Below are 110,884 nucleotides of genomic sequence, written 5' to 3'. Positions count from 1 at the left end.
CAGTGGTAGAGCACAACCTTGCCAAGGTTGGGGTCGCGAGTTCGAATCTCGTTTCCCGCTCCAATTCTGAATAAGTTGCAGCTTCAGAATGAGTAGTACACAGTCAGTAAATCTCCGCGATTTCAAATTCAGGAGACGCTTCAAAAAGTCCTGCTAGTTCCCCGGACTTTCTTTCCCTGGCGCGGTGGCAGAGTGGTCATGCAGCGGACTGCAACTCCGTTAACGCCGGTTCGATTCCGACCCGCGCCTCCATTATTCCCCAGTTTTATGGTTTGCCCAGGTACTTGTTTCATCAAGCCAGCCTGTCGCTTGCCTGCATCCATCGGCGTCTGAACCGAGCCTGAGCTGTTTTCCTGAGATTTCAGTGTCCCTGGTTGTCGTCCAGCATCTGTAAAGATACCGCGGGTAGTCTAGAATAGCGCGAATTTCCCAGATCCCTCAGGAACCTGACATGCCAAAGTTTTTGCACACAGCAGATTGGCAAATGGGCCGGGCATTTACCCGTTTCGAAACGGAGGACGGTGCGGCATTGGTCGAGGCACGGTTCGAGGCCGTTGAGACGCTTGCAAGGCTGGCCAATAAACATCAGTGCGATGCGGTATTGGTGGCTGGTGACGTCTTTGATGCACAAACGGTCTCTGACCGCACCATTCGCAGAGTGTTTAACGCCACACAGGGTTTTGCCGGCCCCTGGGTCATGCTGCCAGGCAATCACGACGCCGCTCTGGCAGAGAGCGTCTGGACGCGAGCCCAGCGCCTGGGTGCTGTGCCTGAGAACGTACACCTCGCGCTTCAGCCCGGCGTCATCGATCTGGAACCTCAGAACCTCAGCATACTCTGCGCTCCGCTGACTCAGCGCCATACCTATGGTGATTTGACCGAGCCATTCAGCTGCTACCAGTCGCCGGAAGGTTTTCTCAGAGTTGGCCTGGCCCACGGCAGTGTCCAGGGCCTGTTGCCGGATGAGATTGATTCCACTAACCCCATAGCGCCGAACCGGGCGGAAGCAAGCAGGCTAGACTATCTTGCCCTGGGCGACTGGCACGGCACCAAGCAGATCAATGAACGCACCTGGTACTGTGGCACCCCCGAGCCGGAACGGTTCCGTAATAACGAGGCGGGCAATGCGCTGATTGTTGAGGTGTCCGAACCCGGCGCCACGCCCAAGGTCAGCCAATTACCAACGGGACGCTACCAATGGCACCAATGGCGGGCAACCCTGGCGGTTCACTCCGATCTTGAGCAATTGCTGGAGCGTCTGAACGCTTTGCCCGACTCTGCCGTAGTCGACCTGCGACTTGAAGGCTCAGTAACCCTGGCCGGCGAGGAAACACTGATGAGGGCTTTATCGGTCGCTGAAGCCAGATTTCGCAGCCTGCGCTGCGAGCGCAGCGGCTTACAGCTTTCCCCCACCGATGAGGATATTGCGACCCTGAAAGCCGATGGTTATGTGGGCGAGGTGATTGAGAGTCTGCGGCTACGTCAAGGACAAGGGCAGGAAATCGCAGAAGATGACACCGCCCGGGATGCGCTGGCGATTCTGGCCGGGTTGCTCAGAGAGCGGGAACAGGAGGCCAGCCAATGAAATTGCAGCGAATGCGCATTGAGCAGCTACGCCAGTTCCGCAAACCGTTTGTTCTGGATAACCTGCAACCCGGCCTCAACCTGATCCACGGTCCCAATGAGTCCGGTAAAAGCACGCTGGTACGTGCCATCCGTGCCGCGTTTTTCGAGCGCTACCGTTCAACGGCCGTTGACGACCTGCGTCCGTGGGGCGACTCCGCCGCGGCGCCAACCATTGAGCTGGATTTCGAGCACGACAACAGGAACTGGCACCTCACCAAGAGCTTCCTGCAGCGCAAACGCTGCGACCTGACCGTCGGCACCGAAACCTACAGCGAAGACGATGCAGAAGAAAAACTGGCCGAGTTGCTGGGCTACCAGTACCCGCAAAAAGGCATCAGCAAAGCCAGACACTGGGGCATACCCGGGCTGCTCTGGGTCGAGCAGGGCACCGGGCAGGACATTGAACAGGCCATAGAGCATGCCGGGGATCACCTGAAGTCCGCCCTGAATTCCATGGTTGGAGAGGTCGCCAGTTCCGGAGGCGACGACCTGATCGAGACGGTTCGCAGCCAGCGGGACACCCTGCTGACGGGAACCGGCAAGCCCCGGGGCGATTACCTGAAGTTGGAAAAAGACCGCGCTCAATATGACCTTGAAATTGAAGAGCTGAAGGAGCGGGTGCATAAATACCAGGAGCAGGTCGACCGGCTTGGCAAACTGGCCCACGACTACAATCAGGCCGAGGGCGAGCGCCCCTGGGAAGACGCCCAGCGCCAGCTGGAGGCGGCCCGGGCGCGTTACCAGCAGGTTCAGCGCCTGGAGCAGCAACAAAACCAGGAGAAAGCCACGCTCAGTCAACTACAGCAAAACCACCGCCTGTTGCAGCAGAACAAAGAACACTTGGAAGGGCTCAGTCGTCAACTTGAAGGCCGAAAGGAAGAACTGGATCGCGCCGAGCGCGACCTCGACCTGACACAAGCACAAACGCCGGCAGCCACAGGCCGTTTAACCGAAGCCAGAACCGCCTATGAGCAAGCGGAAAAGCAGCGGAAACTCGCGGGTTTGCAGCAAACCCGGGAGCGGCTGGAGCAGGATACCCGCCGGCTTGAACAGCAAAAACAGGTGCTGACCCAGAACCTTGCCAAAGCAAAGGAATACCACCAGAAGTTGGAGCAAGCCAGGCAGCAGTCCAGGGAAAATCGCATTGATTCAGAGTTGGTCAAGAAACTGCGAGCAACCGGGAACCAGCTGAACGAAGAGACCATTCGCTCACGGACCATCGCCACCCGATTGAGCTGGCAGCTTGATGCTGGCGCATCACTAACGCTGAACAATGAATCGCATACCGGACAAGGTGAGCAGCAGCTTCTGGAAGAGTCGACCCTGGTGATTCCGGGTGTTGGCACCCTGGGCATAACGCCAGGCGGGGAAGAGCTGGCCAGCACCCGCAGGAAGCTCAAGACCCTAGAGGAAAATCTGGAAGAACAGCTGAAGACCCTTGGCCTGGAATCGGTGGAACAGGCGGAGGATCGTCTTTCCGCCTTTGAAAGTGCTGCACGAGCCGTCAAGCATGCGGACGAGCTGTTTAAATCTCTGGCACCGGCAGGCCTTGAGCAACTTGCCTCCGACCAGAAAGAGGCAGAAGGCGAGCTGGAGAAAGCCAGAACACAATTGGAAGCCACTCCCAAACCAAATCCGCAAGAGAATGTGCCGGTCCTGGAAGAAGCGGAGGCGGCCTTCACCCGGGCTGGCACCGCATTGGACAAGGCCGAATCCGACGAGCGCGCGCATCAGGCCAGGCTCTCTGCCCTGAAACAGGCCCGGGACAACGCCAAAACTGAATGGCAACGGCTGGCGGATGAAGCGAAGAGCCCGGAACGGCAACAGCAACTCCGCCAGATAACCACCGACCTGGCGAACATCGAAAAACAGCAGGCCGAACTGGAAGCCAGCCTCGAGCGCCGCGAACGGGAAATTCGCGATGCCCGCCCAGAGTTCCTCCGGCAGGATATCGAACGCTACCAGAATGCGGTCAATCAGCTGCGTCAGACCCAGGAGAACCGGGGCCGCGAACTCCGCGATATCAAAGTCAGGCTGGAAGCCTGGGGCGCAGAAGGGCTGGAAGAACAGCTCAACGAGAAAGAGGCGGAGTACGACCAGTGCAACCGCCGCTATCAGGAGTTGCACCGCCGCGCCCAGGCGCTGGATCTGCTACTGAACCTGCTCACCGAAAAGCGCCAGACCCTGACGCGTCGACTGCAGGCGCCCCTGCAGAAACACCTGAACCACTACCTTTCAGTGCTGTTTCCGGAAGCTTCGCTGGAAGTGGACGAACAGCTACGCCCCGGCACCTTCAGCCGGGGCAACGAGCTTGGGCTGATAACCGAACTGAGCTTTGGCGCCCGTGAACAGATGGGCCTGATCAGCCGTCTGGCTTATGCCGATTTGTTGCGGGAAGCCGGAAGGCCGACCCTGGTCATCCTGGATGACACCCTGGTGCACAGTGACAGCGACCGCCTGGAAGACATGAAACGCATCCTGTTCGATGCGGCCAGTCGGCATCAGATACTGCTGTTTACCTGTCATCCGGAGAAGTGGCAGGACCTTGGGGTGGCGCCTGTGGATATTCAGGCATCGAAGGGAATCCGTAATGGAACATGACTGCCCATTTTGCGCCGTCAATGAGGAGGCAGAACATGGTCCCATGCCATCCAATGCTTTGGCCCATATCCGCTTGGATGGTTTTCCAGTTTCGCAAGGCCATTTGTTGATCGTGCCCAATCGTCATGCCGCCGAATGGTTTGACCTAAGTGCTGCTGAACAACAAGCCATCCTGGAGCTGGTCGAACAAGGCAAGCAATGGCTTGAAGAGCGTTACCAGCCGGATGGCTACAATATCGGTATGAACTGTGGAGCGGCAGCCGGTCAGACAGTTCTGCACATGCATTGTCACCTGATTCCCAGGTATGTGGGCGACCAGCAAGATCCTCGTGGCGGCGTGCGATGGGTCATCCCCGAGAAAGCGGATTACTGGAGTGGCCGATGAGTTTGCTTGATTACGAAAAGCGATTCTCGACGCTCCGTTTGAATCGTCGTGGTGGTAAAAAAAGCCCTCATAAAGTGGCCATGCTGCAGGCGGTCATGGATCTCATAGAGTCGGGGCAAATTACGAACAACCGGTTTTATTTTGATGAACCCCTAAAAAACCATTTCACCGAGCGTTTCCAGGCACTCAAATCCCACTCCGATCACAATAATCCGCATTTACCCTTCTTCCACCTTCAGAGTGAAGGCTTTTGGCACCACAAAGTCAGACCGGGCCAGCAAGAGATTTATAAGCAACTAACAACTGCGACATCGCCGGGCGTCATCAACGCCCACATTGATTACGCGTTTTTGGACGATGAGCTTTTCGAATTACTGGGTAATCAGTTTGCGCGCGAGCTCCGGAGGTCTGCGCTCTTGGTCAGTCTTGACGAGAAGTCGATTCATGAAATTCTTCAACCTGGCGACGGCAAGTGGGATTGGTTGGAGTGTGAGTTTCTAGTGAATGATTACGTGACTATGCTCGAGAAGCAGCTCGCCGGTGCGTCCTTCAGCAAATCAGCCCACCGCAGGGCATTGCAGCCGCGTTTGAATAATCGCTCTGAAGGTTCCATCGAATACAAACACCAGAACGTCAGTGCTGTGTTATTGGAGCTGGGGCTCCCATACATCCCCGGCTACAAACCCGCTTTCAACTATCAGCAACAGCTCAAACAGGTGGTTCTGTCATATCTTGCTGGGCACCAGCAGGTCGTTGATGACGTAAATCTCGTTGCTGATAAGATCGCCGATGAGCCGGAATATTATGATCTTGGTTGGGATTCGGTGTTCGATCCGGAACCGCCAGAGCGTATTCCTCATGTGGCCGAGGGCAGACCCAGCTACTTGGCGAAACGTATCAATTTCTCAGAGCGTGAGCGGAGCAATCGTCAGTTGGGGGAGCGCGCCGAGGAATTCGTCCTTCGCATGGAACGGCAGAGGCTTACTGCTCAAGGCCGGTCTGATTTGGCAGCAGAGGTTGAGTGGTCGAGTAAGGACCGTGGCGATGGATTGGGTTTCGATATTCGATCGTTTGATGCGGCTGGCGATCAAGAGCGCTTCCTGGAAGTTAAGGCGACGAACTCAGGGAAGTATCTTCCATTTTTCATTAGCGAGAACGAGCGGGCGTTTTCTAACGACTACTCAGACGCTTTCCGCTTGTATCGGGTTTACGAATTTACCACTGCTCCGAAATTCTTCATCTTGCCGGGGGCGATTGAGCAACATGTGCATTTGTTGCCGCAAAATTACAGAGCTCGGTTTTAATGCGAGACATTTTTTGGTCGCCTTGTTAGAAGATAGAAAACTCTATTAGCCATGCGCTGATCCCAATAAATATTTTGCAGTGATAGCTCCCACTAGGCTGCTCTCAGCTGGTTAACCCTTTGCTTAAATGAGGGTTAAGGCGGTTTATCATCCAGGCAAAACGACCATCACGGGAAGTTCATTAATGCAAAACGCTCGCATCGCCATTGTTGGCGCCGGCCTGGCGGGTTTATACGCCGCTTATTCACTTGAGAAGAAGGGCATCAAAGACTACGTCATTCTCGAGGCCCGGGAGATTCTTGGTGGGCGGATTGCTTCTACGATCCACTCTGATGGTAAACCGGATGTGTCAGGCGTTGGGGGCTTCGATCTGGGGCCCTCCTGGTTCTGGCCCGCATTCCAGACCGATATGGCGCGACTGGTAGATGAACTCGAACTAGAGACCTTCCAGCAATTTGAAACCGGCGACATGCTTCTGGAGCGTTCATCGAATCAGCCGCCTGAGAGAACACGTGGGTACGTCAATTCTCCGCCATCTATGCGAATCGCCGGTGGCATGTATTCGCTCATTGATGCGTTATACCGGCAGATTGATTCAGCGCGTGTAGTGAGAGGCCAGGCAGTCCGCCACCTGCGCATGTCAGAACCTCATGTCGAGTTAGTGAGCGAAAATGCGAGAGGAGAGACCTTTAGCCACTTTGCAGAACATGTGTTGTTGGCCATGCCGCCCCGATTAGTTGAGTCTCAGCTTACGTTTTCGCCCGCCTTGCCGAACGAGCTTGCAAGACAATGGCGAGAGACAGATACCTGGATGGCCCCTCACGCAAAATATATTGCCGTGTTCGACCAGCCTTTTTGGCGAGAGCAAGGGTTATCCGGGGAGGCTCGAAGTGCAGTTGGGCCAATGGTTGAGATCCATGATGCCTCTACTCCGGGCGGGAAGGCGGCCTTGTTTGGTTTCCTGGGTGTGCCTGCTGACGTGCGCAGTCGTGTTTCTGAGGAAGAGCTTATTACTGCTTGCCGCACACAATTCGTGCGACTGTTTGGTTCGCAGGCGGAGAATCCAGAGGCAGAATTTATCAAGGACTGGGCTAAAGAGATTTACACCGCCACCGACAAGGATCAAAGATCCTCTGGCGATCACCCTATGCCTGCCTTGTCGCCGAGCTCAGGGGCATGTGCTAACCGAGTAACCGGAATTGGCAGTGAGTGGTCACGTGAGTTTACGGGGTATCTGGCCGGCGCTATTGATGCGGTAAATCGCGGTTTAGATTCTTTTTAGGAATGTTCGCGGAAAGGGGCAGAGCCCCGGCGCGAGCTCAGAGCTTCCGCCCGAGCCCGGGGAATAGTTGCCGGGTTACTTCTATTTTTCAGGCGCGGATTCGTACTCTCGAATCATGCCAGAAAGCTGGTCTTTCAGATTGAGGCGCTGTTTCTTGAGATCCTCCAGATGCTCGTCAGAGGTGTTCTCTGCACCACCTTCGAAATGGTGAACTGCATGATCCTGCTCATGGTACTCTTCAAACAATTTCGCGAAATGATTGTTGGTGGTTTTCAGGTGATGAATAGCTTCTTTTGATTTTGGGAATTCATGAATCAGATCGTGCTTTTCCAGTGACATAAAGACAATCTCTTTGATTGTGGGGTGTGTTTATATTTGCGCTGTCAACGGCAAACAATACGGCAAGGTGATGACCAGTGACAAGCCGCGCAGGCGTAGGCATTTTCGCTCATGGCAGCTATGAGTGTTGAGTTCTGGCCATGGACGTATATGCATTTGAGTAAGTATGGTCCGGACGCGTCCAGGCTGATCGGCGTCCATGTGTTCAGTCACGACGAACAGCTGTAATGGGACAATCCACCGACATCGAATAACCTCGATGGCTTTAAGCTGTAGTATTTTTCCTCGATTGCTTTCGATTGTTCGGCGTATGGCTGCCTCAGGACTTGCTGCAATTCCCGGAGAGGAGCGTAGTTGCCCTTGGACGCTTGCCGATATGCGGGTACAACGAACCATTCCCGCATGCTGTATTTTGGGTTAACGAGTTTCATCCGCCGGGAAAGCTCCTCGCGAGAGCGGGAAGCCGCAGGGTCTGCGTCGTTGAGACTATCGATGCCGGTGAGCCTTTGCCATTTAGCGAGCCACGCTGACCAGCGCTTTTCCAGCCTTTGGCAGTCTGGTTCCTGGATCGGTGACCTTAACGTCACTGTACTACCCATTGCTTTATAAAAGCTTTTTGTGAGTGGTCCAATGTCGCCAGGCACGGTTGAAAGCTCGCGGAAAAAAACGGTGTAGTCCACCGGCGTCTGCACCATCAGCGTTTCAAGCTCGCTGAACAAGTCCGCATCAAATGTATCAAGCCCAAGTTTGGCAGCCCACATCGCTTCCATCTGTGCCTGCATCACCTTTGAAAAATCGCTTCGAATTTCGTCGAGCTGCCACAGGCAGTCCTGATGCCCGGTCAGCAACGGCTGTAAAGCCGAGCAGAACATCTGGAAGTTGCGCTCCGCCGCCACCGGCTGGTTCAGGAACGAGAAGTGACGCCCACCGCCGGTCCAGGGTTGGTACTGGGGGTCAAAAACTTCGCAGAAACCGAAGGGTCCGTAGTCGAGCGTGAAGCCACCGGCCGCGCAGTTATCACTGTTGAAATTGCCCTGGCAGTAGCCGACGCGTATCCAGTTAGCCACCAGCGAAGTGAGTCGGCTGCGGAACTCCCGTGCAAGCGCCACCCCTTTATTTGCGGTGTCCAGTTTATGGTCGATGACGTCAGCGTATTCCCGATCAATCAGGTGCAAGACAATCTTTTCTAGTTCTTCCCTGGCCTGGGGGTGTGCCTTTTCCCGGGCGCGACGAGCGAAGAGTTCGAGTTGGCCTACCCGAATGAACGATGGGGCAACCCGCGTCGAGATGGCAACCGGCTCTGAGACCATCCGGTCTGGATCCATCGAACGCGACCCCTCCGAGTACCACGGACGCATAACTTTCTCGGTTTTTGAAACGTACAGGCTCAGAGACCGGGATGTCGGCACCCCGAGCGCATGCATATGTTCCTGCGCCAGGAATTCCCGCACACTTGAGCGCAGAACCGCCCGGCCGTCGGCGCCGCGGCAGTAGGGCGTCCGGCCGGCACCTTTGAGCTGCATTTCCCAGCGACGACCGTTTATCACGGCTTCAAACACGGAAATTGCCCTGCCGTCACCGTATCCGTTGCCGGTTTGGAACGGGCACTGCTGGGTATATTCGGTGCCATAAATGGAAAGGGCGTAACCACAGGCCCAGCCGACTTTGCGCATGGGTTCCGGGACGGATGAAAGGTCGCCAGAGAACACTCGGACGAAGTCGGCCGACTGCGCCATGCTGTCGGCGAGGCCGAGTTCTTGAAACAGGTCCTGGCTGTGGGCAACGTAATCGGGCGCTTCTAACGGCGTAGGGCTGACGGGGACATAGTGGCCTGTAAAAACCTGGCGCGGGGCGTGCTCAGCTCCGTTTGGGTTCGCGTCGGGGTCGCAGTTCAGTTGATCCATCAGCGAGTAGTCTGCCATCTGTGCAAAGTCTTCGAGAGTCATAGCGATAGAGGCAGATTCCTGGGGCAGTCGATTTTTCATAAGAATTTCTCGTGGCACGGATGGAATGGCATTTACCTCGTGTTCCGGTCAGTCCCGGCCTTCCAGTGCCGCCCGCATTTTCAGCGTCACCAGCACGGTGTTCAGATGCGGTACCTGAATGCCATGACGTGTTGCGATTGCCACCACATTGCCCAGCACGGCCTCCCGTTCGATCGGCCGGCCATTGAGGTAATCCAGCGCCATGCTGTTCTTGTAGGGTGGCATCTTGCGAGTGCCTTCGATGTTCTGTTCGATCACCTTGTCGTCCATTGGGTAACCTTCGGCTGCGGCCACATCCATGACTTCGCGAATCATCGCACGAATCAGATCCTCACCACCTTCTGTATCCAGAATGGTTTTCGTGTCGGCGCCGTTGGCGATAACCGACAGGGGGTTGAATGGGGTGTTCCACAGGCATTTGCGCCAGCGTTCGCCCACCACCTGCTCGGTCAGGTCGATCTTGATACCACCGTCAATGAACAGCTGTGACAGTTCCCGGCAGTTGTCGTCGATGCCTTTGGGGTAGCGGCCCATGACCAGCTTGCCATAGGCCTTGTGCTCCACCACGCCCGGTGCGGTGCGGCTTGCTGCGATGAAGGCCAGGCAGCTGATCACGGGGTTGTCCGGGTAGGCGTCGGCCAGCTCCCGTTCGATGTCCAGGCCATTTTCGATCAGTACCAGGCGGGTGTTGCTGCCTATCCAGGGTTTGACCAGGGCGGCCCGGTCCACGCCCGGCAATACCTTCACACACAGGATCAGGTAGTCCGGTTCTGTTATCGGCGTGTCGTCTTCACGGTAAACGTGGTCCGGTCGGTAGGAGAGGTCGCCCAGAGGGCTGGAGATGGTTATGCCGTTGGCGTTCACCGCGTCATATTCGGAGCGTAGTACAGTGCTGACGCTGCATCCGGCTTTTTTAAGGATGGCGCCGTAAAAACTGCCAATGGCTCCGGCACCGACGATCAGTATGTTGGGCTTGTTACTCATGTCAGGGAAGTCTCCTTGATTCTGCGCGGGTTCATCTGCGGACAGGCGCCATGCCCAGATGGGCGCCGCCGTCGATGAGGATGGTCTCGCCCGTCGTCAGGTCGCCCCCGATGATCAGGCCGAGGCAGACGTCGGCTACGGTTTCCGGAGAAGCGGCGTCATGCAGGGGCGAGGCGCTCTTGGTCTTCTCCAGTAAGGCGTCGTATTTGGCTTCGCCCAGACCCTTTTTCAGCCATTCACCCTGTACAAAACCTGGACAGACGGCATTGACACGGACTTCCGGACCCATAACGCGGGCCAGGGAGCGGGTCATGGTTATCAGGGCACCCTTTGAGGCGGCATAGGCGATGGAGCTGCCGATGCCAGCAAGACCGGCAATGGACGCCATGTTGATGATATGCCCGGAACCGTTGGCCCGCAGGGCTTCCTCGGCGGCACGGGTCATCTGGTAGGGGCCCACGGTATTGACGGCGTACAGGTCGAGGAAGTCCTGTTTGTCGAGGCCGTCGAGGTTGGTGTGGTTACAGAATTTGGTGGTGCCGGCGTTGTTTAGCAGGATATCAACACGACCCAGCTGGTCCAGGGTGGCATCCACAAGGGCACGGCAGTCGGCGTATTCCGCCACATCGGCTCGCATCACCAGGGTTTTCACACCGTGCTTCTCGCAGTCGGCGGCTACCGCCCGGGCGCCTTCCTCATTGTTACTGTAGTTGATCGCCACGTGGCAGCCGTGTTCGGCAAACAGGCGGGCGATGGCCGCGCCGATACCGGAAGAGGAGCCGGTGATGATGGCGACAGAGTCTTTGAGTTTCATAGCAAGTGCCTTCTTAGTGTTGCTGGTTTGCAGATGAGCGCGGGATTCTCCATGAGGTCTGACAGCGGTATCTTCTCTCGATACGTGGATCACATCAAACGCTATCGGTACCCCGTCGAACGTATGTGCCGTTAGTTCTGCGCTTTGGAGGGAATGTGCTTGAGGAAGGCCAGAGCTTCAACATCAAAGAAATTCAGGCAGCGGCCGAGGCCTAGGGCGTGGTGATCGAGGAAGGCTACAAGGATCCGTTCTCCACAGGTTGGCTCAGTCTGATGGGTGAAGACAACGAACGGTTTGAAAAGGCCGAGCTTAATCTTGGCTTAATCCTGACCGTTTAACTTCGTCGGTACAGACGTCGTCGGCATTCATTGTTGGTTCGCATGCGCACATTCAGCGACGGGTCGTGCCAAGCGATGCATGTTCAAACATGGGAAATGCTCAGTTTGCTAGACGAACCTCTCTTAGCAATATAACACCAGCCGTTCCACGGCCTAGGTAGCAGCTTTTAACCCTGTGAATGGAGTAGGCCTTTACTATGATAACAATAGGGCTTCTGCTGACGCTCAGCTTTATCGGCTCGCTGGCCGCGCTCGGCATACTGATCTGGGCGATTGCCAATCGTCAGTTCTCGGTCAACCAGCAGGATGCCGAGTCTATTTTCGAGAAAGGAGAGGTGGGGCAGCCGGACGACTCCACTGCTTTTCACGCCGAGAAAAGCCAGGAGCAGAAGGGCTTCGATGCCGTACGCTCACGCATCGATGATCCTGGTCGCAACGTAGTCATTCTCATGACCATCGTCGCGGCGGTCATGCTGCTACTGGGCTCCGCCTTCGGTTTGCTCGCCTCCTTCAAGCTGCATTTGCCTGACCTTCTCAGCGATACCGCCGCCATGACCTTTGGCCGGGTGCGTACCATGCACCTGAACCTGGTTTCTTATGGCTGGCTTTCCATTGCCGGGATCGGCGTGGCGCTGTGGATATTGCCTCGCATGTTCCACACGCCGCTGCGCTGGCCCCGCGTGGCCTATTTCGGTGCCAGCGTCTGGACCATTGGCGTCGCGGCGGGCGTGATTGCGATTGGCAGTGGCTGGACTGAGGGCCTCGAATGGCTTGAGATTCCCTGGGAAATCGGCCTGCTGCTAGCTATTGGCGGGGCCTGCATGGCGTTCTCGGTGATCAATACCGCCCGGCACCGTGAGGTCCACCATATATACGTTACGGGTTGGTACCTGCTGGCAGCGCTGTGCTGGTTTCCGATCCTGTTTTTTATCGCCAAGATCCCGGAGCTGCACTCCGGGGTGCAGCAGGCGACCATGAACTGGTGGTTCGCCCATAACGTTCTAGGCCTGTGGCTGACACCTCTCGGGGTCGGGGCGGCGTATTACCTGATCCCCAAGATTATCGGCCGCCCGGTCTACTCGTACAGTCTGTCCCTGCTGGGCTTCTGGGGCCTGGCCCTGTTCTATAGCCAGGTGGGCATCCACCACCTCATCGGCGGTCCTGTCCCGACCTGGGTGGTGACGTTATCTGTCATCCACAGCGTCATGATGTTTATTCCGGTCATCGCGGTAGCGATCAATCAGCATGGCACGGTGCTGCGCAACCTGTGGGCGTTCAAGCAGTCCCTCGCACTCCGCTTTGTTTCCACCGGGGCAGTGATGTATACGCTTGCCTCTTTCCAGGGGTCCCTTGAGGCGCTCCGGTCGATCAACTCGGTTACTCACTTCACGCACTACACGGTAGGCCACGCCCATCTCGGCGCCTATGGCTTTACCACCATGGTCATGTTCGGCGCGTTCTATTACATGCTGCCGCTGCTGACCCGGCGCGAATGGCCCTGGCCCCGCCTGCTGGCCACGCACTACTGGCTCGTGGTGGGCGGCTTCGCGATCTATTTCTTTTCCGTCTCGATCGGCGGCTGGTTGCAAGGGCTGGGGCTGATGGAAGTCGGGCATCCGTTCGCTGACATCACCCGTACGTTGCAGCCCTACCTGGAGGCCCGCTCCGTCGGCGGCACGTTGATGACGCTCGGCCATGTCATCTTCGCCGTCCATATCGTCGCACTGCTGATGGGCAAAGGCGCGACGGCGCGTACCCGAAATGAAACGGACGCTACCGGTCGTCCCGCTACTGCGGAGGGCATCTGATATGAATCGCCTGCTTCCTCTGGCCATTGGCGCCATCGCGATTCTGGCTTCCGCCACGTTGATGCTGGTCATCCTGCCGGGTATCCAGATCAACCAGCAGAAGCCGTCAGAACAGTTGCAGCCCTACACGGCGCAAGAGCAGGCCGGCCGCGACCAGTACGTCAGCCTGGGCTGCGTCTACTGTCATAGCCAGCAGCCGCGTTCAGGTTCGCAGACCCTGGCCGATGCCGCCCACGGATGGGGACGTGCCTCCGTAGGCAGCGACTACCACTACGATGCACCGCACCAGTTGGGCACCATGCGTACCGGGCCGGATCTGCTTAACGTGGGCGCGCGACTGCCCAGTGTCGAATGGCATCTCACGCATCTCTATCAGCCCCGGTCGATTTTCGACTGGAGCATCATGCCTGCGTACCCGTTTCTGTTTGAGGCCAAGGACCAAGCTTCCCCGGAGGATATTGTCGTCAAGCTTCCGGCCGAGTACCGGCCCGACGGTAAAGTCGTGGTGGCCAAGCAAGAAGCACTGGATCTGGTGGCGTATCTGCAAAGCCTGAAACGGACCTACCCCGTGGAAGGCGAACTGAGCAGTATCCGGGATCAGGGTTTTGACACGTCGAAGGGGGAGCGGAAATGACGCGGCGTGATAAATCAGTCAAGCACATCGATCATGTAGACCAGAATTTTGAGCCCTGGGAGCCGAACCAGCCGATTCCGATATTTGTCATTGCGCTGGTTTTCGCGCTAGCCATCTGGGGAGCCCTGACGTACCTGAGCGAAGTCGGCGGCGCCCATGATGAAACCGGTCCTGAGGCTGTCCAGGAAGCCAGCCCCGATGCGCCAGCATCAGCGCCGGCTACCGAAGCGCAGGGACTGCAAAATGCACCCGAGGAGATACTGGGGTTGGTGTACTCGGGCAAGGACGACATGTGGAGCTGTGCGTCCTGCCATGGCGCGACGGGGGAGGGCAACACCTCGACACCACGACTGGCCGGCCAGGTTTCGGATTACCTGTTCAAGCAGCTGCAGGACTTCCACGGCGGCAGCCGCGATGACGCCAGTATGGCTTTTGTGGTGAACGCCCTGAGCGAAGACGAGATGCGCGGCCTGGCGGACTACTATGCCCAGATCCGTTTGCCTTCGGTAGTGGCGCCGTCGATGGGCGGGGATCTTGAGCGTGGCCGGGTCCTCGCCGAAAACGGCGACTGGGAACAAAACGTGCCGGCCTGCCTGCAGTGCCACGGGAGCAGTGGTGAAGGTGTAGAGCCCTCCTTCCCCATGTTGGCCGGACAGCACCCGGAATATACATTCGTCCAGCTTGCCAGGTGGCATGCCGGCGCCCGGGGCAATTCGCCGCAGGCATTGATGGACGGCATCGCCCAGGCAATGGCGCCCGAAGACATGCGTGCGGTTTCAGATTACCTGGCGACACTGCCACTAAGGCCCAGGTAACAGGCGCAGTAGTTTACCGGACCAGTCGGAGAATAAAATGAGCAAGAATTCCTCACAGAACGGCGGCCTGAGCCTCACCTTGCGTCGGCTGCTCAAGGCGGGGGCCCTGGGCCTGGCATTGTTCGCCTTCGGCACGCTGGTCTTTCAGTCGGGCATCTGGAACAACCTCTACAGTACGGTCAGCGGTATACCCGAGACCGATGAGGCAGACATCGAGAAGCGAGCCCTCGCCAGTCGTGCCGAAATGCAGGCTTCGCGGGAGTCGTGGCTGAAAGACATTCAGTCGGATCCGCCAAAAATACCGGTTTCCAGCGAGGGCTACTACGCCCCTCCGGCTGAATCTGATATCCCCGACACACCGTTCGGCGAATCGATACGCCGTGGGCGGGACATCTTTCTCAACACCGGCGAGAACGCACCGGACTTTGTCGGCAACAGTCAGTCCTGCGCCAACTGCCATCTGGACGGGGGACGGAAAGAGAACTCGGCGCCGCTCTGGGGCGCCTATCCCAAGTACCCCATGTTCCGCGGTAAGAACAAAAAAGTGAACACTTTCCAGGAGCGTATCAAAGGGTGCTTTACCTATTCCATGAACGCGCCGGACTCGCCCTCCGGGACGCCACCGCCTCTGGGCAGCGACGTATACGTTGCTCTGGAGTCTTACGCCTTCTGGCTTGCGGATGGCCTGCCCGCCGGCGCAAAAGTACCAGGTGCCGGGTATCCGAAAGTAGCAAAAACCGATCTTGGCTACGATTACGGCCGGGGTGAGGATGTCTACAAGGCAAACTGTGCACTCTGCCATGGTGAAGATGGTCAGGGGCGCCGGGAAGCCGACGGCAGCGTGCGGTTCCCACCCTTGTGGGGACCGGAGTCTTACAACTGGGGCGCTGGCATGTCGCGGGTCAATACCGCCGCGGCCTTTATCAAGGCCAACATGCCACTGAGCAAGCCAAACAGCCTGACCGACCAGGAAGCCTGGGACGTCGCGGCTTACATCAACAGCTTCGAGCGGCCCAAGGATCCCCGCCAGACCGGCACGGTGGAAGAAAACCGCGCCAGACATCACGACGGCAGCCAGATCTACTACGGCCAGGAAGTCCGTGGAAAGATTGTGGGCCAGGGGGCCAGCCGCGAGCAGGCGGCAACTTCCCCGCAACAGTAGGAATTCTGTCTAGATGGATGCCGATCAGTTGGATCTAGCCAGCATTCGCCGGGCACGCCGATTGGTAGTGACCATCGAGGGAATGTGGTGTGCTGGCTGCGCCATGGCCGTTGAGCGGATCATCCAGCGGACCCCCGGCGTCACGTTTGCAAGTACGAGCTTTGCTGGTGGCAGTGCTCTGGTGACCTGGGACAGCGACGACTTCGACCCGCGAAAGATCTTCGAGCGCGTGGCCAAACTGGGCTATCGCGTCTCCCCGCTGGTCGAAGTCGACCAGATGGAGCAGCGCATCGATGAGCATTCCCGCAAAGTCTGGGTAAGGCTTGCGGTGGCTCTGTTCTTCGGTATGTGGAGCATGCTTGCCTCCATCATGCTCTATATCGACCCGGTGATTGCGCAGTCTGCCGCAGGCTGGTGGATCGCTGTCGCTGCCATCATTTCTGCAATACCAGTCCTAACCTACTCGGCCTGGTCCTTCTACCGTGCTGGCTGGCGTACCTTGAAGGCTGGTGTGCCGGGCATGGACGCACTGATCTCGTTCGGAGTTCTGGCGGCCACGGGGCTCTCGGTCTGGCAGGTGGTCCGGGGCAGCGCCGACATCTATATCGACACCGCGACGATGCTGGTGACGTTTCTGCTGTGTGGTCGCCTGATCGAACTCCATGCCCGTCGCCGCAACTCCGCAGCAGTAAATGCGTTGCGCCAGACCGTTCCGGAAACCGTTCGCCGGCTGCTGAGCGACGGCAGTAGCGAAGACATTCGCGCGGCTGATCTGGCGGTTGGTGAGCAGGTGCTGATAAGGGCAGGCGAGCGCATTGCTGTCGATGGAACGGTTCTCGCGGGCGAGAGCGAGGTTGATCGCGCGCTCGTCTCCGGCGAATCCCGCCCTCTGGCGATCGCGCCCGGAGCCGTGGTGGAGGCCGGCAGCACCAATCTGTCCTGCCAGATCACCGTTCGGGCAGACGTTGCCTATGGGGGCCGTTTTGTCGACCGGATCGGTATCCGCATGCTGGAGCTGTCCGGGGCCAAGAGTACCGTGGCGCTTCAGGCGGAGCGGTTCGCACGCTGGCTCGTCCCCACGGCACTGGTGCTTTCTGCAGCAGCGTTTGCCTATGGCTTCAGCACCACCGGCGATGCCGCCGAGGCTGCCTTGAGAGCTTTGTCCGTTCTCGTCGCAGCGTGTCCCTGTGCGGTTGGGCTGGCCCTGCCGCTGGCCTATGCCACCGCCACCGGTACAGCCGCCCGGCAGGGCATCATGTTCCGTGATCCAGCCTCCCTTGAAGCACTAGCTGGCGCCCGGGAAATATTGTTCGACAAAACAGGAACGCTGACCTCGGGGAAGCTGGACGTAGAGGGGGTTATCAGTAAGGGCCTTTCTCGCCAACGTATACTTCATCTTGCCGCGCGGGCTGAAGCCGGAATAGCCCACCCCATCGCAGACGCTATCAATCGTGCCGCCAGGGCGGAGGTTGGCGCGGCTACTTGTCCTGACGAGCCCGGTCACACCACGCGCTATGCCCGCGGCTCTGTCTGGCTTGCCGCCGACACAGCTGACACTGTCATGGTCGGCGCCATAAGCTGGTTACGGGAGCAGAACGTAGACGTCCCGGCTGAACGGCGCGCCACGAACCCTGGCACTACGCCTGTTGGCCTGGCATGCAATGGCGAATGGCTCGGGTTGATCCTGCTGCGGGACACTATTCGACCCGGCGCCATCCATGCAGCAGAGACTCTGCGGGATGCTGGCGTAAAGCTCGCTCTGGCGACCGGGGACCATGCCGACGCGGCATCGGTGGTTGCCTCTGCGATCGGCCTGGAGCCGGATCATGTGTACGCCGGCTGCCTGCCGGAGGACAAGGTAACGCGCGTCAGCAGTGCTGCCAGACCGGTTGTGTTCGTCGGCGACGGGGTCAACGATGCGCTCGCCCTCGCAGCAGCGGATTGCGGTATTGCCGTGCAGGGTGCTTCTGCCCCGGCGGTTGCCACGGCCGGGGTGGTAATCGCGGACGGCGGTTTTAACGGGGTAACCTCTGCCTGGCGCCTGTCACGCCGGACACTGCGAATCGTCCGCCAGAATCTTGCTTTTTCGGTCCTTTATAATGTCGCTATCCTGACCTTCGCCGCTTCGGGTGCCGTGCCGCCCGTTGCCGCGGCAATAGCCATGTTGGCCAGCAGCCTGAGTGTTGTGGCCAATAGTGCACGGCTTGCCCGCTAACCGGTGGCCCTACTGGTTGCGCCTGCGTATTTCTGAAATGGACGCCGGCAAACCAAGGCTCTTTCGAACTGGCTCTGGGACTGTTACTAGCGGTGTTGATGGGTGCCGCACTTGCTGGCGAAACAAAAGGGGAGCCCCATCCATCTAGACAGATGGGGCCAAGAGCTTGGCTAAGCCTCGCATCTTCAGGACCTGACGGCGTCCAGTATATCTTTGGGGTCATTCGTCGAACGGACATCGGCAAAGTCCCCGCGCAGGGATTTCAATGCAAATCGCTCTTCATTTATTTCCTTAGTCGTGCGGAAACCTTTGCGACGTAATACTGCCAATGGAGGGCACCAGCCCTGCAGGGCGTGCTGGATCATAAAGGCCGGGACGCCTATAGCTAGCAGAGCCCAGCGCTTGTCTACCGTTGCCGCTAACGCTATGCCAACCAGAGAAAGCGTGGCAAAGTTGGTTTGTAACGTTCGTTCCGTGTCCCACTCGGCATCCAGGCGCTGCAGTCGTTTGGTTATCAGGTCTGGCGCGTGAGCACTGTACAGCTGCACTCGATCTCTGGACTTTTGCTCAATTGCCTGATTGATATGCGGGGCAGTCTGTTCCTTAACTCGATTGGCATTACTATGGAGCATGATCTTTCCTCCTTAGTGACGAGATTGGCGAGCGTATTTTTCATGGTCCCTGCGCAAGACTCTCAAAGCGTTTCGCTCCGTCTCTATGTCATTCTGAGAGCGGATCCCCATGCGTTGAAATAATGGCAAAAGGGGATACCAACCCTGGGTGTTATGCAGAATGACCATGGCTGCAGCCGCAGCGGAAAGCCCGAACCACTTTGGACTGTGAAACAGGCCCAGCCCGGCGCCCAGTCCGATCATGAGGGGCGCCTCAATTTCTATTACTCTTTCCAGGTCCCACTCATCATCAAGCTCGGCAAGTCGTTTACTGATCTGATAGGGACTGGCGGACCGATACTCGTCGATGGTGTCGAGTAACTGCTGATCGAGCTTTCGTCGCTGAGCTTCGCTTGTATGGTTACTGACTCTTTCGGTTGTGCTCTGAAACATAAATCCTCCTGTTTTCAACATGGGATTTGGTCAGGCTCAGTTGCAGTTGCCAAAGAGGTACGTCTCCCAGCCTCGTTAGCCGTACTTCTAAAAACTAGCACACTTGGCATAGAGGATATAAGCATTTGACAGGTTGGTAAGCGGGATGAAATAAAAATGCTGTCGATACGCTAGTCTTGAGCGACTAGCACCTTTTAAACTGAGGGGAAGTAGATTCTAGAGAAGTAAATGCCGGGCTTGGGCGTCAGTGGAACCCAAGAACAATCGTTAGCCGCCCGGGGGTTTTCAGGCACAGTCACGTGAGAGTAACCGTTGTTCAGTCCGGAACTATTCAAGTCGAAAAGTGAAATTTGGTTTCGATGCAAGCAGTAGCCACTGAGTATGATTCACCAAAGGAAGGGCCAAGCCATGATTTTTCGTCAGCTATATGAACCAATATCGAGCACCTATACCTATCTTTTTGGCTGTGAAGAGACGGGGCTTGCAGTGCTGATCGATCCCGTAATTAACGCAATCGACCGAGACCTGGAAGAGGTCGCCAGACATGGTCTAAAACTCGACTACACGCTCGACACCCACATTCACGCTGATCACATTACGTCTGCGCGGGAGCTCAAACAGCGGGTAGGCAGTAAGATTGCTGCGCCAGCCATGGATTGTTTACCCTGCACCGACCTTGGCATAGAAGAAGGCAAGCCGTTCCAGGTCGGAAGGCTTGGATTCCAGCCCATTCATACACCCGGACATACCGACGGCCATTTCGCTTATCGGCTCGACGACCGTCTGTTCACCGGTGATGCACTCCTGGTCGATGGCTGCGGACGAACGGACTTCCAGAACGGAGATGTTGACTCGCTTTACCGAACAGTTACCGAAAAGCTCTTTACGTTCCCTGATGACTACCTGGTATATCCCGCTCATGATTACAACCACCGTAGGGTATCCACCATCCGTCAGGAGAAGGACCGCAACCCGAGGTTAGGGCAGAGCAAGAGCCTGGAGGAGTTTCGGGATATCATGAATAGCCTTAATCTGGCTTACCCCAAGTTTATCGATTATGCGGTCCCCGGCAATAAACAGTGCGGAGTCTGTCCTCCAGACTTGCCGGAACACTTGCAGGCATACTGCAACCAAATGGCTGCAAGCCCACAGGGTTAGCTCCTTGATCGGAGCCCGTTACCAGAAGTCTGTGTTTGATGTGCAGTTTTCGAAATATGGGCTTTTCCATACGGTCGGATTGGTCTGCAGAACACCACAGTTGTGATGCCCTAAGGCAAAATGGGGTCGCATTGTTCACCAACCCCCAGATGGAATGAGTAATCTGATACGCGGCGCCACCTGGTGGACGTCGCTCCCAGAGCGAATGCTAAGAAAAAGGAATGCTGATGAAGCTTCTGCGCTGGTCCTTGTTGCTACTGATCGTCTGCCTGCCGGGCCAGACGTTTGCCCAGGTAAACCACGAGCCAGTTCGGCGTGACACACTGCATGAGACGGTGAGTCTCGACGGTGTGATCGAAGCTGTCCAGCAAAGCACAGTCTCGGCGCAGACCAGTGGCACTGTGCTGCGTCTGCCTTTTGACGTTGACGACTCGGTCGAGGCCGGTGAGCTTATAGTCCAACTGGAGGACAGTGAGCAGCAGGCGAGGTTGAACCAGGCCCGTGGCAGACTGGAAGAGGCGGAATCCAACTTCGAGAATGCCCGTCGGCAGTTTGCAAGAATTGAAGAAGTCCACGATGAGGGATTCGTTTCACAACAGGACTTTGATCAGGCACGCAATAACCTCAGTACGGCGCGTGCCCGGCTGGAGAGCGCCCGGGCTGCGGTCGAAGAAGCGGAAAAAGAACTGGAATACACACGGGTAGTCGCGCCTTACAGCGGTATTCTTACTGACAGACACGTAGAGGTTGGGGAGTCAGTAAGGCCAGGACAACCGCTCATGAGTGGGCTCTCGCTCGAGCAACTACGGGTAGTTGTCGAGTTGCCCCAGAAGTATGCCAGCAGGGTCCGTGACACACGCCAGGCCCGCATTACCTTCGATGACGGGCGTGTCCTCGAAAGTGGGGAAATGACCTTCTACCCCTACGCCGACCCCGAGACACATACCTTTCGTCTGCGATTGGCTCTGAACGAGCCCGAAAGCTCGCTGTTCCCGGGCATGCTAGTCAAGGTGGGTGTACCTGCCAGCGAGCGAAGTGCGCTCTGGATCCCTGCCAGCAGTCTGATACAGCGCAGTGAGTTGCGTGCCGTCTATGTTGTTGAAGATGATACAAAACCGCGCCTGCGCCAGATCCGCACCGGCGTGCGGGACAACGGGCGCATCGAAGTGCTGGCGGGCCTCAGTGAGGGTGAGCAGGTCGTCACCAACCCGGCAGGGCTGGTGGAAGCTGGGCGCCAGATAGAGGCGGAAAATCCCGACCTCAGTGACAGGGAGTCTATCCAGTGAGCGGAGAGCCACCGTCTGTCGGTCCCTCCGGCGCCATTGCCCGGGTCTTCCAGGATTCCAAACTGACACCTCTGCTGGCTGTCCTGGCCATTGTATTGGGCATTCTGGTGATCATTATTACGCCCAAGGAAGAAGAGCCCCAGATCGACGTTACCATGGCGGACATCATGGTGGCCCTCCCTGGAGCCAGCGCCCGTGAGGTCGAGAGCCTGATCGCCACGCCTGCCGAGCAGGTGATGAGCGAGATCGATGGTCTCGAGCATGTCTATTCCGTGTCCCGTCAGGGCCAGGCGGTCATCACCGTCGAGTTTGAGGTTGGGGTGCCGCGCCAGGAAGCGCTAGTGCGGCTTTACAACAAGGTCTACTCCAACCAGGACTGGTTGCCGCAGAATCTGGGTGCCAGCCAGCCCCTGGTGAAGCCCAAGGGCATCGACGATGTGCCCGTCATGACGCTGACGCTCTACGATCCGGAAAACCGTCACTCCGGAGAGGCGTTGACACGCCTGGCCCACATGCTCGAAGTCGCCCTTAAACGGGTCCCCGGCACCCGCGATGTGTACACGGTGGGTGGCACCCCGGACCGGGTCGACGTGAGGGTGGATCCGGCATTGCTGAAAGGCTATAACCTCGCTATTGACGACCTCCGAAATGCGCTCGAGGCTGGCAACGCGAGTAGCCAGGAGGCCCGGGTAACCCAGGACGGGGTGTCCATTCCGGTACAGGCGGGCACCCTCATCGACAATGTTGAAACTGTTCGTGAGCTGGTGGTTGGTGTGAACAACGGCGCCGCCGTGCGACTGCAGGATGTTGCCGAAATCAGTCGGGGCGGCACGGTGCCGGACCAGAGCGTGATGATGGGATTCGGGCCCGCAAGTGACCCCAGCCGAGCCGGCCAACCCGGTGACCTTTATCCTGCCGTGACACTGGCTATTGCCAAGAAGCCGGGCGAAAACGCGATCGATATTACCCGCGCTGTTGAGCAACGCCTGGAGGGTCTGCGTAACAAATCGCTGCCAGCAGGCATCGAAGTGGTAGTCACCCGCGACTATGGCAAGACCGCCTCCGCCAAATCGAACCAGCTGATCACCGACCTGATCTCGGCAACGCTGGCCGTGTTTCTGCTGGTGCTTGCGGCAATGGGCTGGCGTCAGGCCCTGATCGTGGGGCTGGCGGTACTCATAACCTTGCTGCTGACGCTCGTGTTCTCCTGGGCGTGGGGGTTTACGCTCAACCGCGTTTCGCTGTTCGCCCTCATATTCTCGATTGGCATCCTGGTGGATGACGGCATCGTTATTACGGAGAACATCAACCGCCGCATCCAGAATACACGGCGTCCGGTCAAGGAAATCATTCCACTCGCTGTGGATGAGGTGGGCACACCCACGATCATGGCGAGCCTGACCATCATGGCCGCGCTGATTCCCATGGCCTTTGTCAGCGGACTGATGGGCCCCTACATGCGGCCGATCCCGATCAATGCATCTGCCGGCATGGTGTTGTCGCAAATCGTTGCCTTTGTGGTTGCTCCCTGGCTGGCGCTTCGCCTGCTTAAACACAAGAAAGGCGAGGCAGCAGATGAGGCTGAGCAGGCCAGTAACTCGGCCACAGGCGTCAGTCCCAAGGTTCTGAAGCTCTTTCGTTCCGTGCTTGGGCCTTTTCTTGGTGGCCATCGCTGGCGGCGTCGCCTCCTTGGCCTGGGGGTTCTCGCACTGACCCTGCTTGCGGCCTCGTTGCCAGTGTTCCTGGCCGTGATTCTCAAGATGCTGCCGTTCGATAACAAATCCGAACTCCAGGTTGTGGTGGATATGCCCGAGCATACGCCCATGGAGGGGACCCAGCGTGTGCTGCTGGAAATGGGTCATTATCTGGAATCCATAGATGAGGTTGCCAACTGGCAGGCGTACGCTGGCACGGGTTCGCCGATCAACTTCAATGGTCTGGTTCGGCAATATTACCTGCGTGGCGAGCCCTACCAGGGGGACATCCAGGTTAACCTGGCTGACGAGGAAAACCGCAGCCGCCAGTCCCACGCCATAGCGCTGGCCCTGCGCGCACCTCTAACGGAAATCGGCGAACGCTACGGTGCCGCCGTCAAGATTGTCGAGGTGCCGCCAGGCCCGCCGGTATTGTCGCCGGTGGTGGCGGAGGTCTATGGGAGTGACGAAACCCAACGCACCGAGCTTGCCAGAGAGCTTGCCCGGGGTATGAGCCAAGTGCAGGGGCTCGTTGATATCGATACCACGGTGGAGGCCCCGACCCGTCAGTGGGAAGTGGCAGTGGACCGGGATCGGGCAGCGCGCATGGGAGTCTCACAAGCTCAGGTGGTGTCGGCATTGCAGACCCTGCTCGGCGGAACCAGTGTTAGCTACCTGCATGATGAGCATGCCAAATACGCCGTGCCCATCCGCGTCATCCTTGATGAGGGAACCAAGGCCCAGCAGTCTGGTTTGCTGTCTTTAGCCCTGCGCAGTCGCAGCGGCGAACTGGTACCTCTGTCGAGTATTGCGGAGATCAGGGAAGCCGACTGGCTAGGGGCGCGCTACCACAAGGACCTGCTTCCGGTCAGCTACGTCACCGCCGACATGGCGGGGGAGGTCGACTCGCCTCTATACGGCATGTTCCGGATGGTGGATCAGCTGGAGCAACAGGCGGATGCGCCCGAGCAGTACTATATCCGGCAACCCGACGTGCCTGAGCGTGCGTCGCTGAAATGGGACGGTGAATGGCAGATCACCTATGAAACATTCCGGGATATGGGAGCGGCGTACAGCGTCGGTGTATTCATGATCTTTGTCCTGCTGGTGGCCCAGTTCAGGTCCTATATCCTGCCTGTGGTGATCATGGCGCCCATACCCTTGACGCTGATCGGTATCATGCCGGGGCATGCCTTGCTGGGGAAAGAGTTCACCGCCACCAGCATGATCGGGATGATCGCCCTGGCGGGTATTATCGTGCGGAATTCCATCCTGCTGGTGGTTTTCATCCGCCAGTTGCTGGACGAGGGCGTCGACCTGGACGAAGCCGTGGTGCTTGCCGGCGCAGTACGGGTCAAGCCAATTGCTCTGACCGCTATTTCGGCGATGGTCGGTGCCTACTTCATACTCAACGATCCGATATTCAATGGCCTGGCGATTTCACTGATTTTCGGGCTCGCCGTATCGACCTTGCTGACCTTGCTGGTCGTGCCGCTGCTGTATTACAGCCTGGCACGTCGGCGCTGGCTTTAGTTTCGCTGGGTTATAGAATTTTCCTTGCACCAGCTGAGTCGCAGTAAAGGGGAGCAGTAGAGTGCAGGCATAAAAGTTGCGAATTAAGATTGCAAAACACCGGCATGTCGCTCGAGGAAGTCATCAAAAAGCGGCTGTCCTGGCAGGGTATGCGCATGGACCCGACCGATATTGCCGATGTTACGGGCGCCACTTACAGCTTTCTGATGAACGGCCAGGTAGCCGACGAGAACCCGGTGTTTATTGCCAGGCCGGGGGAGAAGGCCAGGCTACGCATCGTCAATGCCTCCAGCCAGACGTTCTACGACATCCGCATTCCCGGCCTGCCCATGACGGTCGTGCAGGCGGATGGGCAGGATATCAAGCCAGTAGAGACCGATGAGCTACGCATCGCGGTCGCCGAGACTTACGACGTTGTGGTCACCTTGCCTGACGACAAGGCCTATACGCTCTTCGCCGAAACCATGGACCGCAGCGGCTATGCTCGCGGAACGCTGGCGCCACGGCAAGGCATGTCGGCGGCGGTGCCTGAACAGCGGCCCCGCCCCATGCTGACCATGGCCGATATGGGCATGATGATGAGCGGTAAGAATGGTATGGAAGACATGGACCATACAAGTGGTATGGACCATTCGGGCAGCATGGATCATGGCGCCGACATGCAGGGAATGGGCTCCGCCGACCATGCCGCCACAGAGATGCCCAGAGACCACCAAGCGCCCGGCGGACTACCTACTGAGAACCTGGAGGATCGAATCAAACATGGCCCGGACCTCCACGGCCCGGCGAGTATTACCATGGCTGAGACCGCCTATCGTCGGCTGGATTACCCCGGCGCAGGTCTTGGGGGGGGGACGGCTGGCGCGTGCTGACATACAGTCAGCTTCGGGCACTTGAGCGCCCCCCGTTGCGGAGTGCACCGACCCGGGAGTTTTACCTGCACCTGACCGGCAACATGCACCAGTTCATCTGGGGCTTCGACGGCAAGAAGTGGTCCGAATCGGACATGATTCGTTTCCAGTTTGGTGAGCGCGTACGAATCAATATGGTCAACGACACCATGATGAGCCATCCGATCCACCTGCACGGCATGTGGATGGACCTGTACGCCGGGGGCAACCTCGACACCAATCCTCGCAAACACACGGTGAACGTCCAGCCGGCAGAACTGCTGACGGTTGATATCACCGCCGACGCGCCAGGCCAGTGGGCTTTCCACTGTCATCTGCTTTACCACATGGAAGCCGGTATGTTCCGCACCGTTGCTGTTGTCCGCTCGCTGGAAGGAGGGTCGATCGATGCCAATGCGTAATGCACCCCTTACGTTTATGACCACCGTTGCGGTGATGCTTTCCGGTCAGGCCGGAGCCCAGGATCACACCGGCATGGAGCAAATGCCAAGTACCGCAGATATGCCTATGCACAAGGAGTCTGCGCAGACCGACGACCAACAAGCGGAGAGGACGCCGCCCGGGCTTGACGTCCCGCCGCTGCCAGCGGGTATAACACTTGATGAGGTGTTCGGAGCGGCCGACAGCGAGCCTCCCCCCCACTTTGGCGACCCTGTGATGGATGAGCAGATATTTGGGTTCGTCCTCTTTGACCAGTTCGAATACCGGGTGACAGATGATGACGCGCCCGATCACCTGGGGTGGGAGGCCGACTTCTGGGTTGGCGGCGACCTCAACAAATTCTGGTGGAAAAGCGAAGGGGAGGCGATCTTCGATGGCCCTAACGAGGGGGAAAGCGAGAACGATTTTCTCTATTCTCGCCTGGTCACGCCCTTCTGGAGCCTACAGACCGGTGTGCAATACGCCAGTGAATGGACGCCCGATGACTATGAGGATCGCTGGTCTTATGTGCTCGCACTGCAGGGAGTGGCTCCGTACCAGGTCGAACTTGATGGTTCGGCGCTGGTTTCCGAGGAAGGAGATGTAACCCTGGAAATCGAGGGCGAATACGACCTTCGCATCACCCAGCGGTTGCTGCTTCAACCGCGGTTGGCACTGGGGCTGGCGGCGCAGGATATTGATGAACGCAACCTCGGCGCCGGTATTACCAGCGGTGATCTCGACTTGCGGTTGCGCTACGAAATTACCCGTGAATTCGCCCCATACATTGGCGCACGCTACCACTTCCTGGTGGGGGAGACTGAAGACCTTGCGTCTGCTGCGGGCGAAAAAACAGAACAATGGATGGTCCTCGCGGGGGTACGATTTGCTTTTTGAGCCTCGGCATGGGCCGGACCAGGGCAGGGTGGAACCTCAGAGTACCTGGTCCTTCACCCTCCAAAGGAACTCCTCCAGTCCGACCTCACCCATAATCCGCGCCCCCCGTATCTCTTCGCCATTACCATCGAAGAAGAGCACTGCCGGGGGACCGGCGAGGTTGTACTGGTCCAGCAGGGCCTTGTGGTCGGCGTCGAAATCGGTGATATCGATCTGCACGAACTTCATGTCGTCTTTGTAGGCGACCACCTCAGGCTGGGCAAACACGGTCTCCTCCATGATGATGCAGCTCACACACCAGTCAGCGTAGAAGTCGAACATCACCGGCGTACCTGAACCCAGCAGTGCAGCCAACTCAGACGCACCGTCGACGCGCTCAAACGGGCTGGCGTGCGGCTGGGTCTGTCCCTGGCCGCCGCTACTGGCAGTGATGGGCTGCCAGAGCGAACCGCTGCCCTGGGCGGCGCCCCAGAGCACAAAGCTGCCCCAGAGTAGGGCCGCCAGGCCCAATGCCTGTGCGCTGCGGGCCCAGCCACCGGTATGCGAGCTCTTCAGCGCACCCAGGTGCACACCCACACCAATCAGCAGCAGTGCCCACAAGGCCAGACCCAGGTTGTCCGGCAGCACGCGCTCGACCAGCCAGATGGCCACACCGAGCAGGATAATGCCGAAGGCCTCTTTGACCCGCACCATCCAGGCGCCGGCTTTCGGTAGCAGCCGGGTGCCCATCGTGCCGATGATCAGTAACGGTGCCCCCATGCCGAGCGCGAGCAGGAACAATGCAGCGCCGCCGAGCAGGGCGTCGCCCGTGGAAGAGATATAGAAAAGCGCGGCCGCCAGCGGGGCCGTGACACAGGGGGACACTGCCAGCGCCGAGAGCACACCCATGACGGTGACGCCCACTACCTGGCCGCCTTTCTGCCTGCGATTCAGGTTGTCGAGCCGGTCCCGCAGAGCGGCGGGTAACTGGAGTTCGTAGAGGCCAAACATGGAGAGGGCGAGCAGCACGAACAACACGCCGAACAGGCTGAGTATCCAGGGTTGCTGCATCATGGCCTGCAGGTTGGCGCTCGCGCCGAAGTAACCCACTGCCACGCCAGCCAGTGCGTAGGTCGTGGCCATACCCAGCACGTAGCTCAGGGACAGAACAAACGCCCTGCTGGTGGAGGGCCGCTCGCGCTGGCCCATGACAATGCCTGAAAGGATGGGAATCATGGGCAGGACGCAGGGGGTGAACGTCAGGCCGAGGCCGAAAACGAAGAAGGTCAGGAGTATGACGCCCCAGTGGGACGTTTCGAGAAAGCTGGTCAGGCCCGTTGCGCCCGTCGATGTTGAGTAGCCTGAGGTGGATTGCGTCGCCGCCGGGGTTGAGGCACTGCCCGAGCCGGGTGCAGTGCCGGCATCAGAGGCCGAGATTTCGTTGGAAGACAGGTCTACGGTGAAGTTCCGGGTTTCCGGTGGGTAGCAAAGACCGTCCTCGGAACAGCCTTGGTAGGTCAGCGTCAGCGCAACTTCATCAGCAGGGGCGCTGAGTATTGCTGCGCTGACGTCAGCCTCGCCGTAATAGACCGCCATGGGACCGAAGGTGGGGTCGTCCTTCATCTCGCCGTCGGTTGCAAACTCGAGCGAGCCAAGCTCGGCATCTGCAGTTTCCAGGTCTATCCGCGACTGGTAGAGGTAGTAATCCGACGCGATGTCCCAGTGCGCAAAGATCTGGTCGCCCGCCACTTCCATCTCAAGCTGGAATGCTTCGCCCACGGGAAGGAAGTCGCCGCTGTTGCTGCTGGCGAACGTTCCGGATGACGATCCCGAGAACGGACTGGAGATAGCCCCGACCTGGGCGGACAACAGAAAAAGAATAAACGCGAGACCGCTGTGCAAGGCCCGATTCCGGTACATCGTACTACTCCCAAAAGGCTGTGAGAGTTGCAGTCTGAACCGGGGCCGTTAACACAGCGTTAAGAAGGGGTAGTTCTGCACTGGGCGCAGGCGCCTCAATGGCTGCGGCGTAGCCGGAGCTGCGCCTCCAGGCCATGGGGGCTGCTGTTGGAAAGGGTTAGGCTGCCGCCGAAGCGACCGGCAATGGCCTCGACGATCGCCAGCCCGAGGCCGCTGCCGCCGGTTCCCTGACTCCGCTTGAATCGCTCGGTAAGCACCCCCAGCTCCGCCTCTGGAACGCCCGGCCCTTGGTCCAGGACACGCCATAGGATGTAGTCGCCGTCGGATGTGCAATTAAGGTCGATCCGGCCCGCCCGAGGCGAAAAACGGATGGCGTTATCCAGCAGATTCCGAAGCGCCGCGGAGGCGAGTGGGGCGGGCGCGGCTACTCGTTCGGAAGAATCACCCTGGTAAATGATCCGGATCTGTTTTTCATCCGCTTTATGGGCAACATCGACCAGAGCCGAGGAGGTGATTTCGTCAACCTCACTCCCGGACGGATCGGAAAACGCTGCGTCGCCTTCTATGCGGGCCAGAAGCAGTAACTGCTCCAGGGTTTCCTGTAGATTGACGAGCGCCCGCGCCGCCTGATCCAGCGCATGGTCCGACTGTTTGCCCTCGGTGAGTCTTGCCACCTGTAACTGCGTCTTGATACCCGTGAGGGGAGTACGTAGCTCGTGCGCTGCATCACCGGTGAAACGCCGCTCTCTGTGCAGGGTTTGGCTGACACGTAACAGCAGGCGGTTTATCTCTGCGACCAGCGGTTTGACTTCCTCGGGTGCGTTCTCCCAAGGTAGTGGTTCGAGCTCCTGGATGTCCCGCGCGGCCACATCCTGGCTGAGCTCCCTTAGCGGCTTGAAACCGCGACGAATACCAAACCAGAGGATCACCAGGGTGCCGGCGAGTGCCAGCACAAAAGGGGACGCTGCAGCAAAGACGATGGAGGTCATCAACGCATCGCGCTTATCGAGACGGTCCGCGGTAGTGATGACGAGGGAATCGGCGACGAGGGTGTAGACGCGCCAGTGCTCCCCGTCGACTTCGCGGATGGAGTAACCTTCCTCTTTGGTTGATAGAACTTCGGTGGGCGCCCCCTGGGAAAGCGCGATCAGATCGCCGCGAAGAGTGCCAACGCGGCAGGCAAGCGTGGATGGAAACTCAGGATTGGCCACCGCCAACTTGTCACCTGTTCCATCAGGCTGTACCGAGCCCGATAGATACTGCTGGCTGACCAGCGACGCCACCATCTTTGCCGAAGCGGCCAACCGATCATCAAGACTTTTCTGCACTTCGCTGCGGACGCTCTGGAGTTGCCAGGGCGCCAGCAGCAACCATAAACCAGCGACCGAGAAACCGATCAGCGCCATCAGTCGCCAGCGAAGACTTCTCCGAACACTCATTTCGCGACCCGGTTTAGTCGGTAGCCGAGGCCGCGGACAGTTTCGATCAGGTCGTCGCCCAGCTTTCGTCGAAGATTATGAACATGCACAGCAATGGCGTTGCTTTCGACGCCTTCACTCCAACCGTAGACGCTATCCTGTAACTGGCCAGGGGCCAGGATCTGGCCCGGGTTCTGAAGCAGCGCCTGCAGCACCGCGAGCTCCCGGCGTGATAGCGGAACCGGCTCGTCGTGCATCCGGACCTCAAGGCGAACGGGATCGAGTGTGAGGGGGCCGTGCTGGACCAGATTGGTGGAGCGGCCTTCGGCTCTCCTTATCAGCGAATGCAGCCGGGCGACGAGCTCACCGAGATCAAACGGCTTGGTCAGGTAATCGTCCGCGCCTGACTCAAGCCCGGCAATACGCTCGGGCACGGCATCACGCGCAGTCAATACCAGAATGGGCTGGTCAACACCTTTGTCGCGCCAGCGCTTCAGCAGAGTCATACCGTCTTCATCAGGCAGCCCCAAGTCCAGAATCACCACATCAAAGCGGGCGAATCCCATGGCGATATCTGCAGCGCGTGCGGAGCGAACCCAGTCCGAAGTCTGGCCCAGTGCCTCAAGCCCTGCTTTGAGTCCGTCGCCAACTAGCTCATCATCTTCAACTATCAGAATATGCACGTATGCCTCTTGAGCCGCCATTGGCCGTCATTGATGGGTATCTGCGAATACGCTGGTTTCGAGACTACAGACAGGACCCGATTTGCCTCTTGTCAGTGTCCGATAACGGCATTATGCCAGCATTAACAGGCCAACCGGGCTGACCCCAGGGGAACTCTGGCAGTTAATCTCTACATAATCCGGTGGCTGTATACTTGTTTGCATCGTCTCGAGCAGATTGGCTGGCTCGGCCACGATGCTAAAGAAAGCGGTTTCCGGGAACTTTTGTTGAGAGCTATTTATGTTAACCGTCAGTCTGGGGCCTTTGGCTCTGCCTACTTCCCGAGTGCTCATTATGGTCGCCCTGGGTGTTGCCCTCTTGGTTGGCGCGTTGGTCGGGCGCAAGCGAGGTGTCGCCACGTCGGACTGTCTGATTAACAGCTTTCTGGTCGGTTTCCTTGTTGCCCGACTGTCCTTTGTCATCCTCTACATTGATTCATATCTGGATGCGCCTCTGTCCATGCTCGACATAAGGGATGGAGGCTTTATGGTCGCGCCCGGCCTTGTGGCTGGCATGTCTTCAGCGCTGTGGTGGGGTTGGCGCAGCCCCGCCCTGCGCTGGCCGCTCGGAGCAGCGATGCTGGCTGGCTTTGTTATGTGGGGCGGCACTATAGGGGCCGTGAGTCTGATGGAGGCCACCAGGACAAGCATCCCGACCGCGTCGTTCCATCGCCTGGATGGCGAACCGGTAACTCTCGGGAATCTTGGCGCCGCGGAAGAAGGCAAGCCGCGAGTAGTCAATCTCTGGGCAACCTGGTGCCCCCCTTGCCGCCGGGAAATGCCCGTTCTTCAGGCAGCCCAGGCCCGGGAATCTGGCGTTGCATTTATCTTTGCCAACCAGGGCGAGTCCTTCAATCAGGTTCAGAGCTATCTCAGCCAAGAGGGGCTCGAACTGGAGAACGTACTGCTGGATCCCACCACCGAACTTGGTCGCGTCAGCGGCTCCCGGGCCTTGCCGACGACTCTTTTTTACGACGCCGAGGGCCGGCTGGTTGACCACCATCTCGGCGAACTCTCAGAAGCTTCACTCAAGCAGAAACTCGAAAGCATCCACTGAACCGGAGAACTGATAAATGACGTTTAAATTCGCCTCCAAGTCCGTACAACGGTCCACGCGTTGGCTCGGTCTGCTCTACGTCTTCATCTTCACCGGTGTTGCGTCAGCACAGGACATCCCCGCCCCGCTGAAAGCGCTGGAGGCCCAGGGTGTGGAAATTATCCAGGAATTTTCTGCGCCAGAACGGCTCACTGGCTATGCCGTGCAGATGCGCGGACAGAGCTTTGCCGTTTATGTCACTGAAAGTGGGAACCATGCACTGGTGGGCACTCTGCTGGACAGTGAAGGCAACGACATGTCCAGCAAAACGGTGCAGGCACTGGTGGAAGGCCCACGTCTTAAAGCCAACTGGGACAAGCTGGCAGAAAGCGAATGGGTTCTGGACGGAAAACCGGACGCAGACCGTGTGGTCTACGCGTTCACTGATCCCAACTGCCCCTTCTGCCACAAATTCTGGGAAGCCTCCAGACCCTGGATCGAGGCCGGGGAGGCACAGGTTCGGCACATCATGGTCGGTATTCTTCGGCCTTCCAGCGCCGGTAAGGCGGCTGCAGTTCTCTCCGCAGACGATCCGTCCAAAGCTCTGGCAGACCATGAACGTGTATACGACCAGGGGGGCGTGGACCCCCTGGAAAGAATCCCCGGCGATATCCGCGCCATTCTGTCGGACAACTCCCAGCTGATGGAAAATGTCGGCGCCCGCGCTACGCCGACATTGGTCTACAAGACACCCGATGGCGAGGTTCACATGGTACGAGGCCTCCCATCTCCTGAGAAGATGACAGAAATGTTCGGGCCAAAACCTGAATGATCGACGAATCAGGCAACAGAATGGCCTGCGCTTTGCCAGGCGCCCATGGAACCCATGAAGACATCGACGTTTTTGAATCCGTTGTTGAGCAGGACTGAAGCGGCAACTGTAGCCCGGGCGCCGCTGGCACACATGACGGTGTAGTGTTTGTCTTTGGAAAGGGCCTCCAGTTCAGCGGGCACATGACCGACATAGAGGTGTTTTGAGCCGGGAATCATCCCGCTCTCCACCTCAGACTGGCTGCGGACATCCAGTAACTGCCAGTTCTCAGGCTGCTCGTTGACCCGGCTCGCTATACTCTCAACGCTTATGGCTGGAACCGATTCAAAGGGCCGATCGTTGGCAGCCCAACCCGACATCGGCAGGGCGAGATACCCATAAACCTCATCGAAACCTATGCGGGCAAGATGTCGGGCCGATTCTTCGGCTTGTGTGTCGTTTTCGGCAATCAGTGTAATACCGGATTCCGGTTTCAGTAGCCAACCGGCAAAAGAGGTGATCATTCCCACCGGGAGCGCCAGGCTGCCAGGCACATGCGCCCCGAGCCAGGCGGCGATATTACGAACGTCCACCAGGACAGAGCGCTGGGAAAGTTCCTGGAACTCATCAGCGTCAAGTGGAGGTGGAACCAGCGTACGGGCGACAGGCTTGCCCCCCTCGAGGTTGAGCTGCTCCATCAAACGGAAGTATGGTGGTTGATAATGGTGCTCGCTGAGCTTGGCAGCGATAAACTCATCGCGATCGGTAATCTGAAGCATTCGGTTATGGACTCTTTCATACCCGACCGATGAAAAGTCGCGGTTGGCCATATTATCGCCGCATACCGAACCGGCGCCGTGTGCCGGGAGCACATGCACGTGATCGTTCAACCCCAATAATTTTTGCAGGCTATCAAAAAGCAGCCCTGCCACTTCTTCGGCGCGCTCCGGGTAAAAATCTGTGCGGCCAACGTCCCCGACGAACAATGCATCACCCGTACAAACGGCTACGGCATCGTTCCCGAATGATTGGTCATAAAGAACGTAGCTCACGCTATCGTCCGTATGCCCAGGTGTTTCGAGCACATCGACTCGCACTTCGCCTGTCGAAAAGCTATCCCCCTCAGCCACAGTATCGGCATATTGAACCTTTGCGGCTGCGTTCGGCCCGTGATAGACCTTGGCCCCGGTGAGGCCCGAAAGTATCGGGGCGCCCGAAACGAGGTCCTCGTTCCGATGGGTCTCGAAGATATGAGTAATTCGACAACCAAGCTGACTGGCCTTCTCTACATATATTTCGCAGTCGCGACGGGGGTCAATAACGATCGCCTTTCCGCCGCCGCCGACAAGATAAGATAATTGTGATAGTCCTTCTGACTTGATTTTCTCGATGAACATGGGGCTTCCTCACTCAGGGTATGGCTTTAAGCCAATGACTGCTGTGGTCTTTAGGTCTGAAGCGCTGGGTGTCCAAAAGGATTATCGGAACAGCCGGGCAGGAGTTGACAGAAATCGGCGTGCTTCAATCTGGGGCAAGCCGAACCGTCTGTGCCTACCGATACAGGACACACTTAGATTAAACGTGCAGCCGGATTCAGTAAATGCCAGGGCTTGATGGGGGGGTTTTCATATCGGGATAAAACTTCACCGGGCTGTCTGTAATACAGGCGCTGCAGGTCCAGATAAAGGCTACTGTGAATACTGCAAAGAAAATCTTGTTGTGCTTTCGACGAATTGAACTCTCCATAGGTATTACCTCCTTCAGCGGGCAGCTTGGCAAGCTCGATTGTTTCGAGCCTGTGGTGACTATCATCTATAGGATGCGCTGATTAAGTGAGCATTAAGATCGGTCTGTCTGAAATCGAGGCGTCAGTTGCGATGAACCTTGTATATAGGGGTTTGTTCACTACTCGCTAACGGATGAGGCAGCTCGCCAATAGGCGTAGTATTGACATTGAGCCCGAAAAGCTAGCCCAAAGGGAGCTTATGCATGCATTTCGGAGAGAATTTCACGAGAATACGGATCCAGACCTCCGGCGCCGCCATCAACGTGGTACATGGCGGGCAGGGCAGCCAACCCCTGTTGCTGCTCCACGGCTATCCCCAGACCCACGTCATGTGGCATCGGATCATTCCTTCTCTGGCGCCCCATTTCCACCTCATCTGCCCCGACCTTAGAGGTTATGGGGACAGCGAAAAACCTCCCTCGGCTCCAGATCACAGCACCTATTCAAAACGGACAATGGCAGCGGACATGGCGGAGGTAATGACCGAGCTGCCATTTATTTGGCTCGTATTTCGATTCCCTCCTTGATTAAAACGAGCGCTCGTTCTATTTTCAAGGACGGAGGGCGAAAAATGATCAATTCCGGTAATACAGCACAGGACAGCAAAAAACACTCACTGCGCCTCGACGGCAAAACCGCGCTGGTCACGGGAGCTGCCGGTGGCCTGGGCCACAGTTTCACCCGGTGCCTGCTCGAGGTAGGTGCAACGGTCATCGTCAGTGGCCGCCGTCGCGAGGCGCTGGAATCGCTTAAAACCGCTCTTCCGGAATACGCTGAACGAATCCATGTGGTTGCGATGGATGTCACTGACGCAATGAGCGTTACCGAAGCGTTCGAGACCATGGCCCAGGACATCGCTGTCCCGAATGTGGTGGTCTCCAATGCAGGCGTGGCAACCAGCATGAAGGCTCTGGATCTGAGCGTTGCGGACTGGGATCGGGTTGTCGACACCAACCTCAAGGGCTGCTGGCTGTTGTGCACTGAAGCCGCCCGGCGTCTCTGTGCAATTGGCCAGGGCGGCAGCATGATCATGATTTCCTCCATTCTTGGTCATCGGGTGGCCGGCAATGTTGCGCCCTACGCTGCCGCCAAGGCCGGCGTTGAGCAATTGACCCGGGCCCTTGCCCTGGAATGGGCCCGCTTCGGTATTCGGGTCAACACGCTGGCGCCCGGGTACGTCGAAACCGATCTGAACCGTGATTTTTTCGCCAGTGAACCCGGCCAGAAGATGATCCATCGAATTCCCCAGCGGCGTTTGGGGCAGCCAGCTGATCTGAGTGGCCCATTGTTGCTTCTGGCTTCTGAACTTTCCGACTACATGACCGGCAGCACCCTCGTGGTGGATGGCGGCCATCTTCAATCCTCGCTTTAAGGAGTGGTCTGTGGACTTCAACCTGAATTCCAGGAATGAATCGTACCGAGAACGCATCAGGGACTTTGTGGAACAGGAGTTGTTGCCGCTGGAGCAGAATCCGGAGGCCTACGATGAACATGAGAACATAGCCGAGGACTGGCTGGAGAAGATGCGTGCCAAGGCAAAACAGCAGGGTCTGTGGTGCCTTCAGATACCTCAACATCTGGGTGGTCAGGGGCTCGATATATCCGGTATGGCCGCCTGCTACGAGGAAATGAACCGGTCGATATTCGGGCCAGTGGTGTTTAACTCGGCAGCACCGGACGATGGCAACATGATGGTGCTCGCAAAGGTGGGGACCGAAGCCCAGCAGAGGCGTTGGCTCATGCCGATCGTTGAGGGCAGGGTGCGCTCGTCATTTGTGATGACCGAACCGCCTCCCGGCTGCGGATCGGATCCCGGCATGATGCAGACAACCGCCACTCGCAAAGGCGACCGCTGGGTGATCCACGGCCACAAGCACTATATTACCGGCGCGGCCGCAGCCTCCCATTTCATTCTTATTGCCCGAACCTCGGATGATACCCGCAAGGGCCTCAGTGCCTTCCTGTTCCACAAGGACGACCCGGGCTGGGAGATCGTCCGGCGCATTCCGATCATGGGGCCGGAAGAGCACGGTGGCCATTGTGAGCTGCGCTTCGACGGGCTGGAAATTCCGGATGAGAATCGGCTGATGGAGGTCGGTGACGGCCTCAAACTCACTCAGATCCGTCTGGGCACTGCCCGTCTGACTCACTGTATGCGCTGGTTGGGGCTGGCCCGTCGCTCCCTGGAGATAGCCACCGATTATGTCGACAACCGGGAATCCTTTGGTCAGACCCTTGCCCAGCGCGAAGGCGTGCAATGGCTGCTGGGCGAAGCCGCAATGGATATCCAGATTGGCCGGCTGCTGACCATGCACGCTGCCTGGAAACTGGATCAGGGTGACTTCGCCCGCAAGGAAGTTTCGATGGCCAAGGTTGCGGTCGCCGATACTCTGCATAAGGCGGTTGATACCGCCATCCAGCTGTGCGGTGCCCGGGGTTATTCCAAGGATACGCCGTTGGAGTGGATCTACCGTTATGCCCGTCAGGCGAGGCTGGTGGACGGCGCTTCCGAAATACACAAGATGGTGTTTTCAAAAACCCTGCTGGCAGAGCGTACCAATTTCTGGCACTGGGGAGTGAAGTCCTGATGTCAGCGATTGCCGACATCTTCAGCACATTCATAGCACAGCAAACTGGCGCCCGCAGTGCCAGGGTTATTGACTTCGACAAACTCTCCGGGGGCGCCATCCAGGATAATTTTGGGCTGACGCTGGAGTTGGAGGACGGCAGTCGGCTCGGGCGGCAGGCATTTGTCATCCGGCAGGATGCCCCTTCCGGGGTTGCGGAGAGTCTGTCCCGGCCGGAAGAGTTCCGGGTTCTTCAGGCGGCATTCAAAGCCGGGGTAACAGCCCCGGAGCCGCTCTGGCTGTGTGAGGATCCCGGGATCAGCGGACAGGTGTTCTATGTCATGACCCGTGCGGCGGGCAGTGCGTCCCCGCGGACCTTGGTGAAGGCGGATTTTAGCGAAGATCAGCGTCGGACTATCGTGCGGCGCTTGGGTGCTGAGCTCGCCAGGCTGCACACAGTGCGACCGCCGCAGGAGTCCCTGCAATTTCTGGAACCACCCCAACTGGAGAATCCGGCCTTGAGCCGGGTCGTTCTGTATCGCCGCTACCTGAAAGAGATTGGTGAGCCCCATCCGGTATTGGAATGGGCGCTGAACTGGCTTGAGGATCGGGCGCCGGCACCAGGGCCGACGGTGCTGTGCCACTGCGATTTCCGGACCGGCAACTACATGATGGACGGTGACCGGTTGACCGCGATACTGGATTGGGAATTCGCCGCCTGGAGCGACCCCTGTGAGGACCTGGGCTGGCTATGTTGCCGCAGCTGGCGGTTTGGTGCTGACCACCGGGAGGCGGGCGGAATCGGGGACAAGCAGGATCTTCTGGAGGGCTACCGGGAGGTAAGCGGTGTCGACATTGACCCGGCTACGGTCAGCTACTGGGAAGTCATGGCTCTGGTGCGTTGGGCGGCAATCGCCTTGCAACAGGCGCGAAGACATATGTCTGGCGAGCAACGATCGCTGGAGCTGGCCCTTACCGGTCGCATGGTGGCCCAGATGGAGTTCGACCTGCTGAACCAGATTCAGGAACTGGAGGACGGGCAATGATCAACCAACCGGAAACCGGGGATCTCCTTGCCGAGGCCCGAAAGGTGCTACTGGAATCGCTGGCACCGGACCTTGTGGGAAAACGCAGATACGAGGCCCTTATGATTGCCAATGCCATGGGTATGGCAATCCGGGAGCTCGAACAACGACAGCAGGGCGAGCCCGGGAAAACGGATCAGGCGCTCCGGGCATACCTTGAGGAGAAATCCCTCGACAACTCGGGCGCCGAAGCTGAGTCGGCCCTTGCCACGGCTATTCGCGAGCGCCGTGTGGATGGAGACGACCCGGCGCTGCGCTCTGTACTCCGTACCCTCACCAAGGCCCGCTTGCGGGTCAACAATCCCGGCTTTCTGGAACGGTGAATCATGGATAAGTACACCAGCCTCGACAAGACCGTCGCCAACCATTCTGCGTTGACGCCACTGAGTCTGCTTCAGCGCTCGGCACAGGTCTTTCCGGATAAACCGGCGGTCATCGATAATGACCGGACCCTGTCTTACCGGCAGCTCTACCAGCGTTGTCGCCAGATGGGGGCCGCTCTTCATGGCCGCGGCGTCAATCCCGGCGATACGGTGGCCATTCTGTGCCCGAACAGTCACGAGATGCTGGAATCCCATTACTCCGTGCCCATGGCCGGTGCTGTGCTCAACTCGGTAAACATCCGTCTGGATGCTGCCACCCTGGCGTTCATCCTGGGCCATGGTGAAGCAAGGGTGCTGTTCTACGACACCCAATGGGAGACCCAGGTCAGGGCGGCCATCGCGGAGCTGGAGTCGCCTCCGCTGCTGGTGGCAATTGAGCGCAAGGCGGGAGCGAGCGACGGTCTGGCAGACCTGGATTATGAACGTCTGCTGGCCGAGGGCGACCCGGAGGCGTCATGGCGACGTCCTGCCGACGAATGGGCTGCCATATCCCTGAATTACACCTCGGGTACGACCGGTAATCCCAAAGGCGTGGTCTACCACCATCGCGGCGCCTATCTGGCCGCCATGACCAATGCCATGGTGTTCAACATGACCGCCGAGACTGTCTACTTATGGACTCTGCCTATGTTCCATTGCAACGGCTGGGCCTACACCTGGGCGATCACTGCTGTGGGCGGCACCCATGTCTGTCTGCGGGAAGTAGATACCACGGAAATCTACCGGCTGATAGAGGATTACGGCGTCAGCCACATGTGCGGTGCCCCGATTGTGATGAATATGCTGCTGCAGGACCTGGGCCGTCAGGGCCTGACGCTGTCCCGACCTGCTCACTTTGCCCTGGGTGGCGCTGCGCCCCCGAGCAGCGTGATTCGCAAAGCTGAGGAGATCGGCTTCCAGATTACCCACCTGTACGGCCTGACCGAGACTTTCGGTCCAGCGACACTGTGTGTGCCCCAACCGGAATGGCAGCAGCTGCCGTTGGTGGAGCGGGCGGTGAAAATGTCACGCCAGGGTGTTCCTACCCACGGTCTGGACGAAGTCACCGTGAGGGACGTGGGCAGCGGTGAGCCTGTGCCTGCCAACGGCCAGGCCATGGGCGAGATCTGCATTCGCGGTAACACTGTGATGAAGGGTTATCTGAAAAATCCGGACGCCACTGACAAGGCCTTCCAGGACGGCTGGTTCCATACCGGCGACTTGGCCGTCATGCACCCGGACCACTACGTCGAAATCCGGGACCGGGCAAAGGATGTCATTATCTCGGGTGGTGAAAATATCTCCAGCCTCGAGGTGGAAGAGATTCTTTACCGGCATCCGAAAGTCTCCGAGGCGGCAGTAGTGGCCATGGCCGATGAAAAATGGGGGGAAGTCCCCTGTGCCTTTGTCTATCCGACCGCCGACGGCGCCGAGCTCACCTCCGAGGAACTTATCGCTTTCTGTCGTGAGCACATGGCGCATTTCAAGGCGCCGAGGAAGGTGGTGCTTGGTGAACTGCCCAAAACATCCACCGGTAAGGTGCGCAAAAACATTCTCAGGGACTCTCTGTCGTAATGACCGGTTTGTTCCTTTGATCGAGCTGGCGGTGGCCAGCAGGAGGTTGCGATAGCGAAGATAATTCATTCGGAAAAAGCGAGCGGGCCCTGATTCAACGGGCTCACAAGTGCCAGCGACAACTCAAGTTCCAGTGACAACAAAGACAAGAACACAGGAGCACTACCATGAAAACAACACGCATCAAGAATCTGCTGGTTGCGATGACCGCAGCCACAGCCCTCGGTACCGCCACTTCAGGTTATGCCGAAGAACCGATAAAAATAGGTGGCCTTTATATTCTTTCCGGCAGTGCTGCCACCTATGGCGAGTTTGCCCAAAAAGGTATTGATCTGGCAGTGGAGGAAATAAACGGCTCCGGCGGTATCCTCGGTCGCGATATCGAAATGATCTATGAAGATACCCAGGGCAAGGCCTCGGTTGCCATCCAGGCCGCCCGCAAGCTGGTCTACTCGGAAGGCGTCGACGCCCTGGTGGGGCTGGACAGTTCGGGCGTTGCCCAGGGCATGGTGCCGACCATGCCGGAGTTGCAGAAACCCCTGATCATAACCCACGCCGCCACGCCGGATGTCACCGGCAAACTCTGTAACGCCTTTACTTACCGCATCAGTGTGAACGTGGCCCAGAACATGAAGGCCGCGGCGATGGTGGCTGCTGAAACCGATGCCACCAACTGGACGACCATCGGCCCCGATTATGCCTTTGGCCATCAGTCCTGGGAGTTCTTTGGCAACTACCTAAAAGAAACCAAGCCGGATGTGAATCTGATGTCCGAGACCAACTTCCCACGCTTCGGGGCCGAGGATTTCACACCGTTCATCGATCGGGTGATGGACTCTGATGCGGATGGTGTTCTGATTTCTGTCTGGGGCGGTGACCTGGTCAATTTCATCCGCCAGGCCAATAACCGTGGTTTCTTCGAAAAAGATATGGAGCTGATGTTCACTGTCGGGGCAGCCACCGAAGTGCTGACCGCCCTGGGTGACGAAATGCCTGAGGGTGTGCATCTGTCTACCCGTTACTGGTACGAGGCCTACGACAACGATATCAATGACCGTTTCGTCAAGGCCTACATCGATGCCTACGGCAACCCGCCCAGCTATAACGCCGAAGGAGCCTATGCAGCCATCTACGCCTATAAGCAGGCCATGGAAGCGGCGGGTACCACCGACGGCCCTGCCGTTGCCAAAGCACTCAGCGGTATGACCATGGAAGCGCCAAACGGAACGGTTACCTTCCGCAAGGGCGACAACCAGGCCATGGTCAGTCCGAACTGGGGTGTCTCCGGCCCAATGCACCCGGAACATGGCATCCGGACATTGACCAACCTGCAGATCTTTGACGGCGAAGAAGTCGCCCGCACCGTCGAAGAAACCGGTTGCAAACTCTGATCTGACCGTCTTTTCCCGCTTGCCGTGGCGTCCTCCGGGGCGCCACGAAACCCGGCCCTAACGTAACGAGGTAATCCATGTCTGGCATCGGATCGGCGTTGCTAAACAGTCTTGATATCGGGCTGCTGCTATTCATCATCGCAGTGGGCCTGAACATCGTGTTCGGGGTTCTCAACATCATCAATTTTGCCCACGGGGCACTCTACATGTTGGGGGCTTACCTGGCCTTCACCCTGATCAATATGGTGGGCATGCCCTTCTGGGCAGCCCTGCTTCTGGCTCCAATCGGCGTCGCCATACTGGCAGTGATCATCGACCGGGTTCTGCTGCGTTTCATCTACTCCCGGGATGTGGCAGACAGCCTGCTGCTCACCTTCGCCATTCTGCTGATCATCAATGAAAGCGTAAGGATGATCTGGGGTAGTGGCATTCAGGTGGTGCAACCGCCCCAGTTACTTTCCGGTTCAGTTCAGCTGCTGGGCAGTTCGGTCGCTACTTACAGCCTGTTTGTGATCGTCATTGGCCTAATACTGCTGGCCGGGCTCTGGTACCTGTTCAACCGCACCCGGGTCGGACGCATAATGCGCGCCGCCGCACTCGACCGGGATATGGCCGAGGCCCTGTGCATCAATACGCGGATGGTAGTGACTGGCGTCTTTGCTTTTGGCGCCTGGCTGGCCGGCGTTGGCGGCGTGATGGCAGCGCCCATGAGAGCGCTGGACCCGGGCATGGGCGACAAGATCATTATCGAGTCTTTCATTGTGGTCGTGATCGGCGGGCTCGGCAGTTTCCCGGGTGCCTTGCTTGGCGCCATGGTGCTGGGCCTGATCCACGGCTTTGGTGGCCGTTACCTGCCGGAGGTGAATCTGCTGTTGCCATTTGTCGGCATGGCACTGGTTCTGCTGTTCAAACCGCACGGCATTATGGGTAAAGGGGCAACCACATGAAGAGCAAGATTCTGATGGCCATTCTGGCTTTGGTGATCGCCGGCTTGATTGCTGTGCCGTGGATTGCGTCTTACTTCTACGTTTTTATCTTTACCGAAATCCTGATCCTGGGTCTGTTCGCGGCAAGCTTCAACCTGATTTTCGGCTATACAGGCATGCTGAGCTTCGGCCACGCAGCTTTCTTTGGTGTCGGGTCCTACGCTACGGCGTTGGTACTGATCCATCTGCAGTGGCCGTTCCTGGCTTGCCTGCTGGTTTCCATGGGAGCATCCGCGTTGCTGGCCCTGGTGATTGGTTTCCTGAGCGTCCGGCTCAACGAAGTATACTTTGCCATGCTCACCCTGGCCTTCGGCATGATGGTATTTGCCATCGCCTACCAGTGGCGCTCGGTTACCAATGGCAGTGACGGACTGGCCGGTTTCAGCCTTGGCTCCTTCGGACTCGGCCTGGATCTCACCCTGGGCAACCCATCGGTCTATTACCATGTTGTGCTGGGCATCGTGGCCATTGCCTCGATCGTGCTCTACGTCATCTGCCGCAGTTCGTTTGGCATGATCCTCAAGGCCATCCGCCAGAATCCGGAGCGGGTATCTTTCGCCGGGCTCAATGTCCGGACCTATCGCCTGGTCGCTTTCGTCATTGCCGGTACCTTTGCAGGCCTGGCTGGCGGGCTCATTGCGCCATTTCTTCGTGTGGCGAGTCCGGAACTTCTGCACTGGTCCATGTCTGCTGAGCCGGTACTTATGGCGATCCTCGGAGGCACTGGCTATTTTCTCGGGCCGTTCGTCGGTTCGGCAGTTTTCGTGCTGCTGGAAACCTGGATCACAAGTTTCACTGAGTCGTGGATGCTGGTTCTGGGGATCATCCTTGCCCTGATGGTGATTTTCTTCCGCAAGGGGCTGCTGGGCACCCTTATTGACTGGTGGATGGAGGTGAAAAAATGAGTAATCCCATCCTTACCATAACCAATCTGACCAAGCGTTTTGGCGGCGTCTCTGCGGTATCGAAGATTGACCTGGAGGTCATGCCAAAGGAAACCCTCGCCATCATTGGCCCAAACGGTGCTGGCAAGACTACTTTTTACAACATGGTGTCGGGCCGGATGCAGCCGACTGAAGGCAAGATCATGCTGGATGGTAAGGACATCACCGGCCTGCCACCCCACAAGATCAGCCGGCTGGGTGTATCCCGTTCGTTCCAGCTCAACAATATCTTCCCGGAGATGACCGTGCAGGAGAACGTTGAAGTCGTGCTGTCGGCCTACCATGGCCACAGCCGCAAGCTGTTCAACATTGCGTCCCGCAATACCGGAATCCAGACGGAAGCTGTCGAGTATCTGAAGCGTCTTGGTATAGACGAGCTGAAAGGCCAGCGTGCCGAAGTTATCAGCTACGGCGACAAGCGGTTGCTGGAAATAGCCATGGTACTGGCAATTCGGCCCAAACTGGTGCTGCTGGACGAGCCCACCGCCGGCATGACACCGGACGAAACAAGGAGGACGACCAGGCTGATCAAGGCCCTTGCGGAAAGTGGCGACTATACCTTCCTGATCACCGAGCACGATATGGATGTGGTATTCGACCTTGCCGACCGCATCCTGGTCATGCACCGGGGCGAAAATCTGTTTGCGGGCACGCCGGAGGAAGTAAAGAACCATCCGGAAGTACGAACCGCCTACCTGGGCGAGGAAGAGGACGAGCCGGTTGAGGAGGCCAACACATGATGCTTGAAGTGCGGAATATCCAGACATTCTACGGTGAAAGTCAGGCGCTCCAGGGTGTCACCCTTAACCTGGAAGACGGCGAGACGGTCTGCATTCTCGGCCGGAACGGCGCAGGGAAGAGTACGACCCTTAAAAGCATTATCGGGCTCACCCCCCCGCGCTCCGGAGAGGTGATATATGACGGCAAACCGGTGCAGGGCTGGCCGGCGCACCGGATTGCCCGGGCAGGGATCGGATATGTGCCGGAGGACCGCCGGATATTTCCCGGGCTGTCCGTGCGGGACAACCTGGAGGTCGCCTCCTATCAGCGCAAGGGCGCTACTGCTCGCTGGACTGTGGAGGGCATCCTCAAGAAATATGAGATGCTGGGGGAACGGGCAGGCCAGGACGGTGCCACCCTGTCGGGGGGGCAGCAGCAGATGCTGGCCGTGGCACGCTCCCTGATGATCCAGCCCCGATTGCTACTGCTGGATGAGCCAAACGAGGGTCTGGCCCCGGTGATTGTGCAGCAGATTGGCGAATTGATTGACGACCTGAGCAAGACCACCACCATCCTGTTCACAGACCAGAGCGTGCGGTTTGCACTCAAGCATGCCCAGCGTGCTTACATCCTGGAAAAGGGTCGCGTCGTCCATGAGTCAAGCAGTGAGGAGTTGCGGGCGGACCAGGCCACCCAGGACCGGTTCCTCTCGGTGGCTTGATCTGTCGTATAATCCCCGCCGCAGCAGCAACTATGTGTGGAGTTATGATCGAGAATTATGAGGCATTTCGTGGTGAACTCAGCATGTCCAAGGAGGATGTGATCCGTGATGTTTACCGCCAGAACAAAGAACGCATCAGCATCAAGAAGGAGGCGACGGCGGTAAAAAACCTCACCCGGATCATTGACTCAACCTTGCGGCTGGCCAATTCTAAGGGTTTCCATGTCATGACGCTCCGGGATCTCTGTGCGGATTCAGGCATGAGCATGGGTGGCCTCTACGCCTATATCCGTAACAAGGATGACCTGATCCACCTCATCCAGAGCCACGGTTTCATTATTACGCGCCGGACTCTGCTGCATTACACAGCACAGGTCCGGGATGAGCGTGACCGCCTGTTTGCTGCCATCCAGTCGCATCTGTACCTGAGCGAACTGATGCGGGCCTGGTTCTATTTTTCGTACATGGAAGCCAAGAGTCTGCCGGCTGAGGAAAAGCGCGATGCCATTGCCATTGAGCTTGAGATTGAAGCCATCTTCTTGGGGTTAATTGAAGAGGGCATCAATGCCGGGGTCTACCGTTCGAGGAAGACCCCGCTCGTTGCCTCCATGATCAAGGCCCTGCTGCAGGACTGGTACCTGAAACGCCGGAAATACCGTGACCAGAATGTTTCAGTCGACGATTACTCTGCGTTTGTCAGGGACGTGGTTGAAAGCTATCTGCTCTGAGCGTGATGACGCTGCCCGGCACCAAGCCCACTCTTACATGGAGAATTAGATGTCAGGCTCCCTGTCACACTTGCGTGTTCTGGATCTTTCCCGAGTCCTGGCCGGCCCCTGGGCCGGTCAGCTTCTCGGAGACCTGGGCGCTGAGGTCATCAAGATAGAGCGGCCCGGGTCCGGTGACGACACGCGGTCCTGGGGACCGCCGTATCTGAAGGCAGAGGACGGCAGTGCCGAACTCTCTGCCTACTTTATGACGGCCAACCGGAACAAGCAGTCCCTTGCGATCGATATCGCCCAGCCCGAGGGCCAGGAACTGGTCCGCAAGCTTGTCGCCGAATCGGATGTGGTATTGGAAAATTTCAAGGTGGGGGGTCTTAAAGGCTATGGCCTGGATTATGACAGCCTGAAACAGATCAACCCCAAGCTCATCTACTGCTCAATCACCGGCTTTGGCCAGGATGGCCCCTACGCGAGCCGGCCAGGCTACGATTTTCTGATCCAGGCGATGGGTGGGCTGATGAGCGTTACCGGGCATCCTGACGGTGAGCCCGGGGCCGGGCCAATGAAGGTCGGGGTAGCCCTGACCGATATCATGACCGGTCTCTACGCCACCATTGGGGTGCTCGCAGCCCTCAGCCACCGGGACCTTACGGGCGAGGGCCAGTATGTGGAAACCGCCCTGCTGGACGTGCAGGTGGCCTGCCTGGCCAACCAGGCCATGAATTACCTGACCACTGGCAAGGCTCCGGTCAGAATGGGCAATGCTCATCCCAATATCGTGCCTTACCAGAATTTCCCTACGGCTGACGGCGACATGGTGTTGACGATCGGCAACGATCAGCAGTTTGCCCGGTTATGTGATGTGCTCGGGCATCCGGAATGGGCGGGTGACGAGCGCTTTGTGACAAACCGCGCCCGGGTGGCGAACCGCCGGGAACTGATCCCCAAGCTAAGGCAGGCGACGGTTATGCGCTCTACCCGGGAGTGGGTCGAAATCCTGGAGCGCGCGGGAGTGCCCTGTGGGCCTGTGAATACCCTGGATCAGGTGTTTGACGACCCCCAGGTCCTCGCACGAGGCATGAAACAATCCGTCTTTCATCCGCTACTGGGTGAGGTGCCCACCGTTGGCAATCCGATCAAGTTAAAACTGACCCCGGTCTCCTACCGGGCAGCGCCGCCCTTGCTGGGGGAACACTCGAAACAGGTCCTCAGCGAGGTCGCGGGGCTTTCCCCCGCGGACATACAGGCACTCAGGGAACGCGGTATTATCGCATGAGGCCTGCTCTTGCAGCCTAGGTTAGAAGAGCAGGGCTGTTCCACAGAACAACTATCGCGGGTACCCGGTAATATCGCGGATTCGATGATAGAGCGGCTGAAGCTGCCGGTACATCTTCAGGTAGATTTCTTTGTAGAGTCTGTCGTAAAGCATCCGATGGCTTTGGTGTGGTTTGAACGTCTCGCCCACGCGGGTCATGGCCGCTACCGCGGTGTCAAAGTCCGAATGCAGGCCGAGCCCGACTGCAGCTGTTATAGCGGCGCCGAGACCGGAAGTTTCATAGGTGTGGGGTCGCTCAGCGGGTAGCCCGAAAATATCGGCGGTCAACTGCATGGCGGCATCGCTCTGGGAGCCGCCTCCTGCCACCCGCAATCGGGTGATGCGGACTCCGCTGCGTTTTTCTATGCGCTCCTTGCCCTCGCGCAGGGAGTAGGCGAGCCCTTCAAGAATGGCGCGATAGAGGTGGGCGCGGGTATGAACGTCGCCGAAACCAATAATTGACCCTTTGGCCTCTGGCCCCGGCTGTTTTACACCTGGAGACCAGTAGGGTTGCAGCATCAGGCCCATGGATCCGGGCGGCACGGCCGTCACCAGTTCGTCAAAGAGAACCTCTGGCGCCACGCCCCGGTCCCGGGCGATACGCTCCTCCCTCAGTCCGAATTCCCTCTTGAACCAGGTCACCATCCAGAAGCCCCGGTAGATCATTACTTCAGTGCAGTAGTGGCCGGGCACCGCCGAGGGGTAGGGAGGCATGAATCGCGTCGGCTCGACGTAGCGATTGCTAGTGGTGTTGATCGTTGCCGTGGTGCCGTAGCTCAGGCAGCCGATATCCGGGCTGATGCCGCCTGAGCCCAGCACTTCGCAGGCTTTGTCAGACGCTGCTGCCAGCACGGGGAGGCCGGCCGGCACACCCAGGTGCTCGGCGGCGCTGGGCAGCAGGGGACCGATGGTTTCGCCCGGCGCGACCAGTTCGGGCAACATCGCAGGGGTCACGGGCAGGATCTGCCATTTGAAGTCCCGGGAAGCCGCCCAGCGGTGGTGTTTGTAGTCAAACGGCAGGTAACCCACCTGGCTGCCGGTGGAATCCCTGAATTGCCCGGTCAGGCGATAGTTGAGGTAGCCGGACAGCAGCAGGAACTTTTCGGTCGCCGCCCAGATGTCCGGCTGGTTCTGGCTGATCCAGTTGGCCTGGGCGTTTTGCCTGAACCGGCTGATGGTCTCTTCAAGGCCGAGAAGTTTGAATGCCCATCCCCAGGGTGCTTTCAGTTTGCCTTTTAACTCGGCGTGTCTTTGATCAAGCCAGATGATAGCGGGCCGCAGGGGTTCACCGTGTTTATCCAGATTCACCACGGTTCCCCGTTGGGTGGTGAGAGTGATCCCGACGACCTGGTCCGGACTTGCACCGGTTGTGTTCCAGAGCGTCTCGCAGGCTTTGCCGAGCTGCTGCCAGAAGTACTCCGGGTGTTGCTCGGCCCATCCAGGGTGGTCCGAAAAGTAGGCCTCGATCTCCTGCTTGCCCTTGCCATGCAAGTTACCCTTGGCGTCGAAAAGCAGGGCCCTTACGCTTTGGGTGCCGTTATCAATGGCAAGAATCAGAGGGTCTTTCGGCATCAGAACGGCGCGCCTGATGCTGTGGGAACGTCAGGAATGGAGTAAGCGGTTTTCCACAGGGCCAGATAACGTTCAACCTCTTTCTGCCACCGGCGCCCATCCCAGCCCAGAGCCCCCAGACAATGCTGCTTGACCTGCGGCAGCAGCCCGTAGCCGCCATCTTGCAGTGTCAGGCCCAGGCGGGTTCTGCGGAGCATCAGGTCATCGAGATGAATGACATCCTCGTTGGACGCTGCCCATACAACCTCGGCCCACAGCAGATCGGAGTCCGGAACTGCCTCAATGGAGCCCCCGTTGAGCACTTGCGGTAGTTGATCACCATAAAAGCCGTGCAGCCGTCGCCATTGTAGAGCCCCAATATCGTCTGGCCGGGCAGGGGCGCTGGACTGGGCAAATACCGGCTCCGAATTCGCCCGTAGCGAGAAATCCGGCAAGTGGTGGGTAGCATGGTTCAGCACTTCGCGGGCTATCACACGAAACGTGGTCAGCTTGCCGCCGGCAATACTGATGAGCCCCTGGTCCTGCCAGATTACGTGCTCACGGTTCTCCTTCGAGGGCTTTAGACCCTTGCTCTTGCCCTGGGTCACCACCGGTCGGACGCCGGACCAGCTGGAGACGATATCGCTAACTTCGACAGGCGAGCCTGGAAACAGCTTTCGGGCGGCAGCCAACAGATACTCGATTTCAGATTCGGTAACCACGGGCTCCCTATCAAGGCTGTCCTCGTGGTCCAGGTCGGTTGTACCCAGCACGGTTTTGCCCTGCCAGGGAAAGACGAACACCGGCCTTCGATCCTCCGGGTGCAGGCACGCCACCGAACAGGAAACGGGCAACACCTGAAAGGGCAGCACAAGATGGCTGCCCCGCAAGGGTCGTATACGTTCGCCCTGATTACCCGAGGGCCGCAGGTTCCCGGCCCAGGCTCCGGTCGCGTTAATTACAAGCGGCGCAGTGACGGTCAGCGTTTTGCCCCCGCCGGACCCCGTTTCCTCAAGCGCCACACCCCGGACTTCGCCGTCGTCATTTCTCAGGATGGACACGGCGCGTACATAGTTCAGACAAAGGGCACCGTCCTTGCGAGCCTCGGCAAGCACTCGCAGGACCAGGCGGGCATCATCGGTTACGGCATCGGTGAACCCGCTAGCGCCGACCAGCCTGTTCTGGCTCAGGCCCGGCGCCCATTGCAGTGTCTGGCCGGGAGACAGGCGTTGCCGAGACTTCCGGCCGGCCAAGGCATCGTAGGCCCAGAGCAGACCAGCCATAACCTTGGGGCCGGGGAATTCTCCCTGGTAGTGGGGCATTACAAAGTGAAGGGGATCAACCAGACCCGGTGCCTCGTCCAGCAAGCGCTGGCGTTCCCGCACAGCCTCCCGCGTCAGGGCATAATGGCCGCCGGCCAGGTAGCGAAGGCCACCGTGGACCATTTTCGATGACCGGCTGGAGGTGCCCCAGGCGAAGTCAGCCTGTTCAACCAGCAGGGTACGTAGGCCACTGCCTGCAGCCTCCCGTGCGACACCGGCGCCGGTGATACCGCCGCCAATGACCACCAGGTCAAACTCTCCGTTGCCATGTTCAAGTGAGCCAAGCAAGGACCTGCGCCTTTCAATCGAGCTTTGCGGAACCATAGGCGCGCCTCCTCAGGAGTTGTCTTGGGACTGCGTGGCGTGTCCTATCAGCGTCCCGGGGTTAAGACGGCCTTCAGGGTCAAACACATCACACAGTGAGCGGATGGCCAGCATTCCCAAGGCACCTTTTTCCACCTGCAGATAGGGCGCGTGATCCTTGCCGACACCGTGCTGATGGCTGATGGTGCCGCGGTTGTTGACGATCAGTTCCGAGGTGCTGTGTTTGAGCCGGCGCCAGCGTTCCAGTGTGGTCTCATAATCCGGACCGGCGCGGAACACATAGGTGGTATAGAGACTGCAGCCCTGGGGATACAGGTGGGACAGATGGGTGAATACGTGCACCTTCTCGTCGTCGCTGCCCAGTCCCTGCCGTAGATTGCCTTCCACCAGCCCCAGCAGGTTGTCGACGTTGTCCCAGTCGGTAGCGGTTTCAAGGGTGTCCACCACATAGCCCAGATGCCAGAGAGCTTCCCGGAGATAGGGCATGGTGAAGCGCTTTTCCGCCCACTTGGCCCCCAGGTGGGTACCGGTATAGACCGCACCATGGGCGGCGCAGACTTTGCGGGCCAGCTTTAGAGCGCTGCGGCACTGGCCGCGACTACCGGTCACTCCGAGGGTCATCATGCATTTGTCCGAGCCCGCGCCCCTGATGCCGAGGTAGCGTTCCAGCATGGCGATAAGCCCGGGGTGGCCGGCAAGCGCGAGTTGGGTTTCAGTTTCCACCGCATTACTCAGTCGAAGCATGGATAACTGAATTTTGCCCTGCACCAGTCCCCGTGCTGCCGTTCGTGCCTTATCCCAGCTCGGTAAGAACAGTACATGGAAGCTTTCGTGGTCGGGCAGGGGTGTGATCCTGACTTTGACGTCGGTGATAAACCCTAGGCGCCCCTCCGAGCCCAGGACCATCTCACGGATGTCCGGGCCCGCGCTGGACGCGGGTATGGTGGGAATCTCAAGAGAACCCTGGAAGGTCTCGACCCGGCCTCCGGCGAACATCTGCTCGATACGGCCGTAGCGAAGTGACTGCTGGCCGCTGGACCGGCTCGCCACCCAGCCGCCCAGGGTGGACAGTTCAAAAGACTGGGGAAAATGGCCAAGAGTGTAGCCGTGGGCCCTCAGCTGTGACTCGACCAGGGGGCCGGGGGTCCCTGCTCCGAAAGTGGCGATCTGGCTTTCCCGGTCAAGGTCCAGCAGGCGGTTCATCGCGCCCATATCCACGGTGATCACCGGGTTGTCGCCTTGTGCCGGGTTGATGTGGCCGGCCACGCTGGTGCCGCCCCCATAGGGTATCAGCACGACGCCGTGACGGTTGGCGTAGGCCAGCAGATCCCGGATCTCCTGGGCATTTACGGGTGTCGCCACCCCATCCGGGAAGGGGTCGATCCGCCCACTGCGCATGGCAAGCCAGTCCGGCAGGCTCTGGCCCCGGGCATGGCGGACACGGGTTTCGGCGCTGGTGTCTATTAACTGATCGGGTTCGATCCGGCTTTGCGGAACCTTCGCACAGACCGCCTCCAGGGAGGCGTCGGGCAGGGGCTCACCAGGGCCAACGCGCTCTACCAGGAACTCCCTGCCTGCCGGCGGCAGGTCCAGGTGGAAGCTGTCGTCGCCCCAGCCATTCCAGCGTCGCATGGTGATCTACTCCTGTGGTCATGTTTGGTACAAAGGTTGGATGCCAGAGAGTGTAGCGGTATTCTCGCCTGTTACAGTATCGGATCACGACAACCGGTCTGACATTTACCGACATGTTTTTTCGAACAGCATTTGCATAAACCCTTGGGGGACAGCATGGGCTCAGGCCTTTCCAGCGTAGTCAGAGGCAATGAGTTACCAACGGGTCTCCAGGTCATCCACGCCAACCGGCTCGAGGATCTTCGGGCGCTTACCGTCGAGGTGATCCGTCGTTTCCCCCTGGCGCCTCTCGAAGACGAAGTGTTTCTGGTCCACTCCAACGGTATTGCTCAATGGCTGAAACTCGCCCTGGCAAGGGATGAGGATGACCCGGAGCTGGCCGGGGTCGGCATTGCTGCCGGCATGACGTTTTCATTGCCCTCCCGTTTTCTCTGGCAAGTGTACCGGGCTGTGCTGGGAGATAATGCAGTGGCCAGGCAGTCTCCCTATGACAAGAACCGCCTGACCTGGCGGTTGATGCGGTTGCTTCCGCAGGTCAGGCACGAGCCCGTATTTGCACCGCTAAGCCGTTTTCTGGACGGCGAGGAACCCGACCGGCGGCTCTACCAGCTGGCTGACCGGATTGCAGATCTGTTTGACCAGTACCAGGTCTACCGTGCCGACTGGCTGGACGCCTGGCGCCAGAATCAGGATACGGTCTCGGTCCGGAGCAGAACTGGCGTGCCCCTGCCTGAGGAGCAGTTATGGCAACCGGAGCTCTGGCGACGCCTTGACCAGGACATTGGCGAGGCCCCTGAGGCCGCCAGTCGCGCCGCAGTGCATACCCGGTTTATGGAGCAGACCGTCGACCTGAACCCCGACAATCGGCCCCAGGCAATGGCCCGGCGGGTGATTGTATTTGGCGTGTCGTCGCTGCCACAGCAGACCCTGGAAGTACTAAGCCGTCTGGGCCAGTCGTCCCAGGTCCTGTTATGTGTCCATAATCCGTGCCGCTATTTCTGGGCGGATATCGTGGAAGACAGGGACCTGCTTCGGGCCATCAACCGGCGCGGGCAACAGCGGACGGGTATGCCCGTGGTACTGGATGACAACAATCTTCACCTCCATGCCCAGCCGCTGCTTGCGGCCTGGGGCAAGCAGGGCAGGGACTACATTCGCCTGCTGGATGAATACGACGATCAGGCCGCCTATGCCCATTGGTTCGATCGCATCGATCTATTTGATTCACCGGTACAGTCCCGGGCTGAGGCAACCCTGTTGCAGTCGCTTCAGGATGACATTCTCAACCTGCGACCAGTCGCTGAAGCCTGTCAGCCCATGCCGGCAAACTTCAGTGGCGACGGCTCCATCGTGTTTCATAGTGCCCACGGGCCCCAGCGTGAGGTCGAAATCCTCCAGGACCAGTTACTGGCAGCCTTTAACGGTGACCCGGACCTGAAGCCCCAGGACATCATTGTGATGGTGCCGGATATCAATGCCTACGCGCCCCATATCCAGTCGGTGTTCGGCCAGATGGCCCTAGACGATGACCGCTATATTCCCTTTACCATCTCTGACCAGGGCCAGCGACACCAGGTGCCCGTCCTGGTCGCCCTGGAGAAACTGCTGGGCTTGCCGGATTCAAGGCTTGCGGTCAGTGACGTGCTGGATCTTCTGGATGTGCCGGCGGTGCGGGACAGGTTCGGCCTCACCGAATCCGATCTGCCCACTCTTCACGACTGGATTGAGGGAGCCAACATTCGCTGGGGCCTGAGTGCAGGGCAGCGTCAGTCGCTGAACTTGCCCGGCGGGCTGGAACAAAACACCTGGCACTTTGGACTGCGTCGAATGCTGCTGGGTTACACGGTGGGTGATGGCCAGAGCTGGCAGAGCATTGAGCCCTACGGTGAGGTGGGCGGTCTCGAGAGCAGCCTGGCAGGCCAGCTTCACGATCTGATCCGGCTACTGGAACACCACTGGAAACTGTTATCGGAACGGCGCACCCCAGCGCAATGGGTAACAGCGCTTAATGGGCTTAAAGCGGATTTTTTTGCCGATCTTGACGGCCAGGACAGTCTCACGTTCAGCCGTCTGGAGCAGGTTGTCGGCGAGTGGCTGGACGCCTGCGAGGGCGGTGGCCTCGGCGGCGAGACATTGCCCCTCTCTGTGGTCCGGGATGTGTGGCTGGATGGGCTGGAAGAAGGTGGGCTTAGCCAGCGTTTCCTGGCCGGAAAGGTTAACTTTGCCACCCTGATGCCCATGCGGGCGATCCCCTTTTCCCACATTTGCCTGTTGGGGATGAACGATGGGGATTACCCTCGTACCCAGCCGCCCATGGACTTTGATCTCATGGCGCAGGACTACCGGCCCGGCGACCGGTCCCGCCGGGAAGACGACCGGTACCTGTACCTTGAGGCCTTACTGTCGGCACGAAAACAGTTTTATATCAGTTGGGTAGGGCGCAGTATTAATGACAACTCTGAACGGCCGGCCTCGGTTCTTGTGGCCCAGCTACAGGATCACCTGAACCTGATCCGACCCTTGACTGAGGCCGGCGAGGGCAATCAGCTGTCGGACCGGTTAACGACTGAGCATCCCCTGCAGCCCTTCAGTACAGCCTATTTCCAGGGCGCCAGCGAACTGTTCACCTACGCCCGGGAATGGCGGGAAGCTCATGATGGCGCAGCCTCAGCGGCTGGCAACGACCCTGACCAAAGCCTGGACGACATTCCTTCTGAGCTCCTGAAGGAACCGCTCACCTTTGCGGCGCTGGCCCGCTTTCTGCGCTTTCCGTCCGATGTATTTTTCCATCATCGCCTGGGGGCTCATTTCGATGAGCTAAGGCCCGCTGCGGAAGATGAAGAGCCTTTTGTGCTGGATGGCCTGAGCAACTGGGCATTGACCGATGAGCTGGTCCAGAAGGTTATAGGAAGGGACCCTGAGCCCGCCGGACTTGCCCAACGACTGGAGGCGCACATCAGCCACCAGGCTGGCCGTGGCGAGCTGGCCCAGGGAGGCCCGGGCCGGCTGCAGCAGCGCCATCTGGAGAAGGACCTGCCTGATCTTGCCGAGCGCTATCGCACACTTGTGGAGCAGTTTCCCGCGATTCTGGATCTGCAACTGGTGAGTCTTACTGCGGAAACCGGCGAGCACCGGGTTGTGCTTGAGGATTGGCTGCCTAACCTCCGGCAGGCACCTGACGGCACCCTGGCACAGCTCATTCTCAGCAGCAGTGGCCTGACCACCAATCGCAATCAGTATAAATGGACCCATCTGCTGAAGCCCTGGGTGCTCCATCTGGGAGCCAACCTGGCCTGCAGCAGTGGCGTTCGCACCTTTCTGGTGAGCAAGGCCGGAGACGTTGAGCTCAGACCCATGGCTTCGGATACGGCCCGCCTGCACCTGGAGACCGTTATGGGGGCCTGGCTCACCGCTCTTGGGAGTCCAATGCCCCTGGGCGCAAAAACGGGCTTTGCCTGGCTGATAAAGGACCAGGCCGGGGACCCCGACCGGGCCATCCGTGATGCCTGCACAGCGTATGAGGGGGGCTACCAGGTGACTGGCGAGGCAGGCGAGGTAGCATCACTGGCCCGAGCCTACCCGGACTTCGAGGCCTTGCTGGCACAAACCACTTTTACCGATTGGGCGCGAAAGCTGTACCTGCCACTCTGGCAGAACGTGAAGGATCAAGGAGTGCGAACATGACCACAAAGGCGTCCCCGTCACCCGGTCAGCATGGCAAAAAGGGCACAACAGCGAGTGCAACAGCGAGTGCGACAGAGGGCCAAACAGATTCGGCCATGGAGCCACTGCGCTTTCCACTTCACGGCAGCCGCCTGATCGAGGCCAGCGCAGGTACCGGCAAAACCTTCACCATAGCGTTGCTGTATGTTCGTCTGATTCTGGGCCACGGAGACATTGGTGGTTTCGGGCGCGCGCTTACCCCGAGAGACATTCTGGTGGTGACCTTTACCGAGGCTGCCACCAAGGAGCTGAGGGACCGGATACGCAAACGCCTTGCGCAAGCTGCCGATGTCTTTCGGGCCGACCCTCAGAGCGGCAGAGGCTTTCCATCCGGCAGTGACCTGTTGCAAGACCTTCGTAACGAGTATCCGCCTGAGCAGTGGCCAGGGCGTTCGCGTCTGCTGCAACTGGCGGCGGAGTCCATGGACGAGGCTGCGGTTCACACCATCCATGGCTGGTGCAACCGGATGCTCAAGGAGCACGCTTTCGACAGCGGCGGTCTGTTTAATCAGAGCCTCGAAACAGACGATGGCCAGCTGCTGGGCGAAGTCACCCGGGATTACTGGCGCACCTTTGTGACAGAGCTTGACTGTGATGAAGCCGAAGCCTACCTGGCCTCTGTACGCTCGCCGGCGGATCTCCAGGGCCGTGTAAGAAGCCTGCTCAAGCTCCATGAAGCCCTGCCGCCAGCCCAGGGCAGCCCCAGGGAACTGTTGTCCGCGCGTATTGCCGAACGACGTGAGGTATTTGACTCGGTGAGGGGGCAGCTCGCTGACCAGGCAACCGACTTCATGGGAATTTTTCTCGAGGCCAAGGCCGGGAAACAGGTTAACGGCAGCAAAATACGTCAGGATCGCCTCAAGGACTGGCTCGACCGGCTAACCCTGTGGTGTCAGACAACGGATATGGCTCCGCCGGACCTGACCGACGCAGCCTGGCACCGGCTGTCCTGCGAGGGTCTTGAGGAAGCCTGGAAAGGAGCCCAGGCGCCTACGGATCACCCGTTGATTCACTCGATGGCAAGAGTTGAGGCCCAGCGGGCGCTGTCGGTGCCCGCCGAGCTGTTCTGGCTTCACGCTACCCACTGGATTGCCGGACGCCTGGAGAAAGAAAAAAACCGGCGCGGTGAGATGGGATTTGACGACCTTCTGACCCGGCTTGACGGAGCCCTGCGCCAGGATGAAAGCGGACGTCTGGCCCGAACCATCCGAGCCCAGTTCCCCGTTGCGATGATTGATGAGTTCCAGGACACCGACCCGGTGCAGTATCGGATCTTTGATGCCGTCTATGGCATTGCGGACAACAATTCTGAGCTCGGGATCTTTATGATCGGCGACCCCAAGCAGGCCATCTACAAATTCCGCGGCGCCGACATCCATACCTATCTCAAGGCCCGCGCCGCCACGGACGGGCGCCATGTCACCCTGCCCAGAAACTTTCGTTCTTCGGCAGATCAGGTGGCTGCCAGTAACCGGGTATTCAGCTTCGCCGAGACACGTCAGCGGCAAGGGGCTTTCCTGTTTCGCTCCGAAACCGACGCAGACGGGAAAGACAACCCGTTGCCCTTTGTTGAAGTCAGTGCCCAGGGCCGTCCTGAGGGGCTTGTTATTGAGGGCGCCTCATATCCTGCCATAACATTCTGGAGCCACCAGAACACCGACAACAAAGGTGATGTCGAACAGAGGGTTGCCAATGCTTGTGCAAGTGAAATAGCAAGACTACTGACCCTTGGAATACAGCAAAAGGCAGGATTTTCCGCGGCCCGGGGCAGCCATGGTGACAGCCAAACAAGCGGCGGCAGGTTTGCACCCTTGCGCTCCTCGGATATTGCCATTCTGGTAAACAAAGGCTCCGAAGCACACCTGATCAGGACCGCTTTATCGGAGCGCGGGGTCAAGAGCGTCTATCTGTCTGACCGCGCCTCGGTTCTTAATACGCCCGCAGCGAGGGACATACTTCGATGGCTGGAAGCCTGTGCCGAGCCCGAGCGGGATCGTCTGGTCAGGGCCGCATTGGCGACAGCGACCCTGGACTTACCCTGGTCCCGACTGGACGAACTAAGGCGCAACGAACTGGACTGGGAGCTGGAAATCGAGCGCTTCCGTTTGTTACGGGTCGTCTGGCGAGAGCAGGGCGTCCTGGCCATGGTCCGCCGGATTCTCACCGCCTTTGAGGTGCCCTCCCGTCTGCTGAAGGCCGGCAATGGTGAACGGATACTGACGGATGTGCTTCACATTGCCGAACTGCTGCAATCCGAAAGTCAGGAAGTCGACGGCGAGCAGGCCCTGATCCGGCGACTGGCAGACATGATTGCGGAAACCCGGGGCGAAGCAGAAGCACTGCAGGTCCGGTTGGAAAGTGATGCGGACCTGGTTCAGGTGGTGACGGTTCATAAATCGAAGGGACTGGAATATCCCCTGGTGTTCCTGCCGTTCGGCAGCAGTTGCCGCCCGACCGCAAAAAAGGACAGCCCGCTGACCTGGCACGATGACAACGGCAAGCTGCAGATGAGCTTTGAGTGCAATGATCTTAACCTGGCCCTGGCCGACCGTGAGCGCCTGGGGGAGGATATTCGTAAGCTGTACGTGGCCATGACCCGAGCCCGCTACGCAACCTGGGTCGGCGCTGCCGAAATGAAAGGCGAAGAGCTGAGGGGAGCATTGGGCTACCTTGCCGGTGCAGGACCAGACACCTCCCTGCACGAAGGCCTTGAGGCAATGGTCGGAGACGAACCGGCGATGGCGCTTGAAGGTCTGCCTGTCATCACTGGCGAGCGCTACCAGCCCCCCGAGCCACCTGAACTGACGCCCGCACTGAGGCCCGTCAGGGCCGCGCGCGTGCACTGGTGGATTGCCAGTTATTCGGCCATCCAGTACCACCTTGTGGACCTGGAACGTGATCTTCCTCGGCCGCCGTCCTCGATTCCCGAGCCCGAAACCGCCGCTGCCGAACGTCAGTTGGAGGAAACCGACCGGCCGAGGGAGGTCCATGCCCGACCGGTCAGGCACCCAAACCCCGCCGGGCGTCGGATCCACGGTTTTTACCGGGGCGCAGAGCCCGGCACTTTTCTTCATGGGCTACTGGAATGGTGTGCCGAACCGGCGTTTTCCACAGTGAGTGCCAGGGAACAGGAACTTGCGGACATGTTGCTGCAGCGGTGCGCCGTAAGAGGTTGGGAAGCCTGGGCGCAGCCACTTGCGAACTGGCTCGCCGATATGATCGCGACACCTCTGCAGTTGCCCCGACAGCCTGATGGCAGCGAGGCCAGGGTGGCCCTGGAAGCCCTGAAGCAGAGCGTTCCGGAAATGGAGTTCTGGTTCGCCACGGACCAGGTCCAGACGGCGGAACTTGATCGCCTGGTCCGGAACCATACCTTACTTGCTGCTCCGGAAACCGTGCGCTCCGGCCGACCTGAAGCCGATCCGCTGCTGCTGAACGGCATGCTCAAAGGGTTTATCGACCTGGTATTCGAGCACGGCGGCCGCTACTACGTGGCTGATTATAAGTCCAACTACATCGGGCCCGACGATGCCGCCTATACCACAGAAGCCATGGCTGGTGTGGTGGCGGACAAGCGATACGACCTTCAATATGCCCTGTATCTTCTTGCTTTACATCGTCTTCTGAAAGCACGCCTTGTCGATTATGACTATGATCGCCATATAGGGGGCGCGGTTTACATTTTCCTGCGGGGTAACCATTCGCCGGGCGGTGGCGTTCACTGCGATCGACCTGATCGGGCCCTGATTGAGGCACTGGACCGGCTGTTCCGTGGCAAACCCGCCTCCCAGTCGAGCAGCAACCTTACGGAGGCGGACCAATGAGCCCTGAACAGTTTGAGCTGGGCCTGGAACAGCCGGGTGAAGGCAGCGTACAACCTGATGCCGGAATCCGGTCTGAACAGGGCGTAGCTGAACTCGCGCCGGGACGACATGCGCTTGCCAGTGTTGACGCCCTGATTGATCTGTTGCAGCGCTGGGTCGATCTTGGCTGGCTGAGACCATTGGATGTGGCTCTGGCCCGCTTCTTGGCGCAAGAGGCCCAGGAAGCCGGTCAGCCCGCCTCTCCACTTCTGCTGCTGGCCATCGCGCTTGCCTCACACCAGCTCGGGCGGGGCCACGTCTGCCTGGATCTTAACGGTATGGTGCAGCATGGGTTTAACGACGCCCTGTCGCTTCCCCCAGAAGACGAAGCCGCGCCGGAGCAAAGTCTTTTGCCTTCAGAAATCCTGGCACAGGTTAGCCTCGAGCAATGGCGGGAAGCACTGGCCCACCCGTTGCTGGTGACAGGCGGAGCGGGCGTGGACACCGGGAAAACACCACTGGTACGCGATGGCCTGCGGCTCTATCTGAGGCGCTACTGGCAATACGAGCAGGTGATCTCCCACCAGATCACATCTCGGCTCAGTCTACCTGGCCTTCTTCAGGCGCCAGACAGCGACCCTGCTGTGGTACTTCGGTCAGCTCTGCAATCACTGTTTCCCAGTTCGGGCGATGACACCAGCGCAGACTGGCAGCGCATCGCCTGTGCCAATGCGGCGCGCCTTAACTTCAGCGTGATTACCGGTGGCCCGGGCACAGGCAAGACCACCACCGTCGTCAGGCTACTGGCAGCCCTGCAGTGCGTCGCGATGGCAAAAGACTCCGGTGCGCGGCCCCTTCGCATCCGGCTCGCAGCGCCAACTGGCAAGGCTGCAGCACGGCTAAACGAATCGATATCAAACGCCGTGGCTAAGCTGGACCTGTCGGGCTTGCCCCGGGCTCACGAGCTGAAAGAGGCCATTCCAACCTCGGTCACAACGCTCCACAGGTTGTTGGGCAGCCTGCCGGGGTCACGGCAGTTTCGCCATCATCGCCATAACCCGCTGGTGCTGGACACCCTGGTGATTGACGAAGCGTCGATGGTCGATATCGAGATGATGGCCTCAGTACTGGAGGCCATGCCGCCCAGGGCGCGGTTGATTCTACTGGGCGACAAGGACCAGCTGGCGTCTGTGGATGCCGGGGCAGTCCTTGGGGAATTATGCCAGCGGGCTGCTGACGGCCACTACAGTGAGCAGACAGCAACCTGGCTGGCGCAGGTGGCCGGCCAGACCGTTGAGCCGGGTCTGGTTGACAGCAAAGGCGAGCTGCTGGATCAGGCCGTCACACTCTTGAGAAAAAGCTTCCGGTTTGCTGAAACCAGCGGTATCGGGACCCTGGCACAATCGGTCAATGCCGGGGCCGGACTACGGAGACTGAAAGGCCTGTTCAACGAAGGCTTCAGTGATATAGCGCTGGTGCGTCTGCAAAAAGCCGGTCGGGACAGCGCAATCTGTCGCCACGCCATTGAGGGCGGGGCAGAGCATTTTGTGTCAACAGCTGAGCAGCAGTCATCGCCAGTGGGTTATCGCCACTATCTCGCCGAAATGCTCCGCTTGCGTCCCCCGACCACCGCGCCCCTGCAGGAATTTGATGCATGGGCCCGGGCACTGCTTGAGGCTTACGGGCAGTTTCAGCTTCTCTGCGCGCTCAGACGAGGGCCCTATGGAGTGGAAGGGCTGAACGAGGTGATCGCAGACGCTTTGCATCGGGCCGGTCTTATCCGATCGGCTCACGGCTGGTACCCGGGCCGGCCTGTGCTTGTGACCCGGAATGATTACAGCCTGGGCCTGATGAATGGTGATGTCGGCCTGACCCTTGAGTTACCCGCAAGGCTCTGGGCATCAAATCAGGAGGCTATTGACCCTGAAACCCTTGTGCAGCGGGTCGCCTTCGCAGCCACTGACGGTTCAGCAGGTATACGATGGGTGCTGCCCAGCCGCTTGCAGGCAGTAGAAACCGTCTATGCCATGACCGTCCATAAAGCCCAGGGCTCCGAGTTCAGCCATGCCAGCCTGGTGCTACCGGACAAGCTCAACCCGGTCCTTACCAGAGAGCTGGTCTATACCGGGATCACCAGGGCCAAGCATTGGTTCAGCCTGCTACTCCCCGATGAGCGGGTGTTTGAATACGCGGTCAAGCGACAGGTGTTACGGACCTCAGGCCTCGGTCGAGCACTGGGGGTCAAGTAAGGGGGCTAACTTTCTAGTGGCCTTGCGGGAATGGTTATCGCAGGGAATCGATCAGCCGGCTGTTAAGGTCCACCCAGCGGCTGAGTCGTTCCGGCGTACCGATCCTTTTACCGGGCCCACGCTGTTTGTTCAGCCAAAGGCCTTCACCGTTGAAGCTGTAGACAGGCTCAAGGTCCGGGCGCTCCGAAGCCGGGCGTATTTCATTGATGAGATTATCGAGAATAAGCGGTTCAGCATCCGGGGTGGGATACCAGGCCAGCACCATGTGGGCCTGGTTCAGCTCCAGTGCCTTGACATACATGATCCGTAGTTGGGCGTCGGGGACGCCCATGGCCTTGAGTGTGACGTATTTGCTGATTGAAAAGTCTTCGCAGTCGCCACCATTGGTCGCGAGCATTTCCACCGGTGTTGCCCAGTAGTCCTCCTCACCCCAGTGCTTTATGTCGTCAACAAACTGCACACGGTTGAAGAAAGAATTAACCAGTTGTAGCTGGCGCTCAACAGGCGCGCTAGCCGCGACAGCGCTGAGATGTTCCCATCGCTTGAGACGGTCGGTGGCTTCCGTCCCGAACTCCGCTTCTATGTATTCGAGCAGGTCGGAGCTGAGGTCGACCGCGACCACAGTCGATGCCCCGAGTATGAGCGCAAAACACAGATGACGGAGTCGTGAATGCAGGCAATGGACCATGGCCAGCACTTAGTTATTATTCTGTCGCAGGCGTTCCCTCAACTGTTCCAGGCGTTGGCGAATTTCCTCTCGCCTTTGTTCGGAGGGGTCGCTACCGCGCGTAGAGCCGCCTGCCTGGGCCTGTGGCGCAGACTCCTGTTCGACAGCTGCGGGCTGGGAGTCATTGGCGGCGATTGAAAGTCCGGCCCGGTCGTCGGTCTCAGGGAAATAGAGATTTTCCAGCTTGCCGCCCCGCTCGAGAATGACCCGCTGCGGATGAATCGCCCTCAGTGTGGCGTTGCCAGGCAATTCGTCCCCTTTGACATAGGCTTCAGTCCTGCCGGTCGAGTCTTCTATGAGCGCGCTGGCAGGGTATTCCCCGTCGGCTGACAGGGCGCCACGAAGGAAAAGTCGCAAATTGGTCTCCGGCAGGTTTTCGGTGTCGAGCTCTTTGGTTTCATTTTCCGGATCAAGTTCCCCGAAAAGGTCAATGGACGCCAGCCGGATGTCGGGCACCGGGTTCATCTCCGAGGCGGCTCGCTCGGTCAAGCCATCCGAATCGGCGACAGGACCCAGCTTGTCGCCGGACCAGACCTGATAGGCCTGCCAGGACAGACTGCCGATCATCGCTGCGGTGACCAGAACGACGGCCAGCAAAGGTAGCCGTGAGGTGGTAAATGCCATTGTTTTCCTTACTCGTCCGGGCGGAGCCTAGGCTCCAATGTAGCAGGTTTTCTTCAAGTATAACGAGGCCGGCGTCCAGAACGGAAAACTGCTTGTCAGCAGAGTCCTGAGCCGGTCTGATTTATCCTTCAGAAATGCCGGATCGCCCAACTTTTTTTACCGATCCTGTGGTAGCCTCTTGGATTGATCCAGCTGATAAGACCCTCCAGGTTGTGAGCATACGAGGACGACGTTGAACATAGAAGCAGAAGTGCAGCCACAAGATGCCCCGGTCGGGCGATTGCCCTTTACGTTCGCAAAACGAAATGGGGTGATTCTAACCCGCGACGATCAGGGTGGGGCATTGGTATTAGTACGGCCGGGCGCGCAACACTCGGCCCTGGCTGAGGCCAACCGTGTCAGCGGAGGCAGGGCACGCTTTGAACCTATTGCACCGGAAGCTTTCGACGAAGCCCTCAACGCGGCGTACCAGAATGATTCCGCCGAGGCCATGCAGATGGTCGAGGGCATCGGCGACGATATGGACCTAGCCTCGCTGGCTGATTCCGTTCCGGAGACTGAAGATCTCCTGGAGCAGGAAGACGACGCCCCGATTATCCGGCTGATCAACGCCATCCTTGCTGAAGCGGTCAAGACCGGAGCTTCAGATGTTCACATAGAAACCTATGAAAAGCGGTTGGTGGTTCGATTTCGGGTGGACGGTGTTTTGAGGGAGGTGGTCCAGCCCAAGCGGGCACTGGCGCCACTTCTGGTATCGCGGATCAAGGTCATGGCGAAACTGGACATTGCCGAGAAGCGGGTGCCACAGGACGGCCGGATTTCCCTTCGCGTAGCCGGCCGTGAAGTGGATATCAGGGTCTCTACCATGCCATCGTCCAACGGCGAGCGTATCGTACTCCGATTACTCGATAAGCAGGCCGGCCAGATCCGCCTCGAATCGCTCGGGATGGGTGAACGTGATCTCAAGATCCTGCGCAAGCTAATCTATCGCCCTTACGGCATTTTACTGGTTACCGGTCCCACCGGCTCTGGTAAGTCGACGACTCTGTACGCCGCGCTTCAGGAGATCAACGATCGCTCCCGCAATATCCTGACGGTCGAAGACCCTATCGAGTACAACCTGCCGGGCATCGGCCAGACCCAGGTAAACCCGAAGGTGGAAATGACGTTTGCCCGGGGGCTGCGGGCAATTCTTCGTCAGGATCCGGATGTGGTGATGATTGGTGAGATCCGGGATCTGGAAACCGCGGAAATTGCGGTGCAGGCCAGTCTTACCGGCCACCTGGTCCTGTCGACCCTGCACACCAATACCGCCGTTGGCGCCATTACCCGGCTTATGGATATGGGCATCGAGCCATTCCTGATCTCATCCAGTCTGGTGGGCATTGTCGCCCAGCGTCTGGTCAGGGTGCTGTGCGAGGAGTGCAAGATCCCGTACACACCGACGGCCGAGCAGTGCGAGTTCCTCCAGCAGGACGAAGCAAACCCGCCGACCATCTACCGGGCAGGGGGTTGTGACACCTGTAACCAGCAGGGTTATCGCGGCAGGATGGGTATTTACGAAGTCGTGGAAGTAACCGACGAGCTCACCGCGTTGATCCACAGGCGGGCGGGCGAGCTTGAACTTGAGCATGAGGCCAGGAAGAACGGACCGAGCATTCACTCGGATGGGGTCGCAAAAATACTGGAAGGCGCGACCACCATGGAAGAAGTTCTACGAGTGACTCACCGGAGCTAGCCGAATGCCTGCATTTGATTACAAGGCCCTGGACCCGAAAGGCAAGCAGAAACAGGGGGTTCTGGAGGCTGATAGCGCCAGGGCGGTCCGGCAGCAGCTACGGGAGCTGGGCCTTGCGCCCCTGGCGGTGGAGCCCGCGGTTGAAAAGCGTTCCCGCACCAGTCCTTTGACTGGTCGTGGCAAGCTGAGTCCGCCGGACCTTGCCCTGGTGACTCGCCAGCTTGCCACGCTGATACAGTCAGGCATTCCGATTGAGCAGGCCCTGTCAGCCGCGGCCCAGCAATCGGAGAAGCCCAGTGTCAAGGGAATGATGATTGCCATCCGTGCCAAGGTAATGGAAGGCTACACTCTGGCGGACAGCCTGGGTGAGTTTCCCCGGGCCTTCCCGCGCCTCTATCGCTCAACGGTGGCGGCAGGGGAACATGCCGGCCACCTGGACCTGGTACTGAACCGATTGGCTGACTATACCGAAAGCCGCCAGGAAGCCCGCCAGAAAATCCAGCTGGCAGCGATTTACCCCATCATCCTGAGCTTCGTCGCCATTGCCATTGTGGTGTTCCTGCTGACCTATGTGGTGCCGGACATTATCGAAGTCTTTGTTCGCCAGGGTCAGGAGCTGCCAACGTTAACCAAAGTTATGCTGGCAATATCGGAATTTCTGGCGACTTTTGGTGTCTACCTGCTGGTCGTCATTATTGCCTGCATCCTGCTTTTCCGCATGGCTCTGCGCAAGCCGGCGAACCGGCTCCGGTTCCATCGGGCATTGCTGAATATGCCTCTGGTATCGGGTATGGTTCGCGGGGTCAGCACGGCCCGTTACGCCAGCACCCTGAGCATCCTGACCACCAGCGGCGTACCTCTGGTTGACGCGATGCGGATAGCCGGTGAAGTGCTCTCCAATGACTATCTTCGCCAGGAACTCAGGGGGGCGGCCCAGCGCGTCAGCGAAGGGGGCAGTCTGCACCGGTCTCTGAACCAGACCGGTTATTTCCCGCCCATGATGCTGCACATGATTGCCAGTGGCGAGGCCAGCGGCGAACTGGACAGTATGCTGGAGCGGACAGCGCGGATGCAGGAAACCACCCTGCAGGCGAAGATCGCTGCAATCGTGGGCCTGTTTGAGCCCATGATGCTGCTGGTTATGGGCGTGGTGGTGCTGATCATCGTGTTGGCAATCATGCTTCCCATCCTGAATATGAGTAATCTTGTGGGCTGACGGCCCGCCAAAATGAACAGGTGACAAGAGAGTGACAAAGATGAACAAGGCAACACAGCAGCGCGGCTTCACGCTGATAGAAATCATGGTGGTGATGGTCATTCTGGGGCTGCTGGTCGCCATTGTGGCGCCCAACATCATGGGGCGCAGTGACCAGGCCAAGGTTACGGTAGCTAAAACGCAGATGAACAACATAGCTAATGCCCTGGACCTCTACCGGCTGGACAATGGCCATTACCCCTCGACCCAGCAGGGCCTTGAAGCGCTGGTGTCCAAGCCCAGCGGCAACCCCGAGCCCCGCAACTGGAACCCTGACGGCTACCTCAAGAATGTGCCCCAGGATCCCTGGAATTCAGAGTATCAGTACATCAGCCCCGGTGCCGAACGGCCGTATAACCTTTACACCTACGGCTCTGACGGCCGGGAAGGGGGCGAGGGAGACGCAGCGGATCTGAGCGTCTGGGACGTACAGGGATAAGCCAGCATGCCCGGGCGCAGTCACGTTTTCCGGCACAGTAATTTTCGCCGGTCTCGTAGCATCGGCTTCACGATGATCGAGATCCTGGTGGTCCTTATTGTCGTAGGCCTGCTCGCCGCTCTGGCAGTCGCCAATCTGGGCGGCAGCGCCCAGCACCGGGAAATGGAGAATACGGTCCGTGAGCTTTTCCTTCTGATGCAGACCGCATCGGAACAGGCCATCGTCACTAACCAGGAGCTCGGGCTGGTACTGGAAGACGACGGCTATCGCTTCGTGGTCTTCAATGACGAGGATCGCACCTGGACCGCCCAGTCAGAACGCCTGTTCCGCCCCAGAGCCTTTCCCGATGGCACGGTCATGACCCAGGTCATCGAAAACGATCTGCCAGCGCTCACCAGCGACGAGGATACGGTTCGACCCGAGATCGTGTTCTATTCCAGTGGCGAGGTCACGCCGTTCGAACTTGAGTTCTTTGGGCCCGGCCAGGACGAGTACTCCCATCTTCTTGAGTCCGACGGCCTTGACGGGATCCGCTGGCAGCGGCCGGGCGGCGACGTTGACGAGGTTCGGGCATGACCCGTACTCAATCCGGCTTTACCCTGATTGAAGTACTGGTCGCACTGCTGGTCTTCGGTCTTATTGCCACCGCCGCGTCAGAAGTGGGCAGCCAGTACATCGGCAGCTTTGAACGCATCCGGGACAAAACCCTCGCCAGCTGGGTGGCGGAAAACCGCATGGCCGAGCTACGTCTGGCTGAACGCGTACCGGACATATCGAAAACCACCAAGGAGCTCGACTACGGCCCCTACCGATGGCAGGTAACCACGGAGGTGAGCGCCACCGAAGAGGCCAGTATCCGCCGGGTCGACATCAACATTGCGCGCTTTGTTGAAAGCGGTGGCGACCCACGCTCCACTCACAGTCTGTCCGGTTTTCTTCGGGACCAGGGGCAATGAGAGCCTATTCAGCACCCCAGGCGGGCTTCACGCTCATGGAAGTGCTGGTCGCCATCACCATAACCGCGGTGATCGGACTGGGCGTCTGGCAGGTCATTTCCGGCATCATTCTGTCCCGGGACCGCGTAGACGTGGTGGCGAATGAGTTTGAGTCTATTCAACGGGCCTTTCTGCTGCTTGAACGGGACGTCCACCAGATCGTTAACCGGCCCATACGCAATATTTACGGCGATTTTGAACCCGCCCTGAGCAGTCGGGACGAAGCCTTTGCCCTGACACTGACACGCCAGGGCTGGCGTAATCCCCTGGGCCGAAAGCGTAGCGAACTGCAGAGATCCGCCTACGAACTGACAGGGGAGGAGCTCCACCGACGGTATTGGATTACCGTTGACCGGGGCCAGGAGGAGGAAAGCCAGAATCAGAAGCTCCTGGAGGATGTGACTGAATTCGACGTTCGCTTCATGGATCAGGAACGCAACTGGGTGGAGGACTGGCCTCCTCAGGATGATGGTGGTAACAACCCCAATCCCGGTTTGGGCCAGATCCAGGCCTTGCCCCTGGGCATCGAGCTCACCCTCACACATCGGCGATTCGGTGAACTGGTGCGGGTATTCTCCATGCCCGATTTTGACCGTGCCAGCGCCCAGGGCGAAGTCATGCAGGCAAACCAGCCACCCCCTGAAACCACAGACGAAGAGCCTCCCGAGGAAGAAGAGGTGCAGCAACAGTGACGGGCTTCACTCATAGATGCACCGGGTCTGCCGCAGTCACAGTCCGCAAGCAGGGCGGCGTGGCCCTGATCATGGTTCTTCTGGCCATGGCCCTGGTGGTCATGCTTGCCGGCGGTATGACAAAACACCAGAGCGTGCGGATCTACAAGGCGGGTCATTACCTGGCCCAAAGTCAGGGCTACAGCATTGCCCTTGGGGCAGAAGCCTTTGCCGGTCAGATCCTGTTCAGGGATTTTGAAGCGGACCGCGAGGACAATCTTTTCATCGACAGCCCCAATGAAGCCTGGGCCCGGTACTCTGCCGTGTTGCCGCTGGATAATGGAGTCGTGGAGGTTCAGATAGATGACCTCGGTGGCCGCATCAACCTGAACGATCTGGTCAACCCCCAAGGTCAGCCCGACGAGGTCACCCGCGAGCGCCTGACGCGGCTTATCGAGGTTCTTGGCATCGGCAACCTGAGCGTGGATGCCATCATTGACTGGATCGACCCCAACGATGAAACCATCAGTGCCTACGGTGCCGAAGATGGCCAATACCTGCTCCAGAATCCGGCCTATCGGGCGGCGAACCAGCCTTTTACCAGTGTTACCGAGCTGCGCTTGCTCGAAGGCATTTCCGAGGATGACTACCAGCTGCTGAGCCTTCATGTGGCGGCATTACCTGTGTCTGGCGCCGGCATCAATGTTAATATGGCGCCCCAGGCGGTGATCCAGGCGCTGCATCCGGAGCTTACCGAAGCCCAGGCAGAGTCCGTGGTTGCCCAGAGGGAAGATGAGCGCTTTGAAACGGTACAGGACTTTCTGGCGCTGCCCGAATTCGCCGGATTGGGACTGAAAGCGGAAGGCCTGACCCTGAAGACGCATTTTTTTGAAGTCGCCTCCCGGATTACCTACGATGACCGGGTTGTGAATCTGGTCAGCACAATATATCGCAGCCCCGCCGGAGAGCTTTCCACCGTCCGACGGGACACCGGCCAGAAGAATCGCATCACAAAAGAGCGATTTGCGGTGTCGGACAACTGATTTATACCGGAACACCTTCCCCACTCGAGGACTCGGAAGCATGTCATATCGCCTGTACGCCCGACCGGTACCGCCCTTTGCTGACCTGGATACCGAACCGGACGGTCAGCTGTTCAACTGGGTTCTGCTGGACGCGAGCGGCGACGTGCAGGCTCAGGGAACGGGCGACACCAGGGCGCACATCGAACAGACCCTGGGTCAAAATGCCCTTGAACACGTCAGGCTCATCGGTCTCATTCCAGGTGACGAAGCGCTTTTCTGTTTTGCCAATATTCCGGCCAAACAGGAACGCTACATCCGTCAGGCATTGCCATTTGCCGTGGAAGAGCAACTGGCCCAGGATGTCGAATCCATGCATCTGGCCCTGGGTGGCCGGGGTAACGAGGGTTTCCGGGTGGCGGCAATCGACCGCCAGCGAATGGCGTCCTGGATGGCTCTGTTCCGGGATTGGGATCATGTGCGGCTGGAAGCCATATTCCCCGATGCCAGTCTTCTGCCGGTAAACGATCAGGACTGGAGTATCTGCCTGGACGGCACCTCTGCTCTGCTGGCCAGTCGCCAGGGCGAATGGCTGAAAATGCAGATAGCCAACCTCGAAATCTTTTCAGATACCCTCGCTGCGCCCTCGGAGGATGAAGTGGTGGCGGAGGTTCGGGTAGCCGTTTTCGGCACCCAGCAAGAGCTTGATCATCAAAAACCGCTACTGACGAGCCTGAGCAATTCCCGGCGCCTGGTGGTCAGCCATCAGACCCTGGAGCTGATGCCACTGGAACTGCTGGCGCATGCCCATCATCATCACTATTGCCAGCCCGTTAACCTGTGTCAGGGTGGGTTTGCCATCAGCAACGAGAACGGAGGCGCCTGGCGGCCCTGGCGACCGGTAATCGCCATTGCAGGCCTCTGGTTCGTGCTTCAGCTGGGCGTAGAACTGGGCCTGGGCTTTTATCACCAGGCCAAAGCAGAGGACCTCAATGCCCAGGCGATGTCGGTTTACCGGGACGCCTTTCCCCAGGATACCCGCACCCACGCCGGCAACGTCAAAAACGTGCTCCTCGGCGAGCTTCGGGTAGCGAGCCAGGACGGGCCGAGGGAGGACTTTTTGGCCTTGATGAAGCGTACCGGACAGCAGTATTCGATGCTGCCTGCCAACGACAGCGTCCAGTTCAACAGCATCAATTACAGCCGCGCACGAGGCGAGTTGGTGGTAGATCTGCGTGCGGATGACTACAGTAAGCTCAGTGCGTTGCGCACAGGGCTGAACCAGCAGGGACTTGATGCCAACATTGGCTCGGTCGTCAACGAAGCGTCCGGCGCACGTGGCCGGCTTACGATTTCAGGAGGCTGATACATGCTGGCGAAACTCAGGGAAAATCCTTCATTGCAGAAGCTGGTCGCCCAGTATGACCAGTTGTCCCAGCGGGATCAGAAAGCACTGTGGCTTATGGCCGTCGCGCTTTTGCTGGCACTGTTGTACTTTGCAGTCTGGCGCCCGGTTGCCGGTTTTCACGACAACGCAGAGTTGGCGCACGAGCGTGCCCAGTCACTGGTGGTGTGGATGGAGAACAATCGGGCTGCCATTGCCCAACTGTCAGAAAATCGCGGTGATCAAAAGGGCAGTAACCGAATCACCAGCGGCCGGGCTCTGATGTCTACGGTTACCAGTAGCGCCAGGGAGGCTGGCATTGCCCTGCAACGCTTCGAGCCCAGCGGGGAAAATGCCCTCAGGGTATGGCTTGAAAATGTGCCCTTCAGCCAGGTGGCGGCGTGGCTGGAAGCGCTTAATACGGATCACGGCATCTTGGTGGACCAGGCGGCACTGGACAGCAGTGACCAGCCTGGGCAGGTATCCGCACGCCTGACCCTGCAGATATAAACCTCGCCTTGGTCTTGGTGGACTTGGGCTAACAACGACAGCGAGTGGAGTTGAGGCATGGCACAAGACAATAATAAAAAGAAGACAGAGCCGGTTATCGTAAGGCTGGATGAGACGGCGATCAGCGAAGCCAAATCCATACTGTTTCAGGCCTATCGCCACGAACCGACGTTTCATTATCTCTTCGATCATCGAAGGCCGGGCTATGAGCAACGGGTACGCGCCACTATCCGCGAACTGATCAGTCTGTACTTCGACCTGCGCCAGGATGCTATCGGCCTGCTACTGAATGATACCCTGATTGCGGTTGCCTTTGTGGGTGATCCTGATCTGCGGATGAATCTGGCGGACCAGTTCAGCTGGCGCCTGAGGATGGTGCTTACCGCCGGGTTTTCTTCCACCCGGCGCTATCTCGATTACCATGAGCAGATCAAGCAGATGCTGCCAGAAGCCCAGACTCATCAGCTACCACTAATGGGTGTGCATCCCAAATACCAGAACCGCGGATTCGGCCGCCTGTTACTGGAAACGGTTGAGGGTTTCTGTGCAGAAAACCCAAAAGGAAGCGGCCTGGTGCTTGATACCGGCAATAGTGCTTACCTGCAATTTTACGAGTCTCTGGGCTTTCGCAGCCTGGGGAAACTACAGCTGGGTGAACACGAAGACCACGTATTGTTCCGGGAGGTGGGGCCTGTCATCGGTAAGGTCCACTCCGCTTAGTCCAGCTTGAAAATCCCACAGAACTGCAGTTCAAAGGAGTCGATGTGTCTGACAACCATGATTACGACCTGATCGTTATTGGCGCCGGGTCCGGCGGGGTTAGGCTTGCCCGCATGTCTGCCCAGAGGGGTGTCAAAGTCGCAGTGATCGAGTCCCGCTACCTGGGCGGCACCTGCGTGAATGTGGGTTGTGTGCCCAAGAAACTGTTTGTCTACGGCTCGCACATGGGAGAGGACATAGAGGACGCAGGGGGTTATGGCTGGAGCGTACCTAAAGACCAGATCCGGTTCGACTGGCCAACCCTTGTTGCCAACAAGAACACCGAGATCGAGCGCCTGAACGGCATTTACCGTCGCCTGCTGGAAGGCGCGGGTGTCACGATTATCGAGGGCACTGCCGCCCTTGTTGATCCCCATACCGTGGCAGTCGGGGACAGGAAACTCTCCGCCCGGCATATCACCATTGCAACCGGAAGCTGGCCGGTGACACCTGATATCCCCGGCAAGGAATGCATTCTCACCTCCAATGAGATGTTTTATCTGCCCCAATTACCCCGGACAGCCGTGGTCTGGGGCGGTGGTTACATTGCGGTTGAATTTGCGGGAATACTGGCCGGTCTTGGCGTCGAAACAACGCTTCTGTATCGGGGCGAGCTCTTCCTGCGGGGCTTTGACGAGGATATTCGCAGCTTCATGGCGGACGAAATGCGCAAGAAAGGGGTCGATCTCCGGTTTGGCGTCACCATAGACTCGGTCAGCTCCGAAGGTGCCAGTTACTCCATCGCCCTGTCGGATGGTTCCCAGATGACCACCGGGCTTGTTATGGCTGCCACCGGCCGACGGGCCCTGGTCGATGGCCTGAACCTGGAGGAGTTGGGCGTTCAGCTTAGCTCAGCCGGCCACGTTGTGGTTGATGACCATTTCCAGACCGAGGTGCCATCGATTACAGCATTGGGCGACCTGATCGGAACGCCGCAGCTGACACCGGTGGCCCTGGGCCAGGCCATGGTTCTGTCCCGTCGGCTGTTCGGAGATGGCGAGGGTACGATGGACTACACCTGCATCCCCACGGCTGTGTTCTGCCAGCCCAACATAGGGACCGTAGGACTGACCGAGGAAGAAGCCCGAAAGTCTTATGGCAAATTGCGAATCTACCGTACGGCGTTCAAGCCGATGAAGCATACCCTGAGCGGGCGGGACGAGCGCAGCCTGATGAAACTGGTGGTAGAGGACAGCACCGACCGGGTGCTCGGCGCCCATATGGTGGGACCGGATGCGGGCGAGATTGTGCAGGGCCTCGCGGTTGCCATGAAAGCAGGGGCTACCAAAGCCCACTTTGACTGTACTCTTGGCGTCCACCCCACCTCGGCAGAAGAGTTTGTCACCATGCGTGAGGCTGTCAGCTCAGACTAGCCGGCTAACAGGTTAGTCTGGCTCATCAAAACCGTTTACACACCATGCCGGTGTGTTTATTGTTCATTGAACGGCAGCGGCCACCATCCGGCCCGCCAATACTACGAAAGGTCCCGTTGTTGTGTCTTACTTAACCTCACTTAAAACGCTCCGGTATCAGAGTGCGCCACGATGAATTGTTGGGAAATACTGGGCATTGAGCCGACCCGAGACAAGGACGCCATCGAGCAGGCGTTTGCCCGGCAGCAGAAGTTCGCTTCCGATGAGCAACACCAGGAACTCCAGCAGGCCTACCAGGAAGCCCTGATGGACGCTGGCCTGGCAACGTCGCCTGCCCAACAGCCCGTCGAGAGCAGCAGCTCCCGTCACGACGTTGCAACGCCGCGGCCCGACTCCTCCGGCAACGGCAGTGACCGTGAGCTTGATGCCAATGAGCGGCAGTTAGTCCACGACACAGTAGTACAGGTGCGGGCGCTGCTCAACGATCCACCGAGGAGTCGGGACATCAATGTATGGCGAGCCATCATCACCGAACCGCCGGCAGATCAGGAGCATATCCGCTCGGCGCTCAGCGAAGCCCTGTCCCGGGAAGTTCGCCCTATGGCCCAGAATGGTAGTTTCCCGGCCGATGTAACGCTGTTCCTGGGCGACTGGTTTGGCTGGGCAGACGCCTCACGTCAGGCCCGGAGTCTGGCTGAGAAGGACCCGTCGGATTCAGCGGATGACCGCGGCGAAACGCTCGCGGAGCAAAAGCCGCAAATCGTCAATTTTTGGCCGGCTATCATAGGATGGATTGTGGGTATCGTCATTCTGACCGCGATGTTTGGCGGTATGGGCGGCGGTGGCTGAGACTGCCGACCGGGCAGGGGGAGGGGATTTTGGCCTTCCCGGAATGGCCAATCCGGACGGGTCCGTTGATTTTCTGCAACGGAATCAGTAGGTTTTATAGAGACCCGCACGCAAGATGGAGTAGGGTACAGTTTATACACGATGATTTTCGACCGATAGAGGTGTTAGGTTCAATAAAATATCAGGTCGATAAGAGGTATTAGGTCCATAGGAAGGTATAGGCCCCGATAGAGGTAACGAGGTCCCTGCCAGGAAAAGCTAGGGAGAGTCTGTCATGGAGCTGACGGAACTACTGACACTGCTGATCATCGGCTTGCTGACGTTCGCTGTCGGACTCTGGCTGTCCGGACGCCCCATCACAAAGCCGCAATACCGGGCAGCCCCCCCATGGCCCCAGCGCGCTCCCTTTCTCGGCGGTGGTAGCCCCGAAAATCACGCCTGGAACCGCTTTCACGCCCGCTACTATCCCATGACACTTCTGCTCATCGCCTTCGAGATGGAGATGATGTTCATGTACCCATGGGCTGTGGTTTACGTCGCCGAGGGGATGAAAGCTCTGGTCGAAATGGGGATGTTCCTCGCCATCCTTTCTGTTGGCATCATCTACGGTTGGCGAGAGGGGGCCTTTAAATGGCAATGAACTGGTTACGCCAGCTCGCGGCCAAAGCCCCCGTACCAGTCTATCCATTACTGGCAGGCAACCTGCGTACCGACATCCAGACCATGGGGCTGGACCCGCGCATCGAGTGGGTGGCTTCGCCTCGCCATGCCCGTGTTCTGCTGGTGGCCGGGGAGCTTTCACCAGCCACTGACCGGGCCTTCGGCAAGGTTCACGATCAGCTACCGGGGCCCGCAGCCAGCATCTGGTGGCAGGGACAACCGCTGGACAGCCTGGCTGATGGCGCCACTATACTGGATAAAGCCGATGACCTTGGCCGTGTCGCCCATCAGTTACAGGTTGACCTGCTGAGCGGTAAGCACCGGGGCGAACCGGCACTGTGCCCTGACGAACCGCCTGAACCCTGGCAAGGTCTTGGCGATATCGGACACGGCGGCGAGGGCATGATGGGGGGGAAACCCTATGGCCGCAGTATGGCCATGCCAACTGATGACCTCAGGGATGGCCTTCAGCTTGACCCCATGGCGTTCAGCCTCGGGCCCTTCTGCTCTTTTCTACCCCCTGGCCTGGAGGCCAATGTCACCCTTCATGGCGACGTTGTCGCCAGTTTCGAGGTTTGCTCGACACCCTACCCATCGTTACTGCCCGGGGTTTTTGAAAAAGCTCTCGAAGGTCCGGTTTCAATTACCGAACTGGAACTGGCCAGGGCCCGCCATTACCTGCATCAGCTTGGCCACGCCCTTTGGATCAATCAGTCGGGGACAGTGGCGCATGCCGTGTTTGCCAAGGCCCGATCTCTGAAGCCGGGTGAGTCCCTAAACAAGCTGAAGAAACAACTGATATACACAGGCTTTTACAGATCGGCAGGTGCTGATAAGGGGGTTCTGGGCGATAGCCAGGCCCTGATGACAGGCGGAGTCGCCGCCAGGGCCTGCGGGCGGGGCAGTGATGCCCGGGTGGACGATGACGGTTACAGGTCCCTTGGGTTCAAACCCCTGGTTATGGACCGAGGCGATGCCGCGGCACGCTGGTGGTTATGGCTGGAGGAAGCACAACGATCGCTGCAGCTTGCCCACGATGCTGGCCCAGGCCATGTAAAAACCTCCAATACCAGAAGCGTCGAGCTGCTTCGTGGCGCATCCAGAGACGGCCAGTTGCCGGAAGATGGCACTGCCATGCTGGAAGACCTGCTGCCCGGGCTGGAGTGGAGTGAAGCCATGGCAGTGCTGGCAAGCCTGGACCTGAGCGCGGTGCAACGTGCCGGGGCTGGGGCAGAGGGAACACTATGACCGCGTCGCTGACCAATGCCTTGCTTGTCATGGCCATTCTGGCGATCGGAGTCTATCTGGTCGCCATCATTAACCGGGCCTGGGCCAATGCCCTTGGCCATTCCGGGGCCGGTAACCCGTTCACTGCGCCGTTTTACAGCGCGGCCTCCTTGTGGGTCGCGCCCGCCAATACCACCGAAGCGCCTGACGCCATGGCCTGGCACCTGGCACCGGTTCTTTACTTGACCCTGGCAGCCATGGGGCTTGCTTTGGTGCCCTGGTCCCAGAATCTGGTGCCTGTGGACCTGACTACGGGCATCGTACTGTGGGGCGCACTGGAGCCTCTGGCCACGGTGGTGATCTTCCTCCATGGCTGGTCAGCCAACGCCCATCTTTCCATGCTCGGCGCCTATCGGTACGTTTCCCTTGGGCTGTCCTACCTGCTGGTCAGCATGTTTGTGCTTATTGGTGTTGCGCTACCGGCCGAATCGCTTCAGTTCTCCGCCGTTGTGGAGTCACAGGCCGGCCTGTGGAATGTGATTCGCCAGCCCCTGGGACTGCCTTTGTTTCTCCTGGTGGGTCTGGGCATCAGTTTCTGGGGACCGCTGAATTTTGCCGACTCTAACGACCTTGCCGGGGGCACGTCGTCGGAATCTTCCGGTAGAGCAAGGCTGGTATGGCAGGCGGGCCGGGCCGTCATGCTGGTCGCTTTCTCAGCAATCGGTGCTACGGCCTTTCTCGGTGGCTGGCTCGGCCCGGTATTACCCGGCTTCGTCTGGATGATTCTGAAAACAATGGTGGTGCTCGCGATGGCACTTCTTCTTGGGCAGCTCATTCCCAGATTTTCGCCGGATCGTTTTCTCACTATCGCCTGGGTGCTGTTGCTTCCGTTGGCGTTCGTCGATCTGGTCTGGGCCGGTCTGGAGGCGTTGCCATGAGCTTTGTCGACCTCATATTCCTGATTTGCGGAGCCATCGCAATCTTTTCGGGATGGCGCGTGTTCTGCACCGACTCCATGGTGCGTGCGTCATTTTTCCTGCTGATCTCGTTTATCGCGGTGGGCGTCATCATGCTGCTGCTCGGGGCTGTGTACCTGGGCGTGGCTTTGTTCTTCATGATGGCGGTGGAAATGATGGTGATGGCGCTCTTCATGGTGATGTTCATGATGAACCCGGCCGGCCTGAACCCCATGAAAATGGTCCATCAGGACAAGTTTGCTGCCCTTGCCGGGGTTGTGGCTTTCTTCGCCCTGAGCGCGGTGGCCGTGTTTGGCGACTTTCCGGACCAGCCGCGACCGTCGGATCTCGACCCGGTTGTCACCCTGGGGAAAGAGTTACTGGGCGACTCGATGCTGGTCTTCGAGTCTGCCGGCGTAACCCTGCTGGCGACCATGATCGGCGTGGTGGCCATGTCCAGCCACCGCGGCCGCTACGGCGACGCCAACGCCGGCTCCCGGCCTCCTGGGCTTGAGCCCGGGGGGATGCCTGCGTTTTCCGGCGACCAGGAGGGGTCCTCCGGAGGCCATCATCACCACCACCATTAGCAATGGAAGGGGGCATTCCCCAGGCTGAACCATGACTGACGAACCGATGGAAATTCCGTCAAACACATAGCAGGCGCAAGGAGGCACCGTGTCTATCATCACTGTACAGATAGTTGCCGCAGCCCTTATCGGCATCGGATTGTATGGAGCGCTATCCCAGCAGTCCTTTGTCATGCTGATGATGGGGCTGGAACTGATCCTCAACGGTGTCATGCTGGCAGCGGTCGGATTCTGGGCCTATAGCGGTACGGGCATACCTGAAGGCCAGCTACTCACCATTGTGGTGATGGCCGTCATGGCGATCGAGATGGCTCTGGGCTTCGCGCTGGTTGTGGCTGTGTACCGTGGCAAGCAGGCGGACATGACGGAAGCCCTGGAAGGGTTCAAGCACTGATGCTCTGGGCGACGGTCTGGCTCCCGATTCTCGCTGCGCTGGCGCTTTACCGCTTCTGCCAGGGCCGGGGCGCCTCGGCGGGCAGCATCGCAGTCGGCTCTGCTGCTATCGGGACCGCATTGCTGGTCGGCGCGGGCATGCTGCAAGGCTGGACGGGCAGCTTTGCCTGGGGCCCTGACATTGTGCTTCAGATTGGCCTTGAAGGTCTTTCACCTGCCTTTGCCCTGACGCTTCCCCTTGTTGCCGCCCTTGTGCTTGTCTATGCCGGTGTACATGAGGAGTCACGGGGCCGGGCGCGCTTGCTGGCCCTGATGCTTGGCTTTGTGGGCGCCATGGAGTTGCTCGTTCTGGCCCAGGATCTTCTGACCCTGCTGATTGGCTGGGAACTGGTAGGCGCCCTGTCCTGGGCGCTGATAGGCCATCATGGTTCTGATGCCCGCAAAAGCGCTCATGCGCGACAGGCCTTTCTGGTGACCCGCTTTGGCGACCTCGGGCTTTATCTTGCGGCCGCGGTTGCGTTTTCCCAGACCGGCTCCTTCAGCTTCGAGGCGCTGGCACAACTGGAAGGCCCGGCCCTGGGACTGTTCGTAGCCGGGATTGTGCTCGCCGCTGCGGCAAAGTCAGCCCAGCTTCCATTTTCCCCCTGGCTGTTCTCGGCGATGTCAGGCCCAACCTCGGCATCCGCACTCCTGCATTCCGCCACCATGGTTTCGGCCGGTGTGTACCTGATCGCACGTTTGCAGGGTGAATTATCTGCGGTGGCCTGGTTCGCTCCGCTGACCATCGGTCTCGGTTTGGCCACCGCCCTGGCAGGCTCCGTAGTCGCCATCTTTCAGTCAGATGCAAAGCGTCTGCTTGCAGCGTCAACATCCGCACATCATGGTCTGATGTGGGTGGCCGTGGGGGCCGGTTATCCTTCGGTCGCGGTTGCCCATTTCATTGCCCATGCGTTTTTGAAAGCCCCACTTTTTATGGCTTCAGGTGTCGCAGGAGACTATGTCGGCAGCTATCGTTTAACCGCCATGAAGCTGGGGCGGGTTATGCCCGGACTGGCAGTTGCAGGCCTGGTGCTGTCTCTTGCCCTTGCCGGCCTCTTCCCCATGGGGGCGGGCTGGACAAAAGAAGCCATCGTAACGGCCGCAGGCCATGTGGCACCGTACTACGCGGTTATCACAGCACTTTTAGGCGGCCTAAGCGCCGCCTACTGTGCCCGCTTCCAGCTGATGGCCTTCGGCCGGGGCCCCGAGGGCAGGGCCGAAGTCCATCAGCTGGAGTCAGGGACGATCTACAGCTTTGCCATTGTCACGGTGGCGCTGGCTGCCCTGTGGCTGCCGGGTTCCCGACAATGGCTGGAAGCGCTGCTCGACAGCCCGGTGCCGGCCTTCAAGGCCTGGGAAGTCCTGTTCTCAATGCTTTGTGTAGTGCTGGGGCTTGTGCTGGGGCTTGTGCTCGGGCGCTGGTCGGTAACGGTTGCTGAAAACAGACAGGAAGAGCGCGTGGCGGCGTCGGTTGCAGCCAACTGGTTTGGACTTCCCAGCCTTGGGCGTGATCTTGTGAGCCGCCCGGTCAACTGGCTGGCCCTGTCACTGGCGAGCCTGGATGACCGCGTTGTGGACCAGGGCCTCGAGGCCAGCGCCCGGCTGGCCCATCGCCTGGCCGGCTGGAACAGCCGGGTCGGGGAGTGGCTGTTTGATCTTGGCCCGGAAGACTTGGCACGTTACAGCCAGAACGCAGCAGACTACGCAGGTGCCAGGATTGAACCGCGACTCTTTGATGAACTACCCCTCGGCACGGCTCGAGTTTCAGGGCGCCTGGCTACTTATGTCAGAGGTTTCCAGAGCGGCATGGTCCATCACTACTACACCATTGCCGTGATTGGTTTCGTCACCATCCTTTCTATTTTCGCAACGGGAGAACTGTTTTGATTCTGACTGCGACTCTCGCGCTACCCTTAGTTGGCGCTCTTGTTCTCATATTCGCGGGCAGTTGGCGTGAGAACCAGATCCGCCTGTTCGCCACAACCGTTGCGGTTCTGCCACTTCTGCTGCTGATTTGGGCCTGGCTGCTCTTTGACCCGAACGGAGCCATGTTCCAGCTGGTTGAAGAATACGAATGGGTTCCGTCCCTTGGCATGGGTTTCCGATTGGGCGTTGATGGCATTGCCCTGGCGGTTGCTACCATGAGCGCACTGCTGTTCGCCGGGGCGGCTGCCTATCCGGTGGAAACCAAAGGCATGGCGAGGCAGTACTATGCCTGGCTGCTGTTTCTGGAAACGGTCTCCCTGGGTGTTTTCCTGTCGCTGGACCTGCTCCTCTTCTACGTGTTTTTCGACCTCAACCTGGTTGGCATGTATTTCCTCATTGCCCGCTGGGGCCACGGCCGGCCGGAATATTCGGCGCTCAAGTTTTTCCTTTACACCTTGCTTGGTTCACTGGCGCTTCTGCTCGCCATTATTGCCCTTTACCTGGCAGCGGACCCCCACACCTTCGACATGCGCGAACTGATAGCCCAGCAACCCCTGGCAGGTATGGCCCCGGCCGCCGGCCTGGTGCTTCTCGGGTTTGTGGTTGGCTTTGCCATCAAGACACCGCTTGTGCCATTCCATACCTGGTTGCCCCAGGCCCATGTGGATGCCCCTGCACCGGCGTCAGCCATCCTTGCGGGTGTGCTCCTGAAAATGGGCACCTACGGGCTTATCCGGATTCCCTACAGCATGATGGAAGAGACCTTTGCCCAGTACGCCCTGTGGCTCGCCATTCTTGCGGTGATCTCCATCCTCTACGGGGCGCTGGTGGCCCTGGGGCAGGGGGATATGAAAAGGCGCATCGCCTACACGTCCATTAACCACATGGGCTATACGGTCCTCGGTATCGCCGTGGCCGGAGCCCTGCTTGAAGGTAGTGAGGCGGCGCGAAGCCTTGCCCTGACGGGCGCAGCCATAGAGATGGTCGCCCATGGGTTGATCACGGGCAGTCTGTTCCTGATTGCAGGTTCTTTCTGGAGCCGAGGCCAATCCTATGACATGGACATATACGGAGGGCTTGGCTCGAAGGCACCCAAGCTGACCGGCATGACCGCGTTGGCGGCATTCGCCAGTCTCGGCTTGCCCGGTCTTGCCGGTTTCGTTGCCGAATTCCATATATTTGTGGGAACCTTTGGCGTTTACCCCTGGCTCGCGGCCATCGGCCTTCTGGGGATACTGATCACCGCCGCGCTCTTCCTGCAGATGCTGCAACGGCTCTTTTTCGGCAAGCTGCCTGCCCAGTGGTCAGGCTTTGCGGATCTGCACAGAAGCGAGCTCAGTGTGTTGCTGATCCTGCTCCTGCTTGTGGTTGTTATTGGCGTGGCACCCGGCTTCCTGATTGACGTTGTCGAGCAGTCAGCCCGCTGGCTGGTTGGGGGCGGCTAATGCCTGTTGCTGACCTGCTGCCAGAGCTGGTAGTGCTGATTGGAGCTGTATTCATCATTCTGTTTGCGGCCTTTACTCCCGAACGCATGCAGCCCGTGGCCGCAGTCATTGCGCTGCTCGTTCTGGCGCTGGCAACGGCCCTGTCGGTAGCGCAATACGGAGGTGTTGAAAGACTCACCTTTTCCGGAGTCTGGGCACTCGACCGCGGTGCTGTCGCCGGCAAGATTCTCATTCTTGTGGCGGGGGCGGTCGCTGTCGCGCTCTCCCCCCGGTGGATGGCGGGGGACCGGCGTCACGGTGAATATTACGGGCTAGTGCTCTTCTCGCTACTGGGCGCCATCATGCTGGTGTCCGCCACCGATACCATGGAACTTGTGATAGGACTGCTGTTGTCCTCGGCCGCAAGTTACCCGTTGGTTGCTTTTCATCGGTCCTGGGCGCCGGCGCTGGAAGCGGGTATGAAATACTACCTCATGGGTGCGCTGGCGAACTCACTGTTTGTCATAGGCGTTGTGCTTCTGTTCGGGCTCACAGGAGCCACGGGTTATCCGGAGATCACGCGGCAACTCAGTCAGAACGCAGATCCGCTGGTAACCATTGTCGCCCTGAGTTTTATCTTTCTTGGCCTTGCGTTCAAGCTGGGGGCCTTCCCCATTCACACCTGGATGCCCGATGTCGCTCAGGGAGCCCCCGCGCCTATAGCCGCCTTGCTGACGGTCGCCCCCAAGATTGCTGCAGCCATTGCGCTTGCACGCTTCGTCCATATCCTGCCCGACACGCTGGCCTGGCCATGGGTCATTGCCATGCTGGCCGCTGTGACCATGACTGTGGGCAATCTGGCCGCCCTCTGGCAAGACGATCTGCGGCGCCTGTTGGGCTGGTCTGCAGTGTCCCAGTCCGGGTACGCCCTGGTTGCGATTACCGTAGTGGGTGCCGCCGACTCCGCAGTACCGTCACTGTTGGTTTTCCTGGCCGCCTACGGGCTTGCCAACCTGGCGGCGTTCGCGACTGTGGTACACCTGCGGGGCAGGACAGCGCTTGAGCACTATCGTGGTCTTATGGGCATCAGGCCCTGGTCGGCACTGGTGGTGATCGTGGCTTTCCTGTCTTTTGTGGGCATACCTCCGCTGGTGGGTTTCTTTGGCAAGCTGATGGTCTTCAAAGCAGGCATAGAGGGTGGTTTCACCTGGCTGGTGATTGTCGCCATTGCCAATACGGTGCTGTCCCTGTTCTATTATCTGAGGGTCATTTCAATCATGGTCTTCAGACATCCCGGGGCCGAAGTCGCCTGCCTGGGACGAGCGCCGGGGTTAATAGCGATGACTGCCGGTCTGCTGGTTATAGTGCTAGGGTTATGGGCTGAAGGCCTGATTCACCCGGTCGAAGGTATCGAGCTTTTGCCGGAGCTAACACACTTACTGAACACGAGAGGACAGTCATGACAAAGCATCTGGTTTTTGATGTGAATGAAACACTTCTGGATGTTTCCGCACTGGATCCACTGTTTGAAAGGCTTTTCAATGACGCCTCGACCCGCCAGGAATGGTTTCTCACTCTTCAGGAAAACTGGCTGACCGCGACCATTATCCACAAGTACCTGCCGTTTGGTGATCTGGCCAAAAGCGCATTGGTCATGGTTGGCAAGAGAAGGGGTGTGGATGTGTCAGAGGACGATCAGGGCGAACTCATTGACGGCATGCTGAGCCTGCCGGCCCATGAAGACGTCGCCGAAGCACTCACCCTGCTGCGTGACAATGGTTACAAGCTGACCGCACTGACCAACAGCACCCTGGCCGCGGCACGGAAGCAACTTGCATCAGCCGGCCTGGACCATTTCTTCGAACACATCCTGTCGGTTGATGAGGTAAAGCGATACAAGCCTGCCCGTGAACCCTACGCCATGGCAGCAGAACGGCTGGGCATCCAGACCGGCGATTTCATGATGATCGCCGCCCACGCCTGGGACATCGCAGGCGCCGCTGAGGCCGGCTGCAGGACTGCGTTTGTGGAACGCCCGGGGAAAGTGCAAAACCCGGTCGGGGTCAGGGCCGATATTCACGGCAAGGGCGTACTGGGGGTTGCAAAGCAGCTGGCGGGCAAGCAATAGCAACTTTTGGCAGTGGCTTTCTAATTTATGGATGCTTTTTCGACACTTAATACTGATTCTTACTTGCATGTCATGCCGTGAAGGGAGTAAACGGCCTTGACTATATGTTAAGTTATGCTTCGAATACATTTTTCTGATTGGCAAAGGACTCTGCAGGACTCTCGCTTACCGGATGTTTGCGGCTCAGGAGTCCAAAAGAAGCAGTGAAGCTCTTCAGCACAGGGATTTTTATGGACGATGTGCGCACGCTTTCCTCAGATCAACGCTTCCGCTTACTAGCCAACTCGGCCAGCTCCCACGCGATGCTTATCACTGACCCTCAGGGCCGAATTGTTGAATGGACCCAGGGCGCGGAACAGATGCTCGGGTGGACCAAGGCTGAGGTCCTAGAACAGTCCTGTGTCTTTATATTCACCCCGGAAGACAAGGCCTCCGGTTTTCCCCAGGCAGATGTCGCAGAAGCTCTTCGTTCAGGCTTTGCTGAAACCAGGCGCCGGTTTGTCCGAAAAGATGGCCAGCAGGTTCTGGCAGACGGGACCACTTACCCACTGTTTGCCCCTGATGGCAGCCATCTGGGCTTCGGCAAGATGCTGCGGGAAGCCCGGGGTGGGTTAAATCCGGACCGGAAAGACACCCTTCGCGATCCCTTGGCCGATCACGCCCAGCTCGAAGCTGTGCTGGAAGCTGCCGTCCCGGTAGGGATCCTCCTTTCCAATTCAAAGGGTGGGCTCATTGAAACAGCGCCGTCGGAAGTGACGCTGTTTGGCGATCAGCAGTCCCCGGCCTGGTGTATTGACCAGCTTCAGGACTGGAAGGGATGGTGGGCCGACGGCTCATCCCGCCATGGCCAACGTTTGAAACCGTCGGAATGGCCGTTGGCCCGTGCCCTTGCCGGTGAAGAGTCGCCCCATGCCACCATTGAACTGGAATCCATTGATGAGCCACCTGTACGCCGTACGGTGCTGGCATCGGCGATGCCTTTAAGGGACAGCCAGGACAGTATTGTTGGCGGCATAGCGGCAGTTACTGACATCTCAGCCTGGATCCAGACCGAGGGAGCTTTAAGGGAAACCGCGGCCCGCCTTCAGTTCATATTGGACGCTGCTGAAATCGGCGACTGGGACCTGGATCTGAAGAACGACGTTGCCCGTCGCTCGGTCCGCCACGACCTCTGCTTTGGCTATAAAGAACCTATACCTGACTGGGGCTTCGATATTTTTATCGAGCATGTCCACCCGGATGACCGTCTCCGTGTGAAGCGGGCGTTCGAGCTGGCTATCCAGAACGTGGATGACTGGCACTGTGAGTGCCGGGTAATCTGGCCTGACGGAAGCGTCCACTGGATTGCAGCCCACGGCAGTGTCTACGGCAATGAGGGCTCTCCCACGCGGATGGCAGGCATTGTTTACGACATCACCAAGCGCAAACATGCGGAAAAAGAGCTGCGCCATGCCGCCCTCCATGACCTCTTAACCGGCCTTCCTAACAGGGCCATGCTGTTTGAGTATGCCAATCATCTGCTGCCGCGGTATGGCCGAAACGCCCAGCAGGCAGCGGTCCTGTTTCTTGATCTGGATCGGTTCAAGCGTATCAATGATACTCACGGCCATGAGATAGGCGACTCCATGCTCAAGGAGGTGGCTCGCCGCCTTTTGCAGGTGCTTAGATCAGAAGACCTGGTGGTTCGGCTAGGGGGCGACGAGTTTCTTATACTCCTGCAGGACATAGAACGCCCGGAAACTGCGGCGGAAGTGGCAGGGCAGTTGGTGGAAGAAATCAGTAAGCCTTTTAGTAGCAGTAACCTGACCCTGAGCCTGTCCACTTCCATCGGTATTAGCCTTTTCCCTCAGGACGGACACGACATCGATACCCTGGTGAGCCATGCCGATATGGCTATGTATGTTGCAAAAGAGGCTGGTCGTAATAATTACAGTTTTTACTCTGTCGGGCTTGCGGCAGAAACCCGCTACGTCCAGTTTATCGAGCAGCAGTTACGGATTGCCGTCAATACCAGTGATTTCCACCTGGTTTACCAGCCGGTGAGGGATCTTCAGACAGACAGGATAGTCAGTGTTGAGGCGCTGCTGCGCTGGGGTGCAGATGAAGTTGGCCCGGAAGAATTTATTCCGATAGCCGAGGCGACCGGACTCATCAATTCCATTGGCCGGTGGTTGCTGGAGGAGGCGTGCATCCAGCATAAAACCTGGATTCAGAACGGGCTTCCGCCTATTCCAATAGCTCTGAATGTGTCTGCCGTTGAATTCCGGGACCGAAACTTCGTTTCCAGGTTTAAAGAAACCATCGAGTCACACGGTATCGAGGCCAATGCAATCCAGTTGGAGCTGACCGAAACAGCCGTTATGGATGACCCGGAGCATACCGTGGCCATGCTGACCCAACTGGACGGCTTCGGCTTCACTATCTTGCTGGATGACTTCGGCACAGGCCATTCCAGTCTTGCCTATCTGACCCGTTTGCCATTGTGCAAGGTCAAAATCGACAAGTCGTTCATAACGGGGGTCGGAGACAGTATTGCCAACCGCGCAGTTACCGATGCCATGACCGCCCTGGCGACCACCCTCGGGCTGGAAGTGGTTGTCGAAGGTGTGGAGTCCGAGGCGGTGCTGGAGTACGTACGTTCACTGGGCTGCATGCAAGGGCAGGGCTATTACCTGGGCAACCCAATGTCAGGATCGAGTTTTGAGGAGTGGTATAAACAGCATGTTCCCCAGCCTCTGACTGCCGAGTAGCCGTCGAGGGGGTTCAGTAGCGGATCAGAGCAGAGCCCCAGGTAAATCCACCGCCAAACGCTTCGAGGAGCAGAAGTTCATTTTTCTTGATTCTGCCATCCCGCACGGCTTCATCCAGAGCCAGAGGTATGGAAGCCGCCGATGTATTGCCGTGCTTGTTGACGGTAACCACCACCCGATCCATGGGCATTCCCAGCTTGCGTGCCGTGGCCGAGATGATGCGCAGATTGGCCTGGTGGGGCACCAGCCAGTCGATGTCGGACTTGGCCATGTTGTTGGCCAGCAAGGTCTCGTCAACAATCTGTCCGAGCGTATTCACGGCTATTTTGAAGACTTCGTTGCCTTTCATTTCAATGGTGGCTTTGCCAGCCTTGACCTGGTCAAAGCCGTCCGAAATACCGTAGGGCACACGCAGGAGATCTTCATACTGGCCATCTGCATGAAGATGGGTCGACAGTATGCCGGTCTCTTCGTTTGCTTCCAGAACCACGGCACCGGCGCCATCGCCGAAAAGCACGCAGGTGCCCCGGTCTTCCCAGTTCAAGATGCGGGAAAATACTTCAGACCCCACAATCAGCACTTTCTTGCTGGCCCCGGTCTTCACGAACTGGTCGGCTACTGACAGGGCATAGACAAAGCCACTGCAGACAGCCTGGATGTCGAAAGCCGGGCAGCCGTGTATGCCAAGCCGGGCCTGAAGAATGCAGGCTGAACTGGGAAAGATCTTATCAGGGGTCGAGGTTGCGAAGATGATCAGGTCAATGTCCCTGGGCACTATTCCAGCCGCCTCTATTGCACTGAGGGATGCTTTTTCAGCCAGATCGACGGCCGTTTCATCCTCACGCGCGATATGCCGCTGTTCAATGCCGGTACGCTCCCGGATCCATTGATCAGAGGTATCGACAATTTTCTCCATATCGGCGTTTGTCATAACGTTTTCGGGCAGGTAGGAGCCCGTGCCGACAATTCTTGCGTAAGTCATCGAAATCTTCCTCAGGGTGAGGCGAATAAATATACAGTGCCACTATATTACGCCCCTTGGCCAGCCTGAGTTATTAGCGATATGTCAAAGGCGGGTGAGGGCGCGCAGCAGCTTCCGCCTTGCCGGGCGTGACCAAACTTATTACAGTCCGCGATCTGTCTGGCGTTATTGGCACAATCGCTTTCCATCCCTCTCTACGGTGTTGCAATGAAAGTTCCCATGAAGTTTCCCTATGTCACTGTCGTGCTCGTTTTGCTTGCGCTGATTTATGTGCTCTGGGACCAGACCCGACCATCCGCTGACCTTGATCCCCAGCGATTCACAGACCTGGAGGCGAACCCTGCCTCCGCCTCGGACGTGCTTGCCTTTTTCTCCAGGCAAACCGAAGGCATGTGTTATGAAAAGACGGCCAGCAGCAGTACAGGAACCGACGATCTGGAGCGCTGCATCGACCAGGCTGAGAAGCGCGAAGCCAGATGCCTGAGGGCTGTGGGGGAGGGTATGCCGGAGGTTATCCGCTCGGAGCAGGCCTTCAGACGTTACGGGCTCGAACTTATGGACTGCATGGTCCCGATGCAGGGCGTCACCGGCTCTGAGTGATCCCACCCAGCTGGACTGGCTATCAGCTGCTAGATTCATAACAGGTACATGCTGATCGACACGGCACTCAAGCCGAGAAGGAGTTTCAGTGACCAACTTGCCTGCCGGGTTCAAGTACTATCTGTTGATCCTGACGCCCAGCCTTATTGACGACCTGGAAGACTACGGACTTCATGAAGCCCTTCACGAACCGGGGCTGGACCACCATGAAGTCGAGAAAACATTTTTCCTGGCAAGGGCAACCAAGGCTTGGCTACCGGTAACCCCTGAAGCAGCAGACCCTGATTTGTGGCCGGACCTCATGAGCGCTATCCACCGCATACGCAAGCTTCTTGATGTGCTGGAAAAGGAAGTGTTTGAGGCGGTCATTGCAAATGCCAAGGAAACCACGTCAGAGATTGCCAGGGCTAACCTGACCAGAGAATTTGAAGAAAAGAGGTCAGAAGGCGAGCTGGACTTCAGACTTCACGGTCTCAGCACCTCCGCTCCACCTCCGGACGCGACGGCCCCAGACCCCGCCGTCGCGGAGTCCTTCCGGCTGAAACGAACACAACGCTATCAGGCACTGATTGGCTATGACGGTGAGAGCCTGAAGCCCGGTGAAAAGCTGATATTGGCCGATGCAAAAGCGAGTGCACGAGCCGTCATGGAAGATGGCGAGCAAGACGTGCCTATTGACGCTGTCCTGGCCATGGCAGCCGTTCTGATGGAAACGGCGGGGGTGCAGGACAAGTCCCAGGTGCCTGAAGAGATCCGTGAAAAATTCAGGAGGATGACCGGCAAAGCCGCCATGGCGCTTGGGGCTATTATCTACCGGCATGCGTACCGGGAGTACAAGAAGCAACTGGGGCTGGAGCCACTAACCTCAGACCTGTAGAGCCCAGGGCCCCGTCTAGATCAACCAGCCGAAGAGAAAATCGAAGAGGCTGCCGAAAAAGCCACGACTGCTGACTGAATGACTAGTCTGAACCGCGCCCGCGGTTTCAGTGGTGTCTGGAGAGGGTTTCCCAGCAGCGGTAGGTTCTTCAGGTATCACAAAATCATTGTCCGCTGATCCGTCCACGATCACTTCGGACTCTGGCTGAGTTTCGACCGGAGTCCCGGGGGGCTTTTCAACCGTCGCGTCTGTCGTCGGCTCCCGTGTTTCCGTGTCTGCCACCGTTTCCGATTCAGTAGAGGCTGGTTCAGACCGGGGTTCAACAGGTTCAGTCGGGTCCGCGACAGCTACCAGGGGAGATTGAGATAAAGCGGCGCGGGGGTCGGAGGAGGATGCCTCCGATTCGGGTTCCGGCTTTTTCGGGTTTACTGGCTGGGCTTCCCGCTCAATGTGCATGGTCTCAGCCACTGCCGGGACCTCCCTGACTTCCGCAGGCTCTTCTGCTATTACCGCAGAAGGCACGGGATCAGGCTCAGGCTCGGATACCGGTTCAGCTTTAACAGGTTCAGGTGCAGCATCGGCAGCCTCTGTCGGCGTCGGCATAGCGCTTTCTTCCAACCCAAGCGCCGCAAGGGCCGCGTTCCGATTGGGAGCCTCGTTTCCGCTTATCACATTGTCAGGCTTGAGGCCCACCCCTAGGGCTGAAAGCGTGGCAGCATCCAGCTGGCCAGTGGATTTCAGCCCGCGCCGGTCCGACTGGTAGTTCGCGATGGCGTTATGAAGGGGATCGTCGATCCAGCCGTCAGCCACTCCAATGTCATAGCCTGCGCCATACAAAGCATTTTCTGCGGCATAAATGGCTTCAACCGGGCTGACCTGAGCCATCGTGCAGAAGGGCAGGGCTATCAATGCCATGCAGGCTCCGTGCTTCTTTGAATTGCAAAGATGGCTCATGGTGGATCACTCCCAACCTTTCCCTGACATGCGTTGGATTATTATTGTTGAGTATTGAAAGTATCAGCTATTTGACTCAGCCCCCATGATGCAGTTAACACTTTGTTACGATAGCGTTGTAGGAAGGAGGTGCAGCACTCCTTGAACGTCAAATTTGCTTAAGAAAGGGACTGAACCGGTCTGATCAAAGGAGATTCTCATGGACATCAGAAAGCTCGATGAAAGACTCAGCGTTACCGCGCAGCCAAGCCTGGAAGAGATCGACCAACTAGCGGACAAGGGTTTTCGGACCATCATATCCAACCGACCACGGGGAGAAACCGAAGACCAGCCCGACATGCAGGCATTACAGGAACGGGCAGAAGCTTTGGAAATGGTTTGGCGCGAGATACCGGTCAAACCCGGAGAATATTCCGATCAGGACGTAGAGAATTTCACCCAGGTTCTTAAATCAGTTCCGACACCAGCGGTAGGATTCTGCCGAACTGGTAAGCGGGTAGCCCATCTCTGGGCGTTATCAGAAGCCCCGCGCTGCCCGATTCCGGAGTTAATGGAAGCAGCCCATGCTGCCGGTTTTGGGCTGGAACCCTTAAAAGAAGAGCTCGAACACCATGCCAGAAAACGCTAATCAGCGTTTCCAGGCTGAACTTAATTGACTTGCATCAACGGTGTGCATGGTTGGTGAAAAATATCAGTTTGGATTCAGTTTCCGATGTTCAAATGATTGTGGAACCTAAAATATCAATCAGGAGGTCGATCATGAGTCAATTTTTGAAAGCTCTATTAGTCGCCTTAATTGTTGCCAGTCCAGCTTTGGCTGCCAACGAACACAACCAAGGCAAACCTGACAGAGACGGCATGGGCCAGGGTCAGGGAATGGGTCAGGGAATGGGTCAGGGAATGGGCCAGGGAATGGGCCAGGGAATGGGTCAGAGTCAGGGTCAGGGAATGATGCATCAGGAGCGTTCCGGCGATATGAATCGTCGCATGGACGAGATGAGAACCATGATGCAGCAGATGCAAAATGAAACGTCCCCTGAAAAGCGCCAGCAGATGATGCAGCGACAAATGCAACAAATGCAGCAGCATATGGGCAGTATGGCTGACATGATGGGCGGCCAGCAGGGCATGATGAGGCAGGGCAATGGAAATCAGGCTGGTAAGGGACAAAGCCCCGGCATGGGTGACCAAATGCGAATGATGGAAGAGCAGATGGAACAGATGCAAAAAATGATGAAAGAGATGAGAAAAGAACAGGGACCTAACTAGAAACGAGCCTCGGCGCTCACACACAACAGGTGCGGGCGCCGAAGTAAAAGGAGAACAGCATGATGCATGACCCGATGTGGGCAGGGAACTGGTTGTGGATGATCTTTATTGCTGTCGTGGTTGTTGTACCTGTTTGGCGCATTTGCAAACGGGCGGGCTATCCCGGCGCGCTCGGGCTGCTTATTCTTGTCCCCCTGTTAAATCTCGGGCTGCTGTACTTTCTGGCGTTCGCCCGCTGGCCCTCAGTTGACCACAACAAGGGTTAAGAATGTTCTGGTCAAGTCAGGTTCGTCAAAGCCTGGTGTTCACCCGGGTCTTCGATTGGCTTGAAAAAAGTCCCTGTCAACCGGAGGTCGAATGACGCAGGAGCAGGATAGAACCACTCAGTATCAACAGGGAAGCCTGACACTACCGGGAACGGTCATGCTGGGAACTGGCGTCATGATTGGCGCAGGTATCTTTGCACTGACAGGGCAAATGGCGCAGATGACCGGAGCGCTTTTTCCGCTCGCATTTCTGGCTGCCGCTGTGGTTGTCAGTTTCAGTGCCTATTCCTATATCAAAATTTCCAATGCCTATCCGTCTGCGGGCGGTATTGGCATGTATCTACAGAAAGCTTACGGAGACCGTCTACCCACCGCGTTCAACGCGCTGCTGATGTATTTCTCCATGGTCATCGCCCAGAGCTTTCTTGCTCGCACCTTCGGTTCGTACACCATGCAGCTTTTCGGCGGAGACGAGAGCGGTCTTATGGTGCCGCTTCTAGGGGTCGCGCTCATTCTGGCTGCATTTGTGGTCAATTTAATGAGCAACAGGCTGATTCAGAGTGTCGCCTCGGGTATTGGCATACTGAAGATTGGCGGCATACTGATATTCGGACTCGTGGGAATCTGGGTCGCCGATAGCCTGGCTGTCGATTTTTTTTCACGCAGGGACGACTCCGGATCCATCGGTAATTTCCTTGGCGCAACCGCGCTCGGCATTCTGGCGTTCAAGGGTTTCACGACGATCACCAACAGCGGCTCTGAGGTTAAGGACCCCCGTCGCAACGTGGGCCGTGCCATTATGATTTCGATAGCCGCCTGTGTGGTTATCTACACACTTGTTGGTTTTGCGGTTTCCAGTAACCTTTCCCTTTCAGAAATCGTCGAGACTCAAGACTACTCACTGGCTGCCGCCGCGCGCCCGGCGTTAGGGGATTATGGTGTGTGGTTTACCGTTGCGTTAGCGATGATGGCAACTGCCGGTGGCATCCTGGCGAGTATATTTGCAGTATCACGTATGTTGGCAATGCTCACTGAGATGAAGCTTGTACCCCACAGTCACTTTGGTATGCCGGGCAGCATCCAGAAACACACACTGGTCTACACTGTTGTACTCGGCCTGTTCCTGACAGCGTTTTTTGATCTGTCCCGTATTGCTGCGTTAGGCATCGTGTTCTACCTGATTATGGATATTGCCATTCACTGGGGCGTCATCCGGTATCTGCGCAAGGAGCTGGAAGCAAACGCCTGGGTGCCCGCCACAGCCATTGTGCTTGACCTGCTCGCGCTCGGCGGCTTTGTCTGGGTCAAACTGAATTCTGATCCCTTTGTTATCGGTGTGGCAGTAGCCGGCATGGTCGCTATTGCGGTTGTCGAGCAGTTTTTTCTGAACAGAGCCGGAGGATCGAAAGCGAAGGGACGCAGGGAATCTCATAGTCACGAACAGTAGCTTCTGTTGAAAGTGGATACGGGCCCGGTTCTCCGCCGGGTACACATTTCCAGAATGTAAGGTGATCGCACTCGAATACCCCCGGCTTTGTTGTATGCTAGTTGCCTTCGGTTAAAGTGCTTGCCAAATATCAACTGGCGCTCTCCTCATCTTCAAGGGCAAGGCTTTTCCGACCGTCGTTCATCCAACAGGATTTTGTCATGGCAACGGCTGATACCGGCTCAACACGTATCCCTGTGTCCCAGCTGGACATACCCTGGGAAAGAGACCTCTTTCTTCGCAGTTTGGTAAGTGAACTTTCCAGTGTACTGGAGGATGTGGTAGGGCTTAAGGAGGCTTCCGGTTTTATCAGCATCGTCGGCCAGAATATGGGAAACCAGATGGACCTCGATTATAAGAGGGCCCTGGAAGTTTCCCGGCTGTCTCGGCGCCAGGTTGCCGATGTGCTCGTAGACCTGAAAGAAAGAATCAAAGGCGACTTCTATATTATCGAGCAGAATGACGATCGCATCGTGCTTGGCAACCGGGCCTGCCCTTTCGCCGAGAAAGTTGTAGGACGCTCGTCCATGTGCATGATGACGAGTAACGTATTCGGTGTTGTCGCATCTCAAAGTCTTGGCTATGCCAAAGTCTCACTGGAGGAAACCATTGCGCAGGGCGACCCGGAATGCCGTGTCGTTGTTTACCTCAAGCCCGATAGAGAATCCGCAGCCGCGTCCGGGCAAGAATACTTCCAGTCAGCAACCTGATGCCAGGCTCGAAGATGGATAACCGATCATGGGAGAATCTGCTGCCTGAGCCGCTCCTTGTGTTGTCATCCGGGGGCGAGGTTATCGATATGAATCAGGCCGCCCGGAAGGCATTCCGTGGCTTGGCCAATGGCAGCCGGCTCCATCACCTGGCCAACGATTCAGACAAACTGGAGTCGTCGTTAAGGCTCTGGGTCCGCAGTGGGGATTTTATCCGGGGCCTCGCGATGATCAGTAGCCCGGATGGCGAGCGATACGCTGCCTACGGGGCACGCATTTCAGGATATGAGAACGCGTCAGCACAGATCATCGTCCGCTGCCATACCGAGAGCTCTGCCAACCAGCGTTTTATCGAGATCACCCGGCGTGTGAACGCCCTGAACCGTGAGGTTACCCGCCGTCAGCATGCGGAAAAGCAGCTGTTTGCTGAAAAGGAACTGGCTCAGGTTACCCTCCAGTCTATTGGCGATGCCGTTATCACAACTGACATTCAGGGGTGCGTGAATTACCTCAACCCCGTTGCCGAAACCCTCACTGGCTGGTCTGAAGCCGAGGCACGGGGGCTGCCGTTGCTGGAAGTCTTCCGTATCTTCAACGAGCAGACTCGCAAGCCGGCGGAGAACCCTGTGGCGCGCGTACTGGCTGATGGGCACACCGTTGGGCTGGCGAATCACACAATTCTGGTGCACCGGGACGGTACAGAGTTTGCGATAGAAGACTCCGCGGCCCCTATTCGTGACCGTGATGGCTCCCTCATCGGAGTCGTCATGGTGTTCCATGATGTGACCCATGCTCGCAAGTTGGCCGCCAAGGTCTCCTACCAGGCCAGCCACGACGGGCTGACAGGCCTTCTCAACCGACAGGCCTTTGAACAGCGCCTGCGCATTCTTCTTGATGCGCCCGGGGGCATGGACAACGCCCATAGTTTGATGTTTCTTGATCTGGACCAGTTCAAGATCATTAACGATACCTGCGGCCACCTGGCCGGGGACGCCTTGTTGCGCACACTCGGGCCTGTTCTCCAGAAACACCTGAGGCATTCTGACCTGCTGGCTCGCCTGGGAGGTGACGAGTTCGGGGTGTTGTTACAGGATTGTCCGGTGCCTGTCGCCAAGGAGATCGCCAAAGCACTGAAAGATGAAGTCGAGAGGCTGAACTTCACCTGGGAAGGAAAACCCTTCCGCGTCGGCCTGAGCATCGGTCAGGTCAATTTCAGCGACGAAAGCTGGTCCCTGGCAGATCTTTTGAGCGCTGCCGATAACGCCTGTTACCTTGCCAAGGAAAACGGACGTAACCGGATTCATCTCTACAGCAGTGACGATAAGGCCCTCGCTCACCGGTTTCGACAGACTCAATGGGTAGGCCGCATACACGAGGCGTTTAATGAAAACCGTTTCCGCCTTCATTGCCAGCCGATTATGCCCACGTCATCTGCACCCTTACCAATTCACGACGAAGAGGGGGCCCATTTCGAGCTGCTGCTGCGGCTGAGCGACAAGGATGGGAAACTGGTTTCACCCATGGCGTTTATCCCGGCTGCGGAGCGCTATAACCTGATGGTCAGCATTGACCAATGGGTGCTTGAGACAGCCTTCACGACGTTGGCTGGAGTCGGAGGCGAACACGTAGCGACCTGCACGATCAATCTGTCCGGAGCATCGCTTGTAGATGAAGGCTTCCTCACGTTCATAAACACCTGCTTTGAACGCCATGCGGTTTCACCCGAGGTCATCTGCTTTGAGATAACCGAAACAGAGGCCATAGCCAATCTGGCCAGTGCGCGCAAAATTATCCAGTCACTGAAGACGCTGGGTTGCCGGTTTTCCCTGGATGATTTCGGCAGCGGCATGTCCTCGTTTGGTTACCTTAAGAACCTGCCGGTCGACTACCTGAAAATCGACGGCGGGTTTATCAAGAACCTGGCAAACGACCCTATTGATCGGGCCATGGTGGCAGCGATCAACAATATTGGCCATGTGATGGGCTTGAAGACGATTGCCGAGTTCGTTGTGAGCACCAGCGTGCTACAGGAATTACGCGAACTTGGGGTGGACTACGTTCAGGGTTATGGCATTGCCAAGCCCGAACCGCTGGAAGCCTACCTGGCTAAACTGAACAGGGAGAACGGCGGCCACCCTCAAACTTCGGGCCAGCATCAGCAAGGACTCGTAGATCGATGACGCCCTGCTAATTCCGGCTCTCTGAGACTCCCGAAGCGTAGGCTAAAGGGCGCCGGCAAGGGGAGGGGGGCGGAATCTCTCCGGGAATCCAAACGGTAGTTTTTCAAGGTACGGCGGAAGCATGTTATTTTCCCCGCTAGGAAACTTTGAAACCGACTATCGAAAATCAGACGGGCGAGCAGACGTTTATGAACGTAATCATTATCGGCGCGGGGATTATGGGAACCACTTTTGCCACCCTGGCAAAAGAGTTGGCACCGGATCTGGAAATCACCATTCTGGAAAGGCTGGACAGCGCCGGGGCGGGAAACTCGTCGGCATTCTGGAACGCCGGCACGGGTCATGAAGCAAATTGTGAACTTAACTATACCCCGGTGGATGAAGAGGTTATTTCCGTAGAAAAGGCCCTGAAGATTCATGCCCAGTTCAACGTAGCCAAACAGTTCTGGGCTCATCTGATCGGCAAGGGAGCCATTAAAGACCCCAAGACCTTTATCAATCAAACCAAGCACTGCACCCTGGTTTCCGAATCGGCAATTGAAGAACTCAGATTGCGATTCAAGGAAATGTCGTCCCATCACTTTTTCGAGCACATGCGTTACTCGGAAGACTTTGATGAAATAAAAAGCTGGATTCCCTACACCATGGAGGAGCGTCCGCGTCACGAGAAAATGGCGGCAACCATTGTTGAAACGGGCACGGATATCAACTTTGGCGCTTTAACAGAACAGATGGCGGCCCATGCAGTCCAGGAGCTGGGCGTCAAAATTGAGTATGGCACGCACGTCAGGCGTGTTCATAGAAGCCCCACCGGGCGCTGGGTTATCGAGGCGCAGAGTAGGGGAGCTGCAGTTCAGCATAAGGCAGATGTGCTCTTCGTTGGTGCTGGTGGAGGGGCATTCCCGCTGTTGAAGAAGAGCCACCTGCCGTTCCGGCAAAGGTTCGCAGGCTTTCCTGTGGGCGGTCGTTTTTTGCGGGCTCCGATCAGCGCAGAGCAGGCCAAGGATTACCGTGCGAAGACCTATGGCAAAGCCAAAGTTGGCGCCCCTCCCATGTCGGTGCCGCATCTGGACCTACGGGTGGTGGACGGTAAGCACTATTTGCTGTTTGGCCCTTTCGCCTCCTTTAAACCGGTTCTCGAGAAAGGCCGCGGGTTCTTTGACTACCTGAGTTCTATTCGGCTGCATGATATCCCGGGTTTACTGAATGTCGCCCTGGAGCACTTTCCCCTGGTCAAGTATCTGGTGTCGGAAACCTTCAAAGGTGAAAAGAGCATGCTGGAGGAACTCGAAAGTTTTGCCCCGGGCCTGAGCAAAAAGTTCGACTGGAAACCGCTTGAGGCTGGCCAGCGCGTACAGATCATCAAGGACGGGGACCTGCAGATGGGCACAGAAATACTCGTGTCTACTGACAAAACCTACGGCACTTTGCTGGGGGCATCACCCGGGGCGTCAGTTTCACCGGAGGTTATGTTGCGCTGCCTGGAACAATTGCTACCCGCTATTTTTTCCAGCGAGGAAGCCATACAGAAAAAGACCGAAATTTTCCCGGAAGATGATCTGGACATACTGGTTAACCAGCCGGATCGTTACCGCGAAATTCGCGATACCGTTAACAAAAAATTGGGGATCAATCCACATACGGCGCAGTAAAAGCGTCTTGATTCCGGCCCTTGAGGTTCAGGACCTGAGATGACTTTTCAGCACTGGTTTTGACCAGTTCGCCAGCCAAAAATTAGATATTCCCAGGGTGGGCGTCCTGAAAAAGGCACTGGTAAATACGGGTATGTCCCTTGCGCTCACTTTTGATGGCATCGTGACAGCATGGGTGCCGACGTATTCGGTCGCCAGATCGCTTTACGCGGGCTAATAGAAGATGCCTGCGTGGCAACATTTCGTGACCAAATGACGCGTGCAGTTCATTAACTTGTCCGTAATACTCGCCTCAACATTTAACGGAATTTCACCTTTCCTGTGCTTGCCATTTATGCAGATACTGAAACGCATCCTGTTGCCGTTTTTTGCCGTCATACTATCAGCGGGCTGTGCCGGGCCGGGAATCGTTCGCGAACAGACCAGTATCTTGCCGAGTGAAATATCCCTGGCCACTGCTAATCCAGTGGCCAATGTCTGGTGGGAACACTTCGACGACAAAACTCTGAATGCGCTTGTAGAGCGGGCGCTGACTGACAACTTTTCCCTGCAATCGGTCAAGGTCAAGGTCGAGCGGTCTGCCATGCTGGCGTTGCAGGACAAGCTTGGACTTCCTCCCCAGGTGGGCAGAGGCGGCATCACCCTCCGGACTTACGAAGGAAACGGAGTTTTACCTGTCTCTGCGCGTATCGTAACGTCTTACAAGTTTGACCTTTGGGAGAAGCTGCCGCCAACTCTGATTGCAAGCAATTCACCTCTCTTTGACGATCTGATCGAACTGAGTTCCTCAGCAATCACCCTGAGCGCCAATGTCGCCAATACCTATTTTTCGTTGAGTAAGGGTAGGGCGGAGCTGGGTCTGCTGGAGCGCCAGGCCGCCACCAGTCGTGAACTCCTTGGATTGGTGGAGTCTGCGAGGGAGGAGGGACGGGCAACCACCGACGAAGTCCTTAGACAACGGCTTTGGGTCGCTTCGGCGGAATCGCGCCGGATAGAGGCACAGGCAGTTCAGCAAAGGCACACCCATCAGTTGGCCGTCCTGGTCGGCCAGCCGGTCTCGCAATTCGAGCTGCCTGCCACGGCGTCTACGCTGCAGCCTCTGCCGTCACTCCTGGAAGATGAACTGCCGTCACAGTGGCTCCATAGCCGACCGGACATTCAGTCAGCATTCCTAAGAACCCGTTCCACAGACACTGACACTGCCGGGCTCATCGCATCCGGGGTGCCACCGATCAACCTTTACTCAATGTTGACCAAGGCCGCATTCTCGCCGACCGAATTGGTGCAGGATGTGCTCGCCGAACTCGTTTCGCAACTGTCCGCTCCGTTGTTCGACAAATTCGACAGTTACCTGGACATTAACCTGGGCGAGACAGAGCAGGCGCAGGCGGACTTCCGCCAAATGGTGCTGACGGCCTTTCAGGAAGTAGAAGACGCTCTGGCAGCCGAGCGCCATAATCAGGCGCTGCTCAGCAGCCAGTCCGGCAGGCTGTACACGACACGTCGGGTCTTTCACCACCTCAGGCAGCGTTATGCTGGGGGTGATGTCGACTTTTTCGAAGTCTTTACCGCACTTCAGGATGTTCAGACGCTGGAGCAAGAGCACCTCTCCACCCGCCTGGCTCTGATGCTAGACCGGGTGACTGTCGCCCGCTCCGTAGCAGGGGGTTGGACACACCCGAACAACGAACTGCAAAAACTGCTACGCATCGCCTCCCTCTTCAATCAGGAGCATACCGAAGACGGCAACACCTGATGGGTGGCAGTACTGCTGTCCCAGATAGCGTCCAGCCATAATCCGCTAATCTGCCCAGCCAGGAGAGCGTTCTTCCCCTGGCGTCCTTGCGATTTTCTTTCCGCCATATTTTAGTTTTTTCTCGGTGACACTAGCGTCGATACGCTGTCACACTTATCGAAAGCAAGAAGTTCGGGGACCCGAAGTTCCGCCATACGGGGCTCGCCATGGGTCAGGGGAATTCTGGAATGGGACCGGGCAGACTGCAGTTAGTGGACTTCTGAGTTAATTACGGCGCTCTGTGATGTGGCCAAATCGACCTACCATGAATTCGTGGAGGGAATGATGAGCGACAAACTATTCCACATAATCGCGGTAACTCTTGCGGTAACTCTTTCGGTAACTCTGTTATCCAATTCGCTCTATGCGAACGAGGTCTCTTTCGACTCCATGGACAGCAATGGTGACGGCAGAATCTCAAAGGACGAGTTTCACGACACAATCGTAGAGTGGGGCACATTCTCAGACTTTGATATGAATAGCGATGGTTATCTGACTTCGGAAGAGTTTGCCGAAACAGGCTATAACAGCGGTTCGTTCGAAGAGTGGGACGTTAACAACGACGACCAGCTGGACGAGTACGAGTATTACGATGGAGTCTTCGACCATTACGATGAGAACGAAGATGGTCACTGGCAAAGAGCCCAATGGCAAGATGCTGGCGACGACGGATTCTGGGATATCTGAAGCAATAGATGAGAACTCTATCTGTCTTCTAAATGTCTCAACCGAGCTATAGTCCTAAAGCGAGGATATCGGAAAAATTAACGGTGAGCCTCGCCCGCTGTATGGCACCACTATTACAACCCCTTCCGTGTAGAGAAACATCATCAGAATATCAGCCAGGGTTACGATGCCGTCCTCGTAGAGGTACTCGGGACCCTTGAGTCAGGACGAATTTGAGGCTCTGCTAAGGCGGGACCGCCAGAGAAAGTCAGCCTGATCATCTCAGTCGCTCCTATCCAGGCGTTCTTTGCGCATCGGCGTTGCCTTGATTTGGGCTGGGCAAAGTTGAGCTTGTGACCCGTCCGCTACTTTCCAGGTTGGCAGACGTCTGTTGGATACCGCACAGACCAGGACTGAACTCCGAAATAGGCTAATCCAATGAACAATGAGATGACTTGCCGACCTACCTGCGAATGGAAAGCAGCCCTCCCTCAACATAACTATGCTCCCTATCGGTAAGCAGTTTCTCTCATTTCCTGAATTCCGCAATTGGAGGTGCCTGAGGCACTTTGAGTAAGTGAGGAAGATTTTGTGATTACTACCAGTCCTGATCCAGACACCAATGCTTGTGTTGCAAACTTCGATGAAGCGCTGGAACAGCTCGGGCTTGCCCTACAGAGCGATCCTTTTGCCTACAATACAAAAGTACTGGAGGCGGCACTTCCTGTCATGAAGTCTCCCGGCGGCCTGGACGCGTTGTACGCCCGAGTCCCGACGATGGAAGCAAAGGGCGTATTCGCCAACAGTGACTGGGACAACCCAGCCATTTTGCGACCGGCACTGGCGGTGCGGACCCTACGCCAGGGAGCTCCGGCCTACACGACTATTGAAGCGCTGAGTGAACTTCGTTTGCTGGCCGTGGCCATGGGCGATTATCGGCATCCGGGTATCTCATCGGAGCAGGCCAGACATTTCCTGACCCAGGTAACGGCGCTCAATCTTGACCTGCTATCAGGTCAGATGAGTGAAGCGGATCGGGAGCGACCCGAAGGGCTCGGGCAGATCGTCAATTCGCTGTACCAGTTTCTGCTGAGCAGGCTGGGCTACGAAAGCATGCTCGACAGCCTGGTGGGTGAAGTTCGGCGATTGCTGGCTCAGCGGCCCATACAGACCGACAGCATTAAACAGATGGTCAGCCAGATAGCGAAATGCCTGTATGACCCTGAAATTGAAACCTCTGGCATGCACAAAGCTGCTCGCCTGGTAACCGCATTGTTCGGGCCAACGCCAGGCAGTCGCGATGATCCGGGCCTTGCGGTCTACGGTGAACGTCTGTCCGCCATGGACGATGTCGCTCTATTTGCAGAGGCAAAAGACTTTGCCAGTGCAATGCAGGAGACCGGCATGGTTTCCCCCTATCATCCCATGCTGTTACGACGCCTTCGGGAGCATCGGGACGACCTGATACCCATGGCGTTGGGTCTGAGCATCACCGGCAATGATGTGCTCCAAAGCTATCAGCAGATTGTACTCCAACTGATCGATGACGTGGTTCATCCGCAAACCAGCCAGGCTGTTTATGGCCTGGCCATGTTTCTTGAGAGGGGAACTCTCTTCATCCCTGCGGTTGCTGCCAGCTTGTGGCGGCAAATTGAACTGAAATTGTGCCAAACCGCATCCGACAGACTCAGCGCAGTTTTTGGCGATGAGCACCCTCCGCGGGTATATTTACTGGCAGGTGTACTGAACCTTCTTGGACAGCCGTTCGGCATTGGCCAGGGCAACAACCCAACGTGTCAGTCGGTTATTGGTCTTTCCATGTGGGCCTTCAACGACGCTTACTACCTGTTGCAACTGGTGGCCTGGGCGGCCCGTGACGACGACGTCGTCATGCGCTTCGAAGGCCAGGATATTAACTCCCAGCATCTGCCGGCCGGGCTTGCGAAATTACCCCCGACCGATGTCGATCCGGTTTCCCTGGTTCTGATACCACATCTTGATCGCATTTATGGTGAGATGGGACGTTTGTGTGGGGTGCGCGATGAGGACCTTCACCGCTGGATCAACCCGGAAATGTACGGCTCGTGGGTAGGGCATGGCTTTCTCAGCCTCATTAGCCGGGAGACGGGCAAGATCCATGAGTATGAGGATTTTATCCGTGATTTCTACGCCAGCTATCACCCTTATTACAATGGCAACATCCCCATTATCCATCCGCAACCAGCCGGAATCGCGGTCACCGACAGTGGAGGGCGCCTGGTTGGACGCCATGCCATCACCATTATCCGGGTCAACCTTGATCGCGCTGGCGATATGCGCCTCTACTTTTTCAACCCCAACAATGACAGCGGCCAGGATTGGGGGCAGGGCATTAACTGCGCAACCGAAAGCAACGGCGAGCGCTCTGGCGAAGCCTCACTGCCGTTCGCTGAGTTTGCCTCGCGTCTGTGTGTGTTCCACTACGACCCGAGGGAGCTGGGAGACGGGTCGGCGGTTCCCGACACAGACATTACCCGGGCCATAGAGCTTGGCCGTACCAGTTGGGCTGCAAGTTATGAGTAACCTGGGCTGAAAGCGCCGGCCGGCGGCTTCGAACATCGCTAGTCTTCGTCTGGGCAGGCACAAACACCTGGCGAGCGTCGTAAATCCTGGCGCTCAGGACTGGCTAATGCAAAGTAGCTTTTTGGGGCGCCCGCCAAGCGTCCAATGGCTATGTATCCGACTCAGGCTGTCTTAACGCCGTGGCAAACGCATAATAATGATCGCCGCAAAAGCCAGCAGCACGATTGCACCGGCTTCGAACAGGATATTTTGTGGGTCCATGTCTTTGCCCTGAAGCACTATTAATCGGGCTATAGCCGTAATCGCAATGAATATCGGATAAATAAATGGTGAGCCCCGCCCGGTGTACGATACCACCACCATTGCAACCACTTCCGTGTAGAGAAACATCATCAGAATATCAGCGAGGGTTACAATGCCATTCTCGTAAATGCCCTGGATCTCCATCCCTGCAGCGCCCAAGGTCAGCAGCCCCGTTAGAACCAGCAACAGCTTCTGGATCGCGTTAAAGCCGCGAACAACGAAAAGCTGTTCCATGTTGCTGAGCTCTGGAAGGTCGGGCTTTTTTTCATCCCGGTCGTCAGTTTGACGCGTACTGCTCAATTTTGAATCGCTCATTACTGAACCTTTGTTGTTTTTCGCAGCTCATAATGCAGATCTCCTAGGACACTCCCATCTCTTACAGAATCCAGAGCTCCGATCGCATCAAAAGAATCGACAGACTAGCAGAGCGAGAAGTGAAGGTGGGATTATTATTGCCGCATTCGAACGAGGGCATATTTCTCCAACCGTGCGCTGGGAAATGATATTTTGATCCGGACGGCCTCAGAAAGTGCTAAATTTCGCTATACCCACGACATTCGGCTAAAGGATAGTCAGAGATGAAACGAACACGGCTTCTTCAGGATTTGATCAGGCAGCTTTCGCCAAAACTGGACTCGACGACCTATGTCTACTGCACAGTGGCTCGGGCAAAGTATGGCGAGCTGGAAAAGCTGAAACCCATAGTCAGCATTGCTGAACTGGAGGGACTTACCTTGGTGATTCCTCAGGAGCAGGCCAAAGCCGAGGGCCTGGACTATTACCGAGTCTTCCGCCGCATCACACTCGAGGGTCACTCCAGCCTTGAAGCTCTGGGGCTAACATCCGTGGTAACGAGCCAGCTTGCCGAGCGAGGCATTACCACCAACGTCATCGCCGGGTTCTATCACGACCACATGTTCGTACCCAGCGATCGGATCGACGAGGCTATGGAGGCACTGAAGGAGCTGGCCAACGAGCCCAGCGGTTAAAGTGGATGACGACAGAGACCGCTGTAGCGGTGAGCACTACATTTAGTGAGATCACCTTAACAGGTAGCTGAAAAGGACACTCCAAGGGCTACATCACACCAAGCAATATGTAGCAGACGCGGAGAAAGATGGCGACAACGTTAATCAGGAGGGAACGAAAGTATCCACAAAACGGTAGCCAACTCCAGGTTCCGTCTGAATGTATCGCTGCTCTGTAGGATCATCGCCAAGCTTTAGTCTGAGCCTCCCGAGAAGAACCCGGAGGTAATGGGTATCTTTGGTGTGGGTCGGGCCCCAGATGTCCTTCAACAGTTGTGTTTGTGTGACGATTTTCCCGGAAGCCAACATCAGTGCTTTCAGCACAGCAAATTCTTTCGGTGTTAATCTTACGGGCTCTGCGTTCACGCTGATTTTTCGCATAGCAAGATCGATGCGCAACATACCGTCATCAAAAACCAGAGGCACCTCAGTCTGGCGTCCACTTTTACGCTCCTGGTTGCGCAACTGAGTCCGGACTCTTGCCAACAATTCATCCACTCCGAACGGTTTCGTCACATAGTCATTAGCGCCAAGATCCAGCGCTTTGACCTTCTCAAGCTCCTTGTCTCTTACTGACAAAACGATAACAGGGACAGAGGTCGACTCCCGAAGAGCCGCGAGCACCTCAGAACCATCCATATCAGGCAGCCCTAAATCAAGGATCACGAGTTCCGGAGAATGTTTCGCAAAGAGGCTGAGCCCGGTTTCGCCCCTTTCGGCTTCCAATACTTCATAGCCTTCGGTTTTGAGACTGATGCGAAGAAAATGCCGAATTTGCGGCTCATCGTCGATAATCAAAATGCGGGGTTTTCCTGGGTCTGGCACTGACAAGGTCATACGAAAGCATCTTTGTTGGGCTCGTGTTCCGGCGGTTCTTTGAGAGGGAGAACTATTTCAATGGTTGCCCCTCGATCATTCGGGCCGGGCAGGGCGCGTATACGCCCGCCGTGCGCGCCAACCATGCCATTACAAATGGCAAGCCCAAGTCCACTGCCACGGGGGCCGCGGTCGCCCTGTCCGCCAGTAAAGAACATTTCAAATACTTTAATCCTCTGATCTTCAGGTATTCCGGGACCTTCATCGGAGACGGAGATAACCGCTTCGTCTCCGACTCGTCGGGCAATAATTCTCAGGGTTGACCCTGCAGGTGCGAACTTCGCTGCGTTTTCCATCACATTGACCAGTGCCTGTTCGATCAATGCCGGGTGCACAAAAAGAAGCGGCAGTTCGTCATCCACGTCTGTCTCTACCTGAACTTCGGCCATCATGTTTCTGGAACGTCTCAGGGCTGAGGACAGGATATCAGTCAAGGCTATCCAGTCTCTCTCGATCTTTAGCGTGCCATGCCCGAGCTTAGTCATATCCAGCAGATTTCGAATATAACGGTCGAGCCGTTCACCCTCTCCAAGTACGGAGTCAAGGAGGCTTTCCCGGTCTTCAACAGACAGGCGGCTAGACATTGATCTCAACGTACTTGCGGAGCCAATCATTGATGCCAGAGGAGTGCGGAGATCATGCGATATGGACGAAAGCAAGGCAGAGCGCAGGCGCTCTGTCTCTTCCGCAACCCGTGAGGCGGACAGGTTAGAGGCAAGCTTGGTTCGAAACCATGCCAGGCCCAACTGGTGCACGTAGACGCCCATGGAAAGCCCACGGTAATAGTCAGCCGTCATACCTCCAACCTTCAACCCAAGCACAGCGTAGACGTCGCCATCTGCCTCGATGGGCTCGAAGCGCCACGGCAGGCTGTTGAAAGTATCGGAAAACGTCCCGCTAGCTTTCCATTTCGCATGGCCCATGCCACAGCAGAGTAGGCAGCTTCGTTGAAGGCGTGAGGTGCCCCACCTTGAGTGATGACTTCAAAATTGCCGCTATCCTCAGCGCGCTGAAGAATTACGATCGGTACCTTCACCTGGGAATAAAGTGCATCAACAGCTTCAGATTGCACCGAAGTTATATCGGGAGCCGAGGCGAGACGGCGGGTGAACTGAAGATGCGCATCGGCAAGATCATTCGAGGCGCGCAGCATTTGTACCTGATCCCTTAACCTACCCGCGAGACGACCCCCGCTCACCGCAATGATTAGGAAGAACACAACGGTCAAAAGTTCGTCCGTGTCCGCCATGTGGAGCGTTAGTCGGGGTTCCGTAAAGAAAAAGTTGTAGGTCAGAAAACTCAATGCCGCAGTAAAGAGCGCGGGCCGTATGCCGGTCCGGGCCGCAACCCACAGCACGGACGTCAGAAAGATCAGTGACAGGTTACCCAGGGGGAGTACGTCCTGGAGGCCCATGGATACGACCGTGGCAGCACCGACGCTTGCCACAGCCCAGAGATAGTCACTCCACTGCGTTCGTGAAACGGATGCTGCTACCAGTTGGTGGCGTTTTTCAAGGGGCAACGGTACGAAAGTAACCTCAAAAGCTTCGGCCTGTGCCATAAGGCGTCGACTTAGGGACCTCTTAAAAGGGTACCAGCGATTGTGAGAGCGACCGAGAACCAAGGTTGTGACATTTTGCTCCTTTGCGAAAGCAAGAATTTCCGCGACAACGTCGTGACCACGAAGTGTTCTGATTTCTGCTCCCAACCTGGAAGCCAGGTCCAGCACCTTCGCTTGCTGCTGACGCTCGTCGCTCCCGGCACGGCCAGTGTCAACCGTAACAACCGTCCAGGGTGCTTTACGCCTGTCCGCTATTCGGCGCCCGGCGCGAACAAGTGTTTCACCTTGTCCTGAGCCGTCCACAGCTACCAACATCCGTGAGCTAACGTGCCAGGGGTTTTCTATTTCACCCGATTGCAGTTTCTTCCGAACGTCGGCATCAAGACGTTCAGCGAGAGCCTGAACCGCCAACTCACGCAAGGCCGACAAGTTCGAGAATGAGTAGGCGTGCACGTGCTCGGACACGTGGACTTTGCCCTGCCTCTGACGCTCCAGAAGATCCGAAGGGCTGAGATCAACCAATACAACGTCAGTGGCCCGTTCCAGTACTGAATCGGGTACGGTGTCTCGCATTCTTGTACCGGTAGTTCTCGCTACGACATCCGAAAGACTTTCGAGGTGCTGAATGTCTATTGCTGTCCAGACCGTAATACCCTGGTCCAGCAGTTCCACGATGTCCTGGTAGCGGCGAGCATGACGGGTACCCGGGTTATTCAGATGAGCCAGGTCATCCACCAGTAGCACGTCAGGCTTGCGCTTGAGTGCCGCGTCCAGATCAAACTCACGGACTTGTTTGCCAGAGTAGCCAGACTCTTTTGACGGCAGCTGCTCAAACCCCTCACGGAGCGCATCTGTCTCCGCGTCTCCGTGAGACTCGACCACACCGATAACAATCTCAACGCCTTGCCTGCGTAGCTCGTGGGCTGCCCGGAGCATCTGAAGGGTTTTACCAACCCCGGGTGCTGCACCCAGATAAATCCTAAGTTGACCGCCTATTGAAGCTTTACGAGCTTCCATACAAAGTTCCTAGCCTATTGGAAACTCGGTTTTTGCGTAGCGCACTCTCTCATTACTCAGGGCCCGGCGAAAAAAGCTCACATTCAGGTTGCCGCGAAGGAACGACCGAGTAGTAGCTAGAAGAATGGCAAAAGTCGATACTTTGATTTCACTTGCCGGCCGCCAGGACCTTATCAACGAAGCTGTCGAAAGCTCCGAGCGTAGCAGGGTTACCGAACTACAGCATCAGAATAGCAATCGTGGCGGCCAAGTTTAGGAGGGCGGCAGTCAGAATAATAACTTTTACGTAGACCGACAGCCTTGACCACCTGCGTTTTCCCATCAACTCCCTAATGACGAGGTGCCCCAGCCCACCAGTAATAAAAAGGGCGGTTACAGAAGCGTAATGCCCGATGAGGCGCTCACCACTAGCCGTAAAAAGACCGTAAAAATTGAGGCCAGACCGTCCTAAAACCGCTTGGGATATGGTTTGCTTAGCACCGTTGCCAGTTAATTCAGCTTTGAAGCGGGGCTCTGGAGGGCATGGCGACATCTCCACTGAAACCCGGCCTAGCTACCCATATCGCAATTTCTCTTGCAGGCCTTAGTTTCTTGGCACTTGTAAACCGCCAGGCGATGCAGCCAGTGGTATCAAAATTTCCGTACTTGGCACCGGTCGCGTTCTTCGCCTGGGTACAGGGGTAGGGGAGACGTTTTGCATCGCAGGATTAGCTACGTTTGCGGCAATGGGGCTTATGTTGAAACACACACAAGAACTTAATTTACGCCGGATTTGTTACATAGGCGCAGTTCACAGGCACAGCCATTGGGGTTGCGCTGGCTAAGACTGTTCACGAGGGCTTTGGACATTCCTGATTATGCCGCTTATTAGCATACTACCTGTCATTCAGATTCTGGGTTTTCTTCTGATCTTGCTCTCTGATCTTGCTCAGTTTTCTAATGACGCTACCAGTAAACTTGTTGGCGTTTGGCAACACCCCCGATTGGCTGGCGTTTGTTAAGTCGGCAAGTATCTGTTTTGGGATCGGCCTGGTGTGTTTCCTAAGCGCCGGTAGAAAACGACATGCACTAAGACAGCGCCAGATGTTTCTGCTTACCGTTGGGGCATGGGTTGTCATACCGCTATTTTCGAGTTTGCCATTGCTCTTGAGTGACTTGGAACTCAGCGTCACAGACGCCTTCTTTGAAAGCATCTCTGGTGTGACGACCACGGGGTCTACCGTCATGAGCGGCCTGGACAATCTACCTGGCGATATTCTGCTCTGGCGTTCAATCATGCAATGGATGGGGGGATCGGAATTATCGGTATGGCTGTGGCGATTCTTCCGTTTCTGAGGATCGGTGGTATGAGGCTATTTGCGACGGAATCCTCTGAATGGACGGAAAAAGCAGTACCACGAACCAGCCGGCTAGCCCGCGGTCTCGTGCTAAGCTATTTGATTCTGACAACCAGCTGCATTGGTGTGTATTGGCTATTAGGAATGGACCTGTTCAACGCGCTAAATCATGCGTTGACTACCGTATCGACGGGTGGCTATTCGACCTCCGATAGCTCGATGGGGCAGTTCGATCAGCTTTCTATCTTATTTGCTTCCACTGTCTTCATGATGCTGGGAGGCGTCCCGTTTTTCCTGTTTGTACGGTTCTTGAATGGTCAGATTGAACCCTTATTTCGCGATCAGCAAGTCCATTTCTTTCTCAAAGTCTTACTTGGTTCAGCAATTTTGATCGCGCTTTACCGCCTATTAAATGAAGACGTTGCTCCCTTGGATGCTTTCGTGCATGCGCTATTCAACGTGACGTCAGTAGTCACGACTACCGGTTACGCATCCCAGGACTACGCTCTATGGGGGCCTTTCGTTGTGGTGGCGTTCTTTTTCCTGACGTTTGTAGGAGGGTGTTCAGGCTCAACAAGCGGCGGTATGAAAATTTTCCGCTTTCAGTTGTCGATGTTGCTTTTGCGAGAGCAGGTTCTCAGGCTGCTTCATCCCAACGCGGTAATCGCGCGCCGTTACAATGGGAGAATCATTAGCGATGAGATTGTCGCCTCCAGCGTGGCTTTCTCTTTTATTTTCCTGGCCACACTGGTAGCTGTGGCAGCGCTTCTTGCTTTTCTTGGGCTCGATCCGATTACAAGCCTGACCGGAGCAGCCACAGCTTTGGCAAACGTTGGTCCCGGGCTAGGAAACATAATCGGCCCGGCAGGCAATTTCCAGCCTCTGCCTGATGCTGCCAAGTGGGTATTGATGGCCGCAATGCTGCTGGGCCGACTTGAGCTCCTGAGTGTATTTATAATGTTCTCTCCGCATTTCTGGCGCAGCTGACCATGGCAGCCGACCGGCATTGAGGAAGAAAAGAACGGTGCTGAATTCGAGTACAAAGTTTAGTGGTGGCCGGGTAGCACTGTCTGAGGTCGTCCATTGGACGACCATAGAAAGTGATAAACCGGCATAACAGAAGATCAGATATTTAGCGGCATGTTTCCACACAAAGTCCTAAACAAAGTTAAAGTGGATTCTAGAAGAGTAAGCTGTTTCGATTGTCCACACAAAGTACTAAATTCGTCGTCCGCATCACAAGCGCTGGAAGCGTAAAGCTCGTCAGGAGATTCTCCTTGGGAGGAGGTACAAGCTGATTCAATGGAAGCAGTTGGGGGAGAGTGTAGGAACTTCAGACATAAAAAAGGCCGGAGCAGAACTCCGGCCAAAATGGAGGAACACCTAACCATCATTTGAAGGGTGTTGAGACGATGCCTCGGCAGGGAAGGAGGGCATCAGTGGATCAGTGACCCGCCATTCACATCAACTTCAGAGCCGCCCGTGACGGCGCCGGTCAAGTGGAGGTGGCAGTTCGATTACAGAAAGCGTTTGTTTCTCTGGGGTCTCTGGATAATCAGGATGTAAAAGACGCTGCCTCTGAACACAGCCGATTAGCACTGAATCGGTCCAGACTGGCGCTGGATTTGCCCGAGGACCTTGCTGCTGTCAGCAAAGCCTCCGGCCGTTGAGGCAGTCTGACCAGCGACCGATAACGGCATGCGCCGCTTCGGAATCACCGGCCAGCTTTTAACTACACGTAGAAGTCCAGGTCTTCCTGGGATTTCAGCAGATCCCTCATCGTTATGGGGTCATCACCGAAGAAGAACACCAGACCCCAGTGCGTGCCGAAGGCGTTCCGGTCTGGAACTGTCTCTTCAGAGGGCGCCACTAGCTCGTGGGAATCAAAGTAAGGATGGTCTACGCACTCTTTCGGCATTTCCAGCTTGCTTACCACGCGACGGCGGGGATAGACACCGAAGCAGCCCGCATACCCTTTCGCTCCCTCGACTTCCTTGGGGAAGAACGCAGCGACTTCCTCTTTCGTGCTCTTCGGGTCGAAAACCAGCATGGAAGCCTGGTAGGCGCTGAAACCGTAGGCCTTTTCGATCAGCTCAAAAGCCTTGAAACCCGGCGGGCGATAGGCAACCTCACCAAAGTACATCTCGCCATCTGCGGTTACAAAGTACTCAGGATGAATCAGGCCGAACTTGATATCGAAGGTTTTGATCAGCAGTTCGATCTGCTTGGTAATCGCGTTGCGCCAGCTCTCAAGTTCCTTGGTCGCAGGCACGAATACCGAATACCCCAGGGTGACGTACTCTGAGATATTCAGGAACTGGATCTTGCCGTCGTGAATCCATGCTTCAACCGCGAATTCCCAGCCACTCAGGTGGCTTTCCATCAGCAGTGGATATTCCTCGTTC

92 protein-coding genes, 1 tRNA gene and 1 pseudogene are annotated in these 110,884 nt (G+C 57.7%); 71 read left to right on the top strand and 23 right to left on the bottom strand.

Features of this window, described 5'->3' with window-relative positions:
- Positions 1-178 precede the first annotated feature (178 nt).
- The 6 genes from G7W63_RS14210 (at position 179) to G7W63_RS14185 (ending at position 7,198) form a co-directional block, all read left to right on the top strand.
- Positions 179-252: transfer RNA gene (locus G7W63_RS14210), tRNA-Cys, on the top strand.
- Positions 253-451: 199 nt separating this feature from the next.
- Positions 452-1,585: a metallophosphoesterase family protein gene (locus G7W63_RS14205; protein WP_166259430.1), complete on the top strand. Its 1,134-nt coding sequence runs from the start codon at positions 452-454 to the stop codon at positions 1,583-1,585.
- Positions 1,582-4,227: an AAA family ATPase gene (locus G7W63_RS14200; protein WP_166259427.1), complete on the top strand. Its 2,646-nt coding sequence runs from the start codon at positions 1,582-1,584 to the stop codon at positions 4,225-4,227. Before G7W63_RS14205 ends, G7W63_RS14200 begins: the two co-directional genes overlap by 4 nt.
- The gene (locus G7W63_RS14195) at positions 4,217-4,612 is read left to right on the top strand and encodes an HIT family protein (protein ID WP_166259424.1); all 396 of its coding nucleotides are present in this window, start codon (positions 4,217-4,219) and stop codon (positions 4,610-4,612) included. The genes G7W63_RS14200 and G7W63_RS14195 overlap by 11 nt, the downstream gene beginning before the upstream one ends.
- Positions 4,609-5,916 carry a protein NO VEIN domain-containing protein gene (locus G7W63_RS14190; RefSeq protein ID WP_242634429.1) on the top strand — a complete coding sequence of 436 codons (1,308 nt, stop codon included), beginning with the start codon at positions 4,609-4,611 and terminating at the stop codon, positions 5,914-5,916. The genes G7W63_RS14195 and G7W63_RS14190 overlap by 4 nt, the downstream gene beginning before the upstream one ends.
- Positions 5,917-6,100: 184 nt before the next feature.
- A complete protein-coding gene (locus G7W63_RS14185; RefSeq protein WP_166259418.1) occupies positions 6,101-7,198 on the top strand; it encodes a flavin monoamine oxidase family protein in 1,098 nt (365 codons plus the stop codon).
- A gap of 81 nt (positions 7,199-7,279) precedes the next feature.
- Here the strand turns inward: G7W63_RS14185 and G7W63_RS14180 are convergent, their stop codons facing one another.
- From G7W63_RS14180 to G7W63_RS14165, 4 genes are all read right to left on the bottom strand, one after another.
- Positions 7,280-7,537, bottom strand: coding sequence for an HP1242/YdcH family protein (locus G7W63_RS14180; RefSeq protein WP_166259415.1), 258 nt, complete (start codon positions 7,535-7,537; stop codon positions 7,280-7,282).
- Between the two features lie 209 nt (positions 7,538-7,746).
- Positions 7,747-9,522: a protein adenylyltransferase SelO gene (locus G7W63_RS14175; protein ID WP_166259412.1), complete on the bottom strand. Its 1,776-nt coding sequence runs from the start codon at positions 9,520-9,522 to the stop codon at positions 7,747-7,749.
- Between the two features lie 48 nt (positions 9,523-9,570).
- Positions 9,571-10,506 carry a ketopantoate reductase family protein gene (locus G7W63_RS14170; protein WP_166259409.1) on the bottom strand — a complete coding sequence of 312 codons (936 nt, stop codon included), beginning with the start codon at positions 10,504-10,506 and terminating at the stop codon, positions 9,571-9,573.
- Positions 10,507-10,537: 31 nt separating this feature from the next.
- The gene (locus tag G7W63_RS14165; protein ID WP_166259406.1) at positions 10,538-11,320 is read right to left on the bottom strand and encodes an SDR family NAD(P)-dependent oxidoreductase; all 783 of its coding nucleotides are present in this window, start codon (positions 11,318-11,320) and stop codon (positions 10,538-10,540) included.
- 535 nt (positions 11,321-11,855) lie between these two features.
- On the opposite strand from G7W63_RS14165, the gene G7W63_RS14160 reads away from it, so the two are divergent.
- From G7W63_RS14160 to G7W63_RS14140, 5 genes are read left to right on the top strand one after another with little or no spacing between them, the layout of a single operon-like run.
- The gene (locus tag G7W63_RS14160) at positions 11,856-13,466 is read left to right on the top strand and encodes a cbb3-type cytochrome c oxidase subunit I (RefSeq protein ID WP_166259403.1); all 1,611 of its coding nucleotides are present in this window, start codon (positions 11,856-11,858) and stop codon (positions 13,464-13,466) included.
- Between the two features lies 1 nt (position 13,467).
- Entirely contained in the window at positions 13,468-14,100 is a 633-nt protein-coding gene (locus G7W63_RS14155) for a cbb3-type cytochrome c oxidase subunit II (RefSeq protein ID WP_166259400.1), read from the top strand.
- Positions 14,097-14,915 (top strand): c-type cytochrome, encoded by an 819-nt coding sequence (locus tag G7W63_RS14150; RefSeq protein ID WP_166259397.1) that lies wholly within the window; start codon positions 14,097-14,099, stop codon positions 14,913-14,915. The genes G7W63_RS14155 and G7W63_RS14150 overlap by 4 nt, the downstream gene beginning before the upstream one ends.
- 37 nt (positions 14,916-14,952) lie before the next feature.
- Entirely contained in the window at positions 14,953-16,077 is a 1,125-nt protein-coding gene (locus G7W63_RS14145; RefSeq protein ID WP_166259394.1) for a c-type cytochrome, read from the top strand.
- Between the two features lie 13 nt (positions 16,078-16,090).
- Entirely contained in the window at positions 16,091-18,292 is a 2,202-nt protein-coding gene (locus G7W63_RS14140; RefSeq protein ID WP_166259391.1) for a heavy metal translocating P-type ATPase, read from the top strand.
- A 185-nt stretch (positions 18,293-18,477) separates the two neighbouring features.
- Here G7W63_RS14140 and G7W63_RS14135 read toward each other — a convergent pair whose 3' ends face one another.
- Entirely contained in the window at positions 18,478-18,924 is a 447-nt protein-coding gene (locus G7W63_RS14135) for a hypothetical protein (RefSeq protein WP_166259388.1), read from the bottom strand.
- A 12-nt stretch (positions 18,925-18,936) separates the two neighbouring features.
- Positions 18,937-19,356, bottom strand: coding sequence for a hypothetical protein (locus tag G7W63_RS14130; protein WP_166259385.1), 420 nt, complete (start codon positions 19,354-19,356; stop codon positions 18,937-18,939).
- 408 nt (positions 19,357-19,764) lie between these two features.
- Here G7W63_RS14130 and G7W63_RS20015 point away from each other — a divergent pair, with 408 nt between their 5' ends.
- The 6 genes from G7W63_RS20015 (at position 19,765) to G7W63_RS14100 (ending at position 27,255) form a co-directional block, all read left to right on the top strand.
- Positions 19,765-20,514 (top strand): MBL fold metallo-hydrolase, encoded by a 750-nt coding sequence (locus G7W63_RS20015; protein ID WP_166259382.1) that lies wholly within the window; start codon positions 19,765-19,767, stop codon positions 20,512-20,514.
- Positions 20,515-20,735: 221 nt separating this feature from the next.
- Positions 20,736-21,800, top strand: coding sequence for an efflux RND transporter periplasmic adaptor subunit (locus G7W63_RS14120; protein WP_166259379.1), 1,065 nt, complete (start codon positions 20,736-20,738; stop codon positions 21,798-21,800).
- Positions 21,797-25,027, top strand: a complete 3,231-nt coding sequence (locus tag G7W63_RS14115) for an efflux RND transporter permease subunit (RefSeq protein ID WP_166259376.1) — start codon at positions 21,797-21,799, stop codon at positions 25,025-25,027. Before G7W63_RS14120 ends, G7W63_RS14115 begins: the two co-directional genes overlap by 4 nt.
- A gap of 104 nt (positions 25,028-25,131) precedes the next feature.
- Positions 25,132-25,899 (top strand): cupredoxin domain-containing protein, encoded by a 768-nt coding sequence (locus G7W63_RS14110; RefSeq protein WP_166259373.1) that lies wholly within the window; start codon positions 25,132-25,134, stop codon positions 25,897-25,899.
- Complete coding sequence (locus tag G7W63_RS14105) at positions 25,893-26,339, top strand: multicopper oxidase domain-containing protein (protein ID WP_166259370.1); 447 nt, start codon at positions 25,893-25,895, stop codon at positions 26,337-26,339. Before G7W63_RS14110 ends, G7W63_RS14105 begins: the two co-directional genes overlap by 7 nt.
- Positions 26,326-27,255: a copper resistance protein B gene (locus G7W63_RS14100; RefSeq protein ID WP_166259367.1), complete on the top strand. Its 930-nt coding sequence runs from the start codon at positions 26,326-26,328 to the stop codon at positions 27,253-27,255. The genes G7W63_RS14105 and G7W63_RS14100 overlap by 14 nt, the downstream gene beginning before the upstream one ends.
- Positions 27,256-27,291: 36 nt before the next feature.
- Here the strand turns inward: G7W63_RS14100 and dsbD are convergent, their stop codons facing one another.
- The 3 genes from dsbD to G7W63_RS14085 form a co-directional block, all read right to left on the bottom strand.
- Positions 27,292-29,154 carry a protein-disulfide reductase DsbD gene (gene dsbD / locus G7W63_RS14095; RefSeq protein WP_166259364.1) on the bottom strand — a complete coding sequence of 621 codons (1,863 nt, stop codon included), beginning with the start codon at positions 29,152-29,154 and terminating at the stop codon, positions 27,292-27,294.
- 95 nt (positions 29,155-29,249) lie between these two features.
- A complete protein-coding gene (locus G7W63_RS14090) occupies positions 29,250-30,593 on the bottom strand; it encodes a sensor histidine kinase (protein WP_166259361.1) in 1,344 nt (447 codons plus the stop codon).
- A complete protein-coding gene (locus G7W63_RS14085; RefSeq protein ID WP_166259358.1) occupies positions 30,590-31,255 on the bottom strand; it encodes a response regulator in 666 nt (221 codons plus the stop codon). Before G7W63_RS14085 ends, G7W63_RS14090 begins: the two co-directional genes overlap by 4 nt.
- A 280-nt stretch (positions 31,256-31,535) precedes the next feature.
- Between G7W63_RS14085 and G7W63_RS14080 the strand changes: the two genes are divergently transcribed.
- Positions 31,536-32,351 (top strand): TlpA disulfide reductase family protein, encoded by an 816-nt coding sequence (locus tag G7W63_RS14080; RefSeq protein ID WP_166259355.1) that lies wholly within the window; start codon positions 31,536-31,538, stop codon positions 32,349-32,351.
- 16 nt (positions 32,352-32,367) lie between these two features.
- On the top strand, positions 32,368-33,162 hold the full coding sequence (gene dsbG, locus G7W63_RS14075; RefSeq protein WP_166259352.1) for a thiol:disulfide interchange protein DsbG: 795 nt from the start codon (positions 32,368-32,370) through the stop codon (positions 33,160-33,162).
- 8 nt (positions 33,163-33,170) lie between these two features.
- On the opposite strand, the gene G7W63_RS14070 is transcribed toward dsbG, so the two are convergent.
- Entirely contained in the window at positions 33,171-34,538 is a 1,368-nt protein-coding gene (locus tag G7W63_RS14070) for an MBL fold metallo-hydrolase (RefSeq protein WP_166259349.1), read from the bottom strand.
- A gap of 586 nt (positions 34,539-35,124) precedes the next feature.
- A complete protein-coding gene (locus tag G7W63_RS20160; RefSeq protein WP_341273688.1) occupies positions 35,125-35,265 on the bottom strand; it encodes a hypothetical protein in 141 nt (46 codons plus the stop codon).
- Here G7W63_RS20160 and G7W63_RS20155 point away from each other — a divergent pair.
- The 13 genes from G7W63_RS20155 to G7W63_RS14005 all read left to right on the top strand — a co-directional run bounded on the left by G7W63_RS20155 (position 35,257) and on the right by G7W63_RS14005 (position 47,279).
- Positions 35,257-35,454 (top strand): alpha/beta fold hydrolase, encoded by a 198-nt coding sequence (locus G7W63_RS20155; RefSeq protein WP_341273687.1) that lies wholly within the window; start codon positions 35,257-35,259, stop codon positions 35,452-35,454. The genes G7W63_RS20160 and G7W63_RS20155 overlap by 9 nt on opposite strands.
- 44 nt (positions 35,455-35,498) lie before the next feature.
- Positions 35,499-36,299, top strand: coding sequence for an SDR family NAD(P)-dependent oxidoreductase (locus G7W63_RS14060; RefSeq protein WP_166259343.1), 801 nt, complete (start codon positions 35,499-35,501; stop codon positions 36,297-36,299).
- A 10-nt stretch (positions 36,300-36,309) separates the two neighbouring features.
- On the top strand, positions 36,310-37,515 hold the full coding sequence (locus G7W63_RS14055) for an acyl-CoA dehydrogenase family protein (protein WP_166259340.1): 1,206 nt from the start codon (positions 36,310-36,312) through the stop codon (positions 37,513-37,515).
- Positions 37,515-38,540: a phosphotransferase family protein gene (locus G7W63_RS14050; protein WP_166259337.1), complete on the top strand. Its 1,026-nt coding sequence runs from the start codon at positions 37,515-37,517 to the stop codon at positions 38,538-38,540. The genes G7W63_RS14055 and G7W63_RS14050 overlap by 1 nt, the downstream gene beginning before the upstream one ends.
- Entirely contained in the window at positions 38,537-38,902 is a 366-nt protein-coding gene (locus G7W63_RS14045) for a DUF6285 domain-containing protein (protein ID WP_166259334.1), read from the top strand. The genes G7W63_RS14050 and G7W63_RS14045 overlap by 4 nt, the downstream gene beginning before the upstream one ends.
- Positions 38,903-38,905: 3 nt before the next feature.
- Positions 38,906-40,516 (top strand): long-chain-fatty-acid--CoA ligase, encoded by a 1,611-nt coding sequence (locus G7W63_RS14040; protein ID WP_166259331.1) that lies wholly within the window; start codon positions 38,906-38,908, stop codon positions 40,514-40,516.
- Between the two features lie 167 nt (positions 40,517-40,683).
- Positions 40,684-41,907, top strand: a complete 1,224-nt coding sequence (locus G7W63_RS14035; protein WP_166259328.1) for an ABC transporter substrate-binding protein — start codon at positions 40,684-40,686, stop codon at positions 41,905-41,907.
- A gap of 77 nt (positions 41,908-41,984) precedes the next feature.
- Positions 41,985-42,854: a branched-chain amino acid ABC transporter permease gene (locus tag G7W63_RS14030; protein ID WP_166259325.1), complete on the top strand. Its 870-nt coding sequence runs from the start codon at positions 41,985-41,987 to the stop codon at positions 42,852-42,854.
- A complete protein-coding gene (locus tag G7W63_RS14025; protein WP_166259322.1) occupies positions 42,851-43,798 on the top strand; it encodes a branched-chain amino acid ABC transporter permease in 948 nt (315 codons plus the stop codon). Before G7W63_RS14030 ends, G7W63_RS14025 begins: the two co-directional genes overlap by 4 nt.
- On the top strand, positions 43,795-44,577 hold the full coding sequence (locus G7W63_RS14020) for an ABC transporter ATP-binding protein (protein WP_166259319.1): 783 nt from the start codon (positions 43,795-43,797) through the stop codon (positions 44,575-44,577). The genes G7W63_RS14025 and G7W63_RS14020 overlap by 4 nt, the downstream gene beginning before the upstream one ends.
- Entirely contained in the window at positions 44,574-45,278 is a 705-nt protein-coding gene (locus G7W63_RS14015) for an ABC transporter ATP-binding protein (protein WP_166259316.1), read from the top strand. Before G7W63_RS14020 ends, G7W63_RS14015 begins: the two co-directional genes overlap by 4 nt.
- Before the next feature lie 44 nt (positions 45,279-45,322).
- Positions 45,323-46,006, top strand: a complete 684-nt coding sequence (locus tag G7W63_RS14010) for a TetR/AcrR family transcriptional regulator (RefSeq protein WP_166259313.1) — start codon at positions 45,323-45,325, stop codon at positions 46,004-46,006.
- A 49-nt stretch (positions 46,007-46,055) separates the two neighbouring features.
- Complete coding sequence (locus G7W63_RS14005; protein WP_166259310.1) at positions 46,056-47,279, top strand: CaiB/BaiF CoA transferase family protein; 1,224 nt, start codon at positions 46,056-46,058, stop codon at positions 47,277-47,279.
- A gap of 51 nt (positions 47,280-47,330) precedes the next feature.
- On the opposite strand, the gene G7W63_RS14000 is transcribed toward G7W63_RS14005, so the two are convergent.
- Genes G7W63_RS14000 through G7W63_RS13990 form a run of 3 tightly spaced genes read right to left on the bottom strand, consistent with a single transcriptional unit; the run spans position 47,331 to position 52,147 of the window.
- A complete protein-coding gene (locus tag G7W63_RS14000) occupies positions 47,331-48,890 on the bottom strand; it encodes an FGGY-family carbohydrate kinase (protein WP_166259308.1) in 1,560 nt (519 codons plus the stop codon).
- The gene (locus G7W63_RS13995; RefSeq protein ID WP_166259305.1) at positions 48,890-50,515 is read right to left on the bottom strand and encodes a glycerol-3-phosphate dehydrogenase/oxidase; all 1,626 of its coding nucleotides are present in this window, start codon (positions 50,513-50,515) and stop codon (positions 48,890-48,892) included. Before G7W63_RS13995 ends, G7W63_RS14000 begins: the two co-directional genes overlap by 1 nt.
- Positions 50,516-50,527: 12 nt before the next feature.
- Positions 50,528-52,147, bottom strand: coding sequence for an FAD-binding oxidoreductase (locus G7W63_RS13990; protein WP_166259302.1), 1,620 nt, complete (start codon positions 52,145-52,147; stop codon positions 50,528-50,530).
- 156 nt (positions 52,148-52,303) lie between these two features.
- On the opposite strand from G7W63_RS13990, the gene recC reads away from it, so the two are divergent.
- The 3 genes from recC to recD are packed head-to-tail and all read left to right on the top strand — an operon-like array spanning position 52,304 to position 61,922.
- On the top strand, positions 52,304-55,831 hold the full coding sequence (gene recC, locus G7W63_RS13985) for an exodeoxyribonuclease V subunit gamma (protein WP_166259299.1): 3,528 nt from the start codon (positions 52,304-52,306) through the stop codon (positions 55,829-55,831).
- Positions 55,828-59,694 (top strand): exodeoxyribonuclease V subunit beta, encoded by a 3,867-nt coding sequence (gene recB / locus G7W63_RS13980; RefSeq protein ID WP_207308960.1) that lies wholly within the window; start codon positions 55,828-55,830, stop codon positions 59,692-59,694. The genes recC and recB overlap by 4 nt, the downstream gene beginning before the upstream one ends.
- Positions 59,691-61,922, top strand: a complete 2,232-nt coding sequence (gene recD / locus G7W63_RS13975) for an exodeoxyribonuclease V subunit alpha (RefSeq protein ID WP_166259296.1) — start codon at positions 59,691-59,693, stop codon at positions 61,920-61,922. Before recB ends, recD begins: the two co-directional genes overlap by 4 nt.
- A 34-nt stretch (positions 61,923-61,956) precedes the next feature.
- On the opposite strand, the gene G7W63_RS13970 is transcribed toward recD, so the two are convergent.
- On the bottom strand, positions 61,957-62,610 hold the full coding sequence (locus G7W63_RS13970) for a transglutaminase-like cysteine peptidase (protein ID WP_166259293.1): 654 nt from the start codon (positions 62,608-62,610) through the stop codon (positions 61,957-61,959).
- A gap of 9 nt (positions 62,611-62,619) precedes the next feature.
- The gene (locus tag G7W63_RS13965; protein ID WP_166259290.1) at positions 62,620-63,273 is read right to left on the bottom strand and encodes a type II secretion system protein N; all 654 of its coding nucleotides are present in this window, start codon (positions 63,271-63,273) and stop codon (positions 62,620-62,622) included.
- A 232-nt stretch (positions 63,274-63,505) separates the two neighbouring features.
- Here G7W63_RS13965 and gspE point away from each other — a divergent pair, with 232 nt between their 5' ends.
- The 22 genes from gspE (at position 63,506) to G7W63_RS13855 (ending at position 86,358) form a co-directional block, all read left to right on the top strand.
- Positions 63,506-65,011 carry a type II secretion system ATPase GspE gene (gene gspE, locus G7W63_RS13960; RefSeq protein WP_166259287.1) on the top strand — a complete coding sequence of 502 codons (1,506 nt, stop codon included), beginning with the start codon at positions 63,506-63,508 and terminating at the stop codon, positions 65,009-65,011.
- Between the two features lie 4 nt (positions 65,012-65,015).
- The gene (gspF, locus tag G7W63_RS13955) at positions 65,016-66,227 is read left to right on the top strand and encodes a type II secretion system inner membrane protein GspF (RefSeq protein ID WP_166259284.1); all 1,212 of its coding nucleotides are present in this window, start codon (positions 65,016-65,018) and stop codon (positions 66,225-66,227) included.
- Between the two features lie 40 nt (positions 66,228-66,267).
- Positions 66,268-66,705 carry a type II secretion system major pseudopilin GspG gene (gene gspG, locus G7W63_RS13950; RefSeq protein ID WP_166259281.1) on the top strand — a complete coding sequence of 146 codons (438 nt, stop codon included), beginning with the start codon at positions 66,268-66,270 and terminating at the stop codon, positions 66,703-66,705.
- A 6-nt stretch (positions 66,706-66,711) separates the two neighbouring features.
- On the top strand, positions 66,712-67,281 hold the full coding sequence (gspH, locus tag G7W63_RS13945) for a type II secretion system minor pseudopilin GspH (protein WP_166259278.1): 570 nt from the start codon (positions 66,712-66,714) through the stop codon (positions 67,279-67,281).
- Positions 67,278-67,661 (top strand): type II secretion system minor pseudopilin GspI, encoded by a 384-nt coding sequence (gene gspI, locus G7W63_RS13940; RefSeq protein WP_166259275.1) that lies wholly within the window; start codon positions 67,278-67,280, stop codon positions 67,659-67,661. The genes gspH and gspI overlap by 4 nt, the downstream gene beginning before the upstream one ends.
- Positions 67,658-68,392: a type II secretion system minor pseudopilin GspJ gene (gene gspJ, locus G7W63_RS13935; protein WP_166259272.1), complete on the top strand. Its 735-nt coding sequence runs from the start codon at positions 67,658-67,660 to the stop codon at positions 68,390-68,392. The genes gspI and gspJ overlap by 4 nt, the downstream gene beginning before the upstream one ends.
- A 59-nt stretch (positions 68,393-68,451) precedes the next feature.
- Positions 68,452-69,414 carry a type II secretion system minor pseudopilin GspK gene (gene gspK / locus G7W63_RS13930; RefSeq protein ID WP_242634428.1) on the top strand — a complete coding sequence of 321 codons (963 nt, stop codon included), beginning with the start codon at positions 68,452-68,454 and terminating at the stop codon, positions 69,412-69,414.
- 40 nt (positions 69,415-69,454) lie between these two features.
- Positions 69,455-70,759: a type II secretion system protein GspL gene (gene gspL / locus G7W63_RS13925; protein ID WP_166259269.1), complete on the top strand. Its 1,305-nt coding sequence runs from the start codon at positions 69,455-69,457 to the stop codon at positions 70,757-70,759.
- A gap of 3 nt (positions 70,760-70,762) precedes the next feature.
- Positions 70,763-71,287, top strand: a complete 525-nt coding sequence (gene gspM / locus G7W63_RS13920) for a type II secretion system protein GspM (RefSeq protein WP_166259266.1) — start codon at positions 70,763-70,765, stop codon at positions 71,285-71,287.
- A 57-nt stretch (positions 71,288-71,344) separates the two neighbouring features.
- Positions 71,345-72,007 (top strand): GNAT family N-acetyltransferase, encoded by a 663-nt coding sequence (locus tag G7W63_RS13915; RefSeq protein WP_166259263.1) that lies wholly within the window; start codon positions 71,345-71,347, stop codon positions 72,005-72,007.
- Positions 72,008-72,051: 44 nt separating this feature from the next.
- On the top strand, positions 72,052-73,419 hold the full coding sequence (gene gorA / locus G7W63_RS13910) for a glutathione-disulfide reductase (protein ID WP_166259260.1): 1,368 nt from the start codon (positions 72,052-72,054) through the stop codon (positions 73,417-73,419).
- Positions 73,420-73,590: 171 nt separating this feature from the next.
- Entirely contained in the window at positions 73,591-74,268 is a 678-nt protein-coding gene (locus G7W63_RS13905) for a J domain-containing protein (protein WP_166259257.1), read from the top strand.
- Between the two features lie 274 nt (positions 74,269-74,542).
- Positions 74,543-74,908, top strand: a complete 366-nt coding sequence (locus G7W63_RS13900; RefSeq protein WP_166259254.1) for an NADH-quinone oxidoreductase subunit A — start codon at positions 74,543-74,545, stop codon at positions 74,906-74,908.
- Positions 74,899-76,176 (top strand): NADH-quinone oxidoreductase subunit D-related protein, encoded by a 1,278-nt coding sequence (locus G7W63_RS13895; RefSeq protein WP_166259251.1) that lies wholly within the window; start codon positions 74,899-74,901, stop codon positions 76,174-76,176. Before G7W63_RS13900 ends, G7W63_RS13895 begins: the two co-directional genes overlap by 10 nt.
- Positions 76,173-77,093, top strand: coding sequence for an NADH-quinone oxidoreductase subunit H (locus G7W63_RS13890; RefSeq protein ID WP_166259248.1), 921 nt, complete (start codon positions 76,173-76,175; stop codon positions 77,091-77,093). The genes G7W63_RS13895 and G7W63_RS13890 overlap by 4 nt, the downstream gene beginning before the upstream one ends.
- On the top strand, positions 77,090-77,698 hold the full coding sequence (locus G7W63_RS13885) for an NADH-quinone oxidoreductase subunit J family protein (protein WP_166259245.1): 609 nt from the start codon (positions 77,090-77,092) through the stop codon (positions 77,696-77,698). Before G7W63_RS13890 ends, G7W63_RS13885 begins: the two co-directional genes overlap by 4 nt.
- An 88-nt stretch (positions 77,699-77,786) precedes the next feature.
- Entirely contained in the window at positions 77,787-78,092 is a 306-nt protein-coding gene (locus G7W63_RS13880) for an NADH-quinone oxidoreductase subunit NuoK (protein ID WP_166259242.1), read from the top strand.
- Positions 78,092-80,017, top strand: a complete 1,926-nt coding sequence (locus G7W63_RS13875) for an NADH-quinone oxidoreductase subunit 5 family protein (RefSeq protein WP_166259239.1) — start codon at positions 78,092-78,094, stop codon at positions 80,015-80,017. Before G7W63_RS13880 ends, G7W63_RS13875 begins: the two co-directional genes overlap by 1 nt.
- Positions 80,014-81,501 carry a complex I subunit 4 family protein gene (locus G7W63_RS13870; RefSeq protein WP_207308959.1) on the top strand — a complete coding sequence of 496 codons (1,488 nt, stop codon included), beginning with the start codon at positions 80,014-80,016 and terminating at the stop codon, positions 81,499-81,501. The genes G7W63_RS13875 and G7W63_RS13870 overlap by 4 nt, the downstream gene beginning before the upstream one ends.
- Complete coding sequence (locus tag G7W63_RS13865) at positions 81,501-82,943, top strand: NADH-quinone oxidoreductase subunit N (RefSeq protein ID WP_166259236.1); 1,443 nt, start codon at positions 81,501-81,503, stop codon at positions 82,941-82,943. Before G7W63_RS13870 ends, G7W63_RS13865 begins: the two co-directional genes overlap by 1 nt.
- Positions 82,940-83,608, top strand: coding sequence for a haloacid dehalogenase type II (locus G7W63_RS13860; RefSeq protein ID WP_166259233.1), 669 nt, complete (start codon positions 82,940-82,942; stop codon positions 83,606-83,608). The genes G7W63_RS13865 and G7W63_RS13860 overlap by 4 nt, the downstream gene beginning before the upstream one ends.
- A 230-nt stretch (positions 83,609-83,838) precedes the next feature.
- Complete coding sequence (locus G7W63_RS13855; RefSeq protein WP_166259230.1) at positions 83,839-86,358, top strand: sensor domain-containing protein; 2,520 nt, start codon at positions 83,839-83,841, stop codon at positions 86,356-86,358.
- A 13-nt stretch (positions 86,359-86,371) separates the two neighbouring features.
- Here G7W63_RS13855 and G7W63_RS13850 read toward each other — a convergent pair whose 3' ends face one another.
- Positions 86,372-87,340 carry a beta-ketoacyl-ACP synthase III gene (locus tag G7W63_RS13850; protein WP_166259227.1) on the bottom strand — a complete coding sequence of 323 codons (969 nt, stop codon included), beginning with the start codon at positions 87,338-87,340 and terminating at the stop codon, positions 86,372-86,374.
- A 207-nt stretch (positions 87,341-87,547) separates the two neighbouring features.
- On the opposite strand from G7W63_RS13850, the gene G7W63_RS13845 reads away from it, so the two are divergent.
- Together G7W63_RS13845 and G7W63_RS13840 are read left to right on the top strand one after the other, a co-directional pair.
- Positions 87,548-87,940 carry a hypothetical protein gene (locus G7W63_RS13845; RefSeq protein WP_166259224.1) on the top strand — a complete coding sequence of 131 codons (393 nt, stop codon included), beginning with the start codon at positions 87,548-87,550 and terminating at the stop codon, positions 87,938-87,940.
- 88 nt (positions 87,941-88,028) lie between these two features.
- Positions 88,029-88,817 carry a hypothetical protein gene (locus tag G7W63_RS13840; RefSeq protein WP_166259221.1) on the top strand — a complete coding sequence of 263 codons (789 nt, stop codon included), beginning with the start codon at positions 88,029-88,031 and terminating at the stop codon, positions 88,815-88,817.
- 15 nt (positions 88,818-88,832) lie between these two features.
- Here G7W63_RS13840 and G7W63_RS13835 read toward each other — a convergent pair whose 3' ends face one another.
- The gene (locus G7W63_RS13835) at positions 88,833-89,732 is read right to left on the bottom strand and encodes a peptidoglycan-binding domain-containing protein (RefSeq protein ID WP_166259218.1); all 900 of its coding nucleotides are present in this window, start codon (positions 89,730-89,732) and stop codon (positions 88,833-88,835) included.
- Between the two features lie 238 nt (positions 89,733-89,970).
- Here G7W63_RS13835 and G7W63_RS13830 point away from each other — a divergent pair, with 238 nt between their 5' ends.
- The 10 genes from G7W63_RS13830 to G7W63_RS13785 all read left to right on the top strand — a co-directional run bounded on the left by G7W63_RS13830 (position 89,971) and on the right by G7W63_RS13785 (position 102,357).
- Entirely contained in the window at positions 89,971-90,399 is a 429-nt protein-coding gene (locus tag G7W63_RS13830; protein ID WP_166259215.1) for a protein tyrosine phosphatase family protein, read from the top strand.
- A gap of 131 nt (positions 90,400-90,530) precedes the next feature.
- Positions 90,531-91,040, top strand: coding sequence for a hypothetical protein (locus G7W63_RS13825; RefSeq protein ID WP_166259212.1), 510 nt, complete (start codon positions 90,531-90,533; stop codon positions 91,038-91,040).
- 59 nt (positions 91,041-91,099) lie between these two features.
- Positions 91,100-91,306 (top strand): hypothetical protein, encoded by a 207-nt coding sequence (locus G7W63_RS13820; protein WP_242634427.1) that lies wholly within the window; start codon positions 91,100-91,102, stop codon positions 91,304-91,306.
- A gap of 91 nt (positions 91,307-91,397) precedes the next feature.
- Positions 91,398-92,753 carry an APC family permease gene (locus G7W63_RS13815; RefSeq protein ID WP_166259209.1) on the top strand — a complete coding sequence of 452 codons (1,356 nt, stop codon included), beginning with the start codon at positions 91,398-91,400 and terminating at the stop codon, positions 92,751-92,753.
- Between the two features lie 200 nt (positions 92,754-92,953).
- A complete protein-coding gene (locus G7W63_RS13810) occupies positions 92,954-93,502 on the top strand; it encodes a methanogen output domain 1-containing protein (protein ID WP_166259206.1) in 549 nt (182 codons plus the stop codon).
- Positions 93,503-93,516: 14 nt separating this feature from the next.
- Complete coding sequence (locus G7W63_RS13805) at positions 93,517-95,682, top strand: EAL domain-containing protein (RefSeq protein ID WP_207308958.1); 2,166 nt, start codon at positions 93,517-93,519, stop codon at positions 95,680-95,682.
- A gap of 188 nt (positions 95,683-95,870) precedes the next feature.
- Positions 95,871-97,334 carry a malate:quinone oxidoreductase gene (locus G7W63_RS13800; protein ID WP_166259203.1) on the top strand — a complete coding sequence of 488 codons (1,464 nt, stop codon included), beginning with the start codon at positions 95,871-95,873 and terminating at the stop codon, positions 97,332-97,334.
- A 334-nt stretch (positions 97,335-97,668) separates the two neighbouring features.
- The gene (locus tag G7W63_RS13795; protein ID WP_166259200.1) at positions 97,669-99,090 is read left to right on the top strand and encodes a TolC family protein; all 1,422 of its coding nucleotides are present in this window, start codon (positions 97,669-97,671) and stop codon (positions 99,088-99,090) included.
- Positions 99,091-99,414: 324 nt separating this feature from the next.
- Positions 99,415-99,816, top strand: coding sequence for an EF-hand domain-containing protein (locus G7W63_RS13790; protein WP_166259197.1), 402 nt, complete (start codon positions 99,415-99,417; stop codon positions 99,814-99,816).
- Between the two features lie 570 nt (positions 99,817-100,386).
- Complete coding sequence (locus tag G7W63_RS13785; RefSeq protein ID WP_166259194.1) at positions 100,387-102,357, top strand: hypothetical protein; 1,971 nt, start codon at positions 100,387-100,389, stop codon at positions 102,355-102,357.
- Positions 102,358-102,528: 171 nt separating this feature from the next.
- Here G7W63_RS13785 and G7W63_RS13780 read toward each other — a convergent pair whose 3' ends face one another.
- The gene (locus G7W63_RS13780) at positions 102,529-102,975 is read right to left on the bottom strand and encodes a phosphate-starvation-inducible protein PsiE (RefSeq protein WP_207308957.1); all 447 of its coding nucleotides are present in this window, start codon (positions 102,973-102,975) and stop codon (positions 102,529-102,531) included.
- 263 nt (positions 102,976-103,238) lie between these two features.
- Between G7W63_RS13780 and G7W63_RS13775 the strand changes: the two genes are divergently transcribed.
- Positions 103,239-103,649: an ACT domain-containing protein gene (locus tag G7W63_RS13775; protein WP_166259191.1), complete on the top strand. Its 411-nt coding sequence runs from the start codon at positions 103,239-103,241 to the stop codon at positions 103,647-103,649.
- Positions 103,650-103,793: 144 nt separating this feature from the next.
- Here G7W63_RS13775 and G7W63_RS13770 read toward each other — a convergent pair whose 3' ends face one another.
- From G7W63_RS13770 to G7W63_RS13760, 3 genes are read right to left on the bottom strand one after another with little or no spacing between them, the layout of a single operon-like run.
- On the bottom strand, positions 103,794-104,525 hold the full coding sequence (locus tag G7W63_RS13770) for a response regulator (RefSeq protein ID WP_166259188.1): 732 nt from the start codon (positions 104,523-104,525) through the stop codon (positions 103,794-103,796).
- Positions 104,522-105,361 carry a sensor histidine kinase gene (locus tag G7W63_RS13765; RefSeq protein ID WP_166259185.1) on the bottom strand — a complete coding sequence of 280 codons (840 nt, stop codon included), beginning with the start codon at positions 105,359-105,361 and terminating at the stop codon, positions 104,522-104,524. Before G7W63_RS13765 ends, G7W63_RS13770 begins: the two co-directional genes overlap by 4 nt.
- A gap of 11 nt (positions 105,362-105,372) precedes the next feature.
- The gene (locus tag G7W63_RS13760; protein WP_166259182.1) at positions 105,373-107,142 is read right to left on the bottom strand and encodes a DUF4118 domain-containing protein; all 1,770 of its coding nucleotides are present in this window, start codon (positions 107,140-107,142) and stop codon (positions 105,373-105,375) included.
- Positions 107,143-107,999: 857 nt separating this feature from the next.
- On the opposite strand from G7W63_RS13760, the pseudogene G7W63_RS13755 reads away from it, so the two are divergent.
- Positions 108,000-109,466, top strand: a pseudogene (locus G7W63_RS13755) (TrkH family potassium uptake protein).
- 745 nt (positions 109,467-110,211) lie between these two features.
- On the opposite strand, the gene G7W63_RS13750 reads toward G7W63_RS13755, so the two are convergent.
- Positions 110,212-110,884, bottom strand: a 673-nt coding sequence (locus G7W63_RS13750) for an ATP-grasp domain-containing protein (RefSeq protein ID WP_479724286.1), incomplete at its 5' end; no start/stop codon positions are given.

The organism is Marinobacter salicampi (assembly GCF_011074795.1).
Lineage (GTDB): Bacteria > Pseudomonadota > Gammaproteobacteria > Pseudomonadales > Oleiphilaceae > Marinobacter > Marinobacter salicampi.
Note: the sequence above shows the minus strand (reverse complement) of the source record. Positions and strands in the feature narration are given on the sequence as shown.

What these genes read in the sequence shown, in the direction of transcription:
- G7W63_RS14205 (WP_166259430.1), top strand. Translation starts at nt 452, where the DNA reads ATGCCAAAGTTTTTGCACACAGCAGATTGGCAAATGGGCCGGGCATTT.
- G7W63_RS14200 (WP_166259427.1), top strand. Translation starts at nt 1,582, where the DNA reads ATGAAATTGCAGCGAATGCGCATTGAGCAGCTACGCCAGTTCCGCAAA.
- G7W63_RS14195 (WP_166259424.1), top strand. Translation starts at nt 4,217, where the DNA reads ATGGAACATGACTGCCCATTTTGCGCCGTCAATGAGGAGGCAGAACAT.
- G7W63_RS14190 (WP_242634429.1), top strand. Translation starts at nt 4,609, where the DNA reads ATGAGTTTGCTTGATTACGAAAAGCGATTCTCGACGCTCCGTTTGAAT.
- G7W63_RS14185 (WP_166259418.1), top strand. Translation starts at nt 6,101, where the DNA reads ATGCAAAACGCTCGCATCGCCATTGTTGGCGCCGGCCTGGCGGGTTTA.
- G7W63_RS14180 (WP_166259415.1), bottom strand. Translation starts at nt 7,537, where the DNA reads ATGTCACTGGAAAAGCACGATCTGATTCATGAATTCCCAAAATCAAAA.
- G7W63_RS14175 (WP_166259412.1), bottom strand. Translation starts at nt 9,522, where the DNA reads ATGAAAAATCGACTGCCCCAGGAATCTGCCTCTATCGCTATGACTCTC.
- G7W63_RS14170 (WP_166259409.1), bottom strand. Translation starts at nt 10,506, where the DNA reads ATGAGTAACAAGCCCAACATACTGATCGTCGGTGCCGGAGCCATTGGC.
- G7W63_RS14165 (WP_166259406.1), bottom strand. Translation starts at nt 11,320, where the DNA reads ATGAAACTCAAAGACTCTGTCGCCATCATCACCGGCTCCTCTTCCGGT.
- G7W63_RS14160 (WP_166259403.1), top strand. Translation starts at nt 11,856, where the DNA reads ATGATAACAATAGGGCTTCTGCTGACGCTCAGCTTTATCGGCTCGCTG.
- G7W63_RS14155 (WP_166259400.1), top strand. Translation starts at nt 13,468, where the DNA reads ATGAATCGCCTGCTTCCTCTGGCCATTGGCGCCATCGCGATTCTGGCT.
- G7W63_RS14150 (WP_166259397.1), top strand. Translation starts at nt 14,097, where the DNA reads ATGACGCGGCGTGATAAATCAGTCAAGCACATCGATCATGTAGACCAG.
- G7W63_RS14145 (WP_166259394.1), top strand. Translation starts at nt 14,953, where the DNA reads ATGAGCAAGAATTCCTCACAGAACGGCGGCCTGAGCCTCACCTTGCGT.
- G7W63_RS14140 (WP_166259391.1), top strand. Translation starts at nt 16,091, where the DNA reads ATGGATGCCGATCAGTTGGATCTAGCCAGCATTCGCCGGGCACGCCGA.
- G7W63_RS14135 (WP_166259388.1), bottom strand. Translation starts at nt 18,924, where the DNA reads ATGCTCCATAGTAATGCCAATCGAGTTAAGGAACAGACTGCCCCGCAT.
- G7W63_RS14130 (WP_166259385.1), bottom strand. Translation starts at nt 19,356, where the DNA reads ATGTTTCAGAGCACAACCGAAAGAGTCAGTAACCATACAAGCGAAGCT.
- G7W63_RS20015 (WP_166259382.1), top strand. Translation starts at nt 19,765, where the DNA reads ATGATTTTTCGTCAGCTATATGAACCAATATCGAGCACCTATACCTAT.
- G7W63_RS14120 (WP_166259379.1), top strand. Translation starts at nt 20,736, where the DNA reads ATGCTGATGAAGCTTCTGCGCTGGTCCTTGTTGCTACTGATCGTCTGC.
- G7W63_RS14110 (WP_166259373.1), top strand. Translation starts at nt 25,132, where the DNA reads ATGTCGCTCGAGGAAGTCATCAAAAAGCGGCTGTCCTGGCAGGGTATG.
- G7W63_RS14100 (WP_166259367.1), top strand. Translation starts at nt 26,326, where the DNA reads ATGCCAATGCGTAATGCACCCCTTACGTTTATGACCACCGTTGCGGTG.
- dsbD (WP_166259364.1), bottom strand. Translation starts at nt 29,154, where the DNA reads ATGTACCGGAATCGGGCCTTGCACAGCGGTCTCGCGTTTATTCTTTTT.
- G7W63_RS14090 (WP_166259361.1), bottom strand. Translation starts at nt 30,593, where the DNA reads ATGAGTGTTCGGAGAAGTCTTCGCTGGCGACTGATGGCGCTGATCGGT.
- G7W63_RS14080 (WP_166259355.1), top strand. Translation starts at nt 31,536, where the DNA reads ATGTTAACCGTCAGTCTGGGGCCTTTGGCTCTGCCTACTTCCCGAGTG.
- dsbG (WP_166259352.1), top strand. Translation starts at nt 32,368, where the DNA reads ATGACGTTTAAATTCGCCTCCAAGTCCGTACAACGGTCCACGCGTTGG.
- G7W63_RS14070 (WP_166259349.1), bottom strand. Translation starts at nt 34,538, where the DNA reads ATGTTCATCGAGAAAATCAAGTCAGAAGGACTATCACAATTATCTTAT.
- G7W63_RS20155 (WP_341273687.1), top strand. Translation starts at nt 35,257, where the DNA reads ATGTGGCATCGGATCATTCCTTCTCTGGCGCCCCATTTCCACCTCATC.
- G7W63_RS20160 (WP_341273688.1), bottom strand. Translation starts at nt 35,265, where the DNA reads ATGCCACATGACGTGGGTCTGGGGATAGCCGTGGAGCAGCAACAGGGG.
- G7W63_RS14060 (WP_166259343.1), top strand. Translation starts at nt 35,499, where the DNA reads ATGATCAATTCCGGTAATACAGCACAGGACAGCAAAAAACACTCACTG.
- G7W63_RS14050 (WP_166259337.1), top strand. Translation starts at nt 37,515, where the DNA reads ATGTCAGCGATTGCCGACATCTTCAGCACATTCATAGCACAGCAAACT.
- G7W63_RS14045 (WP_166259334.1), top strand. Translation starts at nt 38,537, where the DNA reads ATGATCAACCAACCGGAAACCGGGGATCTCCTTGCCGAGGCCCGAAAG.
- G7W63_RS14040 (WP_166259331.1), top strand. Translation starts at nt 38,906, where the DNA reads ATGGATAAGTACACCAGCCTCGACAAGACCGTCGCCAACCATTCTGCG.
- G7W63_RS14035 (WP_166259328.1), top strand. Translation starts at nt 40,684, where the DNA reads ATGAAAACAACACGCATCAAGAATCTGCTGGTTGCGATGACCGCAGCC.
- G7W63_RS14030 (WP_166259325.1), top strand. Translation starts at nt 41,985, where the DNA reads ATGTCTGGCATCGGATCGGCGTTGCTAAACAGTCTTGATATCGGGCTG.
- G7W63_RS14025 (WP_166259322.1), top strand. Translation starts at nt 42,851, where the DNA reads ATGAAGAGCAAGATTCTGATGGCCATTCTGGCTTTGGTGATCGCCGGC.
- G7W63_RS14020 (WP_166259319.1), top strand. Translation starts at nt 43,795, where the DNA reads ATGAGTAATCCCATCCTTACCATAACCAATCTGACCAAGCGTTTTGGC.
- G7W63_RS14015 (WP_166259316.1), top strand. Translation starts at nt 44,574, where the DNA reads ATGATGCTTGAAGTGCGGAATATCCAGACATTCTACGGTGAAAGTCAG.
- G7W63_RS14010 (WP_166259313.1), top strand. Translation starts at nt 45,323, where the DNA reads ATGATCGAGAATTATGAGGCATTTCGTGGTGAACTCAGCATGTCCAAG.
- G7W63_RS14005 (WP_166259310.1), top strand. Translation starts at nt 46,056, where the DNA reads ATGTCAGGCTCCCTGTCACACTTGCGTGTTCTGGATCTTTCCCGAGTC.
- G7W63_RS14000 (WP_166259308.1), bottom strand. Translation starts at nt 48,890, where the DNA reads ATGCCGAAAGACCCTCTGATTCTTGCCATTGATAACGGCACCCAAAGC.
- G7W63_RS13995 (WP_166259305.1), bottom strand. Translation starts at nt 50,515, where the DNA reads ATGGTTCCGCAAAGCTCGATTGAAAGGCGCAGGTCCTTGCTTGGCTCA.
- G7W63_RS13990 (WP_166259302.1), bottom strand. Translation starts at nt 52,147, where the DNA reads ATGCGACGCTGGAATGGCTGGGGCGACGACAGCTTCCACCTGGACCTG.
- recC (WP_166259299.1), top strand. Translation starts at nt 52,304, where the DNA reads ATGGGCTCAGGCCTTTCCAGCGTAGTCAGAGGCAATGAGTTACCAACG.
- recB (WP_207308960.1), top strand. Translation starts at nt 55,828, where the DNA reads ATGACCACAAAGGCGTCCCCGTCACCCGGTCAGCATGGCAAAAAGGGC.
- recD (WP_166259296.1), top strand. Translation starts at nt 59,691, where the DNA reads ATGAGCCCTGAACAGTTTGAGCTGGGCCTGGAACAGCCGGGTGAAGGC.
- G7W63_RS13970 (WP_166259293.1), bottom strand. Translation starts at nt 62,610, where the DNA reads ATGGTCCATTGCCTGCATTCACGACTCCGTCATCTGTGTTTTGCGCTC.
- G7W63_RS13965 (WP_166259290.1), bottom strand. Translation starts at nt 63,273, where the DNA reads ATGGCATTTACCACCTCACGGCTACCTTTGCTGGCCGTCGTTCTGGTC.
- gspF (WP_166259284.1), top strand. Translation starts at nt 65,016, where the DNA reads ATGCCTGCATTTGATTACAAGGCCCTGGACCCGAAAGGCAAGCAGAAA.
- gspG (WP_166259281.1), top strand. Translation starts at nt 66,268, where the DNA reads ATGAACAAGGCAACACAGCAGCGCGGCTTCACGCTGATAGAAATCATG.
- gspH (WP_166259278.1), top strand. Translation starts at nt 66,712, where the DNA reads ATGCCCGGGCGCAGTCACGTTTTCCGGCACAGTAATTTTCGCCGGTCT.
- gspI (WP_166259275.1), top strand. Translation starts at nt 67,278, where the DNA reads ATGACCCGTACTCAATCCGGCTTTACCCTGATTGAAGTACTGGTCGCA.
- gspJ (WP_166259272.1), top strand. Translation starts at nt 67,658, where the DNA reads ATGAGAGCCTATTCAGCACCCCAGGCGGGCTTCACGCTCATGGAAGTG.
- gspL (WP_166259269.1), top strand. Translation starts at nt 69,455, where the DNA reads ATGTCATATCGCCTGTACGCCCGACCGGTACCGCCCTTTGCTGACCTG.
- gspM (WP_166259266.1), top strand. Translation starts at nt 70,763, where the DNA reads ATGCTGGCGAAACTCAGGGAAAATCCTTCATTGCAGAAGCTGGTCGCC.
- G7W63_RS13915 (WP_166259263.1), top strand. Translation starts at nt 71,345, where the DNA reads ATGGCACAAGACAATAATAAAAAGAAGACAGAGCCGGTTATCGTAAGG.
- G7W63_RS13905 (WP_166259257.1), top strand. Translation starts at nt 73,591, where the DNA reads ATGAATTGTTGGGAAATACTGGGCATTGAGCCGACCCGAGACAAGGAC.
- G7W63_RS13900 (WP_166259254.1), top strand. Translation starts at nt 74,543, where the DNA reads ATGGAGCTGACGGAACTACTGACACTGCTGATCATCGGCTTGCTGACG.
- G7W63_RS13895 (WP_166259251.1), top strand. Translation starts at nt 74,899, where the DNA reads ATGGCAATGAACTGGTTACGCCAGCTCGCGGCCAAAGCCCCCGTACCA.
- G7W63_RS13890 (WP_166259248.1), top strand. Translation starts at nt 76,173, where the DNA reads ATGACCGCGTCGCTGACCAATGCCTTGCTTGTCATGGCCATTCTGGCG.
- G7W63_RS13885 (WP_166259245.1), top strand. Translation starts at nt 77,090, where the DNA reads ATGAGCTTTGTCGACCTCATATTCCTGATTTGCGGAGCCATCGCAATC.
- G7W63_RS13875 (WP_166259239.1), top strand. Translation starts at nt 78,092, where the DNA reads ATGCTCTGGGCGACGGTCTGGCTCCCGATTCTCGCTGCGCTGGCGCTT.
- G7W63_RS13865 (WP_166259236.1), top strand. Translation starts at nt 81,501, where the DNA reads ATGCCTGTTGCTGACCTGCTGCCAGAGCTGGTAGTGCTGATTGGAGCT.
- G7W63_RS13860 (WP_166259233.1), top strand. Translation starts at nt 82,940, where the DNA reads ATGACAAAGCATCTGGTTTTTGATGTGAATGAAACACTTCTGGATGTT.
- G7W63_RS13855 (WP_166259230.1), top strand. Translation starts at nt 83,839, where the DNA reads ATGGACGATGTGCGCACGCTTTCCTCAGATCAACGCTTCCGCTTACTA.
- G7W63_RS13850 (WP_166259227.1), bottom strand. Translation starts at nt 87,340, where the DNA reads ATGACTTACGCAAGAATTGTCGGCACGGGCTCCTACCTGCCCGAAAAC.
- G7W63_RS13845 (WP_166259224.1), top strand. Translation starts at nt 87,548, where the DNA reads ATGAAAGTTCCCATGAAGTTTCCCTATGTCACTGTCGTGCTCGTTTTG.
- G7W63_RS13835 (WP_166259218.1), bottom strand. Translation starts at nt 89,732, where the DNA reads ATGGCATTGATAGCCCTGCCCTTCTGCACGATGGCTCAGGTCAGCCCG.
- G7W63_RS13830 (WP_166259215.1), top strand. Translation starts at nt 89,971, where the DNA reads ATGGACATCAGAAAGCTCGATGAAAGACTCAGCGTTACCGCGCAGCCA.
- G7W63_RS13825 (WP_166259212.1), top strand. Translation starts at nt 90,531, where the DNA reads ATGAGTCAATTTTTGAAAGCTCTATTAGTCGCCTTAATTGTTGCCAGT.
- G7W63_RS13820 (WP_242634427.1), top strand. Translation starts at nt 91,100, where the DNA reads ATGATGCATGACCCGATGTGGGCAGGGAACTGGTTGTGGATGATCTTT.
- G7W63_RS13815 (WP_166259209.1), top strand. Translation starts at nt 91,398, where the DNA reads ATGACGCAGGAGCAGGATAGAACCACTCAGTATCAACAGGGAAGCCTG.
- G7W63_RS13810 (WP_166259206.1), top strand. Translation starts at nt 92,954, where the DNA reads ATGGCAACGGCTGATACCGGCTCAACACGTATCCCTGTGTCCCAGCTG.
- G7W63_RS13805 (WP_207308958.1), top strand. Translation starts at nt 93,517, where the DNA reads ATGGATAACCGATCATGGGAGAATCTGCTGCCTGAGCCGCTCCTTGTG.
- G7W63_RS13800 (WP_166259203.1), top strand. Translation starts at nt 95,871, where the DNA reads ATGAACGTAATCATTATCGGCGCGGGGATTATGGGAACCACTTTTGCC.
- G7W63_RS13795 (WP_166259200.1), top strand. Translation starts at nt 97,669, where the DNA reads ATGCAGATACTGAAACGCATCCTGTTGCCGTTTTTTGCCGTCATACTA.
- G7W63_RS13790 (WP_166259197.1), top strand. Translation starts at nt 99,415, where the DNA reads ATGAGCGACAAACTATTCCACATAATCGCGGTAACTCTTGCGGTAACT.
- G7W63_RS13780 (WP_207308957.1), bottom strand. Translation starts at nt 102,975, where the DNA reads ATGAGCGATTCAAAATTGAGCAGTACGCGTCAAACTGACGACCGGGAT.
- G7W63_RS13775 (WP_166259191.1), top strand. Translation starts at nt 103,239, where the DNA reads ATGAAACGAACACGGCTTCTTCAGGATTTGATCAGGCAGCTTTCGCCA.
- G7W63_RS13770 (WP_166259188.1), bottom strand. Translation starts at nt 104,525, where the DNA reads ATGACCTTGTCAGTGCCAGACCCAGGAAAACCCCGCATTTTGATTATC.
- G7W63_RS13765 (WP_166259185.1), bottom strand. Translation starts at nt 105,361, where the DNA reads ATGACGGCTGACTATTACCGTGGGCTTTCCATGGGCGTCTACGTGCAC.
- G7W63_RS13760 (WP_166259182.1), bottom strand. Translation starts at nt 107,142, where the DNA reads ATGGAAGCTCGTAAAGCTTCAATAGGCGGTCAACTTAGGATTTATCTG.